This is a genomic window from Hahella sp. HNIBRBA332 (assembly GCF_030719035.1).
GTDB lineage: Bacteria > Pseudomonadota > Gammaproteobacteria > Pseudomonadales > Oleiphilaceae > Hahella.
Window position 1 is genome coordinate 6,998,780 of record NZ_CP132203.1, and the last position, 115,343, is coordinate 7,114,122.

Annotated in this window: 90 protein-coding genes, 1 pseudogene and 1 CRISPR repeat array (2 of these 92 running past the window's edge); of the genes and pseudogenes, 43 read left to right on the forward strand and 48 right to left on the reverse strand. The window is 52.8% G+C overall.

The annotated features are described in order from the left end of the window. Together glcE and glcF are read left to right on the forward strand one after the other, a co-directional pair. Positions 1-1,012, forward strand: partial view of a glycolate oxidase subunit GlcE gene (glcE, locus tag O5O45_RS31145; protein ID WP_305903129.1) — the 3' portion only. Its footprint begins 47 nt before the window's first position; only the last 1,012 of its 1,059 coding nucleotides appear in the window; its start codon lies off the left edge, out of view; it ends in the stop codon at positions 1,010-1,012. Between the two features lie 48 nt (positions 1,013-1,060). Continuing rightward, entirely contained in the window at positions 1,061-2,278 is a 1,218-nt protein-coding gene (gene glcF / locus O5O45_RS31150; RefSeq protein ID WP_305903130.1) for a glycolate oxidase subunit GlcF, read from the forward strand. A 27-nt stretch (positions 2,279-2,305) separates the two neighbouring features. Here the strand turns inward: glcF and yjeH are convergent, their stop codons facing one another. Further along, on the reverse strand, positions 2,306-3,565 hold the full coding sequence (gene yjeH, locus O5O45_RS31155) for an L-methionine/branched-chain amino acid transporter (protein WP_305903131.1): 1,260 nt from the start codon (positions 3,563-3,565) through the stop codon (positions 2,306-2,308). 222 nt (positions 3,566-3,787) lie between these two features. On the opposite strand from yjeH, the gene O5O45_RS31160 reads away from it, so the two are divergent. Continuing rightward, on the forward strand, positions 3,788-4,222 hold the full coding sequence (locus O5O45_RS31160; protein ID WP_305903132.1) for an Lrp/AsnC family transcriptional regulator: 435 nt from the start codon (positions 3,788-3,790) through the stop codon (positions 4,220-4,222). 5 nt (positions 4,223-4,227) lie between these two features. Here the strand turns inward: O5O45_RS31160 and O5O45_RS31165 are convergent, their stop codons facing one another. Further along, on the reverse strand, positions 4,228-4,674 hold the full coding sequence (locus O5O45_RS31165) for a DUF2214 family protein (RefSeq protein ID WP_305903133.1): 447 nt from the start codon (positions 4,672-4,674) through the stop codon (positions 4,228-4,230). A 246-nt stretch (positions 4,675-4,920) separates the two neighbouring features. On the opposite strand from O5O45_RS31165, the gene O5O45_RS31170 reads away from it, so the two are divergent. Beyond that, positions 4,921-5,565 (forward strand): TetR/AcrR family transcriptional regulator, encoded by a 645-nt coding sequence (locus tag O5O45_RS31170; RefSeq protein WP_305903134.1) that lies wholly within the window; start codon positions 4,921-4,923, stop codon positions 5,563-5,565. A 64-nt stretch (positions 5,566-5,629) separates the two neighbouring features. On the opposite strand, the gene O5O45_RS31175 is transcribed toward O5O45_RS31170, so the two are convergent. Further along, positions 5,630-6,892, reverse strand: coding sequence for a 6-phosphofructokinase (locus O5O45_RS31175; RefSeq protein WP_305903135.1), 1,263 nt, complete (start codon positions 6,890-6,892; stop codon positions 5,630-5,632). Positions 6,893-7,190: 298 nt separating this feature from the next. Here O5O45_RS31175 and mpl point away from each other — a divergent pair, with 298 nt between their 5' ends. The 6 genes from mpl (at position 7,191) to O5O45_RS31205 (ending at position 13,185) form a co-directional block, all read left to right on the forward strand. Beyond that, the gene (gene mpl, locus O5O45_RS31180; RefSeq protein ID WP_305903136.1) at positions 7,191-8,564 is read left to right on the forward strand and encodes a UDP-N-acetylmuramate:L-alanyl-gamma-D-glutamyl-meso-diaminopimelate ligase; all 1,374 of its coding nucleotides are present in this window, start codon (positions 7,191-7,193) and stop codon (positions 8,562-8,564) included. Further along, positions 8,561-9,199, forward strand: coding sequence for a flavin prenyltransferase UbiX (locus O5O45_RS31185; protein ID WP_305903137.1), 639 nt, complete (start codon positions 8,561-8,563; stop codon positions 9,197-9,199). The genes mpl and O5O45_RS31185 overlap by 4 nt, the downstream gene beginning before the upstream one ends. A gap of 49 nt (positions 9,200-9,248) precedes the next feature. Then, complete coding sequence (locus O5O45_RS31190) at positions 9,249-10,010, forward strand: ATP-binding protein (RefSeq protein ID WP_305903138.1); 762 nt, start codon at positions 9,249-9,251, stop codon at positions 10,008-10,010. 3 nt (positions 10,011-10,013) lie between these two features. Beyond that, positions 10,014-12,515, forward strand: a complete 2,502-nt coding sequence (locus O5O45_RS31195; RefSeq protein WP_305903139.1) for a YdbH domain-containing protein — start codon at positions 10,014-10,016, stop codon at positions 12,513-12,515. 74 nt (positions 12,516-12,589) lie between these two features. Further along, positions 12,590-12,781: a YnbE family lipoprotein gene (locus O5O45_RS31200; protein WP_041598940.1), complete on the forward strand. Its 192-nt coding sequence runs from the start codon at positions 12,590-12,592 to the stop codon at positions 12,779-12,781. Between the two features lie 77 nt (positions 12,782-12,858). Then, entirely contained in the window at positions 12,859-13,185 is a 327-nt protein-coding gene (locus O5O45_RS31205; protein WP_305903140.1) for a YdbL family probable chaperone protein, read from the forward strand. 37 nt (positions 13,186-13,222) lie between these two features. On the opposite strand, the gene O5O45_RS31210 is transcribed toward O5O45_RS31205, so the two are convergent. Further along, on the reverse strand, positions 13,223-13,714 hold the full coding sequence (locus tag O5O45_RS31210) for a HugZ family pyridoxamine 5'-phosphate oxidase (RefSeq protein ID WP_305903141.1): 492 nt from the start codon (positions 13,712-13,714) through the stop codon (positions 13,223-13,225). 179 nt (positions 13,715-13,893) lie between these two features. Between O5O45_RS31210 and O5O45_RS31215 the strand changes: the two genes are divergently transcribed. From O5O45_RS31215 to O5O45_RS31225, 3 genes are all read left to right on the forward strand, one after another. Beyond that, complete coding sequence (locus O5O45_RS31215; RefSeq protein WP_305903142.1) at positions 13,894-15,030, forward strand: acyl-CoA dehydrogenase family protein; 1,137 nt, start codon at positions 13,894-13,896, stop codon at positions 15,028-15,030. 530 nt (positions 15,031-15,560) lie between these two features. Then, positions 15,561-18,170, forward strand: a complete 2,610-nt coding sequence (locus tag O5O45_RS31220; protein WP_305903143.1) for a M9 family metallopeptidase — start codon at positions 15,561-15,563, stop codon at positions 18,168-18,170. A 264-nt stretch (positions 18,171-18,434) separates the two neighbouring features. Continuing rightward, positions 18,435-18,845, forward strand: coding sequence for a hypothetical protein (locus O5O45_RS31225; RefSeq protein ID WP_305903144.1), 411 nt, complete (start codon positions 18,435-18,437; stop codon positions 18,843-18,845). Positions 18,846-18,856: 11 nt separating this feature from the next. On the opposite strand, the gene O5O45_RS31230 is transcribed toward O5O45_RS31225, so the two are convergent. Together O5O45_RS31230 and O5O45_RS31235 are read right to left on the reverse strand one after the other, a co-directional pair. After that, positions 18,857-20,080: a coiled-coil domain-containing protein gene (locus O5O45_RS31230; protein WP_305903145.1), complete on the reverse strand. Its 1,224-nt coding sequence runs from the start codon at positions 20,078-20,080 to the stop codon at positions 18,857-18,859. Positions 20,081-20,153: 73 nt separating this feature from the next. After that, positions 20,154-20,747, reverse strand: a complete 594-nt coding sequence (locus O5O45_RS31235; RefSeq protein ID WP_305903146.1) for a TetR/AcrR family transcriptional regulator — start codon at positions 20,745-20,747, stop codon at positions 20,154-20,156. Positions 20,748-20,795: 48 nt separating this feature from the next. On the opposite strand from O5O45_RS31235, the gene O5O45_RS31240 reads away from it, so the two are divergent. From O5O45_RS31240 to O5O45_RS31270, 7 genes are all read left to right on the forward strand, one after another. Further along, entirely contained in the window at positions 20,796-21,296 is a 501-nt protein-coding gene (locus O5O45_RS31240) for a hotdog fold domain-containing protein (protein ID WP_305903147.1), read from the forward strand. Between the two features lie 40 nt (positions 21,297-21,336). Beyond that, the gene (locus tag O5O45_RS31245) at positions 21,337-21,738 is read left to right on the forward strand and encodes a PaaI family thioesterase (protein WP_305903148.1); all 402 of its coding nucleotides are present in this window, start codon (positions 21,337-21,339) and stop codon (positions 21,736-21,738) included. Between the two features lie 301 nt (positions 21,739-22,039). Then, positions 22,040-23,008: a hypothetical protein gene (locus O5O45_RS31250; protein WP_305903149.1), complete on the forward strand. Its 969-nt coding sequence runs from the start codon at positions 22,040-22,042 to the stop codon at positions 23,006-23,008. Between the two features lie 140 nt (positions 23,009-23,148). Then, positions 23,149-23,895 (forward strand): tRNA pseudouridine(65) synthase TruC, encoded by a 747-nt coding sequence (locus O5O45_RS31255; protein ID WP_305903150.1) that lies wholly within the window; start codon positions 23,149-23,151, stop codon positions 23,893-23,895. Between the two features lie 194 nt (positions 23,896-24,089). Further along, a complete protein-coding gene (gene nhaD, locus O5O45_RS31260) occupies positions 24,090-25,340 on the forward strand; it encodes a sodium:proton antiporter NhaD (protein WP_305903151.1) in 1,251 nt (416 codons plus the stop codon). Positions 25,341-25,578: 238 nt separating this feature from the next. Further along, a complete protein-coding gene (locus O5O45_RS31265) occupies positions 25,579-26,631 on the forward strand; it encodes a DUF2156 domain-containing protein (RefSeq protein WP_305903152.1) in 1,053 nt (350 codons plus the stop codon). A 149-nt stretch (positions 26,632-26,780) separates the two neighbouring features. Beyond that, positions 26,781-27,560: a crotonase/enoyl-CoA hydratase family protein gene (locus O5O45_RS31270; RefSeq protein ID WP_305903153.1), complete on the forward strand. Its 780-nt coding sequence runs from the start codon at positions 26,781-26,783 to the stop codon at positions 27,558-27,560. Positions 27,561-27,565: 5 nt separating this feature from the next. Here O5O45_RS31270 and O5O45_RS31275 read toward each other — a convergent pair whose 3' ends face one another. From O5O45_RS31275 to O5O45_RS31295, 5 genes are all read right to left on the reverse strand, one after another. Continuing rightward, positions 27,566-28,873 carry a TRAP transporter large permease gene (locus O5O45_RS31275; RefSeq protein ID WP_305903154.1) on the reverse strand — a complete coding sequence of 436 codons (1,308 nt, stop codon included), beginning with the start codon at positions 28,871-28,873 and terminating at the stop codon, positions 27,566-27,568. 17 nt (positions 28,874-28,890) lie between these two features. Then, the gene (locus O5O45_RS31280; protein WP_305903155.1) at positions 28,891-29,412 is read right to left on the reverse strand and encodes a TRAP transporter small permease; all 522 of its coding nucleotides are present in this window, start codon (positions 29,410-29,412) and stop codon (positions 28,891-28,893) included. Next, complete coding sequence (locus O5O45_RS31285) at positions 29,409-30,557, reverse strand: TRAP transporter substrate-binding protein (protein WP_305903156.1); 1,149 nt, start codon at positions 30,555-30,557, stop codon at positions 29,409-29,411. The genes O5O45_RS31280 and O5O45_RS31285 overlap by 4 nt, the downstream gene beginning before the upstream one ends. 211 nt (positions 30,558-30,768) lie before the next feature. Next, positions 30,769-31,749 (reverse strand): inositol 2-dehydrogenase, encoded by a 981-nt coding sequence (gene iolG / locus O5O45_RS31290; RefSeq protein WP_305903157.1) that lies wholly within the window; start codon positions 31,747-31,749, stop codon positions 30,769-30,771. 126 nt (positions 31,750-31,875) lie between these two features. Then, complete coding sequence (locus tag O5O45_RS31295) at positions 31,876-32,727, reverse strand: MurR/RpiR family transcriptional regulator (RefSeq protein ID WP_305903158.1); 852 nt, start codon at positions 32,725-32,727, stop codon at positions 31,876-31,878. Positions 32,728-33,284: 557 nt separating this feature from the next. Between O5O45_RS31295 and O5O45_RS31300 the strand changes: the two genes are divergently transcribed. From O5O45_RS31300 to O5O45_RS31310, 3 genes are all read left to right on the forward strand, one after another. Beyond that, positions 33,285-34,424, forward strand: coding sequence for a Gfo/Idh/MocA family protein (locus tag O5O45_RS31300; protein WP_305903159.1), 1,140 nt, complete (start codon positions 33,285-33,287; stop codon positions 34,422-34,424). 62 nt (positions 34,425-34,486) lie between these two features. Continuing rightward, on the forward strand, positions 34,487-35,290 hold the full coding sequence (gene iolB, locus O5O45_RS31305; RefSeq protein ID WP_305903160.1) for a 5-deoxy-glucuronate isomerase: 804 nt from the start codon (positions 34,487-34,489) through the stop codon (positions 35,288-35,290). 315 nt (positions 35,291-35,605) lie between these two features. Continuing rightward, complete coding sequence (locus O5O45_RS31310; RefSeq protein ID WP_305903161.1) at positions 35,606-35,848, forward strand: DUF6429 family protein; 243 nt, start codon at positions 35,606-35,608, stop codon at positions 35,846-35,848. 22 nt (positions 35,849-35,870) lie between these two features. Here the strand turns inward: O5O45_RS31310 and O5O45_RS31315 are convergent, their stop codons facing one another. After that, a complete protein-coding gene (locus O5O45_RS31315; protein ID WP_305903162.1) occupies positions 35,871-36,791 on the reverse strand; it encodes a LysR family transcriptional regulator in 921 nt (306 codons plus the stop codon). A gap of 102 nt (positions 36,792-36,893) precedes the next feature. On the opposite strand from O5O45_RS31315, the gene O5O45_RS31320 reads away from it, so the two are divergent. After that, a complete protein-coding gene (locus O5O45_RS31320; protein WP_305903163.1) occupies positions 36,894-37,496 on the forward strand; it encodes a short chain dehydrogenase in 603 nt (200 codons plus the stop codon). 77 nt (positions 37,497-37,573) lie between these two features. Beyond that, positions 37,574-38,068 carry a GNAT family N-acetyltransferase gene (locus O5O45_RS31325; RefSeq protein WP_305903164.1) on the forward strand — a complete coding sequence of 165 codons (495 nt, stop codon included), beginning with the start codon at positions 37,574-37,576 and terminating at the stop codon, positions 38,066-38,068. 99 nt (positions 38,069-38,167) lie between these two features. Here the strand turns inward: O5O45_RS31325 and O5O45_RS31330 are convergent, their stop codons facing one another. Both O5O45_RS31330 and O5O45_RS31335 read right to left on the reverse strand, forming a co-directional pair. Beyond that, entirely contained in the window at positions 38,168-38,692 is a 525-nt protein-coding gene (locus O5O45_RS31330; RefSeq protein ID WP_305903165.1) for a hypothetical protein, read from the reverse strand. A 2-nt stretch (positions 38,693-38,694) separates the two neighbouring features. Next, positions 38,695-39,717 (reverse strand): YHYH protein, encoded by a 1,023-nt coding sequence (locus tag O5O45_RS31335; protein ID WP_305903166.1) that lies wholly within the window; start codon positions 39,715-39,717, stop codon positions 38,695-38,697. A 415-nt stretch (positions 39,718-40,132) separates the two neighbouring features. Between O5O45_RS31335 and O5O45_RS31340 the strand changes: the two genes are divergently transcribed. Beyond that, positions 40,133-40,882, forward strand: coding sequence for an IS5 family transposase (locus O5O45_RS31340; RefSeq protein WP_305902294.1), 750 nt, complete (start codon positions 40,133-40,135; stop codon positions 40,880-40,882). Between the two features lie 214 nt (positions 40,883-41,096). Here the strand turns inward: O5O45_RS31340 and O5O45_RS31345 are convergent, their stop codons facing one another. From O5O45_RS31345 to O5O45_RS31360, 4 genes are all read right to left on the reverse strand, one after another. Beyond that, positions 41,097-41,612, reverse strand: a complete 516-nt coding sequence (locus tag O5O45_RS31345; protein WP_305903167.1) for a gamma-glutamylcyclotransferase family protein — start codon at positions 41,610-41,612, stop codon at positions 41,097-41,099. 1 nt (position 41,613) lies between these two features. After that, complete coding sequence (locus tag O5O45_RS31350) at positions 41,614-42,420, reverse strand: hypothetical protein (RefSeq protein WP_305903168.1); 807 nt, start codon at positions 42,418-42,420, stop codon at positions 41,614-41,616. Between the two features lie 20 nt (positions 42,421-42,440). Continuing rightward, complete coding sequence (locus O5O45_RS31355; protein WP_305903169.1) at positions 42,441-43,538, reverse strand: helix-turn-helix transcriptional regulator; 1,098 nt, start codon at positions 43,536-43,538, stop codon at positions 42,441-42,443. Positions 43,539-43,609: 71 nt separating this feature from the next. Then, positions 43,610-43,864 (reverse strand): hypothetical protein, encoded by a 255-nt coding sequence (locus O5O45_RS31360; protein WP_305903170.1) that lies wholly within the window; start codon positions 43,862-43,864, stop codon positions 43,610-43,612. Positions 43,865-44,066: 202 nt separating this feature from the next. On the opposite strand from O5O45_RS31360, the gene O5O45_RS31365 reads away from it, so the two are divergent. Continuing rightward, the gene (locus O5O45_RS31365) at positions 44,067-45,848 is read left to right on the forward strand and encodes a DEAD/DEAH box helicase (RefSeq protein WP_305903171.1); all 1,782 of its coding nucleotides are present in this window, start codon (positions 44,067-44,069) and stop codon (positions 45,846-45,848) included. Between the two features lie 339 nt (positions 45,849-46,187). On the opposite strand, the gene O5O45_RS31370 is transcribed toward O5O45_RS31365, so the two are convergent. The 9 genes from O5O45_RS31370 to O5O45_RS31410 form a co-directional block, all read right to left on the reverse strand. Continuing rightward, positions 46,188-49,052, reverse strand: a complete 2,865-nt coding sequence (locus O5O45_RS31370) for an EAL domain-containing protein (RefSeq protein ID WP_305903172.1) — start codon at positions 49,050-49,052, stop codon at positions 46,188-46,190. A gap of 129 nt (positions 49,053-49,181) precedes the next feature. Further along, positions 49,182-51,017 carry a long-chain-acyl-CoA synthetase gene (locus O5O45_RS31375; RefSeq protein WP_305903173.1) on the reverse strand — a complete coding sequence of 612 codons (1,836 nt, stop codon included), beginning with the start codon at positions 51,015-51,017 and terminating at the stop codon, positions 49,182-49,184. A 104-nt stretch (positions 51,018-51,121) separates the two neighbouring features. Further along, complete coding sequence (locus O5O45_RS31380) at positions 51,122-51,952, reverse strand: SDR family oxidoreductase (RefSeq protein WP_305903174.1); 831 nt, start codon at positions 51,950-51,952, stop codon at positions 51,122-51,124. A 34-nt stretch (positions 51,953-51,986) separates the two neighbouring features. Further along, complete coding sequence (locus tag O5O45_RS31385; RefSeq protein WP_305903175.1) at positions 51,987-53,942, reverse strand: acetyl/propionyl/methylcrotonyl-CoA carboxylase subunit alpha; 1,956 nt, start codon at positions 53,940-53,942, stop codon at positions 51,987-51,989. Beyond that, on the reverse strand, positions 53,939-54,745 hold the full coding sequence (locus O5O45_RS31390; protein WP_305903176.1) for an enoyl-CoA hydratase/isomerase family protein: 807 nt from the start codon (positions 54,743-54,745) through the stop codon (positions 53,939-53,941). Before O5O45_RS31390 ends, O5O45_RS31385 begins: the two co-directional genes overlap by 4 nt. A 3-nt stretch (positions 54,746-54,748) precedes the next feature. After that, positions 54,749-55,930 carry an acyl-CoA dehydrogenase family protein gene (locus O5O45_RS31395; protein ID WP_305903177.1) on the reverse strand — a complete coding sequence of 394 codons (1,182 nt, stop codon included), beginning with the start codon at positions 55,928-55,930 and terminating at the stop codon, positions 54,749-54,751. A 42-nt stretch (positions 55,931-55,972) separates the two neighbouring features. Continuing rightward, entirely contained in the window at positions 55,973-57,589 is a 1,617-nt protein-coding gene (locus O5O45_RS31400) for an acyl-CoA carboxylase subunit beta (protein ID WP_305903178.1), read from the reverse strand. Between the two features lie 16 nt (positions 57,590-57,605). Further along, positions 57,606-58,469: an SDR family oxidoreductase gene (locus O5O45_RS31405; protein WP_305903179.1), complete on the reverse strand. Its 864-nt coding sequence runs from the start codon at positions 58,467-58,469 to the stop codon at positions 57,606-57,608. A gap of 1 nt (position 58,470) precedes the next feature. Next, entirely contained in the window at positions 58,471-60,270 is a 1,800-nt protein-coding gene (locus tag O5O45_RS31410) for an acyclic terpene utilization AtuA family protein (RefSeq protein ID WP_305903180.1), read from the reverse strand. A 287-nt stretch (positions 60,271-60,557) separates the two neighbouring features. Here O5O45_RS31410 and O5O45_RS31415 point away from each other — a divergent pair, with 287 nt between their 5' ends. The 6 genes from O5O45_RS31415 (at position 60,558) to O5O45_RS31440 (ending at position 67,476) form a co-directional block, all read left to right on the forward strand. Beyond that, entirely contained in the window at positions 60,558-61,160 is a 603-nt protein-coding gene (locus tag O5O45_RS31415; protein ID WP_305903181.1) for a TetR/AcrR family transcriptional regulator, read from the forward strand. 140 nt (positions 61,161-61,300) lie between these two features. Continuing rightward, positions 61,301-62,086 carry a substrate-binding periplasmic protein gene (locus O5O45_RS31420; protein WP_305903182.1) on the forward strand — a complete coding sequence of 262 codons (786 nt, stop codon included), beginning with the start codon at positions 61,301-61,303 and terminating at the stop codon, positions 62,084-62,086. Positions 62,087-62,227: 141 nt separating this feature from the next. Continuing rightward, the gene (locus O5O45_RS31425) at positions 62,228-62,620 is read left to right on the forward strand and encodes a response regulator (protein ID WP_305903183.1); all 393 of its coding nucleotides are present in this window, start codon (positions 62,228-62,230) and stop codon (positions 62,618-62,620) included. Continuing rightward, a complete protein-coding gene (locus O5O45_RS31430) occupies positions 62,610-64,271 on the forward strand; it encodes a diguanylate cyclase (RefSeq protein ID WP_305903184.1) in 1,662 nt (553 codons plus the stop codon). The genes O5O45_RS31425 and O5O45_RS31430 overlap by 11 nt, the downstream gene beginning before the upstream one ends. Before the next feature lie 19 nt (positions 64,272-64,290). After that, a complete protein-coding gene (locus tag O5O45_RS31435; RefSeq protein ID WP_305903185.1) occupies positions 64,291-66,765 on the forward strand; it encodes a putative bifunctional diguanylate cyclase/phosphodiesterase in 2,475 nt (824 codons plus the stop codon). A gap of 78 nt (positions 66,766-66,843) precedes the next feature. Then, positions 66,844-67,476: an MBL fold metallo-hydrolase gene (locus tag O5O45_RS31440; protein ID WP_305903186.1), complete on the forward strand. Its 633-nt coding sequence runs from the start codon at positions 66,844-66,846 to the stop codon at positions 67,474-67,476. Between the two features lie 36 nt (positions 67,477-67,512). Here the strand turns inward: O5O45_RS31440 and O5O45_RS31445 are convergent, their stop codons facing one another. Next, a complete protein-coding gene (locus O5O45_RS31445; RefSeq protein ID WP_305903187.1) occupies positions 67,513-69,204 on the reverse strand; it encodes an amidase in 1,692 nt (563 codons plus the stop codon). 176 nt (positions 69,205-69,380) lie between these two features. Between O5O45_RS31445 and O5O45_RS31450 the strand changes: the two genes are divergently transcribed. The 9 genes from O5O45_RS31450 (at position 69,381) to O5O45_RS31490 (ending at position 84,635) form a co-directional block, all read left to right on the forward strand. Next, on the forward strand, positions 69,381-71,930 hold the full coding sequence (locus tag O5O45_RS31450) for a S8 family peptidase (protein WP_305903188.1): 2,550 nt from the start codon (positions 69,381-69,383) through the stop codon (positions 71,928-71,930). 237 nt (positions 71,931-72,167) lie between these two features. Further along, positions 72,168-74,060, forward strand: a complete 1,893-nt coding sequence (gene parE, locus O5O45_RS31455; protein WP_305903189.1) for a DNA topoisomerase IV subunit B — start codon at positions 72,168-72,170, stop codon at positions 74,058-74,060. A gap of 372 nt (positions 74,061-74,432) precedes the next feature. Continuing rightward, entirely contained in the window at positions 74,433-77,210 is a 2,778-nt protein-coding gene (locus O5O45_RS31460; RefSeq protein ID WP_305903190.1) for a type I restriction endonuclease subunit R, read from the forward strand. 22 nt (positions 77,211-77,232) lie between these two features. Next, on the forward strand, positions 77,233-78,999 hold the full coding sequence (locus O5O45_RS31465) for a restriction endonuclease subunit S (protein ID WP_305903191.1): 1,767 nt from the start codon (positions 77,233-77,235) through the stop codon (positions 78,997-78,999). Between the two features lie 5 nt (positions 79,000-79,004). Further along, positions 79,005-80,726: an AAA family ATPase gene (locus tag O5O45_RS31470; RefSeq protein ID WP_305903192.1), complete on the forward strand. Its 1,722-nt coding sequence runs from the start codon at positions 79,005-79,007 to the stop codon at positions 80,724-80,726. Continuing rightward, positions 80,723-81,604, forward strand: a complete 882-nt coding sequence (locus O5O45_RS31475; protein WP_305903193.1) for a hypothetical protein — start codon at positions 80,723-80,725, stop codon at positions 81,602-81,604. The genes O5O45_RS31470 and O5O45_RS31475 overlap by 4 nt, the downstream gene beginning before the upstream one ends. Continuing rightward, positions 81,601-82,656 carry a PDDEXK nuclease domain-containing protein gene (locus tag O5O45_RS31480; protein WP_305903194.1) on the forward strand — a complete coding sequence of 352 codons (1,056 nt, stop codon included), beginning with the start codon at positions 81,601-81,603 and terminating at the stop codon, positions 82,654-82,656. The genes O5O45_RS31475 and O5O45_RS31480 overlap by 4 nt, the downstream gene beginning before the upstream one ends. Then, positions 82,657-84,180 (forward strand): class I SAM-dependent DNA methyltransferase, encoded by a 1,524-nt coding sequence (locus tag O5O45_RS31485; RefSeq protein ID WP_305903195.1) that lies wholly within the window; start codon positions 82,657-82,659, stop codon positions 84,178-84,180. A 101-nt stretch (positions 84,181-84,281) separates the two neighbouring features. Beyond that, a complete protein-coding gene (locus tag O5O45_RS31490) occupies positions 84,282-84,635 on the forward strand; it encodes a hypothetical protein (protein ID WP_305903196.1) in 354 nt (117 codons plus the stop codon). Here the strand turns inward: O5O45_RS31490 and O5O45_RS31495 are convergent. From O5O45_RS31495 to mads1, 12 genes and pseudogenes are all read right to left on the reverse strand, one after another. Then, entirely contained in the window at positions 84,632-85,456 is an 825-nt protein-coding gene (locus O5O45_RS31495) for an ATP-grasp domain-containing protein (protein ID WP_305903197.1), read from the reverse strand. The two genes, O5O45_RS31490 and O5O45_RS31495, sit on opposite strands and share 4 nt — an antisense overlap. A gap of 50 nt (positions 85,457-85,506) precedes the next feature. Then, on the reverse strand, positions 85,507-85,977 hold the full coding sequence (locus tag O5O45_RS31500) for an RDD family protein (RefSeq protein ID WP_305903198.1): 471 nt from the start codon (positions 85,975-85,977) through the stop codon (positions 85,507-85,509). Positions 85,978-86,042: 65 nt separating this feature from the next. Beyond that, on the reverse strand, positions 86,043-86,579 hold the full coding sequence (locus O5O45_RS31505) for a restriction endonuclease (RefSeq protein ID WP_305903199.1): 537 nt from the start codon (positions 86,577-86,579) through the stop codon (positions 86,043-86,045). A gap of 155 nt (positions 86,580-86,734) precedes the next feature. Further along, positions 86,735-90,445 carry a type I restriction endonuclease subunit R gene (locus O5O45_RS31510; protein ID WP_305903200.1) on the reverse strand — a complete coding sequence of 1,237 codons (3,711 nt, stop codon included), beginning with the start codon at positions 90,443-90,445 and terminating at the stop codon, positions 86,735-86,737. 428 nt (positions 90,446-90,873) lie between these two features. Continuing rightward, a complete protein-coding gene (locus O5O45_RS31515; RefSeq protein WP_305903201.1) occupies positions 90,874-91,410 on the reverse strand; it encodes a DUF6933 domain-containing protein in 537 nt (178 codons plus the stop codon). Further along, complete coding sequence (locus O5O45_RS31520; RefSeq protein ID WP_305903202.1) at positions 91,407-92,717, reverse strand: restriction endonuclease subunit S; 1,311 nt, start codon at positions 92,715-92,717, stop codon at positions 91,407-91,409. The genes O5O45_RS31515 and O5O45_RS31520 overlap by 4 nt, the downstream gene beginning before the upstream one ends. Continuing rightward, a pseudogene (locus O5O45_RS31525) lies at positions 92,707-93,654 on the reverse strand (N-6 DNA methylase); the annotation flags it as partial. The gene O5O45_RS31520 and the pseudogene O5O45_RS31525, both read right to left, overlap by 11 nt. Before the next feature lie 200 nt (positions 93,655-93,854). Next, positions 93,855-96,887: a type III restriction-modification system endonuclease gene (locus O5O45_RS31530; protein WP_305903203.1), complete on the reverse strand. Its 3,033-nt coding sequence runs from the start codon at positions 96,885-96,887 to the stop codon at positions 93,855-93,857. An 11-nt stretch (positions 96,888-96,898) separates the two neighbouring features. Further along, positions 96,899-98,872 carry a site-specific DNA-methyltransferase gene (locus tag O5O45_RS31535; RefSeq protein ID WP_305903204.1) on the reverse strand — a complete coding sequence of 658 codons (1,974 nt, stop codon included), beginning with the start codon at positions 98,870-98,872 and terminating at the stop codon, positions 96,899-96,901. A gap of 33 nt (positions 98,873-98,905) precedes the next feature. Further along, a complete protein-coding gene (locus O5O45_RS31540) occupies positions 98,906-99,727 on the reverse strand; it encodes a DUF4391 domain-containing protein (RefSeq protein ID WP_305903205.1) in 822 nt (273 codons plus the stop codon). Next, positions 99,720-102,971, reverse strand: coding sequence for a helicase-related protein (locus O5O45_RS31545; RefSeq protein ID WP_305903206.1), 3,252 nt, complete (start codon positions 102,969-102,971; stop codon positions 99,720-99,722). Before O5O45_RS31545 ends, O5O45_RS31540 begins: the two co-directional genes overlap by 8 nt. A 14-nt stretch (positions 102,972-102,985) precedes the next feature. After that, complete coding sequence (mads1, locus tag O5O45_RS31550; RefSeq protein ID WP_305903207.1) at positions 102,986-103,165, reverse strand: methylation-associated defense system helix-turn-helix domain-containing protein MAD1; 180 nt, start codon at positions 103,163-103,165, stop codon at positions 102,986-102,988. Positions 103,166-104,059: 894 nt separating this feature from the next. On the opposite strand from mads1, the gene O5O45_RS31555 reads away from it, so the two are divergent. Then, a complete protein-coding gene (locus O5O45_RS31555; RefSeq protein WP_305903208.1) occupies positions 104,060-104,266 on the forward strand; it encodes a helix-turn-helix domain-containing protein in 207 nt (68 codons plus the stop codon). Positions 104,267-104,344: 78 nt separating this feature from the next. Here O5O45_RS31555 and O5O45_RS31560 read toward each other — a convergent pair whose 3' ends face one another. From O5O45_RS31560 to cas1f, 8 genes are all read right to left on the reverse strand, one after another. Further along, complete coding sequence (locus O5O45_RS31560) at positions 104,345-104,791, reverse strand: hypothetical protein (protein ID WP_305903209.1); 447 nt, start codon at positions 104,789-104,791, stop codon at positions 104,345-104,347. Beyond that, a complete protein-coding gene (locus O5O45_RS31565; protein WP_305903210.1) occupies positions 104,772-106,460 on the reverse strand; it encodes a hypothetical protein in 1,689 nt (562 codons plus the stop codon). Before O5O45_RS31565 ends, O5O45_RS31560 begins: the two co-directional genes overlap by 20 nt. Before the next feature lie 75 nt (positions 106,461-106,535). Next, positions 106,536-106,808, reverse strand: a complete 273-nt coding sequence (locus tag O5O45_RS31570; RefSeq protein ID WP_305903211.1) for a hypothetical protein — start codon at positions 106,806-106,808, stop codon at positions 106,536-106,538. Continuing rightward, the gene (locus tag O5O45_RS31575; RefSeq protein WP_305903212.1) at positions 106,805-108,589 is read right to left on the reverse strand and encodes a site-specific integrase; all 1,785 of its coding nucleotides are present in this window, start codon (positions 108,587-108,589) and stop codon (positions 106,805-106,807) included. Before O5O45_RS31575 ends, O5O45_RS31570 begins: the two co-directional genes overlap by 4 nt. Continuing rightward, positions 108,528-109,793, reverse strand: a complete 1,266-nt coding sequence (locus O5O45_RS31580) for a tyrosine-type recombinase/integrase (RefSeq protein WP_305903213.1) — start codon at positions 109,791-109,793, stop codon at positions 108,528-108,530. The genes O5O45_RS31575 and O5O45_RS31580 overlap by 62 nt, the downstream gene beginning before the upstream one ends. Positions 109,794-109,864: 71 nt before the next feature. Then, positions 109,865-110,542: a type I restriction-modification system subunit M gene (locus O5O45_RS31585; RefSeq protein ID WP_305903214.1), complete on the reverse strand. Its 678-nt coding sequence runs from the start codon at positions 110,540-110,542 to the stop codon at positions 109,865-109,867. 941 nt (positions 110,543-111,483) lie between these two features. Further along, a CRISPR array of direct repeats spans positions 111,484-113,611; the repeat unit is 28 nt; unit sequence CTTCTAAACCACCAGTGCGGTGGTTAAC. Positions 113,612-113,729: 118 nt separating this feature from the next. Then, the gene (locus tag O5O45_RS31590) at positions 113,730-114,869 is read right to left on the reverse strand and encodes an ISAs1 family transposase (RefSeq protein WP_305903215.1); all 1,140 of its coding nucleotides are present in this window, start codon (positions 114,867-114,869) and stop codon (positions 113,730-113,732) included. Between the two features lie 83 nt (positions 114,870-114,952). Further along, on the reverse strand, positions 114,953-115,343 hold the final stretch of the coding sequence (gene cas1f, locus O5O45_RS31595; RefSeq protein WP_305903216.1) for a type I-F CRISPR-associated endonuclease Cas1f. 569 nt of this gene lie beyond the right edge of the window; 391 of the gene's 960 nt are visible here — the last part of the coding sequence; the start codon falls outside the window, past its right edge; it ends in the stop codon at positions 114,953-114,955.

Genomic DNA, 115,343 nt, shown 5'->3' on the forward strand with positions numbered 1-115,343 from the left:
AGCGGCGAGTCGGCCTCTGATGATACGGGGCGGGGGTAGCAAAACATTCCTGGGACGCGTCGCCGTCGGCGAGGCGATGGACCTTAGCGAACATAGCGGCGTCGTGGATTATTCGCCCTCTGAACTGGTGATCACCGCCAGAGCCGGCACGCGTATCGCCGACCTGAGGCGAACACTGGACGAGCAAGGTCAGATGCTGCCGTTTGAGCCTCCGGAATATGACGGTCGCGCGACGCTGGGCGGCGCTTTGGCCGCCAATACCTCTGGGCCCGCCCGTCCCTGGCGTGGCTCTGTGCGTGACGCTCTGCTTGGAACCCGCATTATCAATGGCAAAGGCGAACACCTGCGATTTGGCGGCGTAGTGATGAAAAATGTTGCTGGTTACGACTTGTCGCGGGCGCAGTGCGGCGCTATGGGATCACTGGGCGTCATTACGGAACTCAGTATCCGGGTGACCCCCAAGCCGGAGCTGGAAACCACGCTGGTGCAGGAATGCAATGAGGCCGCGGCGATCAGTAAAATGGTGGAGTTGTGCCGACAGCCGCGTCCATTATCAGCCGTGTGCTGGACGGACGGGCGTTTGTACTTGCGACTGTCCGGCGCGGAGCAGGCGGTTGCCAGCACTATCGGCTATTGGGGAGGCGAATTATTGGAGCGGGCGGCGGATTTCTGGCGTCTGATTCAAGAGCAGACTCATGAATTCTTTGAAGGCGATATGCCCTTATGGCGCCTATCAGTCAAACCTTCCGCGCCGCCGCTAGGAAATGACGCGCCGGTGCTGCTGGATTGGGGGGGCGCCTTAAGGTGGGTGCGGGCTGAATCATCGTTAACGGCCATGGAGCGTTATGCGGTTTCCGCTCAGGGCCAGGCCAGCTTGTATCGTCATGGCGATCGTAACGGTGAAGTTTACCACCGGCTCTCTCCGCCGCTGCGGGCGTTGCATCAAAGGCTGAAAGCGGCGCTGGACCCCGACGGCATATTCAATCCAGGCAGGCTGTACTCCTGGCTTTAGTATTTAACCGGATTTGAAGCGAGCAAGTCCGGGACTCAAAGGTCACTGATGAAAACCGAAATCCACGCTAAATATAAGAACACGCCAGAAGGCGATGAAGCGGAAAAAATTATTCGTTCCTGCGTGCATTGCGGCTTTTGCAACGCTACCTGTCCTACCTATCAGGAACTGAGTGATGAGCGGGATGGCCCCCGGGGGCGCATCTATCTGATAAAGCAGATGCTGGAGACGGATGAGGCGTCGGAGAGCACCCGCCTGCATTTGGATCGTTGTCTGACTTGTCGAAGCTGTGAAACCACCTGCCCCTCCGGCGTTGAATACGGCAAGCTGCTGGATATCGGCCGCGGCGTGGTGGAGAAAAAAGTTCCTCGCACCTGGCGCGAGCGTCTATTGCGCAAAATTCTGCTTTTGCTGTTGCCTTACCCGCAGCGTTTCGGTTTCCTGATCGTCGTCGGTCAATGGGTGAGACCGGCGCTGCCGGAATATCTGCGCAAGAAAATTCCTGAGAAGCAGGTGCCGATCACCTGGCCGCCCCAACGTCAGCCCAGAGTGATGATGGGGCTGCACGGCTGCGCCCAAAGCGTCACCACGCCCAACACAAACGCGGCGGCGGCGCGGGTGCTGGACCGGCTTGGCGTCAGTCTTATCGCCTCAAACGAGGCGGGCTGTTGCGGCGCCGTCAGCTACCATCTGGGCGCGCAGGATGAAGGCAAGCGTTTGATGAAAAAGAACATTGACGCTTGGTGGCCTGCCATTGAATCCGGTTTGGAAGCGATTGTTATCACCGCTTCAGGGTGCGGCGAGTTGGTGAAAGAGTACGGGCATATTCTGAAGGATGATCCTGAGTACGCGGAAAAGGCTCATAGAGTGTCGCAAATGACCCGTGATCTTAGCGAGGTGGTGGTGGCGGAGGATCTGTCTGTCCTGTCTATAAAAAGGAACTACTCGAAAATCGCCGTGCATTGCCCCTGTACGTTGCAGCATGGGCAAAAACTGCCAGGAATTGTAGAAAAGATTCTGACCGATGTTGGATTTGATCTCGCCTCGGCGCGAGACAAGCACCTGTGTTGCGGGTCCGCCGGCGCCTATTCACTGCTGCAACCGAAGATGAGCCGTCAGTTATTAAAGAAGAAGGTCGCAGCGTTGGTGCAGGATGATCCTGATACCATTGTCACTGCGAATGTGGGGTGTCAATTGCATCTGGCGTCCGAGGCGAGAGTGCCGGTCAGGCACTGGATTGAGATCATGGACGAAGCGCTGGGATAAGCCAGAATTAAAGCGGAGAGGCAGGCGTTACGCCTGCGCTCCCATCAGCGTCTGCTTGGGTTTGCGTATTTTCAAAATAATGAAAATACCGGTGTAAACCATGGCGATACACCACAGAGAACTCATCAAGGTATACGCCAGATAAAGACACACCAATGCCCCCAGTCCCGGCAAAATACGGTCCTTGCCTCGGAACAGGCGTACGGCGGAGAGCATCGTCAGCAGGTAAACCAGCACGATCATGCCGTTGGCCATGCGAATCAACTCTTCCAGAGGCACTTGCAACACGGAGAAGACAAGCAGGCTCGCCGCGCTGGCGATGGACATGGCGAGCACTGCATTCGCCGGCGCGCCATGGCGGTTGACCTTGCCCAAAGCAGGATAGGTTGCGCCGTCCTTACCCAGGCTCCATAACATGCGTGAAGAGCCCGCCAGATAGATGTTCATGGTGGCGACGCAGGACAGGAAGCCAAACAGTCCAATCAACAGCTTGCCGTGGCCGCCGATTAGCGCATCGAACAGATACACCATGGCGGGGCCGGAATAATCCGCGCCTAACGCGTAATGCAGCGTCACCCAGCTACCCATCCAATACACCAGTCCGACCAGCGCTACGCCGATAATCAGGCACAGAGGAAAGTCCCGCTCAGGATTTTTGAATTCTGTCGATAAGTGGGCGAGGGTTTCAATGCCGATAAAGCTCCAGAACGCGAGCCCCGCCGCCGCGCCAACCTGCTCCCAGTTGAAAGAGGTGGGCTCAGCAGGGATCGGCGGAATGACGTCGAACCAGGCCAGCACGGACAGCAGCACCACAATGCCGCCGACACTGAAGGCGATGACGGTTTGTAAGGAGCCTGATAGTTTGACGCCTCTTAGGTTAACCCACAGCATGCCCGCCACCAGCGCCAGTTTGACGGCGAGGAGTTCAGCCGGCGTCAGTGCGACCAGAGAGGTGAGAAACCAGCCCGCCATTTCCATTGCAGCGGGCAGCCCTACCGGCACCAGTGCTAATAAAACCCAGCCTATGATGCGGCCCTGCGTCGCGCCAAAGGCGGAATGCACGTAATGAGAGGCTCCGCCGGCGTGGGGATAACGTTTGCCCAATCTGGCGAAAGCGAAGGCGATGGGAATAATGGCGAACACTAGTAAACCCCATCCCCACAGCGCGTTGGCGCCGGACTGTTTGACCGTGAGCTCGGGAACGATAAAGACGCCGGTCCCCAGCAGGGCGGACACCAAGATACCGAGACCCTGACTGAAACTGAGCGAGCGGTGGAGCGACTGCATGATAATTTTCCTTGAGGTGTATGCGGGGTCTATCGAGTGCGTCGTGCTGTCAATGACGAGATGGCGACGGACCTTTGCAATAATAATCAAATCCTTCGTTGCAAATTGCGGCTTTACGCCGCCAAAATGCCGGTTTGATCGGCATAACGTCGGCGCGTCGCCCAAATAGGGGTGAAACGGTGCTTGATAGTTGATTTGTCGAGTATTTTAGTGGGAGAGCCTGTGGACAAATTTGATGAAAAAATTCTTCAGTTATTGCGTGAAAACGCGAGACAGCCGGTGTCAGCCATCGCGGAAAAAGTAAGCCTGTCCCGCTCGGCGGTGACCGACCGTATTCGCAAAATGGAGGAGACGGGAATTATCCGCGGCTACCAGGTGCTCGTCACGCAGGCGCGGGAGGATCAGGTTTCAGTGTATCTGGAGATCAGCTATAACGAAATTCAATGTACGGAAATGGCGCAGATACTCAGAACCATTCCTGAAATCAAAGTGTGCCACGGCGTAGCAGGGGACACGGATATGATGTTATTCCTGAAGGCGCCGAATATGGCGCGGATTCATGAAATCCGCGATCGTCTTACTGCTATTCCCGGTGTGGGGAAAATCAAAACCCACGTCGTCATGTCGGAGTACATCAACGAGTTTCTTAATGCCTGAGGGCGTTAGCCATACCCTCGCGCCATGAGCACGCCGCATAACGGAATAAGCAGAACCAGCAGCATTTGCGCATGGATTGCGCGGGTGACTCTGCGGCGGGTGTCGAAGCCAAGCTCCGGTGTTTGTCCGGCCTGAATTGGCTTGCGCCAACGTAGAAACTGTACTGTTGGATAAATGGAAATCAGCCCGGCGATAATGAACAACGCAAGTTTGCTCCAAAAGAAGAAGTTGGAAAAATAGTACGCCTCGCCTTTCTCGAAAAATACCCTCGCAAATCCGCTTAACAAGACCGCCAGTGCGCTAAGTCCAAACCATCGATCCGTCGCCAGCAACGCTTTGGCGGTATCTCGTGACCAATTCATACTCAGGATTTTACGCTCTTGCAGCAACAGACTGACCAGCGCAAAGATGCAAATAAAGTGGAGCCAGGATAGAGCGATGGAAAGGAACATGGCGTGATTTCCTGTTTATGTTGTCGGTGAAAATATTGTGTGATTAAAATGTTTTCTGTGTCAACAATGTTGACGCTTATGGATTTGCGCCCCACACTTATCAGAGATATCCGGTTTGAAGCGGTGTTTAACGCTTAACTTCGGACGCATCGCAGGAAACGGCGTAAAGCTGCTGTGGATCATGGGAGAGACTTTGAGATGGATTTATCCTGAACCAATAAACACGAATAAGTAGAAGAGAGTAAGGTGAGTAATTTGAGAGAAGCTGTCGCAGGCGTTGACGCGCACCAGCCCTACCATCACGGCAACCTGCGGAATGAGTTGCTGGACAAAGCCCTGGCGCAGCTCAAGCAGGTTGGGCCGGACAAGATCAGTCTGCGGGCGCTGGCGCGTGAAATCGGCGTGTCGCAAACCGCCCCCTATCGCCACTTCGCGGACAAGAATGCGTTGCTGGCCGCTCTGGCGGCGCAGGGGTACAGAGAGCTGCAACGGGTCACCCAGGAAGCCGCTGACGCACACAACGACCCATCGCAACAACTTTGCCACTCCGGCAATGCCTATATTCAATTCGCGCGAGATAACCCTGAACTTTATAAGTTGATGTTCGGGCCTGTGATCGCCTGTCCGATGGATTATCCGGAATTGGCGGAAGCGGGCAGTAGCGCGTTTCAGGTTATCCTGAACATCGCTACAAAAGGCGTCAGCGAAGGCGTATTTACTGACCGGGATGTCTCTCTGATCGCCCACGCCGCCTGGTCAATGGTGCATGGCATCGCCAGTCTCTGGATAGACGGAATGTATAAATGCACGGAGAGCAGCGGCGAAAAATCCATGATTCTGGATTCGTTGAAAATCTCTCTATACGGCATTTTGAAAAGGGACGGAGAGTAAGACTGGAATACGGCGGGAGCCTGTCCCGCCGGTTACACGATATACGACTCGCTTTAGAAATACGTTAAACGTTGAAAGAATGAGCGAGCTTCTTCGCCACTAACTGATTTTTCAGCTTCACGTAGTCTGGCACGCCGTTTTTGTAAGGCGGATACGACTCGCCCTGAATCAATGGCTGCAGGTAGCGACGCGCTGCTTCAGTAATGCCGAAACCATCTTCGGTAATAAACTCTTTCGGCATCTTCTTTTCCACATTGGCGATTTTCGCTAAGGGCGCTTCGCCAATCGACCACTTATAAGGGCTGTCCTGCTCCCGCACAATCACCGGCATTACCGCGTTTTTACCCGCCAGGGCCAGATCCACGGCGGCTTTGCCCACGGCGTAGGCCTGATCCAGGTCGGTGGCGGAAGAGATGTGGCGGGCGGAGCGCTGCAGATAGTCCGCCACTGCCCAATGGTATTTATAACCCAGCTCGCTTTTGATCATGTTGGCGATGAACGGCGCCACGCCGCCCAATTGCGTGTGCCCGAAAGCATCGGTCACGCCGGCGTCGGACAGGAAGCGTCCGTCCGCATATTGCGCGCCTTCCGACACCACGATGGCGCAGTAACCGTCGCGTTTGACCACTTCATCCACGCGGCGAAGGAAGCTGGCTTTATCAAATGGCGTTTCAGGGAACAGGATAATCTGCGGCGCCCCGCCTTCTTCGCGTTGCGCCAGTCCCGCCGCCGCCGCAATCCAGCCGGCGTGGCGCCCCATCACTTCCATGACGAAAATCTTGGTGGAGGATTCGCACATGGATTGGATATCCAGCGAGGCTTCCATAATAGAAGTGGAAATATATTTGGCGACGGAGCCGAATCCCGGGCAGCAGTCGGTGATGGGCAGGTCGTTGTCGACGGTTTTGGGGATGCCGATACTGATGATCGGGTAACCCAGCTGCTCGCTGATCTGAGAGACTTTGTAGGCGGTATCGGAGGAATCGTTGCCGCCGTTATAAAAGAAGTAGCCAATATTGTGCGCCTTGAAGACTTCGATCAGGCGCTCGTATTCAGCTTTGTGGGTTTTGATGTCTTTCAGCTTGTAGCGGCAAGAGCCGAAAGCGCCGCCGGGAGTATGCTTCAGCGCGGCGATGTCCGCGTCGCTCTCCAGGCTGGTGTCGATCAATTCTTCACGCAAGGCGCCGATAATGCCGTTGTGGCCGGCGTAAACTTTGCCGATTTTATCGTAGTGGGCGCGAGCTGTTTCCAGTACGCCACAGGCAGAAGCGTTGATGACCGAGGTCACACCGCCGGACTGCGCATAAAACGCGTTTTTAACCGTCATATTCGTTGTCGCCTCTCGTCGTCTTATGGGCGCGAATCATACGCGAGTTTATTGCCATTTTCATGTCCCCGCTCAGCCCCCTCGAATTTTCTTAAATTTCCTCAATAGATAGGGCCATTTCCGGTCCGGCGCTGGCGCTTAGGGAACCCGTCAGTAATAATTGACCGATATGCTCCTGAAGCTCAGTTTTCTGAAGTTCAATTCGCAATCTGCGCCAAACAGACCGCCTGCGTTGGCGGCCGGACGAATGAGACACTGATTCTTTTCACAGATTAAAAGATAGCGATTAGCAAGAAACATGCATGTACACATACTAGGCATTTGCGGGACTTTCATGGGTAGCCTGGCGTTGCTCGCCAAGGAAATGGGATACAAGGTCAGCGGGTCCGACAAAAATGTATATCCTCCCATGAGCACGCAGCTGATGGCGCAGGGAATAGAGTTGCGCGAAGGGTATGACCCATCCCATCTTGATCCCAAACCCGACCTTATTATTGTCGGTAACGCCATGAGCCGGGGTAATCCGCTAGTGGAGTATGTTCTGGATAAAGGCCTGCCTTACACCAGCGGCCCACAATGGCTGGCGGAGCACGTACTGCAGGAGCGCTGGGTATTGGCGGTGGCCGGCACTCACGGCAAAACCACCACCACCAGCATGCTGGCCTGGGTTCTGGAACAGGCCGGTCTGGCGCCGGGCTTTCTGATCGGCGGCGTTTCCCAGGGATTTGATGTTTCCGCCAGACTGGGCGACACCTCCTTTTTCGTCATCGAAGCGGACGAATACGACAGCGCTTTCTTTGACAAGCGCTCCAAGTTTATTCATTACCGTCCGCGTACATTGATCATCAACAACATGGAATTTGATCACGCGGATATCTTCCGTGATCTTGGCGATATACAGCGCCAGTTTCATCATGTCGTGCGCACCGTGCCGCGCCAGGGGCTGGTCATTACGCCCACGCAGACACCCGCTGTTGAAGAAGCTATAGCGATGGGATTGTGGTCGCCGCGCCAGACTTTCTCTTTGAGCGACGAGCAAGCGGATATTCGGGCTAAGTGCCTGGCGGAAGACGGCAGCCGTTTCGAAGTGTTCTTAAACGGCGAGTCATGCGGCGTTGTGGAGTGGGGCATGAGCGGCGCTCACAACGTACAGAATGCGTTGGCCACACTGCTGGCCGCTCGCCATATTGGTATCCGGCCGCAAAACGCGATTCCGGCTCTGTCCGATTTCCCCGGGGTTAAGCGTCGGCTGGAAAAACTGGGCGAGCGCAACGGCGTGGTCGCCTACGATGATTTCGCGCATCATCCCACCGCGATTCAATTGACGCTGGAAGGGCTGCGCAAGCGGGTTGGCGATGCGCCGATCTGGGCGGTCATTGAGCCGCGCTCCAATACCATGAAAATGGGCGTGCATCGGGACACATTATTAGCGTCTGCGGAGCTGGCGGATCATGTGGTCTGGGCCAATCTGGATAGCTACGAATGGCTGGATGCAGCTGTGCGTAATGCGGCGCCCAAGCACCAGTGCATGGGCAATGTTGACGATATCACCCGTTTGCTTGCCGACGTGAAAGGGCCCGCTCATATCGTCCTTATGAGCAACGGCGGATTCGCGGGGTTGCCTGCGAAGCTGAAAAGCATGCTTGCCGAGGAAGAGGCGGTGTCGTCGTGACGTTTAAGGAGCCGATTACTATAGCGATCACCGGCGCGTCAGGTTTTCAGTATGGCTGGCGCTTATTGCAGGTGTTACTGCAAAAACAGCATCAGGTTTATTTGATGGTGTCGAAGGCGGCGTATGTGGTCGCCAGTGTGGAAGCCGATATCAAACTGCCCGGCCAGGCGGCGAAGCTGGAACAGGCGTTGACCGAAGAGTTTGGCGCGGCGCCTGGGCAATTGCGTGTCTTCGGCAAAGAGGACTGGATGTCTCCCGTGGCTTCCGGCTCCGGTTCTCCAGCGAGAATGGTGGTCTGTCCCTGTAGTACGGGAACCCTATCCGCCGTGGCGACCGGCGCGAGTAATAATCTCATTGAGCGCGCTGCGGACGTTGTGTTGAAGGAGCGCAAGCAACTGATTCTGGTGCCGAGAGAAAGCCCGTACTCCACGGTGCAACTGGAAAACATGCTGAAGCTGTCGCAAATGGGCGTCACGATTTTGCCTGCATCTCCCGGTTTCTATCACAAGCCGGCATCGGTGGAGCAGATGATCGACTTCATCGTCGCCCGCATTCTGAATCACCTCGGCATTGACCAGGATCTGACTCCTGCGTGGGGCAGGGTCTCCTCGACTCCCGGCGACGACGATTTCTGATCCTCGTCGCCCGTCTGTATTTAAAAGATCTAATATTGCGAGCCGTATTATGAGTATTGATTGGAACATCACTCCCGCCGCAATCTGGCGACAATTCAAAGGCAGCCTGCGCGCCGTACGTGAAATTGACCCTGTTCGTTTTGATGAGCTATTGAATGTGGATCGTCAGAAAGCGGCTCTGCAGCGCAATACAGAGCGCTTTCTGGCGGGCAAACCGGCTAACAACGCCTTGTTGTGGGGCTCCCGTGGCACAGGTAAGTCATCGCTGATCAAGGCGATGTTGAATGAATATTTCCCCCAGGGACTGCGTGTCATTGAGGTGGATAAAGACGATCTGATTTACCTGCCGGAAATCGTCGATGAAGTGCGGGATTTACCTCAGCGTTTCATCATTTTTTGCGACGATTTGTCGTTCGAAGCGGGTGAGAAAACCTACAAAGTCCTGAAAAGCGTTCTGGAAGGTTCCATCGAACTGCCGCCGAAAAACGTGCTGATCTACGCGACCTCCAATCGTCGTCATTTGATGCCTGAGTACATGTCGGAAAACCTGGAGACCAAGCTGGTCAATAATGAAATTCATCAGGGTGATTCGGTAGAGGAGAAAGTCTCGCTGTCGGACCGCTTTGGCTTGTGGCTCTCTTTTTATCCATTCAACCAGGACAGTTATCTGGATATTATCGATCATTATTTTCATGACTATACCGGCGATCGCGAAGCGCTGCACAGACTGGCTATTCAATTCGCCACATCCAGAGGCGGCCGCAGCGGTCGGGTGGCGTATCAATTCTTCAAACAACATAGCGAAAACTAGTCGATGACGTGGCGCAAGCGGCTGGCGTGGGGCGGCCTGATTACCTTGCTGACGCTCTGTATTTTGACGGGAGCGGCCTGGTGGTTTGCGCCCCAATGGCTGCCGCCTCTGGCGCAGGAGCTGGCGGGCCGCGCCGGCGTGGACATCCGCAAGCTGGAAATTGGTCGTCCCGGTTGGGGAGGCTGGCGCTTACGGGAGGTCGAACTCGGTCTGGATGGCGGAGCCATCGTCTATGGGGAAAACGTCAAAATCGGCTGGCGCTGTTGTCAGAAAATTGAAGAATCACTGACTGCGAAAGCACAGCGGATTGTCTATACGCCAGCGGAGAAGAGCGCCGCAGACCAGAGTACGCCGGTGGCGGTAAGCGCCTTGCTGTACAGTGTGGCGCAACGAATCCCCTTTCTCACGGTTGAGGTGGAGCAGCTGGAAACGCCGGCTGGCGACCAGACGCTGACCGCCAGCCTGTCTCTGGAGCGGACGCAGGAAGGGCTGGATCTACAGGCCCAAACCCAATATCAGGATGCGCCATTGTCCTTGTCGTTAAATTGGGTGGCGCCCACATCCCTCTCTCTCAGTCTGGCGAGCGATCAACGCATGACGCTGAGCGTTGAGGGGGAATTGGGCGATGACGGCGCCTGGCGTTTTAGCGGGGAGCATTCAGCGGATTGGGCTGCGTTTCTCGCTACAATTCGAATGCCGCAAGAGTCGATAACCTCGTTGCAGACTTCTGGCGCTTTACAGCTGATATTTCCGGATGTCATTGGCAGCGCGCCTTGGTCGTTCAACATCAAGCCCAAGTTCCAAACGCAACTGGCACAGCAGGATATCAAGATTTCCGGCGAAACGGAGATTGAACTCAACGGAGCGACGGCGCCAGAGACCGCCGTCATTCAGCCATCGACCATCCTTGTGGATATCCCTCAATGGCCAGAGTCCGCGCCATCGCTACCTTTGTCATGGCAGGTAAGCGTGCTGGAAGCGGTGGGTTGTGAACAACTTTCCGCGGAGCCGAGTTGTCCCAGCGCACTGAAACTGGAGCTACGCTCCAAATCTGCGTTGGACACGGAACCGCAGCTCAATGCGAGGGCGACGCTGCAATACGCTGCGGCGACAAAGACTGTGGCCGCAATACTGCAAACCGATGCAACCCTGACCGACCCCAAATACCCGCAAAAGGTAGAGCTGGCGCTGGATGGGCAAGTTAAGTTGGGGACAGATATCCAGGTGAATCTTAAAAAAGGCGCCCGTATCGCTTGGAGCGGTTGGTCGCTTCAAGACGCGTCAATGGAGCTCAAGGACGGAAACATCGAGCTTGGCAGGACTGCACTGTCGGTTAATACGGGAGCCCCCAACACTCAGCAGGGACAGGGTAACCCCGTGTTTTCCTGGAGCTTGGCTACGGACGCTAAGGCTAAAGTCAGCCTGTCTCACAAGGGCCAAAGTACAGAAGTGAACTTGGTGGGCCGAGTGAAAGCGGACGACAAACGTATTGCGCTGGATAAAGGAGAGTTGAGCGCTTTAGGGCTGAGCAGCCCAATCGAAGTGATTTACCGGACAGCGGAAAAGAAAGGTTGGCTGTCTTACGATGTCGAAGGCAAATTAGCGAACTTCAACTTTATTAAAACCTATATCGCCGCTTTTCCAGATGCGTTGACGGTCAGTCTTGGAACGGTCTCCGCCAGCGGCGCCGTGAACTGGTCAATGAAAGACGCTTTGGCGATTGATGGGCGCTCGAATGTCTCGCTGTCCAATTGGGGAGCGACCTACGAAGAAATTAAAGCGAAAGGCGTTAGTCTGACCACCGATGTGCAATTCACCGGACAAGCCGCTTCTTTTACTCAGCCGCTGCGTCTTACTGTTGCTTCGGTTGAGGCGGCGGAAATGTTGCAAGCAAGCGATGTGGCGGCGGATGTTTCCGGTAGGGTGGAATACGCCAAGGGACTCACATGCGATCTGCAATTGGATCGCGCCTCCATCGGACTTTTTGATGGCAAGGCGAGGCTGGTGCAACCGGCGAAAGTACAATGCCCGTTGACCCACTCTGACCTCTGGGTGGAAGTATCCAATCTGGACCTGGGTAAGCTGGTTGCGCTGGAAAGCGATAAAATTAAAGCCAGCGGCCGTATTGCCGGACTGCTGCCTATTTCCATAAAAGATGGCGGCGTCACCGCCAACAACGGACAGATCGCCGCACAGTCGTCCGGCTCGATAAATCTGGTGGATGTGGACTATTGGCGAGCGCTCAGCGCCGCCAACCCCAGTCTGCAGTTTGCTGTCGATGCGCTGGAGAACTTTAACTACAATTCTCTGGTCAGTCGGGTGGATTACCAACAGAATGGGGTTCTGTTGTTCGACATTCAATTAGCGGGCAAGAGCGCGAACAAACGGTACTCCGGCGCACCTATTGCGCTGAACGTTAATCTGCAAACCAATATCATTGATAATCTGCGGAGCATATTGGTCCCTGGCTCTATTCAGAAAAAGTTGGAAAAAGGGACTTATTAACCGTAGCGACAGTTCAGTTTATGTTCAGCTACGGTTGCTATAGTTAACTGAAGTAAATAAGGCTTAGTTATTTGATGAATACTAAAAACTCAATACTGTGTGCGTTATGCTTACCGCTTATCGTCGCATGTGCTCCAAGGGTTGAAGTGGCGGTGCCTGACAAGCCCATCACGATTAACCTCAATGTAAAAATTGAGCATGAGATCAGGGTGAAGGTTGAGAAGGATCTCGAGAAGCTCTTTTCCGAAGAAGATGATTTGTTCTAAGCAGCGCCCCTACGTTGCGATAAAAGTAACCAAACGACCGCATACCTATGTGTAGAGGCGCGAGAGAGGATTTCTGTATGAAAAAGATCATTCTGGCTTTATTTTGTAGTCTGTTTATCAGCATGCCCGTGTGGGCCTTGGATTTAGACGAAGCCAAAGCAAAGGGCCTGGTCGGTGAGCAGGCTGACGGCTATTTGGGCGCAGTAAAATCTGGCGCGGAGGTCAACGCGCTGGTGTCGGAAACCAACGATAAACGCAGCAAGAAGTACGCAAAAATTGCAGCGGAGCGTGGCATCTCTGTAGACGAAGTCGGCAAATTAGCCGGTAAGTTGCTCATCGAGAAAGCCGGCCCTAAAGATTACGTAAAAGGTTCCGGCGGCTGGGTAATGAAAGAGAAGCTTTAATCCCCCCGCAAGGGAAATAGCGGCGATATGCATCCCTCTATTTCCCTGTTATTTGCTGGAGCTGGCTAAACGTTTTATCCGTCACGGTATACGCGGCTCCAAATCCTTTCACGAAACGACCGCTGGTGATCTCCAGCCTCAATAAGCTAAAGTCCGGCAACTGACGCAGCATGGCGATAGTCGGGCCGAATTTGTCGGCGAATCTGTCGAGCATGACTTCATAATCCTGGCCATCGCGACCGACCTCCGTTACGGAGCACTGCAGTATCAACCTTAATCTGGCGAATAGATTCCGACTAGCCTGCTCCTCTTCTATAAACAGCAGACTCGCGATCGGAGTCGTTTTCAGGCAGGCGGTGTGGGGCGCCAGCGCGCTGACGTAGATGTAAAAATCTCCATTGTGTCTGACGAATGGAGCATAGCTCGCCAGCGGTTCGTTGCTTTCATTGACGCAGGCGAATTGCGCCGTCTTAAAGCGTTCGATCAGCGCCTCTATTTCCGCCCTTAGTGATTCCGTCTCTGTTGACAAGTTTGTTTTCCTCTTAGGGTTAATCCAACGAATCAGGTGTTTCGCCCAGCCGCAAACTGTCTGTTTTCGTCAGTCAAAATGAAACTTTTCGTTATTGGTGGGTCCTGGCGTAATTGCGACACTGAATCCATATTCACACCATGGAAAACCTCCACACAGAATAACAACAGGAGACGGTCATGATACCGAGAGCACTTTTCGATAGCGACCTGGAGCAGTTCAGAGATTCCTTTCGCAAGTTTTTGGAAAAAGAAGCGACCCCTTTTCATTTGCAGTGGGAAAAGGACGGACAGGTGGATCGAGGCCTGTGGAACAAAGCGGGAGAGATGGGATATTTATGCCCGACGATGCCGGAAGAATATGGCGGCTCTGGCGTGGACTTTCGCTTCAGTGCGGTTATCTCCGAAGAGATTTCCCATTTGGGATTATCCGGCATTGGTTTCGGGCTGCACTCGGATATTGTGGCCCCTTATATCCTTCACTATGGAACTGAATCGCAGAAGAAAAACTACCTCTCCAAAATGGCGACCGGGGAGATGGTGTCCGCCATCGCCATGACGGAACCTGGCGCAGGCTCCGATCTACAGGGCGTAAAAACCACAGCGGTGAAAAACGGAGACCATTACGTCCTGAACGGCTCCAAAACCTTTATCACCAATGGTCAACATGCTGATGTGGTGATTGTGGTCGCCAAGACGGACCCGAAAGAGGGAGCCAAAGGCACCAGTCTGTTTTTGGTGGAGAGTCACTGGAAAGGATTCAGCAAGGGCAAGAATCTGGAAAAAGTGGGTATGAAAGCCCAGGACACCTCTGAACTGTTCTTTCAGGATGTCATGGTGCCAGCGGAAAACCTGTTGGGGGCTGAAAACAGTGGATTTATCGCCCTGATGCAGGAGCTGCCGCAAGAGAGGCTATTGGTCGGCATCACCGCAATCTCCGCCTGCGAAGCGGCCCTCGACCTGACCATCAAATACTGCAAAGAACGCAACGCCTTCGGCAAACCGCTAATGGCGTTTCAAAACACCCGCTTCAAACTCGCCGAACTCAAAGCGGAAGTCACCGCCGGACGAGTCTTCCTCGACCGCTGCCTGGAACTCCATCTCGACAAGAAACTCGACGTACCCACCGCCGCCATGCTCAAACAATGGTCCACCGACCTGCAATGCAAAGTCATGGACGAATGCGTCCAACTCCACGGCGGTTACGGCTACATGTGGGAATACCCCATCGCCCGCGCCTGGGCCGATTCGCGAGTGCAAAAAATCTACGCCGGCACGAATGAGATCATGAAGGAGATAGTGGCTCGGTCTTTGTGAGTGGTAGTTCAATTTTTGGATATATTGTGAAATATGCTCAGCACCCAGAAGGATTGCGCGAAGATTGCCTTATCTGCGCTGACAACTGGGCAGTCCGTCACAATTCGGTTAGATGGTTCGTCCTGTAATGGGTATGACATCACTCAAATGGTGCGTATTAATAAGTAAGCCTCGGACAGTCTAGTCCTTCCCTGGAGCCTGATAATTTCGTCTGCAGTCAGGCTCCTGATTTTCCCTTCTTCTCTGTCTCCCCTTACCACGCGTGAGGCTCAGCCGGTTGCGGCTTTAACGTTTAAGATCAATGCGTCTCCAATCTCATGCCGGTTAGGTTGGTTGTGTACTATCCACTAGGGGTAACGGACTAGTCCTAGGGCTAGACGGCCTGACCGATACAAAGAAATTAACAACGTTAATAGAATGCCCGGCCATGTGGGTCTAAGGTTATATGCATAGCATTTTCCGCTCTATCGAAAATGCTAAAGGACTTTGGGCCACCGCTCGAAGATACAAACTACAAAAAGGGCTGACTTATGTTTCATAAGAACAGAAAAGTTGGGGTATTTATTGGGACTGCGTTACTCGCCAGCGCCGCGCAGGCTTCCCTACCGCCAGTGCAGGGCGCGTCTAACAGCCGTCCTATAGAAGTTCACGAACACGCCATTCCTTCTCAGCATGAGGCTGAGCTTCCACCGCCAGTGATGACGCCCACCAGAATCCGTCAGGATTTCATGATGATGGCCGCGAAAGAGGTTGCAGCGGATTGCGATCCTCAGGATTTGGCATCTCTCTCCGGGTCTGCATTGACCCAGGCCATCCAGAAATCCGATATGGGATGTATCAACGACCTGTTTCAGGCGCGTGGGGATTTGGCGCGCAATCTGTTCCAGGAAAGCAAGATGATTACAGTCGCGCAGGCGATGGCGTCTGAATCAAGCCGTTACCAGGGTGACAACACCACAGGTATGGAGCAGCTGATTCTCTACATGCGCGCCGGTTACTTCGTGCAATGGTATCACTCCGATGAAGTAGGCGATTACAGCAACAACCTGAAGCAGCAAGCCGCCACGGCGATCACCGCGTTCATGAACAGTGCGTTGAACTACCTGCATAAGCGGGAAAACGCATCGGTCATGGGTGAAGCCTTGACGTTGGTGGACAGCTCGTTGAACCAGGGCGTCTTCGTTTACGACACCATCTACTGGCTGCAACTGCTGCAAGACAAAGCCGCGACTGAAGATGCATACGCCCGCGCATTGAACAGTCTCTTCACTATTTATTTCCGTGGCCATGGCTACGATGACTTCAAACAAAAAGTCGCCAACGACTCCCGCGTCGCCAAAGCGCTGTATGACTTCATTATGAAGAATGACGCATGGCTGAACGACGACAGAAGTTACCTGGTGCTCAACGCCACCAGAGAGCTGGGCCGTTTCCTGCAGTACGACGGTACGCGTAAGGCGGTCGGCGGTTGGATTGGCGCGTTAATGGATAAGTACCCGCTGGCGTCCGATACCGTGAACATGTGGGCGTTGCTGGCTGGGGCTGTGGAATTCAACGACCCGGAAAACTGTAGCGAATACAACGCATGTAACGTGAAAGAGCGGGTCAAAGAAGTGGTTCTTACCGTTCGTCACGACTGTAGTCCGACGATTACCGTGAACGCCCAGGCGATGTCCTCCAAAGAGCTGGCCTCCGCCTGTGAAACGCTGGGCATGCGCGAAGAAATCTTTCACGACATGTTGAAGACCAATAAACAGCCGGTCGCTGACGACTTCAACGACAAGCTGGAACTGGTGGTGTTTAAAAACAGTGGCGCATACGGCGATTTCGGCTGGCTGTTGTTTGGCATAGACACCAACAATGGCGGTATGTATCTGGAAGGTACTCCTTCCGATCCTAACAATCAGGCGCGCTTTATCGCTTACCAGGCGGATTACGCCCCGGGCGAGCACCGGGTCTGGAACCTGGAGCATGAGTACACGCATTACCTGGACGGACGCTTTGACCTGTACGGCGATTTCAATACCGGCATGCAGGTTCCCACCGTATGGTGGACGGAAGGTCTGGCGGAATACGTATCCAAGTTGAAGGACAACCCCGGAGCGGAAGACGTAGCTCGTCGCGAGAAAGTGGCGCTGTCTAAAATCCTGCGCAACACCTACGACGATGGCGTTGATCGCATCTATCGTTGGGGCTATTGGTCCGCTCGTTACATGCTGGAGCAACGTCCTTCGGACACCGCCCAGATTCTGTCCTGGTTCAGAGCGGGTGATTACGAAAGCTTCGAAGCCTGGTTGAACTCGACTGGTCAGCGTTACGACGAGCACTTCGCCAACTGGCTGGCGGCGGTGCTGGAAGGCAACGACGATGGCGGAGATGACGGTGGCGATGATGGCGGCGACGACGGTGGTGATGACGGCGACGACGATGGCGGTGATGACGGTGGCGACGACGGTTCCGACGATCCGCGCGCACTGGAGCCCGGCAAGCCCAAGTCACTGACTGCGGGCGCAGGCAGCCAGGCTTATTACTTCATGTTCGCGCCTCACGGCACGGATCTGCTGCATCTGCTGACCCGCGGTGATAATGGCGACGTGTCCGTTTATGTGAAGCACGACGGATGGCCGACGACGACAGATTACGACCAGAAGTCCACTTCCGGTAATGCTGACAACAGCATCCAGGTTTCCTCACCTGAAGGCGGTACTTATTACCATGTGCTGCTGACCTCCACCTCTGGATACAGTGATCTGTGTGTGACCGTGGGCTTGAATGACGCGCCAACCGACTGTGGCGACACCGGCGGCGATGATGGCGGCGACTCATCTGAGGGTCCTGAGCTGCTGAGCGGCAAACCGCGCAGCAACCTGGAATCGACTCATGGCGAGTATTATTGGTTCTTTGTTCCTGCGGGAACCCGCACCTTTGAGCTGAACACCTGGGGCGGTCGCGGCAATGTCGATCTGTATGTGCGTAACGCAGGCTGGCCAGACGCCAACACTTACGATGACTTGTCCGCCAGACGCAGCAACAACGAAAGAATCGTAGTGAGAAATCCTAATGTCGGAACCTACTACCATGTGTGGTTGGAAACCGACGGTGGATACAGCGGCGTTAACCTGCAGCTGACTCTACGGTAGTTGAAGCCGCCAGCGCAGTCACCCTGGCTGCGCTGGCAAGCTTGAACACCCTTCCTTATTGTCCGGGCGTATCTTGCGCCCGGTTTTTTTGTTTCCGCATTGTTGAACCGGCCTGAATAGTCACGGCTCCCTTCTTTTCCATATAAGCTTCACCGCAAGGTTTTACAGTTCTTTACAGCGCATAAAACGACTGTTTCAAACGGATGTTTTAAACTCTGCGTAATTGGCTGAATGGTAATCAGGGGAATCAATTCGGGAGGCGTTATGAAGAACACACTGCAAGGTGCGGCTCTGGGATTAATACTAGCCGGTTTTTTCGCGGCCAGTGTTCAGGCGCAGGAAAATCTCACGGTGGAAGTGGATTCCGATAAGTCGTTCTCTGGCGCTTATCAGGTAGGAGAAGACCGCGTTGAATTCGCCAGTTCTCTGGGGCGGGACGAATTGGTCAAGGTCAGCGTCAATGTCAACGGCGCCACTCGCGAAGCCGCAGTGTATTTGGAAGCGGGCGATATACAGAGCGCCAATGCGCGCCAGCTCAGCAGCGAAGAAGAAGCGTTGATGTTTGACGCCGCCAATGCATTGGCTGAGTACCTCTCCGCGAGCCGCGAAGACATAGAAAATCCTGCATTAATGCTGGTCGGCGTAATGGATTACTGGTCCAGCCGTACTCATTGAACTGGCCTGAATCAGGACACGCCGGCGTCAGAATTGACCATTGGAGCCTGAGCTTCCGGCTTGGGCGCCTCACGCGATTCGGTGACTTCCTGCTGCAGGGTTTTGACTTGATTTGTCAGGGATTCCACCTCTTTGTTTTTACCCGCCAGATTTTTGCTCAACGTTGTGTTCTCTTGAGTCAACGCTGCGTTTTCCTGGCTCAATTTGGCGTTGGATGCTTCCAGTGTTTTTACTTGCGCCGTCAATGACTCGACTTGAGTCGCCAGCGCCGCCTGGGCGGTGGCGCTTTCTTGTTGTTGGGTATTTTGCGCCGCCAGCGCGGTTTTTACTTCCTCTAATTGAGCGGTAAGGCTTTGCTCGCGCTCATTCGCGGCGGCGATATCAGCGTTACTGCGTTCCAGCGCATCCGTCGCTTGCTGTAAAGACGCGGCTGAATCGGCGAGTTCACTGGCCAGTGTTTCGATGCGGGCGGTTTGCTGCTGAATCAGTTCTTGTTGCTGGGCGAGGGTGCTCTCTAACTCTTTTTGCTTGTTTGCTAATTCGGCGTTTTCCGACGCTTTGTCTTGCAGTTGTTGCTGCAGCGATGCGGATTCATTTTGCGCACTGGTCAGGGCCTGTGTCAGTTCGCGTGTCTTGGTTTCGTTGGCGCTCAGGTTATTTTGTAGAGTGGATTTTTCTTGCTGTAATTGCGCTTTTTCTTTGCGTAACCCCTGTAGTTCTGCGCCAGCGCTACTTGCTTCCGCCCGACTGGTGCTGAGGCTTTGATTAAGCTGTTCGTTACGTCGCGCTGACTCTGTAAGAGCTGTCGTCAGGCGTTGGGCTTGCGTCAACAGATTATCCAGTTCGCCGCGTACGCTTTGCTGGCGCTCTTGCAACTGGAATACGAGATAACCGACGGCGACGAAGATGACAATCGCCGGAACGGTCAGCAAGGCTTGCAGACGTCCGCCCTTCCTGGCAGCTTGCGCTGCGGCCTGCTGCGCCGCTAATTGCGTTTCCACCTCTTTCATACGCTGATCAATGTCACGCTGGCGCTCTTCCATACTGCGTTCGCGTTCTTTCAGCGCCTGTTCTTTGTCACGCAAGTCGCTGGCTTTTTCATCATTGCTTTTAGCGCGCTGTTTGGACTGCTCTTCCTGGCGGGTCAGAGCCTGCTCCTTGCGAGTCAGGTTCTGCTCGCGCATATCGAGTGAGCGCTGTTTGCGCTCCAGGGCCCGTTCATCATTACTTTGCATTGCTCCAGGCTCCGGCTTATTTATCAAACTGTTATAAACAGTGTAGCCAATGCCCGGGAACTTGCCCTTGTGCTCAGGGCGTTAATGAAGACCAGGCGCTGTCGCAGAAGATATCGATATAGTGCGTCGGCGGTTTTTTTACGCGACCGGCCAGCCAGTGGCGGGCGTAATCCTGCGCAGGGCCTATCAGCAGGGAATGATAGAGATCGAAGGGGAGGGTGCGAATCTGGCCGTTTTCGAGATAAGGCGTAAACCAGTCTTTCAGGTAAGTGAAGTGTCGCTTGTTATCCTGTTTGAGTTTCTGTTGCTGTTCTTCACTGAGCGCTTCGCCTCTGGAGCCGAAAATATAGCGGGCCCATTCCGGATTCTGCGTTATCCATTCTATATATACACGCACGACGGACTTCACGCCTTCTTCGGCGGTTTCGCATTCGGCGAGGGCGTCTTTTAGCTGCGCGAAGTGATCTTCCATACCCAGCATATACAAGGCGGCGGCGATAGCTTCTTTGCTGCCGAAATGGTGGTAAACGCTGCCCACGCTGGCGCCGGATTCCGCGCGGATCATATCGATGGTGGTCGCAGCGATGCCGTTTTGGGTGAAACACTTTAACGCCGCATTGAGAATATCATCACGGCGACTTTTGGAGCGGGTGCTTGAAATCTTCATATTGGAACAATATTCTAGAATAAAATTCTAATTTATCTGGAGGCTGTTATGACTGTCGCAGTGGCTGATCCATCGGAACAGGTGAGTTCCATGCTTCGTTTATATCACTCTTTTGCGCGTCTTCCTTTGGGCGCCTGGCTGTTCAGCCGCGCACTGTGCATTAAAGCTCCTTATTTTAGCAGCATTCGGCCGTGTATACGGCAGCTAAAACCAGGACTGTCCGAGTGGGAGATCAAGAACCGTCGCAGTGTGCGCAACCATCTGGGAACTGTACACGCGCTGGCGATGGGCAATTTGGCGGAGTTGTGCGCAGGAACGCTGATGGAGGCGTCCTTGCCGTCGCGCCTGCGTTGGATTCCCAAAGGTATGCAGATTGAGTACCTGAAAAAAGCGACCACGGATCTGGTGGCGACAGCAGTGATTGCTGATCCAAAGGCCTTAACTTTGGGAGATTATGAGGTGGAAGTCATGGTGAAAAATGCGGACGGCGAAGCAGTGTCCCGCGCAGTGATCACCATGTGGTTGAGTGAGAAAGATCAACATCGTTAGCTGCTAACAATGAGCTGCTAACCATATCAGGAGGCGTAACATGGACATCATGCAGATCGGAAACAAGATTTTAAGTGAACAGCCTTTCAGCCGCTTATTGGGAACCCGACTGGCGAGTCTGCAACCGGGCTTCGCGCATCTGGAGTTGGACATCAAACCAGAGTTTTTGCAGCAACATGGATATGTGCATGGCGGCGTCATCAGCTATCTGGCGGATAACGCGCTGACGTTTGCAGGAGGCAGTTTGTTCGGCGATGCCTTAACGGTGGAGTTTAAAATTAATTACCAACGACCGGCGCAGGGACAGCGGCTTGTCGCCAAAGCGAAGGCGGAAACTTCTGGTAAAAAAGTAGTGTGCTGCACTTGTGAAATATACTGCCTGAATGATGAGGAAGAACTTCTGTGCGCTTCCGCGCAGGGAACCATACTTGGTAAAGTCTGAGACATTGATGCGCCGTTACGATGTGATGTCGGCGGCGCGTTAGTCGGCCTAACTTGTGAATAAATCACGTAAAATCGACCTCTCAGGCGAATAATCGCTTGCCTCAAATCTTTTTTTGTACATACTTGCCAGTCAATTGAACTATCGCTTGATATAAGGTGCGGAAGTATCTTTTTTCGCGAAAAAAAGATAGAAAAAACGCATTCTTATTGGGCGTTTTCTAGACAAATTGTACTTTCCGATTACATTTAAAGAGGAAGTGTTTCCTCTCTCCTTTGCTTAATTAATTTGGGGTGACAAGATGGCGACCAGCAAAAAAGGCAAAATCGGCCTTGATCGGCTCTTTGACAAGGCTATTGAGGAATTGCGCAGCGCGCAAGACAAACTCAACACTCATGTGGGCCAATGGGTGACTAAGGCTGAAGCTGACCTGAAAGCGGATCAGTCTTTGAAAAAAGTATTCGCCCGCATTGAAGATCTGCAAAAGAAACAGATCGACAACATGCATAAATGGCAGAAAGATTTCGAAGCGAGATTCGCCGCTGTGCTGGATTTCCAAAAGCAAATGCTGGAAGCCATTATGCCTGCTGGTAAAGCGCCTGCCGCGGCCAGCAAAACCGCCAAGCCGGCAGCCGCCAAACCTAAGGCCGCCGCTAAGCCGGCAGCGAGCAAATCCACTAAGGCGCCTGCTGCGAAGAAACCTGCTGCAGCCAAAAAGCCTGCCGCGAAGAAACCCGCTGCGACGACCGCCAAGAAAGCGCCTGCCGCCGCCAGCAAAGCCGCTTCCACAGCTTCTGCGGCTAAAACAGCTGCTGCAAAACCCGCAGCCAAGAAGCCAGCCGCTAAAAAGCCTGCAGCGAAGACGTCGAGCGCAGCTAAAACTTCCACGACCGCTAAAAAGCCTGCTGCGAAGAAACCTGCGGCTAAGCCTGCTAAACCGGCCGTAGCTGCAAAGAGCGCAGCGGACAAAACTGCTGATGCGAAGCCGGCGGCAGCGGACAGCAAAACCGCAACGACAACGGCAGCCAAACCAGCAGCGAAAAAACCTGCAACTAAAACTACCGCTAAAAAGCCCGCCGCTAAGAAAGCGACGCCTGCTAAACCTGCCGCCAAGAAGCCGGCAGCTAAAAAGCCGGCGGCGCCGCGTAAAGCCGCCGCCAAGAAACCGGCTGCGCCAGCAGTGAAGGAAGCAGCGCCAGAAGCGCCAAAAGCGACGACTGAGCCAACTTCAGCGCCGGCGGCGCCTTCCACGCCCAGCTCCGAAGCATAAGCTTCGTCGAGAGGAAGACGCCTTCCATAGCAAACGGGGCCGCATAGTGCGGTCCCTGTTTGTTAGACCTGATTAAACCCGCTCAGTCCCTTAACTGGAGCGCGCCAATAACCCTCTGACAATATTCTGGATGGCGGACTTTGACCCCGCTCAGCATTCTTTATCAAGATGAATGGCTCGTCGCCATTGATAAACCTTCCGGTCTCTTGGTGCATCGCAGTGAGATCGATCGCCATGAAACTCGGTTTGCGATTCAGCTGCTTCGCGATCAGATCGGGCGTCGGGTGTACCCGTTGCACCGTCTGGATAAGCCGACTTCCGGCGTTCTCCTGTTTGCGTTGGATTCCGATACTGCAAAGACATGCGGCGAGTTCTGGGAGTCGGGCGTAGATAAAACGTATCTGGCGATTGTGCGCGGCGTTCCCGCAGAAGAAGGGACCATAGATAAACCGTTAAAAGAGCCTTGGGACCGTTTAGGCGATCGTAACGTCAGCAAGGACAAGCCGGAGCAGCCGGCGGTAACGGATTATCGGCGTCTGGCGTCGTGTGAGCTGCCTTATGCGGTGGATCGCTATCCCACTGCGCGTTATTCCCTGGTCAAAGTACATCCGCAAACTGGCAGACGACACCAGATTCGTCGCCATTTCAAATCGCTGTCGCATCCCTTGATTGGCGACACCAGTTATGGAAAGAGCGTGCATAATCGCTTCTTCGCCGAGCAATTCGGCGTGCAACGTCTGCTATTGCATGCGGCGGAAATGCGTTTGCCTCACCCCCATAACGGCGAGCCGCTGACAATCTGCGCGCCAGTGACGGGAGAGCTGTTGCGGTTGTTGGAGTCACTGGATTGGTTAAATTCGACACCTTTGGAGTGGCGAATAAATTAATCAAAACCTGTATCATTGGCGCGCTCCCTGGGTAATACGCCCGCCTGCGTCATTTTCTGATATTCCCGCCTGCCTGTGAGTAACAGTGCGTATGGTCGATTGGGGGCCTGATTCCAATAATTGTCCATTTTTTCATCGCCAGGCGTCGGCGGCCGGAGCGATCAAGACTTTCCAATAAAGAGGAAATTGTTGTTATGTGGTTGAATTACGCGGTGATAGGCTTGGCGGTTCTCGCTCTTCTAGGCGTGGTCCTGGAAGAGGTGATTCACGTAAACAAAGCCAAAATCACCCTTTTCCTTGGCGCACTGGCCTGGATTCTACTCTTTGCATTCAATAGCGGCGACCCCGAACATCAAGAAGCGGTCATTCACGGACTGGAAAGCAACATCGCCGAAATAGCCGGGCTCTGGCTCTTCCTTTTGGCGGCCATGACCTTCGTCGCCTATCTCAACAAAAAGGGAATGATTGAAAACCTTATTTACCTGTTTCTTCCCAAACGGGTATCGGAGCGCAAGCTTTTATTTCTAACGGGTCTGTTCTGTTTCATTTTCTCCTCTCTCGCCGATAACATCACTGCGACGCTGGTTTCCGTCACCTTGATTCTTTCCCTGCGAATGGACACCGCCAAGACATTGCGCTTCGCCGCTCTGGTGGTATTCTCCGTTAACTCCGGCGGCGTCGCCCTGATCACTGGCGACGTCACCACTCTGATGATCTTCCTGCAGCATAAAGTCGACATCCTGGATTTGCTGCTGCTCAGTATTCCCTCTTTCGTCGCCGTCATGTTCATGGCGACGGTGTTGAGTTTCGGTCTGTCCGGCGATGTGATCGTGCAACAGCACCGTACTGACGTGCGCGGCGTTGATATCGCCATCGCCGGCGTGTTCCTGGCGACAATTCTGGGCACCATCGTTCTTAATGTCGTGTACCAGATTCCACCTGTTCTGACTTTCCTCTTTGGTCTTGCAACCATGTTCCTGGTGGCGCGTTTCTTTAACGACGACATCGAGAACGATCCGATTCTGGAATACATCCGCGTTATCGAGTTTGAAACCCTGCTGTTCTTCCTGGGTATTCTGTTGTTGGTTGGCGTGCTCAAAGAAGTGCATGTGCTGGAGTCCTTGTTGGCCATGTATTCGCAAGTGTCGCCGCTGGTGGCGAACTACCTGATGGGACTGCTGTCCGCGTGTATCGATAACGTGCCTCTGACGGCGGCGCTGCTCAAGTCCGGCATCACGATGAGCAAAGCGGAGTGGATGGGGCTGACCTATGCGGTAGGCGTTGGCGGTTCTCTGCTGGTTATCGGCTCTGCGGCGGGGATTGTGGCGATGTCCAAAGTTCGCGGCCTGACTTTCGGCAGTTACGCCAAGTACGTGCCTGCGCTGCTGGGCGCCTATTCCGTCGGTTACGCTGGCGTTTATATGTTGGCGTATTACGCGATGTAATACTCGCGCCGGAGAGCGCTGTATCGCTCTCCGGCGTTGTTTTTTTCTGTTCATTTCACCTCTCACGTCTTCTATTTTTCTTACTCTTACTCGCCTGATCAGGTTTCCTGTTCATCAAAATCTGTCGATTGGTTCATGGCCTTGCGCCGCCCGCTCCTTCTAAAGGCGGATTTGTCCCGTCAACGCAGTTGTTAAGCTCGCCGGAGCCTATAAGAACAACAGTTAAACGGGGGCGTCTATGCAGCCTGTCCTTTCCGATGTGATCTATGCGGAACCCGCTTTTGATCCTGTCTCATGGGAGTCGCCGCTCTCTGCATTGGAGCGACGCCATCTGCTTCTGCAACATGGATCCCAATCCAGCGCTTACTTCAGTTTTCAGCCTGGGGTGCAGTTTTTTGGCTCCCCTCAACATGGCTTTGTCAGCTACTGTCCGCTAAACCGGTGGAAGGGTGGGGTGGATGTGGTCTTCAACAATCCGGTATGCGCGGATCAGAACCTGACGTCGTTGCTCAATCGTTTTTTAGCATCGCGCGAGCGCCCTGCGGTGTTTGTCGGCATTGAGAGTAAAGTGGCGGAGGTTCTGATGCGGCAGGGATACGTGATCAATGAAATGGGCGTGGAGTTCAGCGTTTCCCTTCAGAACTTTTGCGTACGTGGCAAATACAAGAAGCAGTTGCGCCATGCCGCCAACCTGGGATCTCGCTACGGGCTGAGGGTGGAGGAGCTGCGCGCCGCGCAGGTGGATGCAGAGGAGGTGGAGGCGATCACGCAACGCTGGTTAAAGCAGAAGGCAGTGAAGCGCAGTGAGCTACGTTTGTTGACGCGTCCCCCACAGCACAGGGATGAGTGGCTGACGCGTCGATTCTATTGTTTTCAGGGGGAACGGTTGCTGGGATACATCTACTTCGATCCATACTTTGCGCAAGGCGCGGTCACTGGATACTGCGCCAATATTTTGCGTTGTCTGCCTGGCGTTGGGCCGGCGGGATTACTGGACTACACCATGTTGCAGGCGATTGAGCAGTTTCGCAGGGAAGGCGTGCCGCGACTCTCTCTGGGGATTGCGCCATTGCATGACTTGCAGGAAATAGCGGGAGAAAGCCCGTTGTTACGGCGTCTTGGTCAGTGGCTGTATCGTAACGGCTCGGGACTTTACGCTTTTGCGCCGCTGGCTTACCACAAAACCCGCTATCGTGGAGAAGAGTGTAAATGGTATCTGGCGTATAAAGACCTTTTCCCTCCACGATTGCTATGGAGCCTGATGGCGGGCACAGGAGTGCTGGGACGCTAAAATCCGTTGATGGCGCGATCAGCCCAGAATTCGTCGATGTAGACAATAGGCTCGCAAAGCGGCGACGAGGATGATACTGAAGTGAGTTATAGTCTTTCTGGCATGTGCGGCGCAGAAGGAATTCAACCATCACTCAGGAGAGAATTTTCATGTCATTAGTCAACGTGGAGAAGCGCGGGCATATTCTGTTAATCGGTCTTAATCGCCCGGAAAAAATGAACGCCCTGACAGTGGCGATGTTTCACGACATCGCGGCGGCGTATGGACGACTCCAGCGCGAAGCTGATTTGCGAGTCGGTTTATTGTGGGCGCAGGGAGACCACTTCACTTCAGGTCTGGAGCTGAACGACTGGGCTGAAACGTTTGCGACAGGACAACCGCCGACATTAAGCGCAGGAGAAATCGATCCCTTTTTCATTAGCGGCGAACCGCTGCGTAAACCGGTAGTGATGGCGGCGCAGGGGTACTGCTACACCTGCGGTGTGGAGATGATGCTGAACACGGATGTGCGTATCGCGGCGGACAATACCCGATTCGGGCAGCTGGAAGTGAAGCGCGGTTTATTCGCCTGCGGCGGCGCCACACTGCGTCTGCAACAGGAAATCGGCTGGGCGAATGCGCAACGCTATTTGTTAACCGGCGACGTCTGGACCGCCCAGGACGCCTATCGGTGGGGGCTGGTGCAAGAGCTTGTCGAACCAGGAGCGCAATTCGAAAAGGCCCTGGATATTGCTGAGCGTATCGCCAACGCGGCGCCTCTTGGCGTACAGGGCAGTCTGGTTTCCTCCAAGCTGGCGCGTCTACAAGGAGAAGAGGTCGCCAAAGCGCAGTTGTTCAGCGAGATTAAAGGCCTGATGAACAGCGAAGATATGCAGGAAGGCATCGCGTCCTTTCTGGAGCGACGCGACGCTGTTTTTAAAGGCAGATAACGCGCTTAAAGAAATATCAGCACAATCCCGGGCCAGGCCACCAGAATCGCCAGGCGCAGTACATCGGCGATGATAAAGGGCGTCACGCCTTTGTAGCACTCGACCAGATTGATATGCTCCGCCTGGGATTTAAGCACGAAGATGTTCATGCCCACCGGCGGCGTGATCAGGCCAATCTCAATCGCCACCACCGCCAGCACGCCGAACCAGATGGCGGTGTGTTCCGGCGGCATGTTGAAGTTCAGCGACATCACTACCGGGAAGAAGATCGGTACGGTGAGCAGCAGCATCGACATACTGTCGAGGAAACATCCCAATGCAAGGTAGATCAGCAACAGAATGATGATCACCGCCGTGGCGCTCAGATGCATGGAGGTAATGGCGTCAGCGAAGGCATTGGGTATGTTGGAGAGAACGATCACGGAGTTGAACAGGTCCGCCCCCAGTATGATGAAGAACACCAGGCCGGTGGTGATGGCGGTTTCTTTGAAGATCTTCATCATCGCCTGCCTGCTGAGCTGGCGCTTGAGCTGAGCCAGCAGCCAGGTGGCGAAAGCGCCAATGGCGGCGCCCTCCGTGACGGTAAACACGCCACCGTATATCCCTCCCAACAAGCCGAGAAAGATCGCCAGCACTGGCGTTACCCGCAGCAGCGCCGACAATCTTTCTACGGCGGACGCCTTGTGGGTTTGCGGTCCAACGGAGGGAAACAGACGCACGTACACCTGCACCGCCAGCAAATAGCCGATGGTGGCGATAATGCCCGGCACGGCGGCGGCGATAAAGAGTTTGGAAATATTCTGCTCCGTCAGCAGGGCGTAGATCACCAGCGCGATGGACGGTGGAATCAGTATCCCCAGGGTGCCGCCGGCGGCGAGCACGCCGGCGCTCAATTGATTGGAATAACCATGTCGCTGCATTTCCGGCAGCGCGACTTTCGACATGGTCAGCGTGGTGGCCAGGGAAGAGCCGCTGATGGCGCCGAAGAAAGCGCAACTGGTGATGGAGGCCATCGCGAGCCCGCCGCGCACTGAGCCGAACCAGGAGTTGCAGGCGCTGAACAGTGTTTTATTGAGGTTGGCGACAGTCGCGAATTGCGCCATCAGCAGGAACATGGGAATGACGGCGAGATCGTAAGAGGAAAACCGGTAGAAAGGGCCGGAATTAAAATGATTCATCAACGCATCCCAGCCCAGGATGGCGGTGTAACCCGCCGCTCCTGTCAACAGCATGGCCGCAGCCACCGGGATGCGCAGAAAAATCAACACGAGCAGCGAGGCGAAGGCGATTACGCCGATGTACAGATCATCCATAAGGGCCTTGTCCTTGGCTATTTATCGGTGACTAATTTCTGCAATAAGTTACTCACGGCGATCAGCGCCGACAGAAAGCAGGGCGGCGCGCAGGCGAGCAGCACCCAGCCTAACGGGATGGCGAGGATCATGGTTTGTTCGTCGTAGGAAAAGAACTCCTCGGCGCCATGCACAAGGCGCCAGCCGATGAACGCGAAGATCGCGCAAAGCGCGCATTCGGCGATCATGCAGGCGGCCTTCTCCAGCCCTAAGGGGAGACGCTTGACGAGGAGGTCCACCGCCAGATGTTTATAGCCGTATTGGCAGGCGGGGAAGGTATAAAAAATCGCGGTTGCGACGCCGATTTCGACAATCTCGAAATCGCCCGTCACCGCCGTTCCGAACAACCAGCGTCCGAACACGGAAAGGGTCACCATCATGACGATGGCGACCAGCGCTGCGCCGCTGAGATAAGCGCTGCACTGCGCCGCGATAGCAAGCCAGGCGTCAGCAGTGCGGACGCTTTGGCGCAAGGTGGGGTACGTCGACAGCGCAATCATAACTGTCGCGACTTCTCATATTGAGTAACCAGATCCTCAGCCTGTTGCAGCAGATATTCGCCGTTCTTGTTTTGGGCGTTCGCTTTAGCAACCCAGTCTTCCCGCACTGGCGCCACCCGTTTCTCCCACTCCTTCAATTGGTCCGCCTTGATGGAATAAAAACGGTTGCCGTTTTTCTTGGCCAGCGCTATTCCCACTTTCTCGAAATCGTCCATCGCCTTGCCAATCTGTTTGCTCAATGCGATGCCGGAATTACGATCAATAATGGCTTTCAGGTCCTCGGGCAAGGAATCATATTTCTTCTTGTTCATCGCCAGAATAAAGGTGGCGGTGTACAGACCCCGGGCGCCGCTGAGCAGAGTATGGCTTTCAGCCAGCTCGTCCAGCTTCAGCGAAGGTACGACTTCGAACGGCAACAACGCCGCGTTGATGACCCCTTTGGAAATGGCCTGGGGGACTTCCGGCGCAGGCATGAATAACGCGGTGGCGCCCAATAGGCGCAGGGCCTCGCCGGAAGCCCTTGTGGGGGCGCGGATTTTCAGGGATTCCAAATCGGCGATCTGTTCAATGGGCTTGCCGAGAATATGAAAAGATCCGGCGGCGTGAGTATGCAGGGACAACACGTGCACATCCTGATACTCCTCTGGCGCATATTTCTCGATAAAGGTATGAAACGCCTGGCTGGTCGCTTCCGCGGACGAGGCCACGAAAGGAAGTTCGAACACCGAGGTCATCTGAAAGCGGCTGGGAGTATAGCCGGGCAGGGTCCAGATGATATCGACGATGCCGTTTCTGGCCTGATCGAACAGTTGCTGTGGTTTGCCCCCTAACTGCATGGAGGGATAGATGCTGATTTTGATGCGTCCCTCGGATTCCTTTTCAATCTTTTCCGCCCAAGGCTCCATCCAGCCCTCTTGATCCAGAGAGGTCGCCGGCAGGAAATGATGCATCCGCAACGTGATTTCCGCCGCGTGGGAAAAAACAGGGAAAAGCAGTGTAGTGAAAAGTAATGTCGCTAAAAAAAGCGTAGTGGCGGCGAATGAGATCGCCTGCAGGGTTAGAAATTTAGAGGTAAGTTTGGGTTGTTTATGTGCCCCGGCCGCAGGCAGGGCGTCGCCAAGTCGCATGACGGCGTGTGATCGCATGGCTTCCTTCTCCAACTCAGTTCTTAGAATGAGCGCGCTATCGACCCCTTTAGCGCTGCAGGTTCTACATTAAAGTAATGTCGTGAGCCCCGTCAATCTGATGACTTGTTTTGGATTTGGAAGGGTGAACGGGTCGAGTAATCGCGGCAAAAGCGCTTGCGACAAATGGCGAGAACCCCGGTCCGTCGACGACGTCCGGGGTATTGAGAGTCTAGAAGCCGACAGGCTTGCCCTGCTCCAGGGACATGTAGGCGGCGTTGGCGAGTCTTAATGCGTTAACGCCATCCTGTACGCTGACAGGCATGGGAGACTGAGTCGCCAGCGCCTGCACGAAGGCGGCCATTTCCGCCTGATAGGCGGCGGCGTAACGTTGCAGGAAGAAGTCTTCCAGCCTGTCGCTGCTTTCCCCTTCGGCGCTGAAACGATGCAGTTGGGTGGGTTTGATATTGTGCGCCTGCAACATGCCTTTGGCGCCGAAGGCCTCTACGCGCTGGTCATAGCCATAGGCGGCGCGGCGACTGTTGAGAATAACGCACTGAGCCCCGCTCACGGTGGTCAGGGTGATGGTGGCGGTATCAATGTCGCCAGCCTGCCCAATGGCGGGATCAACCTGACAACTGCCGATGGCGTGAACGTCCCGCAGCGGCTCGTTCAGCAGCCATAACGCCATGTCAAAATCGTGAATGGTCATGTCCCTGAACAGGCCGCCGGACACTTTGATGTATTCCACCGGCGGCGGTGAGGGGTCGCGACTGGTGATCACCAGTTGCTCCAGTTTGCCAAGATCGCCAAGACCGCGTTGCAGGGCGGCGAAAGAGGGATCGAAGCGGCGGTTGAAGGCGACGAAGTAGGGTAATCCGGTTTCTTGTACATGCTCCGCTACGCCGCTGGCGCTATTGATATCCAGATCAATGGGTTTTTCGCAAAACACCGCTTTGCCCGCATTGAGTGCAGCGTGGCTGAGTTCCGCATGGGTGTTGGTGGACGTGGCGATGATCACGGCGTCCACATCATCCGCATGAATGGCGGCGTTTACATCCACCACTTTCGCACCGACTTTTTCCGCCAGATCCCGCGCCGCCTCTTCCCGGGGATCGGCGATGTAACGAAGATCCACATTCAGGTTCGCCTTGGCGTTCAACGCGTGAATGACGCCAATGCGGCCCGCGCCGAGAAGACTGATTCGAATCATAAAATTGCGCCTCTAATTTATACGCTGGTTATCACAACAGTAATAAAGTTTGCCTTTCATCCATACTGACGATGCAAACGGCGCGACCGGCGGGGAAGCTTGCGATATCCCGGAGTCGGTCCGGCGTCAGCCGTCGCCCAGCTGTTGCTGCTCAATCTGGTAGGCCATGCCGATAACCAGAGCCTGAGCCAGACACAGACTGGATGTCAGCGAGCGGAATCCGCGCACCTCGCTTTCCTTGACGTCGAAATAGACGGAGGAAATAGGCGCCAGCGGACTCAGCCGGCTGTCAGTAATACTGATAATGGGAACGCCGTTTTCATAAGCCTTGATGACCGCTGCGCGGGTTTCCTGAGCGTAGGGGCTGTAGCTGATGGCTACCAGCACGTCGCTTTTGTCCAGAAACGACGCCTGCTCCTGCAACATGCCGCCGCTACCGTCGATCAAATACACTCTGCGTTTGATCTGACGCAGCGCGTAGGTGAGGTAAGACGCGACGGAGAAAGAGCGGCGCATGCCCAGAACATGGATGGCTTTGGCGTTATGCAGCAGCTTGATCGCGGCGTCCATGCTCTCGTCGGACACCATTTCCGGCAGATGCTCCAGACTGAGCAGATTGCCGTTTACGAATTCGTTGAGAATGGTGTGAGAGGTCACTTTGCCGGAATGGACCGGTTGCGCGCTGGAGAGACGAATGCGCTCGCGGTAACTGGTGCTGTTCTCCACCAGTTTCTGGCGGAACAGTTGCTGCATTTCGCTGAAACCATCGTAACCAAACGCCGCCGCGAAGCGTATCAGCGCAGAGGGCGTCACTTCCGCCTGCTCCGCAATGACGGACACCGTCTCCATCGCCACAGTGCTGGGATGGTCCATGACAAACTGCGCGATTTGCTTGAGCCGTTTGCTGAGATCGTTGTAGCGCTCAGTAATGGCCTGCTGCAGTTCTAGTAAGTTGGTGGGCTTAATCGCGGTGGACAATTCGATTCTCCGGCAATGAAAATGAAATACAGTGTCGCCAATCCTACAAGAAAATTTCAGTGCGGAGCGAGTGTAAATTCACTTCCAGATGGCGCTGAGACCGCGCCAGCGAGGCGATGCAAGAACAAACCAATGTTGTAAAAACGTGAAAATGGTTTTGGAATGGCTGGTTCAAGGCGTTCATGCGGCCCCCGGTTTATTGGCTTCTTGTTGTTCTACGGCGCTCCAATAATGGAACGTATGATCCATCCTATTTAAAAAAATATCGCTTTTCAAATTTTTTGTTCCAAAAAATATCAAAATGGAATTTTCCCTTCTTTTCCTGGATAACTTGTTTTATTCCGCCTATATAGGGGCTACGGCTGGCTTTTGCAGTTTGAAATGCTTTGTCTGAAATTAAAAATATTGAAATTTTTGTTTCGTTTGTGGAATGATTGTTTTAATCTTGATTCGCATTGGCCATAGCGGCGCCTGTCGCAACAGGTGGAGTTGCGCCCCGCGACCATCAAAACAACAATTTCCGTGTGATGCAGACGGTATCTAATTCGCAGGTGGGTATGAGCAAGAAGAAACTACGAATCGGCTTGATCGGTAGCGGTTATATGGGCAAGGCGCACGCGATAGCGTTTCGCTCCGCCCCCGCAGTATTTGAACTTTCAGCAGATATCGAGCTTGAGATGTTAGCGGATATCACGGCTGAGCAAGCGGCTGAAAAAGCGGCGGTAATGGGATTCAAGCGCTCTACCGGAGATTGGCGGGAGCTGGTGAGCGACCCTGATATCGACGTGGTGGATATCTGCTCCCCGAATTGGCTGCATAAAGAAATGGCGCTGGCGGCCATCGCCGCCGGCAAGCATGTCTATTCAGAGAAACCACTGGCCCTGAATGCGGCGGATGCGCGCATGATGACCGAAGCGGCGGAGCAAGCTGGGGTGAAGACGCTGGTGGGATTCAACTACGCCAAAAACCCCACCGTAAGCCTGGCCCGGGAAATCATTCTCAGCGGCGAACTGGGCGATATCGTCCATTTTCGCGGCACTCATAATGAAGACTATCTTTCTGACCCTGATGCGCCGTTCAGCTGGCGCCTGAAGAGAGAATTCTCCGGTTCCGGAACCCTGGGAGACATGGGGTCTCACATTATTAATATGGCGCAGTATCTGGTCGGCGACATCATTGAAGTGGTGGCGGATCTGAAAACTGTACACAAGAACCGCCCGATCGCCAACGCGCCCGGTGAGTTCGGCGAAGTGGAAAACGACGATCAGGTTCATCTGTTGGCGCGCTTCGCCAACGGCGCCCAGGGAACGTTGGAGTCCAGCCGCATCGCCTGCGGGCGCAAGAACTCGCTCTGGTTTGAGGTGACGGGAACCCTGGGCACATTGATTTATGATCAGGAACGGTTGAGCGAGCTGCAGTTTTATTCTCGCAAAGACGCTGGGCCACGGGAAGGTTTCCGCCGCATCTTAGTTGGCCCACAGCATCCAGATTACGCTAATTTCTGCGTGTCAGCGGGCCATGGTCTGGGCTACAACGATCAAAAGGTCGTGGAAGTGCGGGATCTGGTGGAGGGCCTGTGCGCAGAGCGCCCCATGTGGCCGCAGTTTCGCCATGCCTATGAAGTGAACCGGGTATTGGATGCGGTGGAGCTGTCTCATCAGGAGCGCCGCTGGGTCAGTATCGAGGAGATGGCTTGATGCGCTGGCGAGTCACAGGCCAGCAGGATTAATCATTCAACAAGTTTGTAGAGGAGTGCCCGATGTCGCATCTGTTACGCAAAGCCAGACGGGAGCAACAGCAACGTATTCACGTCACGCCGGAAAATGCATCCTGGAAATACGTGGGATTTCAGGCCCTTGTGTTGCAGGCGGGAGAAACCTGGGAAGGGGCGTTCGCCGACGCTGAATGCTGTCTGGTGCTGGTGGCGGGCAAAGCGACAGTGGAAGCCGGGGCGGAGACGTTTGCGGACATTGGCGAGCGCATGTCGCCCTTTGAAAAACTGCCGCCCTATGCGGTGTATATCCCGCCCGCCACGCGTATTCGCATCATTGCGCAAACGGATCTGGAAGTCGGTCTGGGTTTGTCCTCGCAGGTCTCCGGGCAGTATCCGGTGTGCCTGATCAAACCGGATCAGGTGGCGGTGATGAATCGCGGCGAGGGCTCCAATCTGCGCCGTATTCACAATATTCTGATGCTGGATCAACCGGCGGAGCGACTGCTGTTGACGGAAGTGTTCACGCCCAGCGGTAACTGGTCCAGCTATCCACCGCACAAACATGACTCTGATCGCCTGCCGGAAGAGTCTTATCTGGAAGAAACCTATTATCACCGCGTCAATCCAGTCCAGGGATTTGTATTTCAGCGAGTCTATAACGACGACCGTTCCCTGGATGAAACCATGTCCGTGTACGACGGCGATTGTGTGATCGTGCCTGAAGGCTATCACCCGGTCGGCGTGCCTCATGGTTATGAATCCTATTACCTCAACGTGATGGCGGGACCGGTTCGTGACTGGAAGTTTCACAACGACCCAGACCACGAGTGGATTCTGTCCTCATCATGAAGCCCTCTCGCTCGACCTGTAGAGCGTCATAGGCGCTTAGCCTATTAACATGGCAATAACATTGGCATGCTAATAATCAGGCGGCCACCTGTCCCGGTGGCTTTTTTTATTTACGCGGGGCCCCTCTTGTGAAAACGCCTGCGCCCCGGTAGCGTATATTCGAACGTTTTCCTTCGTATTATGCTGGCGGACAAGCTGCTATCTCTGATTTGTCAGAACAGAGCTGGACCTGTTCGTCTGGCGCTGTCCGCCGAGGCGGGGCTCCGCGCAGACGCATTCTGTGCTTGGTTTTATCGAAACAGAGGAGATCGGGCGATGACGATGGTGATTGATGAGGAGAAGATTGACGAAACCGTATTGGCTCTACTGCATCTGACGCTGCATCAGGGCAACCGGGCCTGGAAAGGTTTCGATTGGGAGGTCATGAACCGGCTCTACGAAAAAGGGCTGATCCACGACCCGGTAGGGAAAACCAAATCCGTCGCCTTGACCGAACGCGGCATGCAGGAATCCGAACGTTTGTTTCAGCGCTTGTTCGTCAGGGAAGAGCAGGACTAACCCCTGGCGCTTCATGCGGCCTTTATAAACGGTGAAAGAATTCCGGGCGTCCGCTGAACCACTCTATCAATAGTTCCTTGAAATAAATCAGCTTCTTCGGCTGATAGCGTTGGGCGGGAAACACCACGTACAGCGTGTGGGTGTGGGAAGGGTAATCCTCCAGCAGTCGCACCAGCCGCCCGCTTTGAATATCTTTATACGCTTCATAGAAAGGCAGTTTGGTGACGCCAAGTCCTTCCACCGCGCATTGCCGCATCATGGGATATTGATTGGCGGCGATCTCCGCCTGTATCGGCACGCTGATTTCACGCTCGGGGCCGGTAAAACGCCATTGGCTCAGTTGCTGATGCTGGTTGTGGGCGATGCAGGGAAAGCGCGTCAGCTCCTCCGGGGTTTCCGGTCTGCCATGGCGGGCGAGGAATTCCGGACTGGCGCAGATGGCGTCGACCATGGCGCCCAGTGGTCTCGCAACTAGGTAAGGGTCTGGTTGCGGCGTGGCGCGAATGGCGAGATCGAATTCCTCTGCGATCAGGTTGCGGCTCTCATTGGCGAGGTCGATTCGCACTTTTACCCGGGGATAACGCAACCGAAACAATTTGAGGATCTCCGGCATCATGGAAATGCCCAGAGAAACCGGACAGGTAAAACGCAGCACGCCAACCGTGTCCGCATTCAAATCATTCACCACCTCCGTCGCCTGGCGAAACAGCGCCTGAATTTCCGTGCTATAACGAAACAACGCTTCGCCGGCTTCCGTAAGCCGCAAGCTTCGGGTGGTGCGGTGCAGCAGTTGAGTCTGCAGCAACGCCTCCAACGCCTTGATCTGTTTGCTGACCTGAGACTTGGAGCTGTTCAGACTTGTGGCGGCCTGGGTGAAACTGCCGTCCTGCGCCACCTGATGAAAGGCGGCTATCAGGTCGAGATGAGTCAGTAAGTTCTGCATATTGTTTCTGTATGGAAACAGTGAGTTGGTTTTTAGTTAGATTATCCCGAAGGTGTTTTTCATTAAAGTGGATTTATCAACAATCAACATGGAGAAAGCACAATGAAAATCGTAGTGATCGGCGCCACAGGCACAATTGGCAAAGCGGTTGTAGAGAACCTTCAGGACCGGCATGAAGTGATCAAGGTCGGCAAGAGCCGCGGCGATTATCAGGTGGATATCGCTGATGAGGCTTCTATTCAGGCGCTGTTTGAGAAACTCGGTGAGTTTGACGCTCTGGTCAGCGCGACCGGCGACCTAGCGTTTGCGGCGCTGGGAGAAATGACCTCTGAGCAATGGAACGTTGGGTTGCGCAGTAAGCTGATGGGACAGATCAACCTGGTGCGTCATGGTTTGAAATATGTTCGCGATCAGGGTTCTTTCACACTGACCAGCGGCATTCTCAGCGTTGATCCTATCGCTTGGGGCGCAGCAGCTACTACGGTCAACGGCGCTCTGGAGCACTTCGCCGTGGCGGCGGCGATCGAAGCGCCTCGCGGGGTGCGTATTAACGTCGTCAGCCCGACAGTATTAACGGAATCCTGGGATAAGTACGGTTCATTTTTCCCAGGTGAAACGCCAGTGGACGCTGCAAAGGTGGCGAAGGCGTTCCAAAAATCCATAGAAGGCGCGCAGACTGGCAAAGTGATTTATCTGCGTGGCTAGAGCGCTATACTCTGGCCTCGAATGCGCTCGGAGTCTCGGACGCAAGTAGAGGGTCTTAATAGCCTGGCGGGGGACGTATGGATCGGCAGTTAGTGGTGAAATACTTGGCGGACGCGCCGGAAGCGGTTCCCGCCCTGGCGGCGTCTTTTGAGACGGAGTGGCCTGATTGGTACGGCCCACAGGGACCGGGTGACGCGGAAGCGGATTTACGTCAGTTTTGTTCCCGAGACGCCTTACCGGTGGGGATGGTCGCCTTTTGGGGCGGTGAGCTGGTCGGCGTGGCGGCATTGAAAGCGCAATCCATCGCCACGCATCCTCATCTTGGTCCCTGGGCGGCGGCGGGCTGGGTGAAGCCTGAACTGCGTCGGCGCGGATTAGGCGCAGCGCTTCTGACTGCGTTGGAAGGCGCGGCGTTAGCGCTGGGCTATAACAGACTCTATTGCGGCACGGCGACCTCCGCTTCGTTGATGCGCCGCTGTGGCTGGCGCTTTTTGGAAGAGTTGCACTATCACGGCGAAAAAGTGGGTCTGTACTGCAAAGCGCTTGGCGCCGCCGACGTTCCGGCGTCGTAAACGGCCATGGCCCTCAGACCCTAAAGAGCAGGCGAGTACTCCCCCCTCGGATCAACATACGCCTGCGTGCTGTTGATAGGGTTGTGCGTTACGACTTCCTCATGAACCTTCGGCTAATGCCTCCGGCGCATTGAGTTGCGCGCTGTAATTATTCCGGGATGACAACACAACCTTACTGCGTCCTCCTTCCTGGAACAGGGTCAGGATATTGTGGTGATTGGCGTCATCGGAAAAACTGCGAATATTCGCATCTATACGGCGAAAATCCTTAGGCGCGTTTTTCAGTTCAAACATAACCCGGGTTTCATGGTCGCCCAGATTGACGACGGTCGGCGTCAGCGTCATCTCGACCCCATCCGCCTTGAGTTTGATAGTGTCCAGCAGGTATTTCGTTAGTTGTCGCTCTCGTTCTTCACGAGTGAAGCGTGCGCCGCTGTGCTCCGTCTGTCGCTGACTTAGAGTGGTGGTGACGCTGGCTTGCGCGAGTACGGCGGTCAGCCGCCAGACATTGTCCTCTCCACGAGAGAGATTGAAGAACGACATGAACGGGTAGTGTGCGAAGGCCGACGGCGCTGATAACGCCAGCCAGAAAAACGTTAGAGCGAAAGTTTTATATCTGCGCATGGTCACTCCACGATTAACTGCTGTTTCGCCATGACGCCCTTCAGGCAGCGTGGGATATTGACGTCCTCCGCGGAGGAAGAGTGATAGTGATACATGCCGGTCGGATAATGGATGGTCGGGCCGAAATGACCGTTGCACTCATCCAGACCGGTTGGCGTGGCGCCGTTCATGTCCAGGTGGGTATAGATGGGATAGCCGTCCATGGCGTACGCCACCAGATCGCCGGAACCTTTCGGATAGACCGCCTCGCAGCGAACTTCGCCAATATGATGCTTGGCGTAAATCTCGTTAATGGTTTCCGGGAAAATATGGGAATGATAGAACCCTTCGTTGATATGCCCGCCGCAGGCGTCCAGGGCAGGCATACTGCCAACGCCGGTGGGCGCGCCGGGAATGCCGTTGGCCACTGAGGGCGGTAAGCCGTTGATGGGCATCCCGATCAGGGATAAGCCGACAATTTTGGAAGCGTCGTCCATGGGTGTGGATTCCTGAGCATGCCAGGAGAAGACGGGAATCATGTACGAAAGTTGCAGGGTATTGTCGGGCTCAACCTCAATGCAGTAGGACAAATCGGGGTCCAGGTTGGGTATTTCTCCGGTTTTGATCATGATGAAACGGATGTTGCCGTCGTCGTCCACGATATCGTAGCCGTCCGCCTCCATGTCTTCGAACAAGTCTCTTTTCAGAACGCGCAAACCGGGATTGGTCGCCCCGTCATAAGGATAAACGCCGCCGATATCATTGATGGTTTCCGGACAATAAGGACCGTTTTCCACCGGGTTGCTTTTGACTTTCAGCTTGTAGCACAAGGATTGGTAGCCGTTCTTTAATTCACAGCGCTCTATGGAGATATCCTCCAGGAAGTGCTCTTTGTCGAAATAGGAGGGAATCAAAGCGGGAAAGAAATACCCTCTCCCTGATTGCATTTCCTGAGCGTGGATCGCAGGGGCGCAGACTCCTGTCAGTGCAGCGGTGAGTCCGGCGGCAAATGTGGCGTAGCGAATGGAGATTGAGCGTATTTTCATATCAGTTCCCTTTGTTGGCTGCTGAATAGTTCCTGTATGTGAGCGCTTGCTATATCTCTGTGGCGAGTGGGGTCGCCTTTCTTGTTATGACGAATTGGTTGTAACGAACCGATCGGATCGCGCCTGCTGCTTGCGGCTAGCCTGGAGGAGATAGGGATGTCGGCATAATGATTTCCTTGTTAGCGCTTGGCTTGGCTGTTCCTTTGCTCCCGACGCTGATGTGAGGTGTGACGACAATCAGATTGATGTTCGGGATAAGCGAATTATTTCGAAGGAGAGGTTAACGACTGGTTAATTTGCAGGCAGAAAATGTACGCAAGGAATGTTAGGGCGTGTTGACGTTTCGTCATAGGTGATAGATAGGCGCAAACTCGTCATATTGCGGTTCCCACACCAACAACAAGACGAGTTTGCGATGCCCCGATTGATGCTCAGTGACGAGCTTTGGTCGAAGCTGAAAGAGATCATGCTGCAAGAGCGAATCTATAACAAGCCCACACTACGAATGATGGTGGAAGGCATGTTGTACCGAATGCGGACGGGGTGTCCCTGGCGAGACTTGCCAGGGCAGTTTGGCGACTGGAATTCGGTGTTCAAAAAATTCAATTCCTGGTCTGCCCAAGGCAAGTGGTTGAGGATCTTCCGGGGCTTGATCCGCGAGCCGGATTTGGAATGGGAGTTTATTGATGGCAGCTATGTGAAGGCCCATCAGCACAGCGCAGGAGCCTGCACGGAAGAGTCTCAGGCGATTGGTAAGAGTCGGGCGGGCAATACCACGAAAGTGCATCTGGCCGTGGATGCCTATGGTCTTCCTGTGGAATTTGAGATCACAGGAGGCGAAGTCAATGACTGTACGGCAGCGGCGGAGTTGATTGAAAAGCTTCCCTTGTCAGAAGCGGTTGTCGGAGACAAAGGCTACGACAGTGAACGAGTGCGGGCACAGATCGAAAGGAAGGGAGCCAGGGCCGTGATACCGAGAAAGCGAAACTCTGTCAAAGGCAATGACGATATGGATTGGGGTTTATACAAGTGTCGCCATTTGGTGGAGAACGCCTTCGCCCGACTCAAGCAGTACCGGGCCATCGCGACGAGGTATGACAAGTTGAAGAGGAACTATGAAAGTATGGTAGCCATGGCTTGTGGGTATTTATGGCTGCCGATGTGAAACGTCAACAGACCCTAGGGAACCTCTGAAAAACTACCTGCGTCGCCATTGCGGCGTCAAAAATCGGCTCAAAATGCTCATTTATTCACGATAAACTGCGCTTTTTCGCCGACTTTTTCCTTGCATTGGCGGCCTCGCCGACGTTTTTCAGAGGCTCCTTAGGAAATGAAAGAAGACTATTTAACGAAGAAAGCCAAACACCAAAACGAGGGGGTTAAGCGCGGCGGTAGATCGCTAACTCTCTTTGGGTGCGATCAGTATCTGAATCCGCAATCGACTGGATCGTGCGCAGGCTTGCAAGATAATGGCTCGGCAGTTGCAACGCATCTGCGCCTCGCAGCACATGCTCCAGATACCAGTCGAATGGGAAAAGGTTCGCGTCAGTGAGTGTTGCAACGTAAGTGAGCGCTTGCATAACGGCGCCGCTTTCCGTCGTTATCCATAGATTAGTAGGGTCATAACCCTTGCCTGCGCCCTCGACGAGATCAAGAGCGTGTCGCTCTTGTTGGTTAATCTGGAAGAGACCGCCGTAGACGATGTCTTCATTATTTCCGGTATGAAAAATATCGCACTTGGCGGAGCCATCCTTTCCAACTTTATGAAAACGCAGTTGATAACCCGTTAACCGGCCCGTGCTCAAGAAGCGGGCGCTAGGCGTGCGGCCGCGCAACCGGAGCAGGGACATGTTGGATCCATAAGCGAAGTAGTCAAAGCGGGGCGGGGCAGCCATATCAAAACTGGATGAACTTCTGAATCAGCATCGGCTCGTATCCGAACAGGGCGCTGAGATGATGCAGGTAGGCATGCTGGCCTTGCCCCTGCCAGACATCGCTGATTTGCTGACGTATTTGTCCATAACGCTCCAACATGACAGCGGTGTCGTCGGACTGCAAGGGAATGTCCTCGCCAAATGATTGAATCAACGCTAGCCAGTGGGCGCTGACGCCCATGATGAAGTATGGCCAGGATTTTTGCAGGTGGGGCTCCCAGTTGCGATCACTGGTGGCCTGCAAGTCCGAAGTCAGATCGCGGTAGCCGCATTTGATCACCAGCTGATTGAGATCGCCGCTTTGTAGAAGTTGTGCGACGACTGGCGAACTCTCCAAGCCCTTGAAGACGCGGCCAGCGGTGTTCGGATCTGTATAAAACAGCAGGCTGAACTGGTGACCAGCGGCGTCCGGCGCGGCGCGGCGATGAAAGCGCCACAACGGCAAAGCGCCTGCATGTTGCGCCAACACGGGCGCGACGACCTGATCCGCCAACAGTAAATCCATATTCCAGTTGGGATCGCCGTTATCGTCGAAAGGCATTTTAAAACAGGCGCGCCACCAGAATTGCTCCTGCGTTGGCGTAATGGGATGAACGCCCGGCGTCGCCAAACCTGGTTTGCTTTGCGTGGGTTGATGAGCGCAGGCGGCCAGCCCCAGCAGGATCAATAAAGCCGCCATAAGTCGCAGGATCGACGCGGCGGCTGCCCATCCCGCCGGGTTGAGCTTGCGCATAGCGAACTGTGGCGCCGCTGGGGTGGCTGTCTGCATGACGGACTCCTGTGGTTGGCTTAGGCGCCGTAGTTGCTCAGCGCGTCCCGCAGCGCGGCAATCAGATCATCGCGAATTTCCTGCGGCTCCATCACATTGCACTCCGCGCCCAGATTCATCAACCAGTTCCGCAGCTGGATGGTGCGCCGCACTTTGGCCGTAAGAATGTAAGAACCGCTCTCGTCAGTGGCCGGTTTGATTTTCTGGTCCACGGCGATGGGGTTTTCGCTCAGATCGGATATCAGGTTACTGTAGGGATTAGCCGGCGTGATGCGCAGCTTCATGGAGTAAACTGAGTTGTCTTCCGGGTCGATGAACACGTCCATCTTGCCTGCTTCCAGATAATCCCGCAGCCGGAATTTCTTCGGCACGCGGGAGCTGCGTTGATCCATGGTGATGCGTTCGATCTTATGCAGCAGGAAGTGGCGGTAGGCGCCGGGGGTGTCGATGTCCTCGTCCTTTTTCGCCACCAGATAGATTTTCGGCAACAGAATCGCAACGCCGAAGGGATGGGCGCGATACTCCTTGCCGCGATAGGTGAACAACACCTGCTTGTTTTTCAGAATGGCGCGATAGATCGTGTCCAGATGCTCGATATCGAAATCCGCCGGTTGCAGACGCTGGCCGCGCTGATAGAACTCCACGGAATCGCGCAGACGGTTGTACAACTGCGGCGACAGGGATTTCTCCGACTGCTCCAGACGCTCCTCCGCCTGGGCGAAAAATCGCTCCAGCTCGGATAAGGTGTTGCGCGGCAGCAGGTTGGACAGGTGCTTTTTGGCCATGGCGAAGGCGATAGCCATGTACTGAGGCATCTTCTCGTAGTCGTATTGCAGGGTGGAGTAGGGGTCGAGTTTCCATAGTAGGCTCTTGCCCACGCCCCTTACCACTTCCAGGCCAAACTCGTTGCCGGGTTCGTCGTCTTCGTCCTCCATTTCGTTTTTGCCGTACAGGAAATTCATGTCGCGCTGGATCAGGCGCTTCTGTGAATTTGGATCGCCGCCCTCTTCCATGTAGTCCGCGGAAATCAGGTGATTAATGATTTCTTCGGTGGATTTGGGCGTTCTGGCCGATTTCAGATAAGCCAGGATGGATAAGCGGCGTAGAAAAGTTCTCATCAGTTCCCCATAAAAACTTTGCGAAGACTAAAGAATACATTCTTTTGCGACATCAATGGTCGTTTTACTTCCTAATCTAACTCCTGTAGACGAAATAAACCATCTCGGGAGAAAGAAAAATGTATAGAGTCAATGCGTTTACCCAAAAAGGAGCCAAATTCCGCTTCCGTATCCAGAGCGAAAGCGTCGCCGACTTGCATGACATCCTGGATCGCATCTTCGAAGGTCGCAAAATGCGCCTGGTTGTCGTTGAACCGGTAGTATGACGAATGGCTCTCCCTCTCCGGGGCTGGCGCGTCGTCTGCAGTAGCCGCCTCCCCGGACATTTCCCGATTCGCCTCGGGTAAGCGGCGACTCCATAGTAAAAATTCCCCTCCCGCCACTCAAGTTATTGATTACGCATTTGTAAGCGCTTGTAACTTTTCACCGGCATTAAAAATTTTACTGTTATTCCGCAAGCTAGATCTGTACAATTAGCGACCATTTTTTATTCACTGCAAAGCAGCCCCCCTGATAGGTCCCGAATTAATGTCTTCAACTGATTCTGCAACCGCGCTGTCGAAAGATTTCGCTTCTCTTGGTTTATCTGATTCTCTTTTGTCCGCTCTTAAAGACGTGGGTTATGAGCAACCCTCACCGATCCAGGAGCAAAGTATTCCCCTGTTGCTGCAGGGCGAGAGCATTTTAGGGGTGGCGCAGACTGGTACCGGCAAGACAGCGGCTTTCGCTCTGCCGTTGTTAGAAAGACTGGATCCGAAAATTCAGTCTCCACAAATTATCGTGCTGGCTCCCACCCGGGAACTGGCGATCCAGGTAGCGGAAGCATTCAAGAGCTATTCCCGTTACCTGCCTGACTTCACAGTGCTGCCGATCTACGGCGGTCAGGATATGCGCGGACAATTGCGCTCCCTGAAGCGCGGCGTGCAAGTTATTGTCGGCACGCCTGGCCGTGTGTTGGACCATTTGCAGCGCAAGAGCCTGGATTTGTCGCAAATCCGCGCAGTCGTACTGGACGAAGCTGACGAAATGCTGCGCATGGGCTTTATCGACGACGTTGAAGAAATCCTCTCCAACGCGCCCGGCGAATGCCAATACGCGCTGTTCTCTGCGACCATGCCTCCCGCCATCAAGCGCGTGGCGGAAAAATATCTGAAAGGGGCGAAAGAAGTTCGCATCGCCGCCAAGACTTCCACCGTTGAGCGCATCAGCCAGCACGTATTGATGGTTGATAACTCTCATAAGCTGGACGCGCTGACCCGCGTGCTGGAAGTCGAAAACTTCGAAGGCATGATCATTTTCGTGCGCACCAAGTCCGCCACCACGGAACTGGCTGAAAAGCTGCAGGCGCGTGGTTACGCCGCTGAAGCGCTGAATGGCGATCAGACGCAGAAGATTCGTGAGCAGACCATCGACCGTCTGAAGAAAGGCCGTCTGGATATCGTTGTCGCCACTGACGTGGCTGCGCGCGGTCTTGACGTAGAGCGTATCGGTCTGGTTCTGAACTACGACATTCCTTACGACACCGAAGCCTACGTTCACCGTATCGGCCGTACCGGCCGCGCTGGTCGTGAAGGCAAGGCGATCCTGTTCGCAGCGCCGAAAGAGCGTCGCTTGCTGCGCGCGATCGAAATGGCCACCAAGCAACCGCTGACCCCTTATGAAGCGCCTTCCGCTGAGAAGATCAGTGAGCAGCGCATCCAGCAGTTCCAGGAAAACCTGCACCGCACTCTGGACGGCCAGGATCTGGAGTCCATGAAAAAGGTCGTGCTGGACTTCTGTCAGGAAAATGAGTTGTCGCTGGAAGTCGTCGCCGCCGCGCTGGCGTTCCGTCTGCAGGTGGAACAGCCTTTGTTCCCGATTCTGAAAGACCTGCCGAAGCTGGATAAAGACTTCCGTGGTCGCGATCGTGACCGTGATGGCCGTGGTCGCAATCCTCGTGATCGCGATCGTCGTGGTCGTGAAGGCCGCGAGGGGCGCGAAGGTCGTGATTCGCGTCGCGACGACGGCATACCGAGAGAGCGTTACCGCATCGAAGTGGGCCGCTCCCACGACGTTAGCCCTGGTGATATCGTCGGCGCCATCGCGAACGAAGCGAACATTGAAAGCAAGTACATTGGCCACATCGCCATTTACGACAACTTCAGTACTGTTGAGCTACCAGAAGGCATGCCGAAAGAAGTGCTTCAGCACCTGCAGAAAGTACGCATTCGTCAGCAGCTGATCAACATGAAGCCGGACGCCGGTAAGCCAGAGCGTAAGCCTCGCAGCGGTCGTGGCGGTCCTCGTCCCGCTAAACGTCCACGCTCTTAAGCGCTAGTCCGCTAATCTAAAGCGGCCATAAATACCAGTGGGACGGCGCCTCGCCTCCCACTGGTATTTATGATCTCCTGCAACACTCCCATCTCTTCATATCCTTTCTTTCTTATTAGCTTTATTGCCTCGGCAACAGCGCTTATCCACTGATGATATTGATCCGTCTATCAACGACGTCATTGCTCCTTGCACAGCGAAGCAACCTGTACGTCGCTGTTTGGATGGGAATTTGAGCTGGAGTTGAAATGGAAACAAGAGGCGGGGACGACGACAAGAGCGTCAGATTGATCTACGAGGAATGCGCCGGCCTGTGACTGTGACGACGGGCCGACGCTCCTATAATGGCATGGGCTTGTGAATGTGATAGCCCTGTACGAAATCCACATCGAGACTTCTCAGTCGTTCCACGGTTTCCTCATTCTCCACGAACTCCGCTACTACGTTCAGGCCCATAATATGGGCGACTTCAGTGATGGAGCGGACCATGGCCAAGTCTACGGGATCACTGAGGATGTCGCGGACGAAGCTGCCGTCAATCTTCAGGGAATTCACCGGCAGGCTTTTCAGGTACGAATAGGACGAGAAGCCGCTGCCGAAGTCATCCAGAGCGAATTTGATGCCTTTGGCGCGCATGTTCTGCACCAGCGCGGTGGTTTCCACCAGGCTGGAGATGGCGGAACTCTCTGTGATTTCAAAGCAGACTTTATCCAGGGGAATGCTGTACTTGCTGAATGCGGACAGCAGAAAATCGGCGAATTCCGAGTCGTTGATGGTCTGGCTGCTCAGGTTGATGTTGACCTGACTCAGCCGCTCTATTTGCCCAGGCCGCGCATGCAGCCACTTAAAGTAGGCGTCAATGACCCAGCGGTCCAAAGAGCGGATGATATTGTAGCGTTCGGCCGCCGGCAGGAAGGCGCCGGGAGGAAGAATGTCCGCCCCTTGCTTTAAGCGCACCAGAATTTCATAACGTTCGCCGCACAATTCCGGTTTCAACGCGCCGATATTCTGCTTGTAGAGCACCAACTGGTTCTGCTTGATAGCTTCCTGCAGCGCAGTAACCACCTGCATCTCGCTTTGACGGCGAATGATTTCCCCGGTCTTTTCGTTATGCACGATGATGCGGTTGCGGCCGGCGTCTTTGGCGGCGTAACAGGCGGTGTCGGCTAGGCTGAAGATTTCCTCGATGGAGGGCGTCGCCGCTGTAATCGGCACAATGCCGATGCTGACGCCGACACTGAACACTTTCTCTTTCAAGGCGAAGCGGAATTCGCTGACTTCGTTACGTAAGCGATGGGCGATCTCCGACGCCTTTTCTATGCCGCAGCGCTCCAACAGAATGCCGAACTCATCTCCGCCCAGGCGGGCGAGAGAGTCGCGCTCCCGCAGATGCTGACGGAACATGACGGCGATCTGGCGCAGGAGTTCGTCGCCGGCGGCGTGGCCGCTGGTGTCGTTGACGATCTTGAACTGATCCAGATCCATGAACAGCAGCGCATGGTGCAGCCCTTGCTCACGAGAGCGCAGCAAGGCGCTGTTGAGACGGTATTCAAACTCAGTACGGTTGAGCAGGCCGGTCAAGGGATCGTGACGGGCCAGATAATGCAACTGCTGCTCGTTCTCTTTTTTCTCTGTGATGTCGACAATGGAGCCTTCCACAAAACCGGGACCGCCGGGCGTGACGATCTGACGGGCGAAGATGGTGGCCCAGAACTGTTTACCGTCGAGACGTTGGCAACGGGCCTCGAATCCGAACACATGGCCGTACTGCTTCAGCGACAGGAAGAACAGGCGACGGGTGTCTTCCTGAAGGGGAATCATGCCAGTCAGGTCGCGGGTATTGCTGACCAGCTCCTTCTCATTGCGCGCCCCCAGTAACTGCGCGAACGCCGGATTACAGGCCATCAGGGCGCCTTTTGCGTCCAGACGAAACATGCCTTCCAGGGAGTTTTCGTAGATGGCGCGGTACTTCTCCAGGTTTTCTGTCGCCTGCAACTGCGCGAACTCGCGCGCTGACTTTTCGCCTTTCAGGCGATCGGCTAACGCCAGACTGAGCGCCAACACCATGCCGACGACGCCGAATTGGGTGGCGTGCCCAGTCAGACCGTTTAGCGGCAACAGCCCGATTTTGCCTGCGCAGAACACTAAAGACGCGAATACCAGAAAGGTGTAGGCCAGGGTGAAGTATCGGGCTGGACGGAAGTTGGAGCGCAGCAGGTACAACCCGGTGAAGTAGCCGAACATCGGCGTCACCGCGATGTTGAACAGGGATAGCTTGAGCATGGCTGTACTGGAGGCGAAAAACGCCAGCGCCGCACACAACAAGCACCAGGCGGCGATGTGCACGAAGCCTTGCGCAATGGCCGGCAGACGCTCCGGCAATGACAGAAAACTACGGGTGAACAGCGCCAGCGCCGCTAGACAGAGGTTGATGAAAAACATCAGACTCTTGTCGTTCCATACGGGGTTGTCCGGCCAGAAATACGCGTACGCCATCCCGCACAGCGTCGCCTCCGCCAGAGCGTAACTGGCCAGCGCGGCGGTGAAGTACAGATACCCTTTGTCGCGCAGGAACAGGAATAGCATCAGGTTATACGCCGCCATGATGCCGATGATGCCCAGCAATGCGCCGGACAGACTGGCTTCTTTGTGATTGTAGGCGGTGAACTGGGACGGCTCCCACAGGCTCATGGGGACCTGGATAGACGAGGTGGCGTCGATCTTTATGATCACCTCATAGCCCGTATCTCCGGCCAATTGCAGGGGGAAGACAAAGTGCGGGTGATTGATCGGACGATCATGAAATGGCCGCTGATCGCCGCTGCTGATGGCGTATTCCGGTTGGGTTTCGCCGGCCCGGAACAGGAATAGCTCAATGTTATCCAGCAGTGGGTTGCCCAGGCTGAGAAACAGTTCGCGGCTATCGCTGCTGCGATTTAAAAGATTGAACGCGAACCAGTGCTCTTTGCCGCTAAAGCCGAAGTTGATCTGCGACGCGGAGACCGTTGGCGCTGTACGCAGAGCCTGTCGCGCTTGCTCCAGTGGCGAAGAGCCGATCTCGGTGGCGAAGTGATGAACCTGTGGAATGGTTGGCGGAAACTCGCCAGCATACACATTCACATCGTCGGCGCTCGCGTGCAATGACATCAAGCAAAACAACGCCATAGCGACAACGGCTGACAGCGCGTTCGCAAGGCGTGGCATGGGAAATATCTGAAAAATTAACGAACGCCGGCTCATACCTGGGATACTGCAATGGAAGGCCACTAAAATAGGCGATGCAGCGTTCCGTTAAAAGCGGCAAACGTGAACAACTGTAATATCAGACGGGCGCTACAGGCGGTAGCCGCCGGACTCCAGCGCTGCGATCATTTCCAGCGTCAATGAACGGTACTCGCCGGCTTCCGGCATCCATAGATAAACCCGGTCTTCCGGCTCATTCAATAGATAACCGTTTTTCTGCAGGTCCACTTTGCGGTATTTGAAGGTGCCGGTTTTGGCGATAGCGGGCGTGACGCGAATAAAGACTGGCATGGCGTAAGCCGGCAACGCTTGCTGCATGGTCTGCGCCAGTCGTTGCATATCCGGACCACGTTGCTTGTCCTTCGCCACGATGGCCGCCATGCCGGCTTTGCCGCTCATGTTGGGAATCTCCACGCCGTAGACGACGGCTTCTTCCACATCGTCCAGCTTGTCCAGCACATTCTCCACTTCGGTGGTGGAGACGTTTTCGCCTTTCCAGCGAAAGGTGTCCCCCATGCGGTCCACGAACTGCAGATGGCGCCAGCCGATTTCCCGTAATACATCGCCGGTGTTGAACCAGGCGTCGCCTTTGCGGAAAGCGTTGCGGATGATGGCTTGCTCCGTCGCTTCCGGCTGTGAGTACCCTTCAAAGTTCCATTTGGAGGTGATTTTACCCAGCAATAATCCCGGCTCGCCTTTGGCGACCTTTTGCAGTTTGCCTTTGCCATTACGGACCGGTTCGCGGGTGCCCTCATGGAATTTCACCAAAGCGAAAGGCGCAGTAGAAAAGCCGACGGTATTGTCCAGATTCAGAAAGTTGGTGAAGCCGACGTTGCCTTCGCTGGCGGCGTACAACTCAGCAATCTGCTCAATGCCGAAGCGCTCCTTGAATTGATTCCAAATAGAAGGACGCAGGCCGTTGCCGATCATCTTTTTCAACTTGTGGTGACGGTCCTGAGGCCCCGGCGGTTGGGCGAGCAGATAGCGGCATAATTCGCCGACATAGCCGAAACAGGTGGCGCCATATAAACGCACGTCGCTCCAGAATTCACTGGCGGAAAATTTACGCCGGATGGCGAGGGCGGAAGCGCCAGCCAGTGCGGCGCCCCAGCACACTAACAATCCGGTGCCGTGGTACAAGGGCAGGGGTGCGTACACGACATCTTTTTCCGTCAGCGCCAGCGACATATGCCCAAATCCCCCATACGCCTTGAACCATTTACGATGGCTGCTGGGCGCCGCTTTAGGCAGGCCGGTAGTGCCTGACGTGAATAGATAGACGGCGGTATCGCCAGCGAGGGGGCGGTCCGTGACCACTGGGTTGGCGTCGGGATAGTTTTTAATGATGGCGCCGAGGTTGACATATCCCTCCGGGGTGATCGAATCCTCCTTGAGCGTATCCGCATCCGCCAGAAAGAGCATGTGCTGTGAGTCTGCGGGGATGTTCAGTAGCGGCGCGGCGGAGGCGATGGCTTCCAACTGTTCCTCGCCCACAACAACAAGCTTGGGGCGAGTGAGGTTCAGGCAGTGGGCCAGCGCGTCGCCGCGCAGGGAAGTATTGATCATCGCCCCTGCCGCGCCCAGTTTCAGCGCGCCAGCCAGCGCCGCCAGTAATTCCGGACGATTCTCCAGGTTCAAGGCAATGACGTCGCCCCGCGCAACGCCGCGCGCGCGATAGTAATGGGCGAAGCGGTTGGCCCAGGCGTTGAACGCCTCATAACTGATGCGCCGGTCGCGGTAGAGTATCGCGTCGCATTCGCCGTGGGTGTCCGCATTGCGCTCGATAATATCGCCGATGGCCAGGGCTTTATCCGGCTTGAGCAGGGCGTAGTAGTAATAACCTTTGAGCAGGGCAGGCAGCTTCTGGGCGACGAAGGGCAGTTGACGGGCCAGGTCTCGTGCGGATATGCGGCCTTCCTGCGGCATGGTGCGGTCCTCTTGTTTTCCTATTTGCCTGTTTATCAATAGGGAGCGGGTCCGGTACTGCCTTTCAATGTTAGTCAATAAACCCGGTTAGTCGACAGTCTCTGCTAGTCGACAAACAGGTCGGTCATTAACGCCTGACCAGCTTCGGGATTATAGGTGTAGGCGGAAAAGTCCGTCACTCCTGTGTCGCGCAACACCTGCTCGTCAATGAGCCACTCTCCGCTGCGGCGCTGTTCTCTGTCAGTCAGTATGGCGTAGGCGGCGTCCGCCATGATCTCAGGGCTGCGCGCGCGGTCCAGCGCCTGTTTGCCGCCGGCTTCGAACTCCACCGCGGCGGTGGCGATCAGGGTTTGCGGCCAGAGTGAATTCACCGCGATGTTATAGCGCCGGAACTCCTGCGCCATCCCCAAAGTCAGCATGGACATGGCGTATTTGGTCAGCGTATAGGGGGAATACTGGGCGAACCACTTGGGGTTGAGATTGACCGGAGGAGACAGGTTGAGGATATGTCCCAGTCCCGATTTCTTCAGCCAGGGCAGGGCGGCCTGGGCGGTCGCCATGACGGCGCGGGTATTGACCTGATGCATCAAGTCGAAACGCTTCATCGGCGTATGTTCCACTCCGGACAACTTGATGGCGCCGGCGTTGTTGATGACGGCGTCCACGCACCCGAACTCGGCGGCGGCGCGCTCAACCATCGCTTTCACCGCGTTGTCGTCACGCACGTCCAGTTGTAGGGGGAGCGCTTTGCCGCCGGCCTGCTCCACTTCCTCCGCCACACTGTAGATGGTGCCGGGCAGCTTAGGGTGAGGTTCGGCGGACTTGGCCGCGAGGACGATATTGGCGCCGTCCCGGGCGAAGCGTAACGCCATGGCGCGGCCGATGCCGCGGGAAGCGCCGGTGATAAGGATGGTCTTATTGTGTAGAGGCGACATGGGCGTGTCCTTGTTTGTTGTTTTTATTGATTGATTATTCGGCGCTGAGAGTGACCAGCAGTTCCCGGATTCTGACCTGGTCGCCGGTTTTTACTTTGATTTCCTCCACCACGCCGGAGATATCCGCTTTCAATGGGTGCTCCATTTTCATGGCTTCCAGCACGACCAGCGTCGCGCCTTTCTCCACGTTTTGGCCCTGTTCAACCAGTACGTCCACGATGCGGCCATCCATGGAGGCGCGGATGCTGCCGTCTCCGCTAGCGTCGCCGGCTTCCGCTGGCGCATGGGTCAGATCTTCAAAGTCGTACACAGCGCCATCGAGATGCAAAGATAGCCTATTTTCCTGGCGCAGGTAGCGAACCCGTCGGCGTAGTCCGTCACATTCGAACAGGGCTTGCTCGGGCTCGATATGCTGCAATCCCAGGGGGAGGGTGCGGCCTTCCAGTCTGACCTGGAACACGCCATCTTCCTGCGTCTCCAACGCCAGCTCCCAAATGTCGTCGCCGCTGCGCAGCTCATAGGGCCAGGAATGATAGCCGGCGCTTCGCCAGTCGCTGTGAGGTGTATTCAGGTCGCTCTGATGGTGGAAAATCAGCGCCGCCAGCGCCACGACCCAATCTGATGGCGGTTGGGGCGACAGCGAGGGGTCGTCCTTGAATTCATTAGCGAGAAAGCCGGTATTCGCCTCGCCCTGTTGAAAAGCGGGGTGTTTCAGAATATTGGCCAGAAAGAGTTGATTGCCGATGACGCCGAACAGCAAACTGTCCTCCACGGCGTGTTGCAGGCGACGGCGAGCCTGTTCGCGGTCGGCGCCCCAAGCGATGATTTTCGCCAGCATGGGGTCGTAGTGGGGCGTGATGGTTTGACCTTCCTTCACGCCATCGTCGATGCGCACGCCTTCGCTCAATGCCGGTCGCCAACGTTGAATGCTGCCGGTTTGCGGCAGGAAATTCTGCTGCGGATCTTCTGCATAAAGACGCACTTCCATGGCGTGGCCCTGGATGCGCACTTGATCCTGGGTGACAGGTAGGGACGCGCCGGCGGCCACCTGGATCTGCCACGCCACCAGATCGAAGCCGGTGACCAGTTCGGTGACCGGATGCTCCACCTGCAGACGCGTGTTCATTTCCAGGAAATAAAAGCGCTTGTCCTGGTCCACCAGAAACTCCACGGTGCCCGCCCCGACATAACCGCAGGACTGGGCCGCCTTCACCGCCGCGGCGCCCATGCGCTCACGCAGGTCCGCATCGACGAAGGGAGAGGGCGCTTCCTCCACCACTTTTTGGTGGCGCCGCTGCACAGAACAATCCCGCTCTCCCAGATATAACACGGCGCCCTGCGTATCGGCGAAGACCTGGATTTCGATATGACGGGGTTGCAACAGGGCTTTTTCCAGTATCAGTTCATCGCTGCCGAAGGCATTGAGAGCTTCCGACCGTGCAGTCTTAATCTGCGCCGCCAGCTCCGCCTCGCTCAGCGCCAGACGCATGCCGCGCCCGCCGCCGCCGGCGGAGGCCTTGATCATGATCGGGAAGCCGATGCGTCGCGCCTCTTTGGTGAAGGTGGCGTCGCTTTGATCCTCGCCCTCGTAGCCGGGAATACAGGGCACGTCCGCTTCCTGCATGGCGAGCTTGGACAGGCGCTTGCTGCCCATCAGGGCGATGGCGTCAGCGGGAGGGCCGATAAAAGTGACTCCAGCGTCAGCGCATTTTTCCGCAAAGCGGGCGTTCTCCGAAAGGAAACCGTAGCCAGGGTGCACCGCGTCAGCGCCGCTCAGGCGACAGGCGGCGAGAATTTTATCGGCGTCCAGATACGACTCCGCCACGGGCGCAGGGCCGAGATGCACGGCTTCATCCGCCAATAAAGCATGGGGCGCGTCGCGATCGGCGTCGCTGTACACGGCGACGGTGCGAAAGCCGAGATCACGGGCGGTGCGGATCACCCGGCAGGCGATTTCGCCCCGGTTGGCGACCAGGATTTTGGTGATCATTGCGCCCACTCCGGGTTGCGTTTCTGCATGAACGCCAGCGCGCCCTCTCTGCCTTCCGGGCCCTGAATGGCGTGGGAGAAGTCGGCGGCGGCGCGATCCAATAAGGCTTCCAGGTCGGCGCCTTCTACATCCAGCAACAAGCGTTTGGTGATGGCGCTGGCTTGAGGCGCGCAGCGCTTGATCTGTCCCAGAATCGTTTCGAGCCGTGCCTCCAGATCTGCGGCATCCTCTGCGCATTCATGGGCGATGCCGAGTCGCGTCGCCTCTTCGCCGTCGCAGCGCACGCCTAATAACGCCAGCCGTCGCGCTTGCGTGAGCCCAATGCGGCGCGCCACGAAAGGCGCGATTTGCGCCGGAGGAATGCCCAGGCCTGTTTCCGGCAGACCAAAGCGGGCGCTGTTCAGGGTGACGGCGACGTCGCTGACGCAGGCCAGTCCAAAGCCGCCGCCCAGCACGGCGCCTTCCAATATGGCGACGACGGTTTGCGGCGCCTGATTGACGCGAGTGATCATGCGTCCGAACTCCCGGTTCAACGCCTGAAATGGATCGCTGTCTCCCGACTCCGCCGCCGCGCGGGCGTTGGCCATGTCGGCGATATCGCCTCCCGCGCAGAAATGGCCGTCGGCGCCGCGCAGGACGATCGCTCGAATACGGGCGTCAGTGTCGGCGTAGTCGAACAACGCCATGATTTCGCGCACCATTTGCAGGCTCATGGCGTTACGCACTTGCGGGCGATTCAGGGTGATGTGTAGCGCGTGATCGCGGCGTTCGGCCAGCAGGGTTTCCGTGACGGGAAGACTCATGATTTATTCTCCTGTGGCGTCGGCGCTGACGCTACGTTTGCCCGGCAGGGTTCCCATCAGCTTGCAGATGATGCCAAGCATGATTTCATCGGCGCCGCCGCCAATGGAGACCAGGCGCACGTCGCGGAACGCCCGCGACACCGGGTTGTCCCACATGTAGCCCATGCCGCCCCAGTATTGCAGGCAGCTGTCGGTGACTTCACGGCCTAGCCTGCCTGCTTTAAGTTTCGCCATGGAGGCCAGTTGGGTGACGTCTTTGCCTTGGATATACAGCTCGCAGGCTTGATAGGTGAGAGCGCGCAGGGCTTCGATTTCCGTTTGCAGCTCCGCCATGCGGAAATGAATATATTGATTGTCGATTAGCGGCTGGCCGAAGGTCGTGCGCTCCCGGCAGTAAGCAATGGTTTGATTGACGCAGGCTTCCAGCGCCATGATGGTGTTGGCGGCGCCCCACATGCGCTCTTCCTGGAATTGCACCATCTGCATCATAAACCCCATGCCTTCCGCGCCGATGCGGTAACGCTGGGGAATCCGCACATCATCGAAAAACACTTGGGCGGTTTCCGAAGAGCGCATGCCAAGTTTGTCCAGATGCGGCGCCACGTCAATGCCCGGCAGGTTCATGGGCACGACCATGAGTGTTTTGTTCTTGTGCGGTTTGTCGTCGCTGGTATTAGCCAGCAAGCACATGAAATCCGCCTGTGGCGAGTTGGTGATCCACATTTTGGAGCCGTTGATCACATAGTCGTCGCCGTCTTTGCGGGCGTTGGTCTTCAACCCGGCGACGTCAGAGCCGGCGGAGGTTTCGCTAACGCCAATACAGCCAATCATCTCGCCGCGAATGGCGGGAGCAAGAAACTCGCTTTTCAGTTCATGAGAGCCGAAGCGGGCGATGGCGGGGGTGCACATGTCGGTTTGTACGCCGATGGAGAGAGGCACGCCGCCGGCGCCGCAGGCCCCGAGTTCCTCCGCCGCCGCGAGATTGTAGCTATAGTCGAGGCCCAGGCCGCCGTACTCCTCTGGCTTGTGGATGCCAAGCAGGCCGAGCTCGCCAAGCTTTTTGAAGATTTCCCGCATGGGATAGGCGCCGGCTTTTTCCCATTCATCGATATGCGGATTGATTTCGTTCTGCACGAAATTGCGCACGGTGCGTCGTAGTTCGCTATGTTCCTGAGTGAATATCATTGTTATTTTTCCTCTGTGTAAACCTGCCTCGCCGCGCCTGCGTCAGAAGCGCGCCACGCCGAAAGTGTTGGGGCGCAGGGGTCTGCGCTCCGCTTCGTAACAAACGTCCAGCAACAACGCCAGCACGCGCCGGGTATCGCGGGGATCGATCAGCCCGTCGTCCCACAGGCGCGCAGTTCCGTAGAGCGCGCTGGAGCCTTGCTCAATTTTTTCCGCAGCGGTTTTTTCGATGGCGTCGAGCATTTTCGGATCCGGCGTCAAGCCCAGTTTGGCCTGTTTTTCTTCGGTGACGATGCGCAACACCTTGCCCGCCTGGGCGCCGCCCATGACGGCGGTGCGGCTGTTGGGCCAGGAAAAGATAAATCTGGGGTCCAACCCCCGGCCGCACATGGCGTAGTTGCCGGCGCCATAGGAGCCGCCGACCACCATGGTGAGGCGGGGGACCTTGGCGTTGGCCACCGCTTGCAGCATCTTGGAACCGTGCTTGATGACGCCGTTCTGTTCCGCATCGGCGCCAACCATAAAGCCAGTGGTGTTATGGAAGAACAGGATCGCCGTATTGCTTTGCTCGCAGAGCTGGATGAACTGAGCGGCTTTGGCGGCGCCTTTGGGCGTGATTGGGCCGTTGTTGCCAATAACGCCGCAGGCCATGCCCTGGATGTGGAGGAAGCCGCACACTGTCTGGCTGTCGTAGAGCGGTTTGAAGTCCAGATACTCGGAGCCGTCAGCGATACGGGCGACGATTTCGCGCACGTCATAGGGCTTGCGAGCGTCGGCGGGAACCACGCCAAGCAGTTCTTCCGCCGGATACAGCGGTTCTTTCCAGGTGCGCGCAGGCGTTGGAGCGAGCTGTTCGTTCCAGGGAATGCGTTGCAGGATATCCCGCGCCAGGCGTACGCCATCGGCGTCGTCTTCCGCCAGGAATTCCGCTGTTCCGGCGATGGAGGCGTGCATCTCCGCGCCGCCCAGGGTTTCGTCGTCGGCGATTTCACCGGTGGCGGCTTTTAACAGTGGCGGACCGGCGAGAAACATTTTGGCTTTGTTCTTTACTGCGATCACATAGTCGGAAAGACCGGGCTGGTAGGCGCCGCCCGCGGTGGCGTTGCCATGCACCACGGTGACCTGGGGCAGACCTGCGGCGGACAGGCGGCACTGATTGGCGAAGCCCCGCGCGCCCTGCACGAAAATATCCGTGGCGTAGTTGAGGTTGGCGCCGGCGGATTCCGCCAGGGTGATCACCGGCAGCTTGTTCTCCATGGCGATCTGCTGCACACGCAGGGTCTTCTCCAGACCGGCGGGGGAAATAGCGCCGCCTTTGACCGCGCTGTTGCTGACAATGATCAGGCAGCGCACGCCCTGCACATAACCGATACCGACGATGGAGCCGCCGCCGGCGTAGGAGCCGTCCTTGTCGTCATGCATTTTGTAGCCGGCGAGAGAGCACAGCTCCAGAAAAGGCGCGCCGCGATCCAATAACAGGTTCAGGCGCTCTCCGGGCAGCAACTTGCCTTTTTTATGAAATTTCTCGCGGGCTTCCAGGGCCTTCTCGCGCACTTTGTTTTCAATGCAGCGGAAGGATTCGATCGCCGTCATCATGGCGCGACGGTTGGCGGCGAATTCTTCGGAATGAACGTCTATCTGAGAGGTGATTTTGGGCATGGCGCGTTTCCGGCTGTTAATCGTCGAGAACTTTAGGTCGGACGGCGCGATGGAAGCCGTTGTAGACCGGTACGTTTTGCGCTTTCGGCAGGGGCCATACGCGGCCGCCCTGCGAGGCGCCGCCGTCCACTCTCAAGGTGGCGCCGCTGATAAAAGCCGCCGCCTCGCTGAGTAGGAAGCAGATGGCGGCGGAAACTTCGGCCTCCGTCCCCAGGCGTTTTAACGGCACGCCATTGGCCAGCGACAGCAGCATGGGTTTCATGCTGGCGTCGTAATGGTCCAGGCCGCTGGAGGCGATCCAGCCCGGCGCCACGGCGTTGACGCGCACGCCCGCCGCGGCCCATTCCACGGCGGCGGTTTTGGTGAAGTTATCCATGCCGGCGCGGGCGGCGCCGGAGTGACCCATGCCGGGCATGCCGCCCCACATGTCGGCGATAATGTTGACGATGGCGCCGCCCTGTTTATTAAGGCATTGGTTGTATAGCTCGCGGGCCATCAGAAATCCGCCCACCAGATTAGTGCGCACGACGGTTTCAAACCCTTTCTGATTGATGGCGGATAGAGGCGCGGGATACTGACCGCCGGCGTTGTTCACCAGTCCGTAGACCGGACCCAGCTCCGCAAGGATGTCGGCGATGACGGCTTTGACTTTGTCCTCTTCGCGAATATCGCAGACATACCCGCTGGCGCGGCCGCCATCCTCATGGATTTCGCCCAGCACTCGGTCCAGCTTTTCCTGCTTGCGCCCGATAATGGCGACCCTTGCGCCCAGGGCGGCGAGTTCGTGAGCGACGCAGCGCCCGATGCCGCTGCCGCCCCCGGTGACAATAACGGTGCGGTCAGCGAATGTGTTTTCCCGGAACACGGATTGATAAGGCATCTCAGGCTAACTCCTCTGCAATGCTGCTGGGGATGGGGATCGGGAATTCCAGCAACTGCTGTGCGAAGGCTTTCCCCTGTGGATCAATGCGCAGACTGGCGACCCCGCCGCCGCCCAGACTGTTCTCCAGCAGGAAGTTCAGAGCGAATATGCCCGGCAATTCCCAGCGGGTGACGCGGCCATTCTCTGGGTGCAATAAATGCTGCATGTAGTCGCCCACTGCAGCTTCGGTGAGGGCGGCGCGAATATAGGGAAGATACTCAGGTCGGCGCGCAATGACGCCGATATTGGCGTGATCGCCTTTGTCTCCTGAGCGCGCCCAGGCCAGTTTGACCAGCGGGGCCTGTGTGGCGGCTGCTTCCAGCGGTGTTGCTGCAACTTCCGCTCTGTCCCCCAGGGAGGGCGTCGCCTCGTAGTCCCAGTCGACCTTGACCGGCTTGCCTACCCCGTCCATGTTAGCGGTGATGGTGATGCCGTTCTTCGGGGTGAGGAAGGAAAACAGGCGAATCTTCGGCCACACGGTCGGCCTGCCGCCCACAATGCCAGTAATCCCTGGGGCCATGCCTGTGGCCGCCTGGGCGATTTCCCGGGAGAATAGCGCCAGGGCTTCCTTCTGCGGATGCGCGCAGGCGATTTTCACTACGACTTCCCGACTGCCGGCAATGCGGGAACGGGGACCGTAAGTGGCTTCTGTTCCCAGCAGCTCGATATCGACATCGGTGAAGACTGGCCAGCCGCGCTCTTCGAATTGTCTTTGGGTTTTATGAATAATAGCGTCGGCGGTGACTTGGGCTTTGGCGGCGGCGTCGATGCCGGCCATGAGAAAGGTGGCGACGCATTTATGGCCGTCAGGGTAAGTGGCGCATACTTTATATTGATTGGTGGGCGCGCGTCCGCGGGCGCCGGTGACGCGCACGCGATCCAGACCGCTTTGCTGCAGTTTTACCTGGGTGAAATCGCAAGTGACATCCGGCAAAAGATACGCGCCGGGATCGCCGATTTCATAAACCAACTGCTCAGAGACCGTGCCAATACTCACCAGACCGCCGGTGGCTTCAGGCTTGGTGACGGTAAAGTCGCCGTTGGCGTCGACTTCCACGATGGGAAATCCCATGTTGTCGAAACCTTCCACCTCGCGCCAGTCAGTGAAATTGCCGCCCGTGCATTGAGCGCCGCATTCGATAATGTGGCCTGCGAGGCTGCCCTGGGCCAGTTTGTCATAGTCCTTCATGGACCAGCCGAACTCGTGAACCAGCGGCGCCAGAACCAGCGCGCTGTCCACCACCCGCCCGGTGATGACGATGTCCGCGCCGTAAGCCAGGGCGGCGGCGATGCCCGGCGCGCCCAGGTAGGCGTTCATGCTGACGCTGACGGGAGGCAGGGGATCGCCGGAGAACATATCGGTCAGATTCTGGCGTTCAAACTCCGCGCGTCGATGCAGAATGTTGTCCCCCATGACGGCGGCGATTTTAAGATCGAGGCCCAGTTTGTCGATGATTTCCTGCAGGGCGTCGCGGCAGGCCTGGGGATTTACGCCGCCAGCGTTGCTGATCACCTTCACGCCTTTTTCCTTCAGCTGCGGCAGGAGCGGCTTCATCACATGATCAACGAAATCGGTGGCGTAGCCTTTGTTCGGGTCCTGCAACTTCTGGCCGGTGAGAATAGACATGGTGATTTCCGCCAGATAGTCGAACACCATGTAATCGAGTTCGCCTTTTTCCAGCAATTGCGCCGCGGCGGTGTTGGTGTCGCCCCAAAATGCGGCTGCGCAACCAATGCGCAGAGTAGACTTGGTGGTCATGATCGTCGCCCGTTCCTTTCTGGTCGATCACGCGATCACACGCGTATCGTCCTGGTATGTCGTTTTGAATGGTTATTGTCGATGATGCGAGCCCGATCAACGATACCAAGCAAGCGCTTGGTTTGTAAAGAGGCCGAATTGAGATAGACTTAGGAGCGACCCAAATCTTTGGCTAAGCGCCATAAGGGAGTTTTTTTCGACGTTTGCCGTTAGAATGTGCGGCCCCGCGCGGCGCCCCGGATTCCGCCGCGGGTTTTCCATCCGTCAGCTCAGGAATGTGATTGCTTATGAAACAACTTGCGCAACTTATCGAAGAGGGACGCATCACTGACCCTCAGAGCGCCAGGGGCAGGTTACTGGCCAAGGCTGCGCACCTGTTCAAGGAAAAAGGTTACGAGCGCACCACGGTCAGAGATTTGGCCGCGTCGGTGGGTATTCAAAGCGGTAGTATTTTTCATCATTTCCGCAGCAAGGAAGACATCCTGTTCGCTGTGATGGAAGAAACCATTCTCTACATCACCGCCAAAATGCGCGAGGCTCTGGAGCGGGCGCCGACGCCTCGTGATCGATTGCTGGCGCTGTTGCGCTGCGAACTGGAGTCGGTGCTCGGCGGCACCGGCGAGGCGATGACTGTGCTGGTGTATGAATGGCGCAGTCTGTCGGACGCACGACAGGAAGAAATTCTCAAATTGCGTGATCAGTATGAAGGCCTGTGGCTGGACACATTGAGCGAAGCCCGCGACGCCGGATTGGTCAAAGGCGACGTGGCGGTGCTGCGGCGCTTTCTCACCGGCGCTTTGAGTTGGACCATCACCTGGTACAAGTCGGAAGGCAGCATGACGGTGGAGGATCTGGCGCAGCAGGCGCTGTATCTGGTGGTTAAAGATTAGCAACTGCCGACGTCGTATGTAACGACGCGGAACCCGTCATAATAGTCTATAGTTTTCCTTGAAATCCGTTGTTCGGAAAAGTCTGCTGAAGGGGAGCGCGCTGATGACCGGCGTTTGCATCCCCGCAAGGGAAAACCTCCATGGCGTCAATCCGCAGCAGCGCTCTGTGCTGCGCGCTCCTCTGGCTACAGATCCTGCCATCCGCCGCTGAATCAGAACTCAGGCTTCACGCGGTTACTGAAGAATGGGCGGCCTACTCCAATGCCGACTGTACAGGCCTTTACTGGGATATTCTTGATGCTATTTACACGCCGGATGGCGTCGTCGTTATCTGTGAGATCGTGCCTTGGAAACGCGCCCTGTATTGGGTCTCCAGCAAGGAAAGAGATGCGCTGGTTGGCGTCTATGGCAGTCGTAAGGAAGTCATGTTGATTCCTGAATTGCATTTCGGCGTGGACGATCCGGTGGTAGCGTTGTTTCTGCGAGGACAACAAGAGGAGTGGCGCGACGTGAGGCGCGTGCGAAGCGGAGAGGCGGCCTGGATTCGCGGCTATGATTTCAAACAGTGGTTCAATCCTGACATGGAGCCTGTGGAGCTGGAAAGCGTTGAGCAGGGCATTGGTTTGGTGTCGCGACGCAGAGTCAAATTCGTTATTGATTTCTCCGTCAATATACAACGCGCCATGCGCGAGCTGGAGATAGATGAGCAGGATTATAAGTCCGTCACGATCAAAAGCGGCGAGAAGCTTTATGTGGGCTTTGCGGATAACGAGCGCGGACGTTTGTTTGAGACCATTTATACCCGCAAGCTGCCGCAGCTATACGAGTCCGGAGAGTTGGAGCGCATTTACAAAAAATGGGGCTTGAAGCCGCAATGGCTTCATCTGCGGGAATCCTGGCCGTCTTCCTCTGAGGCATTGGAATAACACCTTTAAAACAAACAAAAAATTGTCCCGTATCGCAAACGGGGTCTATGCTTTTAGCTAAGGTTCAACGAAAAATATCGACGTGCGCCCGGTCGTCGAGGCTGGTGGCTGCGGCGCGCGTGAATGAGCAAGGAGATACCTGTGGCTCCTCCTATTCGGAAAATTGTCTATGTGGAAGATGAGCCCGATATTCAGGCTATAGCGCAGATGGCCCTGGAGGCCATTGGTGGTTTCGAGGTCGTGCTGTGCAGCTCAGGCAGAGAAGCATTGGAGGTGATTCCTCAGGAAATGCCGGATCTGGTTCTGATGGATGTGATGATGCCCGAGTTGGATGGGCCCTCCACATTGCAAGCCTTGCGGGAAGTGGCGGAATGCAAGCATCTGCCCGTTGCGTTTATGACAGCCAAAGTGCAGAAGTCGGAAATTGACGAATTTATCAGTCTGGGGGCGGTCGGCGTGATCCCCAAGCCCTTTGACCCGATGAAGCTTTCCGATGAGGTTAAGCGGCTTTGGGAGAAGGTGCATGGGGGATGAGCGGGAGCACAGCAAGGATGACTCACGCTCACCGATGGAAAAAATGCAGGCCTTGCGCACCGCGTACGCCAGTGCGCTGCCGCAAAAGCTGACCAATGTGCGCGATAGTTGGAGTTCCGTCAGAACGCTGCAAAGCTTCAACCGGGAAATTCTGATGCCATTCCGGCATTTGGTGCATCGTTTAGCCGGCTCTGGCGCCTCATACGGGTTCGCCCGACTCTCCGCGCTGATGCAGAAGATTGAACAAAAAATCGATCAACTCTCTGACTTTCCTGAGAACGCCAAGCGTTTGGTGCTGGAAATCGATAACCTGCTGACTCAGGTTGACTCCTCCGCGCAACCAGACGAGCAAAGCAATGAAGAGCTCTCACTGATTTCCTCCCAGCGCATTCAGCGGCCAGCGGCGCCCAAGGCCCTGCTGGCCTTGTCGAAAGAAAGCGCCTGCAATTCGCTGCCGGAACAATTGAAACATTACGGTTACGAAGTGCGGGCCTGTGCGGCGGAGGAAGTGATAGAGAGTGCGCTGCAGTTTGAGCCGGACATTGTGGTGTATGAAGAGCTGGGCGCGTCTCAGGCCTGTCCGGCGCCCATAGAAATGGGCAAAACCAAAGTCCCTTTTGTGTTCGTATTACATCAGACGCCGAGTCTGTTCCTGCGCGTGCAGGCATACCGGGCGGGCATACGCGAAGTGTTGCAGGCGCCGCCGGATATTTCTCAGTTATTGAGTAAATTCGATCAATGCTTCATCTCGGAAGGTGATGTGCCTTACAGAGTGTTGTTGATCGACGATGACAGTGAGCTGGCCATGTATCACGCCCAGTTACTGGAGCAGGCGCAAATGAACGCGCGGGTGGTGTCGCAGCCCGAGGATATTCCCGACGTATTGATGGAATTTTTTCCTGATGTGATTCTGATGGATTTGTATTTGCCCGGGTACAACGGCATCGAGCTGGCGGTGGCCATACGCCAGGACGCTACGCTCTATGGCGTGCCGATCATCTTTGTTTCGGTGGAGCAGGATATCGCCCGCCATCTGGGCGCCATCCGCGCTGGCGGTGACGATTTTCTTATCAAGCCGGTGCCGGCGCCTTTTCTGCTGGCGTCTGTGGAGAGTCGGGCGCGGCGTGGCAGAGAACTGCGGGGAATGCTGAGCCGGGATGGTCTGACCGGGCTGCTCAACCACGTCAGCACGGAAGAGTATCTATCACAACAATTATCCCGGGCTCGCCGCATGGATAGCAGCTTGGCTTATGTCATGGTCGATCTGGATCACTTTAAAAAGGTCAATGATAATTACGGTCACTTGATGGGCGATCGCGTATTGGTGAATTTCGCCCGTTATCTGCAGGGACGTCTGCGGCGCAGTGATGTGATCGGGCGCTATGGCGGCGAGGAATTCGTCGTGATTTTGCCGGACACGACCAAAGAGCACGCCCGCTTTGTTATTGAGTCCATGCGGATGAGTTTCGCTTCCATCAATCACAATACCGCGGAAGAGCCTCTGCGGGTGACCTTCAGCGCAGGCATCGCCGCCTTTCCCGATATTGATGACATGGCGACGCTCACCAAGGCGGCGGACGACGCCCTGTATGATGCGAAGCAACAGGGACGTAACAAAGTCTGCTTATATAAACCCAATACCTCGGATTGATAGGAGTTGCGGTAAGGGCATGGACGGTGCACTGATAAACAAGTTGGCGCAGATTCAACGGCATTACCGACAATCACTAGGCGCCAGGGCGGATGCGTTGGAAAAATGGTGGGATGAATTGCTGAAAAAGAGCGATCGTCAACGCCTCAACGATATTTGTATGACGCTGCATAGCCTGGCGGGATCGGGTAAAACCTTTGGGCTTCCAGAGCTCAGCGCGGCGGCGGCGGAGTTGAACGCTTATTTGCAGGATTTAATCAGAGAAGGCTCGACCGCGTTTGATAAGTATAACGAGCGTATGGGTCTGCTTTTACAACTGATGCGTCGTCCACATACCGGCGACGCCGCGTCTGGAGTTTGCGAGATGGAGAGTAACCCTCGTCCGGGACGCCTGGTTTACATTGTCGAAGACGACCAGATGCTGTCGCAGTGGATGAAAACCCACATTGAGCAGCATGGCTACAGCGCACGTATCTTCAACAGTCTGACGGCGCTGGGGCAGCGGCCGAAAGAAGAAACGCCGTTGGCGATTCTGATGGACGTTATTCTGCCGGAAGGGGACAACGCCGGGCTGGACTTCGCCATTAATCAGGACTCCTCCGAGCTGAGCGGCGTGCCTCTGGTGGTTATTTCCAAGCGCACCGACTTTGAGGCGCGTTTGCAGGCGGTGCGGGCCGGTGTGCGCCACTATCTGACCAAGCCTCTGGACTCTGAGAGTCTGCTGGCCAGCATTGAAGATATGGTGGAGGAGAAACCCACGGAGCCGTATCGTATTTTGTTGGTGGATGACGATGAGGATATTACCGCCCTTTATCGTGCGCATCTGGAGGCGGCGGGCGTGGAAGCGCGCACCCTGAGCGATCCGAAAAAAGCGCTGCAGGTGATCATGGAGTTCAAGCCAGAACTCATCGTACTCGATCTGCATATGCCGGAATGCTCGGGATTGGAAGTTGGTCAGATCATCCGCCAACATGTGCAGTTCGCCAATGTGCCGCTGGTGTTTCTCTCCGCGGAGTCCGATTCCAGCGCGCAACTGACCGCCATTGAGCTGGCCGGCGACGATTTTCTGATGAAGCCCATCGATCCTGAAGTGTTGCGCATTAATCTGATGGCGCGCGCGCGACGGGCCCGTATGGTGAGTATGTACGTACGTAGCCTGATCAAGGAAATGTCGTTCAAAGAGCAGCATGATGCGCTCACCGGCCTGCCCAACCGACTGCATCTGGAACGCCGGCTGGAACTGGCGATTCGCAATGTGCGTTATGGCGTGCGGGATCAGTTTTCACTGTTTCTGATCGATGTGGACAACTTTCAGCATATCAACGACGCCTACGGACATGAGTTGGGCGATCAACTGATCGTCGACTTGTCCAAACGGCTCGAATCCCTGATACCTCACAGTGCGGTTTTGTGTCGCCCGGGAGGAGATGAGTTCGCCATTCTGTTCAAAGGCGTGCGGGATAAAAAGCAAGTGATTCAATATGCCGAGCGGCTGCTGGAAGCCTGTGAGACGCCATTCAACATCGGCGCGGATGAAATCAGCATTGGTCTCAGTATTGGCGTCGCCACCTACAGTCGCGAGCACAAATCCAACTTCGGCATCGAGGTGTACAAAGAAGCCGACATGGCGTTGTTCACCGCCAAGAAAATGGGCAAGAACGACTTCGTGATTTTTGAAGAACACATGGCTTCAGAACTGAAAGCCCAGGTGAGCATGACCAGCGATCTACGCAAGGCGTTGGTCAACCGCGAATTTCATCTGGTGTATCAGCCTCAGGTGAATCTATACAACCACCGCATTTTCGGCGCGGAAGTGCTGCTGCGCTGGAATCATCCCGTGCGCGGACCGGTGTCGCCGGCGGAGTTTATTCCTGTGGCGGAGGCCCATGGTTTGATCGATCAGCTGGGCGAGTATGTGCTGCGTTGCGCCATCAGGCAGATCGCTGACTGGAAGCGCCAGTATGGTCGCGCGGTGCGCTTGGCGGTGAACGTGTCGCCGCGTCAGTTCGGGCGTTATGACTTTGTATCCCAGGTCGGTCTGATGCTGGAGGAGTTCCGTGTAGATGGGCGCCTGCTGGAGTTGGAAATTACGGAAAGCGCCCTGGCCAAGGATGTAGAGACGGCGGTGTCCAAACTGATGGAGCTGCGTTGTCTGGGGGGGGGCGTGGCGGTGGACGACTTCGGCACCGGCTTTTCCAATCTGGCTTCATTGAAGCGTTACCCGGTGGATTTGTTGAAGATTGATCGGTCCTTTATTCGTGACATACCTCATGATCAGGATAATTTGGCCATCGTCACTGCGATTGTGCAAATGGCGAAAACATTGGGCTTGAAAATACTGGCGGAAGGGGTGGAGACCATCGACCAGATTCGCGTCATGCGGCAACAGGGATGCGATCTGATCCAGGGTTTTTATGTCGCCCGTCCCATGCCGGTGGAGCAGTTTGAGGAAGACTACCTGAGCGGCTCAGGTCAAGAGAGCGGAGCCTTATAAATCCAGCGGTTGCGTCAATGACCCGGTGTAATAGAATGGGGCTGCGCCTGTTGTAGGACTTGGATTTAGTGAGTAGTCATGAAATACGAAATAGTGCCCGTTACCCCTTTTGTTCAGAACTGCACCGTACTCTGGTGCGAAAAAACGCGTCAGGCCGCCGTGGTGGACCCTGGCGGAGACCTCGCCAAGATAGAAGCCGTGTTGGCCCGCAACGGACTGACGCTGGAAAAAGTACTTTTGACTCATGCGCATATCGATCATGCCGGCGGCACAGCGGAGTTGGCGGATGCTCATGAGATTCCGATCGAAGGACCGGAGTATGAGGACAAGTTCTGGATCGACGCCTTGCCGCAGCAAAGTATGATGTTCGGCTTTCCCACCGCGAAGCAATTTACCCCAAACCGTTGGCTGAACGATGGCGATGAAGTTAGCGTCGGCGAGGAAACGCTGCAGGTGTTGCACTGTCCGGGACATACTCCCGGACATGTGATTTTTTACCATCAAGGCGCGCGATTGGCGCTGGTGGGGGATGTCCTGTTTAATGGCTCCATCGGTCGCACGGACTTTCCCAAAGGCGATCACGCTACCCTGATTCGATCCATTAAAACCAAATTATGGCCACTGGGCGATGATGTTTCCTTCATCCCTGGTCATGGCCCCATGTCCACTTTTGGCGCAGAACGCAGAACCAACCCTTTCGTGAAAGACTAGCGCGCTTTGTCTGCGCTGCTCTTTTTCTTGCGGCGCTCAGGGCTTTAACAGATCGAAGTAAAGCGCCGGGCGTCGCAGCTCCACCTTGCTTTCCAGCGCCCGTCCTACGCGCAATAACATGTGTTCGCGCCAGGCGCCGCCCATGAGTTGCAGTCCGATTGGCAGGCCTTTGGCGTCGTAATCCACCGGCAAGGTCAGCGCCGGCAGGCCGGTGAGATTGGCGGAGAAGGCGAAACGCATCAGCTCCGTCAGCACCTGCAGGTTGGATTCGCCGCCGGGCTCTTTCTGCGGTCGAATACGCGGAGCGGTCATGGCGGTGGTGGGGGTGACGATAATGTCCACTTTTTGCAGGATGTTGTCGAAGTCGCGCATGGCCTGGGTGCGAAAACGTTGCGCCTTGATGTAATCCGTACTGGAAAACTGCTGCGCCACGGCCAAGTTCAAGCGTGTATCCAAACCGAATTTTTGCGGATTGCGGCGATACTCGGCGTCCACCGCCGCGAGCATTTCCGAGCCAATGGTGATGGCGTGACTGACCCGCTGCAGGTCCAGTCCTTCGAGGGTGATTTCCTGCACCTGAGCGCCCAGACTTTTCAGTTTCTCCAGAGCCAGCTGACAGGACTGGGCCACTTCCCGGTTGGCGTGTCCGAACCAGGGAGAGTAGACGCCAATGCGCAGGTCGGATAAGTCCTGTTTCATATAGTCAGAAAGGTGGGGCGGCGGCTGATCGATGGAGAAGGGGTCCATTAGATCGGCGCCGGCGATGGCGCTGTAGGCCAGGGCCACATCGTCGACGCAACGTCCCATGGGGCCGACATGCGCCACGCTCCAACACAGCGGAAAGGCGCCGTGCTCGCTGACGCGTCCCCAGGTCGGCTTGAGTCCCACTACGCCGCATAACGCCGCGGGTATGCGGATGGAGCCGCCGCCATCGGCGCCGAGAGAGATCGGGCACAGACCCGCCGCTACCGCAGCGGCGCTGCCGCTGGAGGAGCCGCCAGCGTAATGGTCGAGATTGTAAGGATTGCGGCAGTGGCCGTGGTGTACGTTGGCCCCGGTGACGCCAAGACCGATCTCATGCATGTTGGCCTTGCCGATGATGATGGCGCCTGCGGCGCGCAGTCGCGCTACGGCGGTGGCGTCCTGGTCGACGGAGCAGTCCTGTCCGTATATCTGGGTTCCCACGGACGTGGCGTAAGGCGCTGCGTCGAGTTCGTCTTTGATAGCGACCGGCACGCCGTCCAACAGGCTTAGAGGGCGTCCCTCCTGGTAGCGTTGCGCGCTGGCTTTCGCCTGCATCAGTATGTCTTGTTCAGAGCTGAAAATGACGGCGCGCAGCGGCGGCTGACCAGCGTCGCTTTGCTGCAGCGCAGCGATGACGCGCTGCGCGACATTCAGCGGCGTGGTCTGGCCTTTGCGGTAGGCCTGGATAAGGTCTCTTGCGGAAGTCAGCGGGAAAGCGTCCTGTACGTTTTTAATCGCTTCTTCCGCTATGGCGATGCTGGCTCTGGCGTGGGCCGCTTCCGGGGCGCGCCCGGGGGGATGTTGGGGAAACAGTGTCGGCGGCGTGTTCAGTTCGGCTTCGCGCAGTTTATAAGCGCCGCCTTCCCGCAACAGCGCGAGTCCCAAAATGCGGCGGGAATAGTTGCTTTCGAGCAGGCTTACCAGGGTTTTCAGAGGCGTACCGGCAAGGCGGGGAAACTTCAAAGACTTCAAATCGTAAGACATAAAACTCATTCCAGTGTGACGCTGCGTTTTTATGCTCTGACGCAATTGGTTATATTTTATATAGAACGCTTTAGTATAAACGCCAAATGATGACGAAGGCGCTGCAATTGGCGTTCATGTCCTCTCGTCTCCTGCTAGGATATACATATATGACCCATTTGCGTTGTGGAATTTATATGCGAAGCCTCTCATTTACCGGCAAGATTTTAATGCTCACTCTGGCGACGTCGTTGACCGCCTGCGGCGGCGGAGGAGGCGGCGATGATAGTGACGATGATACGCCCACAGCGGTGACCTATACGTTATCGGGTTCTATCAGCATTCCGTCATTTACGCAGGTGGATTCGGATACCTCAGACGCCAGCGCAGGGTCCGTATCCAATAACAGCGAAGCAGAGGCGCAGACACTGGGCAATCCGGTCATTGTTGGGGGGTATGTCAGTGCATCAACAAATCTGTACAGCTCGGGAGAGTTATATCAGCTGGATCCTGTAGATGTTTTCAGGATCAAGCTGTTGACGGGACAGAAAGTAGTGCTTACTTCAAGTCAAGCATCCAGTAGTTTCAGCGTTAACCAGACATTGACCCTCAGTAGAGTGGATGGAACCGGCTCGCCGCTGTCCGCGATTAATACGGGAACGGTATCCCTGACCGCGCCTGCAAGCGGCGATTATTATATTCAAGTACAAGAGTCCGCTGGGCCTTCCAGTTATGTCATGGTTGTTGGCGAGACAACCGCCACTACGACGAAGCACGCTGTTGAGGCCATCCCTGCCCAAGCGGAGTTTGTTCCAGGTGAGGCGATTATTCGCTATAAACCAGCGCGAGGCATTTCCGCACAGGCGTTACCGGGGTATTTCCTGGAGCGGTTCGAGGACGCCAATACGGGGTTGTTCCGCTTCGATGACGCTCAGATTGTACAGGGGCCCGCGCTCAAGTCCCTGGTGCAGAAAGCTGAGGAAAGGCAACGCACTCTTGAGTTAATAGAGGCATTACGCCAGCGGCCGGACATTGAATTCGCAGAACCGAACTACATTCGTAAAGCAACGGAAACGCCGGCGGACCCGTTTTATTTCCTGCAATGGCACTATCCGCAGATTAACCTGCCCAGCGCATGGGATGTCACCCATGGTTCAGGCGCGATTGTCGCGGTGTTGGACACGGGCATATTGCCCACGCACCCCGACTTTTCCGGGCGTTTAGTGAGCGCCAATGATGATTATGACTTTGTCAGCTCGACCTCATCCTCACTGGATGGCAATGGTATCGACAATGATCCAACTGACCCGGGCGACAGTCTGGTGGGAGGGAGTAGCTTTCATGGGACGCATGTGGCGGGGACAGTCGCTGCAGCCTCCAATGCCGTTGGCGGGGTCGGCGTCGCCTTTGAGGCTAAGATCATGCCCATTCGCGTTCTCGGGCAAGGGGGGAGCGGTTCTGATGCCGACTTGGTGCAAGCGATTCGGTTTGCCGCAGGATTGACGAACTCTTCTGGAACCTTTCCCAGTCGGCGTGCGGATATTATCAACATGAGTCTCGGCGGCCCTGGCTTTTCTACGGCTTTGGGCGCCGCGGTGCAGGATGCCTTGAATGCCGGTGTGATAGTGGTGGCGGCTGCCGGCAATGAAAACACCTCTTCAGCATTTTATCCAGCGGCTTACCCAGGAGTGATATCTGTCAGCGCGGTGGGGGCGGATGGGCAGAAAGCCCCTTATTCGAATTATGGCTCCACCGTCGATATCGCAGCGCCGGGCGGTAATATGCTGCAGGATGTAAACGGCGACGGGCGCGGTGATGGCGTGTTGAGTACATGGGGGGATGACAGCTCCGGGTCGATAGAGCTGTCTTATGCATACATGCAAGGCACTTCCATGGCCTCTCCTCACGTGGCTGGAGTTTTTGCGCTGATGGAGTCGGTTCGCGATATTACGCCAGAGGAGATTAATACATATCTGGCGAATGGCGACCTGACGCGGGATATCGGTGCAGCAGGCAGGGATGATTTTTATGGGTATGGATTGATTGACGCCGCCAAAGCCGTCGTCGCCGCTGGGGGAGAACCTCCACCAGCCGTTACCGCCTCGGTGAACAGCCTGAACTTTACCAATACCAGTGCGACGGTGATCACGTTGAATGTTCCCTCCGGCGTCAGCGGCGTATCTGTAGCAGCTTCCACTACGGGTGACCTGGGATGGTTATCTGTCGGTGATAACAGCGACAGCGATACGTCCACCTATCTGGTAAGCGCAGACGCCAGCGGCTTGGATCTGGGCGTCAGCTATCCGGGAGAAATAGTTGTCGGATATACCATTGATGAGAGTTCTGAGGCGGCTGAGCTGACAGTGCCTGTAACGCTGACATTGGCTGACCCGGACTCGCCAGCGAATGCCGGCAAGCACTATATCCTGCTGGTTAACGCCGATACGCTGGACACTTTATATCAGGTCAGCGCCAGCGCCTCTGGCGGAGCCTACAACTTTGCATTCAGCGGTGTTGAGGCGGGAACTTATCTGCTGGCGGCGGGCACCGATCTGGATAATGACGGCAAAATTTGCGACGCAGGAGAAGCCTGCGCGGAGTATCCCGTTCGTAATGCGCCGGAATCTATTGTGGTGAGTGAGTCCAAATCAGGATTGTCCTTCTCCACCGGATTCCAGAGCGACATCAGTAGCGCCGGAGCGGGCGGCTCGCAAGCGCATAAGGAATATCAGCTTCTTAACAAGTGAAGCGGGGCGGGTGAAAGGAATTTCACCCCTTCCCAGTTGATCTTTGGCGGCATTCCTATAAATTAATGCCCAATTCCAATCTCCGGCGAATGGCCCCTGCGCCCCCGGAGAAAGTCACAAGCGCATGCAGGCGCGTTTCCGGGAAAGGCCGTTGTCCGGCCCAATCAGTCAACAGCGGGCAGGGAGCGCCGCCCGAAAGCGCGTCGGCAAGTAACGAGTTGTATTCAGGAGAAGCTTTTGTCAAACAACTACAACGCCGACTCCATTGAGGTCCTCAATGGCCTGGACCCGGTTCGCCGTCGTCCGGGTATGTATACGGACACCACGCGGCCCAACCACCTCGCTCAAGAGGTCATCGACAACAGCGTTGACGAGGCGCTGGCGGGGCACGCGCGTCAGGTGGACGTTGTGCTGTACAAAGACGGTTCCCTGTCCGTAACCGATGATGGTCGCGGCATGCCGGTGGACATCCATAAAGAAGAAGGGATGCCTGGCGTTGAGCTGATCCTGACCAAGCTTCACGCAGGCGGCAAGTTCTCCCACAAAAACTACCAGTTCTCTGGCGGTTTGCACGGGGTGGGCGTGTCTGTCGTGAACGCGCTGTCGTTGAATCTGGAAGTATTGATCCGCCGCGACGGCAAAGTACATCGCATTACCTTCGCCAACGGCGATAAAGCGTCAGACCTGGAAGTGATCGACACCTGCGGCAAGCGCAACACCGGCACCACGGTGACGTTCCTGCCCGACCCCAAGTATTTCGATTCCCCCAAGTTTTCCGTTCTGCGCCTGCGCCATGTGCTGCGCGCCAAGGCTGTGCTGTGTTCCGGCTTAAAAGTTACGTTTAAAGACGAGAACACCGGCGAAAAAGACGAGTGGTATTACGAAGACGGCCTGCAAGACTACCTGAGCGGCGCCACCAACGAGTTCGTCACCTTGCCGCAACAGCCTTTTATCGGCCAGATGGCGGGCAACACAGAAGCGGTGGACTGGGCGGTGCAATGGCTGCCGGAAGGCGGCGAACTGATCGCAGAAAGCTACGTCAACCTGATTCCCACGGCCCAGGGCGGCACCCACGTTAACGGTTTGCGCACCGGCTTGCTGGAAGCGCTGCGGGAGTTCTGTGAGTTCCGTAATCTGTTGCCCCGCGGCGTCAAGCTGTCCCCGGAAGACGTGTGGGATCGTTGCGCCTATGTGCTGTCAGTGAAGATTCAGGAGCCCCAGTTCTCCGGCCAGACCAAAGAGCGTCTGTCCTCCCGTGAATGCGCTACTTTCGTTTCCGGAGTGGTGAAAGACTCCTTCAGCCTGTGGCTGAACAAACATACGGCGGAAGCAGAGCAACTGGCGGAACTGGCCATCAACAACGCGCAAAGCCGTTTGCGCGCGGCCAAGAAAGTTGCGCGTAAGAAAATCACCAGTGGTCCGGCGCTGCCCGGCAAGCTGGCCGACTGTAGCGGCGGTGACGCCATGCGCGGCGAACTGTTCCTGGTGGAAGGAGACTCGGCGGGCGGCTCCGCGAAACAGGCGCGCGACAGAGAGTTTCAGGCGGTGATGCCGCTGCGTGGAAAAATCCTGAATACCTGGGAAGTGGATTCTGAGCAAATTCTGGCGTCACAGGAAGTACACGATATCGCTGTCGCCATCGGCGTCGATCCAGGCTCCAGCAATCTGGAAGGACTGCGCTACGGCAAGATCTGTATTCTGGCGGACGCGGACTCAGATGGTCTGCATATCGCGACCTTACTTTGCGCGTTATTCGTCAAGCACTTCCGTCCGCTGGTGGAAGCCGGCCACGTGTTCGTCGCCATGCCGCCACTGTATCGCATCGACGTGGCGAAAGACGTCTACTACGCCCTCGACGACTATGAAAAGCAGGGAATCCTCGACCGCATCGCCGCCGAGAAGAAAAAAGGCAAACCCAACGTCCAACGTTTCAAAGGACTGGGCGAAATGAACCCCCTGCAACTCCGCGAAACCACCATGGCCCCCGACACCCGTCGTCTGGTGCAACTCACCGTGGAAGTCGCTGACGACACCGAAGAAAAAATGGACATGCTCCTGGCCAAAAAACGCGCCTCCGACAGACGCGAATGGCTTGAAAGCAAAGGGAATCTGGCTGAGATTGCGGTTTGATTGAAAGTGGGCTTAGAGACTTGGTCCATTTTGAATTTACTATTGATCCAGCAGACAAATAATAAAGGATGTTAATTGTCTGCTGATTTAATCTTGAGCCGGTCTATAAGTAAGTTTGAATAAAGAACTGTGCACTTAAGTCGCCTGTCAGGCCCTATTGTTTCAGACCAATAGTTATAGATGATGTGTTAGCTGAGCATCTCACTTTGCTGACAGGGCCATAGACGTATGGCAGAATTAAAAACCACAAAAGAATCAGCTTTTTAATATACAAGGCCCTATGGACGGACAGTCGGAAAGTATCCTGGATAAGTTTATTATTTACGGTCTGTTCATCGATCTAGGGCAAGCTCGAAGCAGAGGGTTTGTCTAATGGTCAACCAAACCCCCGAACAAGTCGCCCGAGATGCCATAGACACCAAGTTAGAGCAGGCTGGGTGGCTGATCCAGAATTATCGCGAAGCCAATCTTGGCCAAGGTCTGGGAATAGCCGTTCGCGAGCACCCCACTGACTCAGGCCCGGCGGATTACGTACTTTACGTTAACCGCCAACCTGTCGGCGTTATCGAAGCCAAGAAAGACCAGTCCATTCTTACTTCCCATGAGGCGCAAACTGCTCGCTACGCCGATAGCCGGCTGAAATGGAGTAAGAAGGAAAAGCCTCTGGTCTTTCTCTTCGAAGCCACGGGGCAGATGATTCGTTTCACCGATCTGCGCGATCCCGCCGCTCGGTCACGGGAAGTTTTCCATTTCTTCAAACCGGAGACTCTGGCCGTCTGGTACGAAGAGCCTGAGTCCACCCGCTATAAACTCCACAACAACATGCCGCCGTTGGCGCAAGATTCCTTGAGAGATTGCCAGGTTACGGCGATCAATGGCTTGGAGAAATCCCTCGCCGCTAATCGGCCCCGTTCACTCATTCATATGGCGACGGGCGCAGGTAAAACCTTCACCGCCATCAATGCTGTGTATCGGCTGCTTAATCATGGCGGGGCTAAACGCATCTTGTTTTTAGTTGACACCAAAAACCTTGGTAAACAGGCGCAGCAGGAGTTTCATGCCTTCAAGCCGCCGGGTAAGGAGGCGTTTTTCCACGAGAACCACATCGTCCAGCGGCTCGCCAGCAACACGATTGATAGCGCTGCGGAAGTTTGCATCTGTACGATTCAGCGCATGTACTCCATCCTCAGCAATTCGCCCATTGATGAGAGCGCTGAGGACATGTCGCCCTATGAAATTAAACAAACAGGCAAGCAACAGAAGTTTGTGCAGTACAACCCAAAGGTTCCCATTGAAACCTTTGACTTCATCATCATCGATGAATGCCATCGCTCCATCTACAATTTGTGGAAGCAGGTGCTGGATTATTTCGATGCCTTTTTGATTGGCTTGACGGCGACGCCCGATAAGCGAACCTACGGTTTTTTTAATGAAAATATTGTCGCAGAGTACAGTTACGAAGACTCCGTACTCGACGGCGTGAACGTCGGCTACGATGTGTATGAAATCGAAACGGAAATTACGCAAGCTGGCGCCAAGCTGAAAGCCAAAGAGTGGGTAGATCATCGCGACAAGCTCACGCGCAAGAAACGTTGGGCGCAAACCGAAGACGATACTACCTACTCCGGCAGAGAGCTGGATCGCTCGGTAGTCAACAAAAGCCAAATTCGCAAAGTGATCCAGGCGATGAAAGAGGCGGTGGAAACTAAAATTTTCCCCAGCCGTCAGGAAGTTCCCAAAACACTGATTTTCGCCAAAACCGACAGCCATGCGGACGATATTATTCAAATGGTGCGAGAGGTGTATGGCGAGGGTAATGCGTTCTGCCAAAAAGTCACCTACAACGCTAAAAATCCTGACGAAGTGCTTAGTGACTTTCGCAATGAGTACAATCCTCGGATAGCCGTTACTGTTGATATGATTGCAACGGGTACCGACGTTAAGCCCCTGGAAATTTTGCTATTTATGCGCGATGTGCGCTCCAAAGGCTACTACGAGCAGATGAAGGGACGTGGGGTGCGTAGTCTGAGTTTTGAAGAACTGCACCGTATTAGCCAAAGCGCCAGCAGCGCCAAAGACCGCTTTGTGTTGATCGACGCAGTGGGCGTAGAAAAGTCCTGCAAAACTGAAAGCCGCACTTTGGAGCGCAATCCTAATCTCTCTATGAAGGATCTCCTGCAAGGCGTTGCTATGGGGCATCGCGATGACGACACCATCCAAAGTTTGGTGAATCGTCTAACGCGGCTGAATAAGCAGTTGAATAAAAAGGAACTTGACCGTCTGGAACAGATAACAGGCAATAGCGTGCAAGCGCTTGCCAAGCAACTGCTAAATGCCATCGATCCAGACGCGATTGTTGAGTTGGCGTTGAAGAACGCCAAAGCCGCTGGCTTTACCCGTGGCGAAGATAGCCTCACAGAGGAAGAAAAAAGCACGGCTCGTGAGCAGTTGGTGAATGCCGCCTGCGCGCCGTTTGACAATCCTAAATTGCGAGAAAGTATCGAAAGCGCCCGTAGGGAGCGTGAGCAACTTATCGACCACGTTAACCTGGATACCGTGCTGGTCTCGGATTTCGGCGAGCAAGCCCATGAAAACGCTGAAAAGCTCATCCGAACCTTTCAGCAGTTTATTGTCGAGAACAAAGAAGAAATCGCCGCGCTGAGCTTTTTCTACCAACAGCCATACCAACGGCGAGGGCTTACCCTGGATATGGTGGAAGAGCTCTACCAACAACTGCAAAAGCCGCCGTTGTTACTGACAACAGAAAAACTCTGGAGCGCCTACAGTCGTATCAAACCGGGTCAAACCAAAGGACAGAATCAAAAGCGACAACTCACCGATATTATGGCCCTGGTGAAGTTCGCCATGGGCATAGACGGCGAGCTGAAACCCTTTGCCGAACAAGTCGATGCCAAATTTAAACAGTGGATATTCCGCCACAACGCCCAACGTAAATCAGCCTTTTCTGCCGAGCAAACCGAATGGCTACGGATGATCAAAGATCACATCGCCAGTAGTTGTTGTATCGAGCGGGATGATTTTGACTATAACCCCTTTATTGATAAAGGCGGTTTGCAAAAGGCCTGGGGCTTATTTGAAAGTGAATTGGATACAGTAATGAATGAAATGAATCAGGAGTTGGTGGCGTAGGAATACACTACCAAAAATATAGATGGCGTTTACCAAAGACATAGAAGAACTTATCAAAGAAGATTCGTCAGGTTTGCTTTCTAAGCATGAATCATGGGAACGTGTATTGATAAGTGATATTGCGTTAGTTATCAATGGGTATGCCTTTAAATCGGCTTACTTTAATAGTAAGGGAGAAGGGCTTCCGTTAATCAGAATTCGTGACGTGATATCTGGAGACACAGAAACTTACTATGATGGTCCGTTCGATGAAGAGTACCTAATAAGCTCTGGCGATTTTTTAATTGGTATGGATGGTGATTTTAATTGTGCGTTTTGGCGCAGTGGAAACGCCCTACTAAATCAGCGGGTCTGCAAGATAGATCTTAAAACGGGAAATTACAATTTTAAGCTACTGTCATACTTGATGCCGCATTATCTAAATGCGATTAATGCAAATACATCTTCCATGACCGTTAAGCATCTTTCGTCGAAGACCGTTAATGATATCTTGCTACCTTTGCCTCCCAAAAATGAGCAAACCCGAATCGTAGAAAAACTCGAAGAACTTCTCTCTGATCTCGATAACGGCGTCGCCGAACTCAAAGCCGCCCAAATCAAACTCACGCAGTACCGCCAATCCCTATTAAAAAGCGCGGTCGAAGGCAGCCTCACGGCCGAATGGCGCAAGCAAAATAAAGTCAGCGAAACCGGCGAACAGCTATTGCAACGTATCCTCAAAGAACGGCGGGAGCGATGGGAATCAGAAAAGCTCGCGGAATTTAAAGCCAAAGGAAAAACGCCTCCCAAGGATTGGCAAAGTAAATATCCTGAGCCTGTGGCGCCGGATATAAGTGAGTTGCCGGAGCTGCCTGAGGGGTGGGTATGGGCTAGTGTGGCACAGGTATGCGAACTGCAGGGGGGAATTCAAAAGCAGCCCAAACGGACTCCAAAGGAAAATTGTTATCCGTTTTTACGTGTTGCAAACGTATACAGAAATGAGCTGAAGCTCGAAGAAATACATGAAGTTGAACTCTTTGATGGCGAATTAGAAAGGCTGAGATTATTAGAGGGAGATTTGCTTATCGTTGAAGGGAATGGGAGTAAATCGGAGATAGGAAGATGTGCTCTTTGGGATGGGTCAATTAGAAATGCGGTCCACCAGAATCACTTAATTCGTGCTAGACCAGTATTACTTAGCAACCCATATTTGCTCCATTGGTTGAATTCACCCATTGGTATTGAAATTATGGGTAGCCTTGCTGTAACTACCAGCGGTTTATATACATTGAGTGTGTCTAAAATTGCTAGAATACCTATCCCTTTACCTCCAACTAAAGAACAAAACTATATCGTTGACCTAGTCAACTCTGGCCTGGAAGTCTCCTCCGCTGAAGATACAGATATAGTGGCCTCACTTAAGCGATCGGAAGCACAGAGAAAGAATATTCTAAAAGATGCTTTTTCCGGGAAGCTAGTACCTCAAGATCTAGAAGATGAGCCTGCATCTGTGCTTTTAGAAAGAATAAAAGCGGAGCGAATGGAAGCAGCCAAGCAGAAAAAGCCAAAACAACCTAAAAAAAAAGCTAATAAGCAGACGATGAATATGGAAACCTTAGAAGAAGTCCTGAAAAGCAAGGCAGATTGGATTGAAGCGCAGGAAGCCTTTAGGGAGTGTGGGGTAACAGATGGAACTGAGACCGATCGCATTGAAGAGCTTTATAATGAGTTGCGTAAACTGGACAAAGCCGAACGCCTGGATGTGGAACGTCACGGTGATTACGACATGATAAGACTAATAAGCGAATAAGGGTTATGCGTTTAGCTTCACTGACGATAGGCTCCGAGAAAACGGGCGATAAGCAACGCTTTAAAAACCTCAAAAACGTCACTATTGATTTTGATGAAGACGAATGGATCACCGTGGTCATTGGCTGGAATGGTACTGGTAAATCCAATGTATTGGAGGCGCTGGCCACAATTTTCAGGGACCTGATCGGCAAGCCTAACAAAAAGGGGGGACACTCCGTACCTGAAAAGCCCTCATTCGCCTATATACTGCGTTACTTTTGTCATAACAAAGAAATTGTAATCAATGCCGACCCTGACAGAGCTAGTAATGTCTATAAGGTATCCTATCGAGAACTCTCAAAAGAGAATACGGATGGCGATGAGGAGCAAATAGGCCTTTTTTCTGAGGCTGATGATACTGAAGAAAATCTACAACCTATAAAATTCAATAAATTTGTAGAACGTAGAGATGAGTTCTTACCTAGCTATGTATTTGGTTATTACTCTGGTCATAGCCAAAGGATGTACGAAGTCTTCACCCCTTATCTGGAAAAATACGACGACAACTTGCGAAATGGTATTGATCCTGGCCTGCGCAAGATGTTCTACGCCAAACCGGTACATAGCCAATTCACTCTGCTGGCATTCATGCTGAATCAGGAAAGCTTTGTTCAGCAATTTTTAGAGGAACACTTTGGTATTGATACTGACGTTGGTATCGACTCAGTACTCTTTGTTCTCAATCAGCCTCCCTGGAAATCTAACGCCCCAGATGGCGATTCTAGATTCTGGAATTCTCGCGGCGTCGTAAAAAACTTTTTGACTCGGTTATATGATGTTTCGTTAGCTCCTATTCGTATTAATCGACGTACACAGACTAGTTTATGGAATAAAACCTCACTGGAATATTTATATCTTTATGTGAAAGATCTTGATGCACTTAAGAAACTTGTGGGGAATACGACGCCGCGAGAGTTTTTCCGAGATATTGAGAGTACTTATGTTTCAGAGTTAATTGACGAAGTACGTATTCGAGTTAAACTCAAAAATAACGATGGAACTGTAATATTCAGAGAGCTCAGTGAAGGTGAGCAACAGTTGCTTACTGTTCTGGGGCTTTTACGTTTTACAGCTGAAGATGAAGGCCTGTTTTTGCTGGATGAGCCTGACACCCATCTAAATCCACAGTGGAGTGTTGATTACTTCAAATACCTGAAAATGTTTGTAGGGTCAGGTAGAACTGATAGTGGCTCAAGTCATATTGTACTCAACACGCACAACCCCTTAGCCGTAGCTGAGCTTGCTCGCGAGCAGGTGCAGATTCTCTATCGTGATCCCGAGTATCTATCCATTAGTTCCCATCTGCCAGACTATGACCCTAGGGGGATGGGCTATTCGGGCATAGTAACCAGTGATATGTTTGGACTTGCTTCCTCACTGGATAAGCGCACGCAACGGCGCTTGGAAATGTATCGTGCATTGGCTTCACTAACTGATAAAACTCGGATTCAAGAACTGCGCTTTCAGGTGATCAGTCAGTGGCTGGATGATGATCGTTTCAACTTAATGCAGCGCGATGACGATTATCAGCGCTACCTCATATATCGTCGTGAATTATTGGCAAAACAAGCGGAAACTGAGGATTACCAAGAGCTGATGCAGTTTGCTATTTCGCTATCCGCTGAAGAGAGAAACAGCATAGCCAAACAGGCAATGGAAGAAATTCTTGCGGGGGAAAGTGAGTGAGGTTTGTTGATAACACCTTTTTAGAAACCCCTGCTAACTGGGATCAACGTGCACAGACAGCTACAAACGACTTAATTAATGGAACGATTGAAGCTGACGATCGCGCCGATGTGTGGCGCTGCCTTAAAGACTCTCTTGCGGACATTTCCTGTGACCGATGCTGGTATTGTGAAACAGGTATCCCCAGAACGGATAATGCCGTTGATCACTATCGTCCTAAAGGTAAAGTAAAAGGTGTTAGGTTAAAAACACCCGAGAAAACTCTAGAAAATTATACGATTCAACCGGAGCATCTCGGTTATAAATGGGCTGCCTACAAGCTCGATAATTTTCGATTCTCCTGTCAGCACTGTAACGAGTGGCGTAAAAGTCTCAGAGGTTCAGCTGGTGGAAAAACGAGTTACTTCCCATTAGTGAATGAACCCGATCGAGCCTATGATGTCCTGGATCAGGATAATGAAATTCCAGCTTTGTTGGACCCCTGCGATGTACTTGATTGGACACTGCTGTCCTTCGATAAATCTGGAAGGCCTTTTTCCCGTTTTCCTGAAGGGTCAGAAGAAGATTTAAGAGTCCAGCTTTCCATCTTGATCTACCATCTTGATCAGCAATCAATTAACTCGAGTCGAGCTGCCCAGTGGTCACAGGTCCAGCCTATTGTGGAAGATACTAAAAAATGGTTTCTGAAAAGGCTGCGGGGCGATCAAGGCGCTGATGCGTCTTTCCGTCGTGAGCTGAAAAAGCTTAGGCACTGGTTCAATCCCAAAAACAAGAATACTTATTTGGGTTTTTTGGTTTATCAGCTTAAGCAGGAGCAGGAATTAGATACAGAAAATTTACATAGCTGGATTGGCGAACTATTGCGAGGTTTGGGATGAATAGTCCAGATAACACTTTGCTTCTTCGGGAAATCCGCACACTTGTCACCGGTGCTAAACAGCAAGCCGCTATTGCCGTCAACACCACCCTGACGCAGCTCTATTGGCAGATCGGCCAGCGTATTAACCAAGAAGTACTCGGTGGCGAGCGCGCTAACTACGGTAAACAAATTGTCGCAACGCTGGCGCGACAATTAACCCAGGATTTTGGCCGGGGTTTTTCAGAAAAGCAGCTACGCAGAATGATGCAGTTTTCCGAGGCCTTTCCCGATCCAGAGATTGTCGCAACGCTGTCACGACAATTGAGCTGGAGCCATTTTACCAAGCTGATTCCCCTGAAAGAGCCCTTACAACGTGAGTTTTACGCCCAGATGTGCCGTATTGAACACTGGAGCGTACGGGATTTGGGGAACCGAATTGATTCCATGTTGTATCAGCGTACGGCGCTGTCGAAGCAGCCGGAGGCGCTGGTTAAACAGGAGCTGGCTGCTTTGGCTAACACGGATCGTGTGACAGGGAATTTACTGCTAAAAGACCCGTATGTACTGGATTTTCTCGGACTTGAAGACCATTACCTTGAAAAAGATCTGGAAGACGCTATTCTGCGCGACCTCGAAAGCTTCTTATTGGAGCTAGGCGCGGGCTTTACTTTTATTGCTCGGCAAAAGCGTATTCAAATTGACGATGATGATTTCTATATTGATCTGCTGTTTTATAACCGTCGCCTGAAACAGCTTGTCGCTATCGATTTGAAGATAGGTCCCTTTAAGGCCCATTACAAAGGTCAGATGGAGCTTTACCTGCGTTGGCTGGATAAGTATGAGCGCCAGCCTGGCGAGGAACCGCCGTTGGGGATTGTGCTATGCGCGGAAAACCGACAGGAACAAATTGAGCTGCTGCAACTAGATGAAAGCGGTATCCATGTTGCTGAATACCTGACGGAGTTGCCGGAGCGGCAACTGCTGCACGAGCGCTTACAGCGCGCCATTGATGCTGCGCAAAGCAAATATACGGTCTCTTCTGACAAAGACCATAATCTGGATAAACAGTAAATGAATGCAGCTACACTTGTACAAAAAGTCTGGAACTACTGCCATACCCTGCGCGATGACGGGGTAGGATACGGTGACTATCTTGAGCAGCTGACCTATTTGCTGTTTTTGAAGATGGCTCACGAGTATTCGCAACACCCATACAATCGCGATACCAGTGTGCCTGAAACCTACGCTTGGCCTACGCTATTAAACAAGTCAGGGGAAAAGCTGGAAAATCACTACCACAAGATCCTGAAGAACCTGGGCCAAGGGCGGGGGATGCTGGGCGCTATTTTCTTTAAAGCCGAAAATAAAATCCCCGACCCCGCCAAACTCTCTCGCATCATTAAGTTGATCAACGAGGAGAACTGGATCAGTTTGGAGTCCGACGCAAAAGGAGACCTTTACGAAGGGCTGTTACAGAAAAACGCGGAGGATACCAAAAGCGGCGCGGGTCAGTACTTTACACCCCGTCCGATAATTGACGCCATTGTGGCCTGTATACAGCCAGAGGCTAATAAAACTATCGCTGATCCAGCTTGTGGAACTGGGGGCTTCTTTCTTAGCGCCCATGATTGGATTGCTTATGGTGACCCTGAGTGGATAAAAAAGGGCTATACCCATTGGAATCCTAACAAGAGCTATCCGGCTGTAACGACTAAGAGCAAGCTAAATAAACCCCAAGCCGCATTTCTGCGTGATAATACCTTCCATGGCAACGAAATCGTGCCATCGGCGCGTCGTTTATGTCTGATGAACTTGTTCTTACATAATATAGGGAGTTTGGATGGCGAACCCAATGTGGAGCGGTCCGATGCGTTACTCAACAAGCCTTCGGAAACTGTTGACTACGTGCTGGCGAATCCTCCCTTTGGTAAAAAGAGCAGTATTACAATTACTGACGCTGAGGGAGTGGCGGACAAGGATTCATTGGTCTACGAGCGCCAGGATTTCTGGGCGACCACTACCAACAAACAACTCAATTTTCTTCAGCATATTATCTCCATGCTAAAAGAGTCGGGTAAAGCTGCTGTGGTTCTCCCCGATAACGTGCTGTTTGAGGGAGGAGTCGGTGAGCGTATTCGCCGCAAGTGGCTGGAAACCTGTAATGTGCACACGATTCTGCGTTTACCTACAGGGATATTTTATGCCAATGGCGTGAAAGCGAATGTCGTGTTCTTTGATAACGCGCCTCGTGATGGCAAGGTGCATACTAAAGGCATATGGTTTTACGATCTTCGAACCAACAAACATTTCACCCTAAAACAGCGCCCCCTGGTACTTGCTGATCTGCAGGATTTTATCGAATGCTATAACGCCAAAACCCGTAAAGAGACGGAGCGTTTTAAATTCTATAAATACGCCGACATTGTCGCCAGGGACAAAGCCAGTCTCGACATCTTTTGGCTAAAAGACGATAGCCTGGATAACTTGGATAACCTTCCACCGCCTGCAATCCTTCAGCAGGAGATCATTGATCATCTGGAAGCGGCCTTACAGGCGTTTAGGGATGTAGCGGCTGGCCTTCCTGAATCGTCATAGTGTTATAGATTGGATGCCTGAAGGCCCCTGGCATAGGAATAACAAAAAAATTTTGCTGGAAATCAATTAACAGATAAACGAATAGCAGCCTTGTTTTTTCTATGAAATCCAAGACTAGATTAATAACCGTCAACGATGCTCGATATGTCTGGTTGGTTGATGAAGTGGAATGGAACCTGCTCAGATTGAAAGTATGGCGGGAGGGGGAAAAGGGCGCGCCTTGGTTTACATTGGATAAAGACATGAATATTCCGTGGCGGTTCTCTCCTGAGATTGCCGAGGCTACTCCTGACGCTTCTTTTTCAGTGACACCAAAGTTGGTAGCGGAAGCTATCATGCAGGTTCGTTCGCAATTTGGATTCCTGGGCGAACATAACAATGCTTTAAATCTGTGCGTCAGCACTGACGGCAAGTCCATTTTGCCGTTATCAGCAGAGGCGCCGCCAAACCGCTAAACGCCCTCGACTCTCTCCCTCACAATCCTCGCCAGCGCTTCCAGAGCGTCTTCTGGAAAGCCGCTCAGGCCGGGGATGTCGTTGCTTTCCAGCAGGATAAATTCGCCGTTCTCGGTTTCCAGGAAGTCCAGGCCGAGTATGTCAGCGTTCAGGTGATCCATTGCGATTTGGGTTTGCTCTCGCAAGTTGTCGGGGACTGGCATCAGTTGAAAGTCCAGGGTTTCGATGTTGGCTTTCCAGCGGGCGCCGCGGCGGGACATGGCCCACATCCGGTCGCCGATAGCCAGACAGCGGATGTCGCGGACGTAGGGGATGTAGTCTTCCAGCGTCACATAGTCATTGGATATGAACGTCAGGTCCTTGATGTCGGACCAGGAGGTTGCGTTTTCCGCCAGGGCTTTGCCGTAACCACCGTGAAAATTACCGACTTTAACCACCGAGGGCAGGGGAGGATCGACTTTATCCAACAGGTTCTCGCCGATGGCGATAGTGTGTGGCGATACGGTCAGACCCGCCTCCTGCAGTTCCGCCAGCATCGATAAGCGATCATATCCGCGCAGTAAGGTGCGCGCCGGATTTACGCAGGGAACACCGGCGAAACGAATCAGCTCAAGGACGCTGCGATGGGACTCGTCCGGCTTCACCGCGCCAAGTCGCCACAACACGGCGTCCGCCCGCACGACGCCGGAAGCGTCAAACACCCACAGTCGGTTATCGTGATACAGCCATTTACTGGTTTGCAAACGACGGTAATGCACCTCATGGCCAGTCAGATATTTTGGCCAGTATTGCTCACCGTTCACCACGATGATGGAAGCCATAGAGTCCTCGAAACTTAATCAATAACGCTAAAGGGGATGGTTGGATTTACTTAGCTGGACCGCACAACGACTGTTCCTGCAAGCTTGTCGTGGAAGCCTTGTTTCTTTGGATCCCAGGCGACCCACAGGAAACCCAGGCCCAGTGGCAGCAATGAAAGGTAGTAAGCGAAATAACGCCCGATGAGTTGGCCCTTTGATGGCTTGACGCCTGTTTTGGCGTCGACAATGACAGCGTTAACCAACATTTTTCCTGGCGTGGCGGAGCGATAGATCCAGAACAGAATGACGGCGATCGCCGGGAAGACATAGTTGAGCAGCGCATCCGCCGTACCTGCGATAAAGGTCTCCCCATCGAAATAGTTGAGGCCATATAGGGAGATCAGAATCGGGTAAGTGATCGCCATCATGATCAGCGTGTCGATAATACTGGCGCCGGTTCTCGCCCAGAAACCGACGTAGTCCATATCCTCCGTGTTAATTTCTGGAGTCAGATCCGCCTGTGGAGCTTGGTAGGGATTCATTGAGTTACCTTATACATCCGAGTTTCTAAATTGAAGCTATGTGGTGGTCTAATCATCGGTTTTAACTACTCAGCTGGCCAGTAAATCCTAATTAACGGAATAAGCGCTTTGCCTTCGAGACTGAACTCCTCGTAATAGTCGACTACCAGCTCCGCGAGAATGTCGATATCAACTAGTGTAAGAGGAATATTTGCTCTGTCCGCCTCGTAGCGGGCTTCTCGCGTAAAGCCGCCTGTGCTGACGAAAATACCTCTGTCACCGGGACGAAGAGCGCCAATGAAACTACGCAGGATTTGAGCGCCAATTGTACCGCTGCGATGCTCAACTTCCACTTTAATTCGGGGCTCCTGTAAACCCAGTCCATCGGGTGAAGCGAACACATCTATTCCTCTATCCGGACCTTTCGGCGACACGCGAGCGCGAAAGCCCATTCCACGCAGTACTGTGGCTATAAGTTGCTCCATTTCGTCGGCATCCAGTGCAATGATCTTATCTTTAATAAGTTCCTTGCTTTGGTTAATTGTGTTCTCTCTGGATGGCTGAAGTTCTTCGGTTTCGTCGGCCTCTCTGTCAGGTGAGAAAGATCTCCCATGAGGTCCCATCCGACCGCGATATAGCCTTTCTCGAAGTGATCAAATAAACGGCCTCCTTCTCCAGCTCGAACCATCCAACCATTTTTGTCCATAAAGACTCCTTTCACGTGCCTGTGTTGTCTAATTGCCGTTTAACCACCCTCTGAAAAAAAAGAGGGCGTCTTTTAATCCGGTTTCTTCAGTTGCTCAAGCAGTTTCGCGGGCTGATTCAACAGAGTGGGGTTCTTTTCCAGCACCAGTAGTTGCTCTGTGGTCAGTAATTGTGAAATCACCTGTGATTCTCCGTTTATTGTGAGCTTGATAATAACGAGCGAGCCTATCAGAGTCGCTGCTTGCGAGACGTCTTTCAGTGAGTTGATTAACGCTGCGGCAGCTTCTGAGTTATTTTTATTCACCTCGGATTGCACTTTTTCTATGTTGGCTAGTTCTATAGCCTTTTGCGCTTTCATCAAGGTTTGCTGGGCTTCCTCAGAGTTGTAGGCTCTCTGAATAAGTTTGATGCCTTTGCGTATCCATGAACCTTGATAAAACTCGCCTTCATCAGACAGCGCCATGCCGCAGGACCAAACAAACGCTTTGTATTTTTCAAAGGCGTTTTGGGCGATATCAAAATCCTCGGTATCGAAGAACAGGTGGCCGTTATAGGTATAAGTTTTCAGAGTATTCTTGTGATACTTTCTAAAATTCTCCGCCTGCTCAAAAATTTCCTTATACACCTCATCGTGAGCAATGGGAGGGTAGCCATGCTTGGCGAGCACCAGAATCAACGCCACCTTCAACTCCGCCTTGATATCTTCGCGTTGGTTCCAGTCGGTGTATTGGGTCTTATCGTCCACCACATCTTTCACCGCGGATGACAGCGCCAGCATCTTGTCTTCCGGGTATGAAAAATCATATTTAAGGGCCAGCTTTTTCAGAATGTCATAGAAGGCTTTTTCTTCAAGATCAATGCCCAAGTCGGCGAAGGAGGCCTTCTCTTTTTTGAGGGCTTGAATCAGATCGATGATTTCGTCGGAAAAGTCTTCCAGCACATTGCTTACCAGGACGTCATCTTCCTTGCGCTCGTTGTAGTGATCAACCAGTCTCCGGAACTTCTCGGCAAAGTCGACGCCCTTGGTTTTATTGACTCTTTTGAAGTCTTCAATCGCCCGCTCCAAAAGCTTTTGCAGGAGTTTGATTTTGGTGTTCGGCAGTTTGATCTTTTCTATTTTGGCTAAATAGTCATCATTAAAAATGTCCATTTCGCCGGCGTTTTCATCACCCAATCTGAAGACTTCCTCCACACCGTCCGCTTTTAGCGCCTCTGCAATCATCTCGCGTACGCGGGCGTTCATTTGGGTGATGTCCGGTGCGGTTCCGCGGGTCAACTTAAAGACAATAGAGCGCACAGCCAAATAGAAGTGTATCCAGTCCCTTTCCTTCTGATTAATCGCTTCGGAGCCGCTACAGATGTCGTAGGCGGCTTTTAGGCGCTTCACCAGGGCCATAAAACGTTTTTCAATTTTGTCCGTAATCTGAATAAACTCAGCCGCCATATTCAAACAGTTGAGCTGTTCAAGAGGGCTTCCCGCAAAATAGGGCTGGGTATCGAATTTGTGGAAGAGTTTGCTTAGCAGGTCGAGATGATCTTTCACCACCACCACCGATTGCTGAATCTCCTCAAAATTCTGCTGGTCGGCTTTGTTATAGAGCGCCAGCGCCAGATTCATCTGCTTTTTGATGCCGATGTAATCCACTACCAGGCCTTTTTCTTTGCCCTCATACTTGCGATTAACCCGTGAGATGGTCTGGATCAGGTTATGGCGCTGGATAGGTTTGTCGATGTAGATAGTGTCCAGAAAGGGGACATCAAAACCGGTGAGCCACATATCCACGACAATGGCGATTTTGAAGTTGGACTTTGGGTTTTTAAACTGTCGGTCCAGCTCTTTACGGTAGTCCTGTGAGCCCAGCATTGCATAGAGAGCTTTAACGTCGTCTTTGCTGCGGGTCATGATCATCTTGATCCGCTCGATGGGCTTGATCTCTTTCCGCTCTTGCTCGGAAAGGCTCGCTCCGGCCTCGCAGACTAATTCCTTGTTCCATTCTGGACGTAAGTCGGTGACTTCTTGCCAGAACTGATAAGCGATGTCGCGGCTGCTGCATACAAACAGCGCTTTGCCTTTTACGCTGGCGCCTTCCTCAATACGCTTCTCGTAATGGTGAACAAAGTCGATAGCCAGCGCTTTCAGGCGATCAGGATCGCCTAGGATCAGACGCATATTGGCGCTGGCTTTTTTGCTCTCTTCAATTTGATAGTCGTTGCTTCCATCTTCAGCGCACTGAGCGTAATACTCTTCAATCTCTCTCAGTTTATCGTTGTCCAATACAACCTTGGCTGCGCGGCCCTCGTACACAATGCGGACAGTGATCTCATCTTTGACGGATTCGGTCATGGTGTAGCTGTCCACCACCTCGCCGAATACATCCAGGGTCGCGTCGATAGGCGTACCGGTAAAGCCGACGTAGGTGGCGTTGGGGAGAGAGTCATGCAGATACTTGGCGAAGCCGTAGGTGCGTTTGACTCCTTTTTCAGTGACCCTTAATTTTTGATCCAGATTAATCTGGCTTCGATGCGCTTCATCGGAAATGCAGATCACGTTGGTGCGATCCGTAAGCCGCTCTGTATCCTCAGTAAACTTCTGAATAGTGGTCAGGAAAACGCCGCCGCTGTTGCGTCCCTTAAGCAGTTCTCGCAGATGCTCGCGACTTTCCACGTTAATAATAGTGCTATCGCCAATGTATTCCTTGGCGTTAGTGAACTGGGCGGAAAGTTGGTCGTCCAGGTCTGTGCGGTCGGTAATCAACACAATGGTGGGGCTTTCAAAGGCCACGCTTTTCATTAACAGACGGGCCAAAAACAGCATGGTGAAGCTTTTGCCGCAGCCTGTGGCGCCAAAATAAGTGCCGCCCTTACCATCGCCTTCCGGCTTGCGATGTTTGAGTATGTTCGCATAGAGCTTTGTCGCCGCGTAATACTGTGGATAGCGGCAAACGATCTTAGTCTCGCTTTTGGAGACATCCGGGAAATGGATAAAGTGGCGAATGACCTCGCGCAGGCGGGTTTTATCGAATAGCCCCTGAATCATGGTATGCAGGGCGTTAATACCGTCCTGCTCAATGGGTTCATTACCCGTCACCTTGCGCCAGGTGTAGTAAAAGTCGTAAGGGGCGAACAGCGACCCCATACGAGTGTTGACGCCATCGCTGATAACGCACAAAGCGTTATACTTCATCAACTCGGGAATATCGCGGGCATAGCGGATAGTGAGCTGCTTGTAAGCGTCGTAGATAGTAGCTTCTTCCCGTATGGCGCTTTTAAATTCAAAGACCACTAATGGCAGGCCGTTGATATAGAGAATGGCGTCGGGAATCCGCTTTTCCTTGCCTTCAATTTCCAGTTGGCTGACGAGCCGGTAAATATTGCTGTCGTAAACAGAGGACTGATTATCAACGCCCAGGGTTTCTACTTCGTCGGAAGAGGGGATTCGTTGTTCAGGTAGACCCGCGTAGTCGATCAGTTGGATATAAAGATCTTTTCTACTGCGGTCTTCCCGCTTCAGGAGAAAGCCATCCGCGACGCGTTTGTGAATAGTTTTATTACTGTCGTAGAGGTCCGCCGCCGGTAATTTTTCCAGCTGCTGAATGATGGATTCCACTTCTCCGGGGGTAATGTCGTCGCCTTCGTACCGGATCGTCAGGAAATTCCGCAGGTCCTCTTTCAACAGAACTTCAGTGGCGGGTCTGGCCAGGCTACCGCCTGAGTAATGCCGATAGCCTTGTTCTTTCAGTAATTGAATGATGGCCTGTTCCAGCTTGGCTTCATTAAAACTCATTGATGTCCTACCCACCAGACCCATTCCAGGTCGGGATTTCCTATTGGTTTTAAGCGCCTGCGCATGAATTTGTAACGTGGCGCCCACATGTCATTTGACCCCAATGGATTGAGCTTTGTGACAACCAAACTAATGGGGCTTGAGGAAATTTTTCTTAAACAGCTTATAGTTGTTACTGTCGCATAAATAAAAAAAATTTCCAGCAAATCCAAACACTTCCTTGTCGCCTGGCGGCTATTGGCTGTGTAGGGTGAAGTTGTGATTTATAGGCGTGGAATCAGTTGGGGCGGCCTTAAAACGAATATAAATGGTCTGGGCGCTTATGCTTGTCAAAAAAGCGCAACCATGCTGAAAACAGATGTCCGCAATGGACGAGGCATGTTCAATGAGCTTTCGTAACATAAGGTTCGGGGCAGGCCCACGTTGTTCTATGTCGCCTTTTCCAACAAAGACAACATCGCCTTAGTAGGCCAGATGCAATCCTTCATTCCCTTGACGTTACAGGGGCGCTCAGTCAGCCAGGCGCTGGTGCTGTAAGGCAACAGATCCTCCACAGAACTTCTGTCAAACCAAAGCCGGTTTTCCAGATCCTGCGTCATCTGATTCATCGTGCCTTGCACGGAGCGGTTACAAACGCTGTCGCACACTAACGGCGCCAGAAAGCGTTGCGCGTTCTCTAAAGCCTGCTCGCTGGCGCCCACCTTGAGCAGGGTATTCATGAACACATCGGTAAAGTGCCAATCCAGTCTGGCGAAATCCGCTTTCTTCAAGCTTGGCGCAAACAGCGGAAAGCGGGTGGCGTCATGCACGAACAACACGCATTGACGACGTTGCAGAATAATCAGGTTGGCGTGCCAACCGCTTAATGGGCTTTCCGTAGCAGTGCATTCCTGATTGGGAAGTGTGCCGCTTTCATTTAGCGGTAGCTTGGCGAGCAGTTTTTTCGTGCAGTGAAGTCGGATCATAACGTCTCCAGGGTGTTCTCGGCAGCGGCTTCTGCGTAGGGGATTTGGAGTTGGCCGGAGAGGAGTTTTGGGAGTAGAGTGTCTCTTAGTTTGCCTAGGTTGCTACTTTCTCTAGCCATAATCGACATTTTCTTAAAGTAAGGCTCACATTGCTTATCAAATATCATAAGTATTTGATCTTCTCTAGGTGCAACTAGGTAATAGCTATCGAAACATGCATTTTGTACTCTTTGGCGGCCTGAAGAACCAATCATATTTAAAATGCAATGTTGCCGAAATGGTTCATGCCGTGCCAATGCAGCAATGAATGGCATTTTAAAGGGGATACTTTCTCTCAACACGATAAACTCAGTTGAACCAAAGCCAGCCTCTCCCTCATCTAAGAAATCAACAATGCCTGTTTTCCCATTTTCCAAGCAGGGAGTAATCCTTGCTAATAACACGTCGTTATTCTCAAATTTTGCGCCTCCTGAAAACGCTTTTTCGATAATATCCTCAATAATGTAACCCGAGGTAGGTAGCGCTTTCATATCGGCGTACTTAGCAGTTTTTCCTTTTTTAATAGTAACCCTTGGGTTGATAGATAGAGCCCTACTTATGGGGATAACTTCCCACCCCTCCGGCACCCACCCCAACTCCTCATTAAACACAAAACTGCTGGGAAAGAGTTTCTGAATCTCCGCCGGCAGCGGCTGGCGCTGGTCGCCAAGGGCTGCGCGACGTTGGGCTTTGGCTTGCAGTTCCTCGGGGATGGGATGGCCGGCGGCGAGGGCGTTGTCGATGACCGGATCAAAATCCACAAACCAGCTTTTAAACAACGCCTGGGCCATGGATTCCAGGGTGGTGTTGATTTGGCGGTTTAGTTCGATTTGTTGTTCAAAGGCTTCTAATACTTGTCCAATTCTCCGCTGTGTTTTTACATTTGTAGTGGCCCATACTCTAAAGGGATAAACAGCATTTCTATTCAAGGACTTCTGAGCACTTCCAGAATTGAATTGATCAAACTTTATAAGTGAGAGTAAGTAATATATATAGCGCGGGTCATTCCCCTTGAAATCAGTTATATACAATGCAGTATTTAGTGGCCAATAATCTACTTCGCAATAACTTACGACCCCCATGGAATTGCCACTTCTACCGATTACTACTCCTGGCCCGATACACCTTGGGGTGTCATGATGTCCTGTAAGTCCTGAAGACCCCATGACAGGAATATTCCCTCTCCTTCTATCCTGGGATGGAAGGTCATGCCCCCTTTGTAGGGTAATTAGTTCACCCAAAGGGATATGTTTCCAGTCACTCACCATAACCCAATCCTCTCAGATTCTGCTTAATCACAGAATCCAGCTTTTCCGATTCCGCCATCTGCCGATATAGGGTTTGGGTTAACTTCCGCATTTTCTCTTCAAATACTTCGCCATCATCTTCCACTTCGGCGGCGCCCACATAGCGGCCCGGCGTCAACACATAGTCGTTGGCTTTGATCTCTTCTAACCTGGCGGATTTGCAGAAGCCGGGGACATCTTCATAAATGCCATCTTTGGCCTCCCCACGCCAGGCGTGATAAGTGCGGGCGATTTCGGCGATGTCCTCTTCAGTGAGGTCTTTATGGACCCGGCTGATCATGGAGCCCATATTGCGGGCGTCGATAAACAGGGTTTCGCCCTGGCGATTGCGGAAGGGTTCCCGTTCATCGTGGAAGTGCTGTTCTTTTTTGTTCTTGGTCAGGAACCAGAGACACACCGGAATCTGAGTGGTGTAGAACAGTTGGCCGGGCAAGGCGATCATGCAATCCACCAGATCGTTTTCGATCATCTTTTTGCGGATTTCCCCTTCACCCTTGGTGTTGGTGCTCATGGAGCCGTTCGCCAGCACAAAACCGGCGACGCCGTTTTCGGATAATTTGCTGACCATGTGCAGAATCCAGCCAAAGTTGGCGTTACCGGTGGGCGGCGCATCATAGCCGGACCAGCGCGGGTCGTTGGTCAGCTCATCAGGGCCGCGCCACTCTTTCAAGTTGAACGGAGGGTTCGCCATGATAAAGTCGGCTTTCAGATCTGGGTGCTGGTCTTTAAAGAACGTATCGGCGGGGACTTCCCCCAGGTTGGCGGAGATCCCGCGAATCGCCAAGTTCATTTTGGCCAGCTTATAGGTGGTGCCGGTCTGCTCCTGGCCGTAGATGGAAATGTCCTTTTTATTGCCCCGGTGGCTCTCCACAAACTTCACCGACTGCACAAACATGCCTCCGGAACCGCACCACCCGTAACATTCACTACTAGTGACATAGGCTGAAGCCCTTTATTTCTCTGCATTTGAGGTGTCTCTTAATGTGTCCATAGGTTACTTCTGAAACTGGTGACATAACTAGTTTTTTGTCACCAGTATGATTGAGAATCTATTTAGTAATTTAATTGCCGATCAAATACAGCTCTGGACGGCTTATGCTAATCCACATGTCCCATCATCCCATCGACATCCGTAGATTTAATATATCGTGCAGGATTATCTCTCCCTTGCGAAATTTCGTCGAAATGCTTTTCACTACATTTAATCTTTGCTCCTTCAAGGTGACGCAGATCATCCCACCATGTGCTGCCTTTGGTCTCGACAACGAAGTAGAGTTTTTCTTCGCCATTATCTTCAACAACTACTGCCCAGTCGGGGTTGTAGGTGCCTAGTGGCGTGGGTACTTTGAACCATGCTGGTAACTTGGCGTAAACCTTAACCTTCTCATTCTTTTCCAAGTCCTCGGCAAATGTTTTCTCCACACCACCTGAGTCATAAACAACGTGGGTGTAAACAGATTTTTGTGTTTCCAAGGTGTTCTTCAGGTAGCCTTTCAGTTCTTCTTGCTTGAAAAGCTCTTGAGCATAGAAGTGATCTTCACCGATTTTTGTATATCGAATGCCGTCTACCAAAGCCAAGCGCTTGGTGCGGTTTATCGCTTCAGAGCAATAGTCCATAAATTGTTGCGGGTTGCGGGTAAAGTCTTGAAGTCTTCGGCTATCGCGCAGTATCTGCACGATACTTTTGCGTGTTAGCTGGGTTTTATCCTGTAGGTCAGTGATGATGTCTGGCAACTCGATATCATTTTCATGAATCGTAGTGAAGCCAGATGCCGACGTTTCACCTGCTGTGACACCGCCTTTACCAATAGCAATATCAGCCTTTCGGAATTGTGCACGAGTTTTGGTAATTGGAGGGCATGCACGAATGGCTTCCGCACAATCGTTGATAAGTTTGAGGTTATCAAAATCTACGCGGTAGGTGGTTTTGTATTTAATGCGATCCCAAAGCGCCTTGAATTCATCAGATTCCAGCACGGCTTCCCGAGTGCGAATAATCTTACGATCATCGGCATTTTTAATATCGAGCTTGCCAGCCAGTTTACGCAATACGCCTTGAATATCAGACGCGACTATTCCAGCCTGTGCCTCACCATGCGCTCCAACCAGCTCTTGCTTAATTTCTTCTGGCAGTTCAAAAGTGCCATCTTTCAATGCTGCTCTGAGAGTATCCTGAACCTTACCTTTGGCATCAACGAAGTTCTCGTCTTTTAAGAACTGCCAGACCTTTTTAGATTGATCAAAGCCAAGCGCTTGCGGCTCTCCTGTATCGGATACCACTTTAATATCGGCAAATTGGTGCTCTTCAACAATGCCGAACCTTATGCCTGTATCTTGCTCGATTTCTTTTTGCAGATTTTCAGCAAACTTCTCATAGTTCTCTGTAGCGATTACGGTTAGCGTGTTTATCTCATTGCCCCGCAAGCGCATACCATTTTGGTCTACACACAAGCGCAATCCACGACCAAGTGTCTGGCGTCTTTCTCGCTCGCTGCCCATATCACGCAAGGTGCATATCTGAAATACATTAGGATTGTCCCAACCTTCTTTCAGCGCTGAATGAGAGAATATGAACTTCAGCTTGGTGTCAAAACTAAGCAGTTTCTCTTTATCTTTCATAATCAAGCTATAGGCACGTTCTGCATTGTCTCGACCTGCTTGGTTATTTTCTGCTGTTTCGACCGACTTGCCTTTTTTGTCGATAGAGAAGTATCCGTTGTGAACCTCAGAGGCTTCAGTATCCAGATCAATCTCTTTAAACAGACTTTGATAGTCTGCCGACTTCGCTAGCTTGCGATACTCTTCCTCGAACATCTTCGCATACTTACCAAGGACAACATTGCCGTCTCCATCATATTGACGGTAATGCTCAACACTATCGATAAAGAAAAGGCTCAATACTTTGATAGGCTGCTTATTAGCGGCAAAGGTTAGCTCTTTATCAAAATGCTCTTTGATCGTGCGGCGGATCATAAGACGCTTTATTTCATCGGGGTCTACGCCACCAATGGCTTCACCCACTTTGAGGGTTTGATCAAAGCCATCACCTTTGATCTCAATAGACTCGTTGCCCTTGCCGCAAGTAATCGTGCCGATTTGCATGTTCTCGTATATTGCACGATTGGTGATTTGCTCAAGGTCATCGCCATCCTCAACAGTTAAGAATTCACGTTTGATATTTTTGCCACGCTGCACGTCTATTTCAACCTTAGCGGTGATTGAGCCTTTCTTATTGCTGGTCGATTCCAAGCGGATATAAGGCTTGTTATTACCGCTATCAATTTGCAATGACGCGACCTCGATTTGTTTTACCAAGCCACGCTCATAGGCATCCACCGCATCAAGGCGAAAGGCCATATGGTGTTTATCGACATGGGTGGCAGAGTAACGCAGGGTACAAAGCGGGTTCATTGCCGTAAGGGCTTCCTTCCCTTTACCCGTTAATCCACCATCGACGCTCTGAGGCTCATCAACGATAATAATTGGATTGGTAGCGCGAACCAGATCAATGGGCTTCTCGCCACCTGTATTCTCGTTCTCTTTATAGAGGTTGTTTACATCCTTTTTGTTAATGGCACCAACCGTCGTGACCATAATTTGGATGTTAGAACTTGTAGCAAAGTTACGCACCTGCCCAAGCTTCTTAGAGTCATAGAGGAAATATTCATAGCCTTTGGCTTTGGGATACAAGCCTTCAAAGTGCTCTTGGGTGATTTGCAATGTTTTATAGGTGCCTTCTTTAATAGCAACGGATGGCACAACAATCACGAATTTGGTGAAACCGTAATTTTTATTCAGCTCGAATATTGTGCGCAAATACACATAGGTTTTACCCGTTCCCGTTTCCATCTCAACGGTAAAATCACCACTAGCGAGCTTTTCTGAGGGGCGCAAGCCATTCGTTAACTGAGTCTTGCGCAGATTTTCTTCGATCTCTTCGTCTACCAATAAGAGCCTGTTACCAATACCAAGCTGGCTCTCTTCCATGCCCAATGAAAAGTTAGGGCTAGAGTCTGGCTGAAAGGTCACTGTGAACTCAGAACGCGATATTTCCTGCCCTTTAAACAAGTTCACGACTGAATCAATCGCAGCCTTCTGGTAATCGAGATCATCTTCAAAATGCAGCTTCATAAGTGCTCTCCCTATAAGCTGCGAACATGGGTAATGCCATTTTGCTCTAAAATGGCGGCCATGTTGGTTTTTGAAACATCGTCTCGGAAGGCACTATCACGGAAAAATACATGTGTGTCAGAGCTTGGCGCAAGCTCGCCATACCAAGCGATAATGGCTTGTGCAATGTTTTCGACTTGATCCTTTGTAATCGATTCATCCAAGCAGGCGAAGAGAACGCCATAGCCGATGCTATAGATATTTTTACCAGAAACTTCACGGCTTTCGATAGGTACGGCGAGATCAACGCCACGCTTAAGCAGCAATTCATAAAGAACATCCTGTTCGGTGCGACCTTCAATAAGATGCTCCTCATGAGAAAGAAGGCTTTCTTCTAGGTCTGTTTTATCTGGATTCCATAAACGAAGATTCGAATTTGATAGTTTGAAGACTTTGAAACCGCTATCTAAATTCGGGGCAGTTAAAGTTTGCTGATTGACCGCCCCTCGTATACGAGCGAGTCCAACATCGAATATAGTTTTGAAGCCAGCTTTGTAAGCAGCAGTTTCAACCTTTTTTCCAGTCTCATCAGACTTAATAGTGCTTTCTGGTAACTGAACACCAATAAATCTACGATTGCCTCCATCCTCATTATTGAGATCAATTGCGGCATGGGCAGTTGTTCCCGAACCAGAGAAGAAGTCTAGGATAGTAAAATCGTTACCTGAAATCATTTTTGCAAGATATTTTACTAATGCTAGAGGCTTAGGATAATCATCAAAAACCGCTCCCGTTTTCTCAATTTCACCTGCCGCTCTTTGTGGTCCGCCAAGACCATTCAGAGAAGAAATCACATGACTTGGCTCACCTCTTTTCTTGACAGCCTCTATAGCTCCAGAAGCTATAATCTCGAACTCCGTTAATTGGCCTTTTGAATCCTTAATTGGCTCACAGTTATTTTTTATAAAATTGAGCAAAAGATCCTTAGAGCTCCAACCACTATAAACCTCAACCTCATTTTCGAGCTTACCATCTTTTACCTCAACACTATCTATATAGTGAGGCCAAGCGCTTTCTCTTTTACCTAAAACACCCGCCTCGAACGAGCAAGGGAAACCACGAGGAAGAATCACCTTACTTGGCGGATTCTTCGGCCCGTTTTTTACAATTGTATTCCTTATCTCTGGACGAAATATCTTGCTATCTTCCGGCGTATTCGGATCAACAACTAGCGGATGTGGAAACTTTTCTTCATTTTTTGCATACGCCAAAATATATTCATGGCAATACTTAAATTTCGCTTGATTATCAAAATTCCCATCCGTTCTCCATGAGAACTGACAAAGCAAATTTTCTTCACCAAAAACATCATCGCAAAGCGCTCTCAGATTACCTATTTCCTTTTCATTTATGGATATAAAAATTGCGCCATCATCCTTTAACAATGACCGAGCAAGCTTTAATCGAGGGTACATCATAGAAAGCCAATTGGAATGCTTCCTTCCAGATCTATCTCTACCGCTTTTGCTAACCGTCCACTCATCAGAAGCCGTCTTTTGACCTGTATAAAAAAGATATGAATCTAAGCCTTCGGTAAAGTTATCTGGATAAATAAATTCTTTACCTGTGTTATAGGGCGGATCGATATAGATCATCTTGATTTTGTTGGCATAGCTCTTCTGCAAGAGCTTAAGAACCTCAAGATTATCGCCTTCGATGAAGAGATTTTGGGTATTTTCCCAATCCACACTCTCATCTGGACATGGAAGCAATGTGCCTGTCGAAGGCGTTAGCGCAATCTGGCGTGCTTTCTTTTTCCCGTGCCAGTTGAGGCCGTACTTCTCTTCGCCTTCATCCAGAACGGATGCATCACCCAGCAACTGGCGAAGAGTATCAAAGTTCACGCCGCCTTCTGAAAACGCATCGGGAAACAGCTCTTTCAGTTTTGAAATATTCTCAGATACGATATCGGCGCTTTGGCCGTCGTCTAACTCAACTTTTTTCATTTCGCTTCCCATTATGAACCTTCAATATTTTTTCTAAAGACTGCCTTTGATCTTGGCAATCTCATCATTAATCTTTTTAATTTGAGTATTCAGCTCAACCTGCTTACCCATCTGTTTTATTTTTTTCAGCTTGTTCGATATTTCCGAGCGTTGTGCTTCTAGCCTTTCCAACTCTCGCAACCTATCTAACCGCAAGGTGCTGGACGCTTTTTCATTTAGGTGGCCAGTCTTCTCAAGAGAAAAATCACCACTATACTCAGCACACTTAATGGCTACTAACCTCTCTATCAAAGCCTGATAAAACGCGAAGAAATTAGTGAACGGTAGATTGTTTATTTTGAGGCTTTCAAAGAAACTCATCTCCGCCGTGCGTACTGAGTCCAAATTGATCCAATACGAATATATGCTGTCTTCTATAACCCATTTTTCTTTGTCGGCCTGATTAATGCGCTTATCGGCCAGCACTAGCGATAGGCTTTGTGCTCCGTCTTTTTCACAGGTAAAAAGAATTACGAGCGGGTATGGAATCGCGCGATTGATAAAATGCGCTATCCGTCTGTATATGTTTTTGTTACTTACAGCGTTTGATAGCTCGACATGTAAAATGGCTATTTCGGGGTATTCACGCTCACTATCTTTGTACGGCGCTATATTGATCGTGTTTGGCTTTAGGGTGTAGAGCCAGCGTATTTTTTCAACATCGTCTTTCAGAGCCTTTTTGTCTTTGGCGTCAAGGTCGGCGTGCTCCTGAAACATCTTTTTGAACAGGGGTTTATTGAGCACACAGCTATTGGGCACGTTCAAGCCTTCCAGGAAGATTTCGAATTGTGGCATGCCTAATCCCAGTTCAGGCATGGCCGTCTCCTTCGCTAGCAGCTGTCATTATCAGGTATGACACCACCATAAAGTCTTCAATACCCTGACTGGAGGTGGCGGTCAGTACGGTACCACCTTTGGTGAACAGGCTTTCAATGCCTTTTTCTTCGCTTTTGCCCGCAATGCTGTCAACGGCAACGGCCAGTAGATGCTGGAAGTGGTTCATATCGCGCCCGTGACGTGTCATGCGGGTAACTTCGGTAATGGCCAGTTGATCGGGCGCTTTGCGCTTAAAGGCTTCACGTTTGAGTAGGTCGAGTATTTTTTTATTTTGGGTGAAGTTCAGTTCAACCACCGTGCTACCTTCGCTATCACCGGTCACGTATATCAGGAAGTACGGTGCCAGCGGGTAGTTGTCATCCACCTGAACCGCTTCTTTACCGCTGCGGATATTCTTCAGGCAGAAGATGACGCCCGGTTTGATGCCTTCGGCGGCCAGATCTTCGTCAATACTGACGGCGGCATACAGCCCCAGCGGTGCTTGCTCCAGCATTGCGAGACGGGCCTTGTCGTTCATATAGCCTGACAGATCCATGCGGAAGTCATTGAGGGTCAGGTCGGTAATGGATACACCGCCGCTCATGTCCTCCAGATCGACGACCGCGTCTTTGAGTTGTTGTAGCTGTCTGCGCCGGTATTCAAGGTCATTCATGTCTTTGGCGCTTTCATCGATGACGTTTTCTTCACCCGTGGCGGATATATCCAGCAAGACCATGCGCCCGGAGACACGCGCTTCCAGGTTGATATATTCATCCAGCTCCATGTTGGGCCAGAAGTTGATGAGCTGGATTTGCGTGTTTTTACTGCCAAGACGGTCGATACGGCCAAAACGCTGAATGATGCGTACCGGGTTCCAGTGAATGTCGTAGTTGATGAGCGTATCGCAATCCTGCAGGTTCTGACCCTCACTGATGCAGTCGGTGGCTATCAGTAAATCCAATTCGGTCGTGGCGTTTGGGTCTACTTTGCTGCGCTCTTTGGATACCGGCGAGAAGGCGGTCAGAATATTGTTGAGGTCAGAGCCTAAGCCCGTAATAGTGGTTTTATTGGTACCGCCGCCCGTCACCAATGCACTGTGAATGCCCAGTTCGGAATGCGCCCATTGCGCCAGATTGGAATACAGGTATTGGGCCGTGTCGGCGAACGCGGTAAACACGATCACCTTTTTATTGCCGGGATTTAGCGGGTTAGCCACCTTGCTGGCGATGGTCTGTTTAAGCTGCTCCAGTTTTGCATCACGGCCTGCATTCACACTTTGTGCGGTGTTGGCAATGTGAGTCAGGAACTCGCGGTCGGCTTCCAGCTCCTGGCGGAAGCGGATGAGATCCATATCCTGTAGTAACACTTTGGTTTTGTTACCCACCATGTAACTTTCCAGCTCGGTGGACTCCAGCTCAAAGTCGTGGATATCCTCGATATTCAGCTCGGTCAGTTCTTCTGATTCGTGGGCATCAATTTTGGCCAGCAGTCGGTCGACCTGCTGAGCAAGCTTTGTGGCCGTCAGCGTGAACGAGTGAATGGAGCTTTCCATACGCTTGAGCAAATTGACGCGCATGAGGTGAATCAGGCTTTCTTCACGGTCAACCTGTTTGAACACCCCTTTGCCTGCACCGACGGCTTTATCGTAACGACGGGCGTATTCGGCTTTTTTAGCATCTCGCACGAATTTCAGCGGAGAATAACCCGCCAAGGATAGCCGCCGGATGGTTTTGTTGACGTCTTTTAAGGGCGGAAACTCGCCGGAGGCGTCGATGTCGGCATAGATGTTTTTCGGTGGCAAGCGAGTCGGGAAGCGGCCGATGTCTTCGGTGCCGTAGTACTTTTCTATGTGTTTGCGGGAACGGGCAATGGTAACGATATCGAGCAGTTTGAAGTAGTCAAAGCTCATAATGTCGAGCAAAGCCGCCGTGGTACGCTTTTCGACCGGTTCACTGACCCACTGGTTAAATTGCTTCTGGGCAAGTCGCAGGGTGGATTCAATATTTTTGATGCCCTTTTCGGCAAAGGCATCATCCCGACCTTCAGTAATGAAGGCGACCTGGTTTTTCAAATCATTCATGCGATTGTTGACCGGCGTTGCTGACAACATCAGTACCTTGGTTTTGACACCTGAGCGAATAATGTCGTTCATCAGTCGCTCGTAGCGGCTTTTACCTTCCGCCTTGCTCGGCGTGTTACGGAAGTTGTGGGATTCGTCGATAACCACCAGGTCGTAGTTGGCCCAATTTAGTGTCTCTAGATTGATTTCGCCCGAGTAGCCTTTCGGTCGAGTCAGATCAGTATGGTTCAGTACGTCGTAATTAAAGCGGTCAGCTGCGAGCAGGTTGCGCTTGTCATTGACCGTGTACATGGTCCAGTTGTCACGAAGCTTTTTCGGGCATATAACAAGCACCCGATCGTTACGCAGTTCGTAGTATTTGATCACAGCCAGGGCTTCAAAGGTTTTACCCAAACCCACGCTGTCGGCAATGATGCAGCCGTTGTGCTTTTCGAGCTTGTCTATTGCACCCAGCACACCGTCTTTCTGGAATTTGTAGAGTTTGTTCCAGACCAGGGTATCTTTAAAGCCGGTTTTATTGCGGATGATATTGTCTTCGTCGATGTCTTCGAGGAAGTCTTTGAACAGATAAAATAGCGTCAGGAAATAAATAAAACTGGCCGGTTGATCGGCGGCGATGGCATCCAATCTGGCGATGAGGTCATTCTTAATATCACGAAGACTCTGTGCATCAGCCCAGACATTATCAAACCATGTCAGAAGCTGCCGGGTGCTCTTTGGATCTGACAAGCCCATGTTCATGTGCAGTGAGTCGGAGCGCACGTCGCCGAGCCCGGTTGGGCTGAGCGTGGCACTGCCGCTGATGGCAAAACTTTGCTCGGACGACCCCAGATGAATAATGTTCTGCCCGGGCTGAGGCCGCACACTGGCTTTCACTTCAGCCTTGTTTGCCAGCCATTGCGAGAACTCGCTGGCGATGCGTTTTTGTTGCAGCTGGTTCAGCAGGCGAACGTCTGATTCAGAGCCGACTAGCTTCTGCAGATTGAGCGAATCCCATTCGCTAAAAATGATCCTTGCCGAATCCAGCTGCTTCAGCTCGTGCTTCAGCGAGGCAAAACCGTATAAGGTAAACAGGCTCGACAGAACTGAAAGCCTGGAGCCAGAAAAGGTGTGTTTTTTCAGTTCGATACCAACGTGGCCGCTGGTTTTGTTATCCAGTAACACCCCGAAATTCCCTATTATTGTCTGTCATTCTTTTGTTCTTCTATCCACTTTTCGATGTCTTCACGTTTGAAGCGCCAGGATGTGCCCACTTTGAAGGCAGGTATTTTCGCTGACGTTGCCATACGGTAAACAGTTCGCTCGTTGAGCTTGAGGTACGACGCGACATCCTTGACGGTCATTATTGGCTCACTCATATTGTTGTCCGCAGTTAGAATAGGGTTTTATCTATCTGTCAGAATAGTACAAGAATGTCGCATTTTGGACAATTTTATCACCAAATGACTAACCTTTCGGCGCATTCGACAATGGTAATTAAAACGTTTGGGACTACCCCTGCAAAAAATTATGTAAAGCAATTATTGGGTTGGAACATTAAATATTTCTCTATTCGACTAACCCCGTGAAATACAGCCCGATATAATCAACCCATTATGCTTACACTTCCCCGTTGTTTGCGGAAAGCCCCTGTCCTGAGATCCATTAACTTAATATACTGATAAAAATAACTATGCTGATTGAGTAATTCCTGTGGAGAATAAAACTACAAAAAATTTGGATAAGTGCTAAAAAGATTTTTTAAAACAGTCTATTACGGAAGGCATATAAATATATCGAGCTTGATAACGTGCTATAGGGTAAATCAGTCTTTGCATACATTCGCAAAACCTTTAACCTGGAAAAATGACCCAAACCAACGTCTCATTGAACCCGCGACATTACCACTCCCAGTCTTCAGTAAGGTATTTGTACATCTCATTTACATAGGAAATAAGATAATCGCGTACTAGTTCTGTTCCACGTTCATCGTCAGGAACGTGAGTGGCTAGCCAATTTTCACCGCCAGAGAAGAGAATCTGATCTCGCCCATGCTCATTCGCTAGATCAATCTGAAAAGCATTCCCATTCCAAACTATTGCCTGCTTCCCCTGAGAAAGCTCTATTAGTAACTCCAAGGACAAAGAATGTAACAGAGATTTTGCCTGCCATAGCCTATCATTCATAGCGTTACACTTATCAAAATGAGTATTATAGTCCGTGGATCAATAAGCATCAAAAAGTGATAGTCCTGTCTTTTAAGCAGGGCTTTCATGAAAGACGCTCGTTTAGTCGCTTTCGGCCAGAAAATAAGAGAAATCAGAAAATCCAAAGGCCTATCGCAAGAAGCCCTCGCTGATATTGCTGGCGTGGATAGAAGCTATATGGGCCACATTGAACGTGGCGAGAAAAACATCACTTTGACTAAAATTTATCAGATTGCCGAAGCGTTAAACGTGGCCGCCTCTAAGCTCCTATAAAAGTGAGTACTAGTGATCCTGGCAAAAACTCAATGAATCCAGGGTTTTCTCCCGAATGACAGTATCAATTCTCAGGCACTAGGTTGTGCGCGACAGAAAGCGGATATCGCTTTCCGGTAATTGTGCCTTGAGCCGCTGGTTCTCTAGCGTAAGTTCCAGAATTCGCGACTGGGCATCCAGCAGCTGACCAAGAGCTTTGTCCCTTTGTTCTTCAAGAGCCTTAAGTTTTCCCCGCAAATCTCTGTTACTCGACCTTTGTGCAAGCATCATCTGCCTGGGAGACCTCTGCGTCGCCTCTTCCTTATGCGTTTCGATCCACCCCTGAATCTCCGCAACCAGCTCTGGAAAACGCGCCCTGCGAAGCGCAGAAGGGGCAACTCCTGCCTCTTTGGCTACATTGTTCTGACTGAGGGGGGTTCCCCTTGGCAGTATATCTGGCTTACCCGCTTTGAGACGTTTGAAGGCATCCCTGAACTTCAGCTCTGCCTTACTAATTTTTCTTGGATCAACTGTTTTCGAAGACATAGATTGCTCGCTCTGCGGATTCTAACTGCGATTGTAATGACAGATACAAAGGGGAATCTGGCGCGGCGTCACTTATCTGAATGGTAATAACGTTTTTAAGCTGCTTAATCATTGGTAGTTTGGCTTTATCCAACAATGCCGATGCGCATGGGGTGTTACCACCAAATCCCATACAAGAACTGATATTGCTGATCCCTCCCAGGGGACAAGGCGGGCCTGAATTGGCGCAACCACCAAGGAATGTTTGACGGTAACTGATCTGTCCTGCTTTTGCGGCCTTGAGCAACTGCTCATGGTCTTTCTCCGATATTTCAGAGAGGATCTGTTGCTTGCGCTTCTCGCCGTGTGGTGAAACATACTGATCAGATTGGAGAGCTTTAAACTCCCGCACCATTGATTGATACATCTCACGCAAATAATAGGCACGAGCTTCGTCATTCAGCGGTTCTTTGAGTCGGTAGTAGTTTTTCCCGTAGTATTGGCTCATGGCGCGTGAGGCGTGTTTCAGCTGGTACTGAAGTGACGCTTCAGTCACCAATCCACTGGCGAGCATGTTGACAGCACCTGTGCGTCGTAATTGATGCCAGGCAAGGGGCCAGACTTTACCTACGGCAAACTTCTCTGGATCAAGGCCAAATGTCATTCTGTTGGCCATTTCCAGATCGGCTTTGGTAATCGTCAGCTCCTTATCATCAAAGAGTTTTGGCCACATGTTTTTGGCTATGTCGCCGTAAGACCGAATCTTCTTGTACTTTTTGGTTGATTGAGATTTAGGCGCTTTGGGGCTCCATGGTTCATGCTGAAGAGATTGAAGAACTGGGTTCTCGACATCTTCCTTTGACAAACTTATATATGGATTCTCCTTAGCTGGTTTTAACCGAAGAATGACAACAGCTCGCAATGCTTTCAGCGCAAACTCGACTGTAGGGGAAACTATCCAGCGAGCATCTGAATCTTCGATAGTTTTGGTTGTGACGCCTTTCAGAGTATGAATTTCATCACCCAGTGGGTCGCGCTCAACCTCGTAGCAGTTTGCTCGCAGCCTTGCGCCTTCATCGATACGCATCAATGAAAAATTCAATAAGTAGGCCAAGCCGACATTGCTTATCAGTGTCAAGTAGCTAGAAAGTGCTCTTATTCCAGAATTCTCATCAAACAATACCCAGCGGTCTAATAATTCAGATATGCCGTATTCATCGGCTGTATCCTGAAATGATCCGTAGAATACCTTTCCTGATCGACTTTCTCCCTTTACTCGTGATGTTACAAACGGCCCGTCAAAACGAAGCCCGCCAAATGCATTTGATAAATTTCCACCTGCATTTCTGGCATAGGCTGACAAACAAAAATCGTAACAGGCCTCTATTTTTTCTTGGTGTAACAGAAAGTCATCCAAGCATTCGCGAAGACGTGAAACCTGATAACTCCATATCCTGGCTGGTATATAAACTGTCTGAGTTGAATCAGTAGTTGTTAATACGCTGCTAAGAAGTTTAATTCCACTTTCGTCGATTATGGAGAACCCCAAACTCTCTCGTGCGATGAATAATGAATGAAGGCATTCAATCAGGCGATTTGCGCGTTGCTTATAATAGTCGGCGAGTTTCTCAATGACCTTTGGATACCTATAGAGTTCAGTAGCCAGAATACCGGCATCTGTACATGCCACAAACAGGGGTTTTATCGTCTCAAACTTATATACTAGTGCTTTAGCAGAGCGTATAGTCGCTTCGCCCCAAAGCCATCAGGCTACAACTTTACGCAATAACTCCGCATTCTGAGGACTAACTTTTTTTCCCTGACCAGGCCCATCCCCAAAGTAAATGGTGAGAGTGTGCCCAGACCAGGGTGAAAGATCCCATCTCACGTCACCGTATCGAGACACAATATTGCCATAGGCGTCTATAACGACGGGAAAATCTGGGCTTGGTGGCCTGCTTTCAGGCTTGAAATTCAGGGCGCCTGCTTTTGATAAGGCCGATTCAATCTGCAATCCTGGGAAGTAAGCCAGATTCATGCAATCACCTCCATCAGTTCAATATGGCCACTCCAATATGGGTGATATCTGCAAGCACGAATCAAGTCCCGGGATTCACTCACCCACATGGCTCGTATTTCGCTGCCAGACGCAATTGCTTCAAGTTTTTTGTTTATTCTCTCAATAACCCGGTATGCAGGATGAAGGTCTTGTCTTTCTGGTGGTTTATAAAGGTTTGTTTCCAGGCTCTTTATCTTTGCGTGCGAGGCAAGCTTCCAGCAATAGTCCTGGCTCATAACATCACGATGCTTAGTACAAAAAAGACAGCCTTCTGGGCTAATGCAATCAGGTTTCGGCGCGTCTTTAGCCATACCATTGATCGACTCTGGTGAGCGACCTTTGTCGACACATATACCAGGACCTGGCGGTGTATAGACTGGATCTGTTGATGCGTGGAACCGGACTATTTCGGATGCCGCTAATTGATGATGCGGCCTTTCATAATCACGCAAAAGAACTTCCTTGTCGTGGGCCATTTGCTCAGCCGTTAGTTCGAGATCGTTACTTCGTCTTAGGAGCCAATTTACTCTGGTTTTCCGCAGCTCCTGCGGGCCAAAAAATTGAGCATCAATTTTCTTGAAGGATTCTTTCAACGTGTAAAATCTGACCTTTGAGTCTTTTGCGCGAATCATGCCTCGACTTTGCAAAGGGAATAGCCTGTTATCATGTTCAGTAAACCCAGTATCATGAAGCCATTGTAAATATCGTTCGAGATGTTTCTTATAAGAGCGATAGCAACGAAAAACGGCTTCTCCGCTACGCCGCCCCTTATATACGCGGAAAACCTCCAGATCGTCACCGTTAGACTTCCAGCGATAAGATTCTCTTTCAAGCGCCGATGCCTGAGTCAGGTTCATCCCTGTTTGTGCAATGAATATCAAAAGCTCTGATTCTATCCTTAGATTCAGTATTCCTGATCTTTTATGTCGATCGAAAAGGCTTTCATTCTCCGCCAATGGCGCTCTGGCTTTCTCGGCATTTTTTCTGACTGTGTTGCACTCTATAGATTCGACATCCATTTCAGGATTAAGCAGGCTTCCTGCAACCACCAAGGTCTTGCCACCTTGCAGCGCAATGCGGATTGGTAGTCGTCCTCTAACCGTCGCACAATCCAAGGCGTCGCAGATCGACCTCAGGCAATGACCAAACTCAAATGTACTGCTGAGATTTTGCTTATCTGCGCTGCTGGTCATCACGCTCTTTTTTGAGCGCGGCTTTCTGATCCTTGTTTGGATCAAAAGTGCGCCGCTAGGGTTTGTTCCAGGAATTTTTAAAGCCCTTGCGATGAGATTGGCTAACCTTGAAGTCTGCCTGTAAGCGTAATTTTCAGACACTTCCTTTTTGACTTTTGATCTATATATTTGGTGTTCCGACCACTTCTTGAAGTTGGTTACCACTTCATCTCGAGACATAGTCAATGAGTTAACATCTGACCACGCAAAGAATCGCCAAAGCACTTCCAGACTGGATTCGATAAGTGCACGAGAGCGCCCCTGACTTATCATACTGGAAATGGCTTCATGGAATGCGCATACAACTGGAATACGAAAAAGGTCAACATCATCAGCTGAGGAATGATGTATCGCTTCCATCGCATTTTTTCTCGGCAAACACGCCGCACCATAGTGAAGTAATATGTTCAGGTTCCAGGGGATTTGATGCGTACCCAGGCTCATTCCTGGGAAAGTAAGATCTAATTCATGCATTTGCACGCCCTTTTGCCAATCCCATAAAGGCTTCTGAAAACGCATCGGCAGCATCTGCCATTGCTTTGTTTGCCTCTATAAACTTGATGTATTTCATCGTTGTACTTTCATCTCTGTGCAGACATGCCTCCCTTACAAACTGGATGGCATCACCGACAGGCATGAACTTTAGCGCCACGCGCATTAACTCTGTGGCAAAAGTGGCTCTTGTGCGATGAAAGTGAAAGCCGTGCATCACATGCAGCCCAGCCTTTTTACCGGCGGATCGGAGACGAGACATTTCCACATTAACCGCTCGGCTATCATCTCCGCTGTACGAATTGCCATAGCGAGTGAGGAATAGCAGATCCTGATCTTCGGGATTCACTAACATTTGGCGCTTTAGCCGTCTCGTGCTCATTGAATAGGCAATAAGTGTTTCGAGAAGCTCCTCTGGAATTGGCACTGAACCAGAAACCCCAAATTTGGTTGAGACAGGTGGCCTAGCACCAGGGCCAACAGCTAATCGCTTCCAACCGACCTCTGGAACCATGGTTGCGTTGTGAAGAGTTTGAACCTTCAGGTCGGTAATTGAGCCAATGCGTAACCCTGTGAAGAAACCAATACGTAGCATTAACGAAAGCTCTTCGGTTGCGCTGCGATCTGCCAGCGCGAGTATTTCTTTCATTGCCGAAACAGTTACTGGGAGAAGACCATCCTCAAGTTGTATGGCCCCAGCGACCTTTCGATTAGGAATGGCAAGGTCTGTACTGGCAACTCGCATGGTATGTTCGAGACCAAACGGATTGGTTAATTTGATACCAACAAATCGCTGCTCCCACATTGGCCATTCTGGTGAAATTAATCGACGCGACTGTGTCCATTTATAGAAACGGATGACTGCTGCCATCCTTTGCGATGCTGTGCTTGGAGCAAGCTCACCATTATTTCTGGCGGCAACAAGTGCTCCGCGAAAGCGAACAAGGCAGCGTTCACTTTCTCGTTCTGGGAAATACCACCATTGGATTGACTCTGCTTCTAGCCATTTAGCATAGGCAAGCAGGTGGGACATATTGGATCGAACGGTTTTCAGATCCCGTTTTGAAGATGTTGCTTGATCCAGGGCCCAAAGATTAGCTTCAGCCCAGGTTGAATTATCTTCCCAGACTATTTGGGGAAGATTTCTGATGGGTTTTCTTTTTAATGGAGCCCACTGTAACGAGCCGTCCGATATTTCTGCTCGATGTGGCTGGTAGTTGATTTGCTCAAGGCTGGCCATTCATTTCCCCCTTCGACAACTCAATGCCGTTCAGGAAGGAATCACTTCTGAGCATGGAGCGGTCTAATTTGTCACCATTGAAGCATGTATGGTGTGCGATTAAGACATGGTATGTAACGTTTGCCGCAACAAGGGTCGTAGATTTTGCCATGGTAGGGTTCGATCATTTCGGCGATCAGCTTGACCACGCACTTGGGAGTATAAAATTCGCCCCCGCCTTTGCCTTCGGTCGCCGCGAATTTGCCCAGGAAGTATTCGTAAACGCGCCCGACCACGTCTGTTTCATTGTCTTCCACTGTGTCGATGTTATTGATGGAATCGATCAGGGCAGCCAGCTTGCTGACATCCAGCCCCAGGCGGGAGAAATAGTTATCCGGCAGCGCGCCGCGCAGGGACTTATTGTTCTTTTCCACGGTATGCAGGGCCGTGTCGATCTTGACGGCAATGTCATCCTGCTTGGCGTTCTTGCTGATAAACTCCCAGCGGGACTCCTCCGGCAGATAGAACACATTCTTCATGGTGTAAAAATCGACCATGTCCACGTAGCCGCCGTGGCCTTCCTCAATCAACTCCTTCCGACGTTCTTCAAACTTGTCGCTGATGAATTTCAGAAAGATCAGAGACAACACCACGTGCTTGTATTCAGACGATTCCACACTGCCGCGGAGCTTGTCGGCGGTGTCCCACAATGTTTGCTCGAAACTTCTCTGTTTCTTGTTCGCTGTGCTTTTTTCGGTTCTTTTTGCCATAAAAGTAACTTTAGTTGCGCTAAGCCTTTATTCGGGCCTGCATATTACATGCAAACCCCCTGTTGAGGACATGCCAAGCTGACGTGCGAAATCGGGGCATAGGGCGCCCAGCAAAATAATCCGGGGAGACGCAGGCTAATGCTTTAACCCTTATTCGTTGTTTTACGAGCCATCGAGTAGGGGCCGTGGCGACCTCCAGATGTAGCGCACCTTGCCAATAACGAGCGCCCGTTGCCTGCAAACCCTCTAAAACCAAAAGGGGCTGTTCTTTCTTTGGGGCTTATAGAGAGCGAAAATCAGCTATGCCATCAACAAGCGTTGGAGATGCTTTATTTACCAAAGCGCAGCAAAAACTGTTAGCGCTTTTTTTGGTCAGCCCAAAAGAAGCTTTTATTTGAATGAAGTAGTGCGCTTGGCGGCTATGGGTCTAGCCCTGGAATAATCTGACACCTATTTCGTCTCAGGACGCCCGGTACACTGCATCGGGCGTTTTGTATTTCAGGGCCAGATGAGGCCTTTCCCAGTTATAGATAACCACGGACTCATCGCATTCTCCCAAAGTCAGGGCTGGAACGTGTCAACTCTATTCAGGACGGGTCACAGCCCAATAAAAAAGGCCAACCCGAGAAGGTTGGCCTTTTGAATTTGGTGGTGGGACGGCAACCTGGATCAAACCATGTTGACGGTAGTATATCTTAATACTGCTGGCTTGTGGGGGTTCCTTCAGCTACGTTCAAACTCTCCAACAGTCAAGTGGTCTTAGCTAAAAGCAGTTGGTAATCCCGGTCTAGTCAAACGAAATACTTCCCTTAAGTCTCGTGTTTGTTGGTGTATATGTCTCTCAATAGCGATGTCCTATATTTTGCACTTTCCACACTAATTCATTCGTTGTTTCGTCGAGAGGTACTTCTGAACTTATCCGACCGCGAGTTTCTCGTCGCCTTCTAAACTACCAGTGCGGTGGTTAACTCCACCATTGGTCTATTTCCTCATCCCATAACCTTCTAAACCACCAGTGCGGTGGTTAACGACCAGGCGCGGATCTGCGGCGCGCTCCTGGACTTCTAAACCACCAGTGCGGTGGTTAACACTCGCCTCCCGCCAGCCGCTCTAAAACACGCCTTCTAAACCTCCAGTGCGGTGGTTAACTCGAGCGAAGCGAGCCGCCGAAGCGCAGCGCACTTCTAAACCACCAGTGCGGTGGTTAACGCTATACGAGAAAAAATGCGGCAACTGAGGGACTTCTAAACCACCAGTGCGGTGGTTAACAGGGACACCACCCCCGCATTGTTGTCCATCAACTTCTAAACCACCAGTGCGGTGGTTAACAATAACTTTGTCATTCTCGATTCCCTCGATCTCTTCTAAACCACCAGTGCGGTGGTTAACCCGTTACCCTGTCGCTGGTCAACCCGTTTTGACTTCTAAACCACCAGTGCGGTGGTTAACTCCCATATAATTCCGTGCAGCCCTCCCATATACTTCTAAACCACCAGTGCGGTGGTTAACTCCATCTTGCGGGCGACGCCTTCTTGGTTCTTCTTCTAAACCACCAATGCGGTGGTTAACAAGCTCTATCTCAAGTGGCACGAGCTACAGAACTTCTAAACCACCAGTGCGGTGGTTAACCCAGCGATCTGCACTCTTAGCGTGGGATTTTTCTTCTAAACCACCAGTGCGGTGGTTAACCAACATGGGCGCAGCGCGGGCCGCCTCGATGACTTCTAAACCACCAGTGCGGTGGTTAACGTAATCCCAAAGAGGCCTGCATGAGTCCAGAACTTCTAAACCACCAGTGCGGTGGTTAACTCAATGGCGTTTACAATTCGCTGTACGTCAACCTTCTAAACCACCAGTGCGGTGGTTAACGGCTGGAGATCGTCAATCATACTCAACAGTTTCTTCTAAACCACCAGTGCGGTGGTTAACGCTAGTCGTCGGTTTCTTACTTGGTCTTCACTCTTCTAAACCACCAGTGCGGTGGTTAACTGTCAATATGCATGCAAGTACAATCTGCTACACTTCTAAACCACCAGTGCGGTGGTTAACATTGGAGCCCCGGCGAGATGGCAGCGGCCAGACTTCTAAACCACCAGTGCGGTGGTTAACGGATACACGGGTTCACTGCGTGAGATCTGACGCTTCTAAACCACCAGTGCGGTGGTTAACAAGAAGACCCAAACATGACTCTCGCTGAAAATCTTCTAAACCACCAGTGCGGTGGTTAACGATACGACGGCAACTCGTTACGATCTCGATACCTTCTAAACCACCAGTGCGGTGGTTAACGTGGTCAGTGGATTTCTGAAGTATTCGTCCGTCTTCTAAACCACCAGTGCGGTGGTTAACGGATTCTAGGGATCGGTAAAAGCATGCAGGAACTTCTAAACCACCAGTGCGGTGGTTAACGGTCACAGCTTTAACATGCTGGGTCGGCACGTCTTCTAAACCACCAGTGCGGTGGTTAACGGAGTGGGAGCAGCCAGTTGATAACGTCAACACTTCTAAACCACCAGTGCGGTGGTTAACTGATTGATCGCGGATTGAACCCGAGCCGAGGACTTCTAAACCACCAGTGCGGTGGTTAACTCAAGTATTTAGCGGGACTACTGGATGCAGACCTTCTAAACCACCAGTGCGGTGGTTAACGGAAGCTGACAAAGCGGCTTCATCTTCCATATCTTCTAAACCACCAGTGCGGTGGTTAACAACTCGGCCCGCCTGGCGAAGAAGTTGGCGTACTTCTAAACCACCAGTGCGGTGGTTAACGGAAGGATAGCGCGGACGGCGTCGCCGTCTTTCTTCTAAACCACCAGTGCGGTGGTTAACTTCTCGCCGGTGATCATCTTGCTGGCTTTAACCTTCTAAACCACCAGTGCGGTGGTTAACGTTGAAACTATGTATATTTTTGGAATGATTGGCTTCTAAACCACCAGTGCGGTGGTTAACACTTAAGATTTGCTTGAGAGGAGGCTCGGCAGCTTCTAAACCACCAGTGCGGTGGTTAACATCAACAAATCCCCGGCCCATGGTCGCGATGTCTTCTAAACCACCAGTGCGGTGGTTAACTGTAGTAAATTAGACAAATTGTTAAAGAGCTTAAGCACTTACCTCAACTTTCCGTGAGGATAGATGCTTTTCTTCATTCCAGCCTAACTTACTGACTCAGGCAAATCGCACTATGTGGCTACAAAGTAGCCAGGCCCGATAGCACTTTTTTTAAGTAACCATGATCCCAGCCTGCTCGTAGCCTCTTAGTTTTTATACCTCCTTTGTCCGTCTTCTCATTCTTCAGTAAATTCAACGCCATATGTCTCAACACCGCTAAATTCTCCGCGCTGTGTCCCATGCGATGCCGCGAGTCATCCTCTTTAAACGCTACATCCAGCACCCAATGCAGTTTGTTCTCTATGTGCCAGTGCTTTCGCGTCGCATTCAGGAAATATCTCGCATCGCCTTCTCGACTCGAAATATACAAGCGGCGCTCCAGCGTTCTTTGTCCTGACTCCATTCGCTCTGTTTCTACGACGATGAAACTCTTCAGGTCTTGCCAGCGACTTTGTTGCTTTTCCAGACCCTCCAGATTCGTTGAAACGCGGCAGCGCCGCTTCTCATCCTCAACGCGCCCTGGTTCGCATACAAAGTCGACAAAATCCTCGCCGAAGCCTTTAGCCTCAGCGTCCACGTACCGGTCGTGAATCTCATCGTGTAATGAGGCCTGATTTTCCTTCACACCCACTAAATAGTCTGCTTCCGCGTGACGGATATGCTTCACGATCTCCCGCTGGCATCCCATCGCGTCCAAGGTGACGAGACTTCCTTTTAATGACAATGCCTTCAACAGTTTAGGAATAGCAGTGATCTCATTGGACTTCTCCTGAGTTTTCACCTGTCCCAACACCAGTTCGTTCGCTGTCGACCAGGCGCTAACCATATGAATGGCGGGTTTGGAAGAGGATCGGTCGTATGAGCGCCGTAACGTTTTGCCGTCTATTGCGATCTGATCATCTGGAATCTGCTCCGCCAGCGTCGAAGCCCAGGATAGAAAGCTTATCTCTAGCGCCTCGGGATCTAACTTCGCAAAGATGTTGTTGAAGGTGTCGTGGGAGGGAATGCCGTTGGGCAGCTCCAGAAAAGACTCAAACCACTCTTTTTTAGCGTCGCCAAACCGAGTGATGGTAACCCAATCGTCAGCCCCACAGATGATCCCGCAGAGCGCGATGGTGAGAACATCATAGAAATTATGCCGCATATTGAGCGTCTCTCGACGAGGATCAGAAAGGCTGGAGAAATGGTGTTTAACGCCGTCAATTAAAGAAGAGCCCATAACAGTCCTTATTAGGGGAGAAAAAGAGGCGTACTCTATGAATTTACTGCCTACTATTCAACCACATAGTGCGATTTGCCTGCTTACTGACTTAACTTGGTTTTAACTGCCACCTCAGAAAGGAACCCCATCAGGAAGTCCAAAACGCCCTTCTCTTGTGCTGTTTGAATTAGGTCTGCACGAAATACATTATCCTTAGATCGCTTGCTGCCGTACTCAAACGCCAGAGGCATTACTAGACCGTCTTTTATAATATCCGCCACATCAAATACCAAAGCTCCTCGCCGTGTTTTCCCATGAAGAACAGGTAGAGCAAATGGAATTCCCAACCCGTGCAATGCAGTAGCAGCATAGCCGTAAGCAATATAATTCCCGTGGTCTAGAAATCCATTCACACCATCCGCTATGGTTTCCTTTGAACGCTTTCCTTCTTCCCTACGAAACTCAAGTTTGAACTGCCTTGCTAGTAGCTTA

Excerpts from the sequence above, each read along its gene's own strand:
- glcF (WP_305903130.1), top strand. The coding sequence starts at position 1,061 with ATGAAAACCGAAATCCACGCTAAATATAAGAACACGCCAGAAGGCGAT.
- yjeH (WP_305903131.1), bottom strand. The coding sequence starts at position 3,565 with ATGCAGTCGCTCCACCGCTCGCTCAGTTTCAGTCAGGGTCTCGGTATC.
- O5O45_RS31165 (WP_305903133.1), bottom strand. The coding sequence starts at position 4,674 with ATGTTCCTTTCCATCGCTCTATCCTGGCTCCACTTTATTTGCATCTTT.
- O5O45_RS31175 (WP_305903135.1), bottom strand. The coding sequence starts at position 6,892 with ATGACGGTTAAAAACGCGTTTTATGCGCAGTCCGGCGGTGTGACCTCG.
- mpl (WP_305903136.1), top strand. The coding sequence starts at position 7,191 with ATGCATGTACACATACTAGGCATTTGCGGGACTTTCATGGGTAGCCTG.
- O5O45_RS31190 (WP_305903138.1), top strand. The coding sequence starts at position 9,249 with ATGAGTATTGATTGGAACATCACTCCCGCCGCAATCTGGCGACAATTC.
- O5O45_RS31195 (WP_305903139.1), top strand. The coding sequence starts at position 10,014 with ATGACGTGGCGCAAGCGGCTGGCGTGGGGCGGCCTGATTACCTTGCTG.
- O5O45_RS31200 (WP_041598940.1), top strand. The coding sequence starts at position 12,590 with ATGAATACTAAAAACTCAATACTGTGTGCGTTATGCTTACCGCTTATC.
- O5O45_RS31205 (WP_305903140.1), top strand. The coding sequence starts at position 12,859 with ATGAAAAAGATCATTCTGGCTTTATTTTGTAGTCTGTTTATCAGCATG.
- O5O45_RS31215 (WP_305903142.1), top strand. The coding sequence starts at position 13,894 with ATGATACCGAGAGCACTTTTCGATAGCGACCTGGAGCAGTTCAGAGAT.
- O5O45_RS31220 (WP_305903143.1), top strand. The coding sequence starts at position 15,561 with ATGTTTCATAAGAACAGAAAAGTTGGGGTATTTATTGGGACTGCGTTA.
- O5O45_RS31225 (WP_305903144.1), top strand. The coding sequence starts at position 18,435 with ATGAAGAACACACTGCAAGGTGCGGCTCTGGGATTAATACTAGCCGGT.
- O5O45_RS31230 (WP_305903145.1), bottom strand. The coding sequence starts at position 20,080 with ATGCAAAGTAATGATGAACGGGCCCTGGAGCGCAAACAGCGCTCACTC.
- O5O45_RS31235 (WP_305903146.1), bottom strand. The coding sequence starts at position 20,747 with ATGAAGATTTCAAGCACCCGCTCCAAAAGTCGCCGTGATGATATTCTC.
- O5O45_RS31240 (WP_305903147.1), top strand. The coding sequence starts at position 20,796 with ATGACTGTCGCAGTGGCTGATCCATCGGAACAGGTGAGTTCCATGCTT.
- O5O45_RS31245 (WP_305903148.1), top strand. The coding sequence starts at position 21,337 with ATGGACATCATGCAGATCGGAAACAAGATTTTAAGTGAACAGCCTTTC.
- O5O45_RS31250 (WP_305903149.1), top strand. The coding sequence starts at position 22,040 with ATGGCGACCAGCAAAAAAGGCAAAATCGGCCTTGATCGGCTCTTTGAC.
- nhaD (WP_305903151.1), top strand. The coding sequence starts at position 24,090 with ATGTGGTTGAATTACGCGGTGATAGGCTTGGCGGTTCTCGCTCTTCTA.
- O5O45_RS31265 (WP_305903152.1), top strand. The coding sequence starts at position 25,579 with ATGCAGCCTGTCCTTTCCGATGTGATCTATGCGGAACCCGCTTTTGAT.
- O5O45_RS31270 (WP_305903153.1), top strand. The coding sequence starts at position 26,781 with ATGTCATTAGTCAACGTGGAGAAGCGCGGGCATATTCTGTTAATCGGT.
- O5O45_RS31275 (WP_305903154.1), bottom strand. The coding sequence starts at position 28,873 with ATGGATGATCTGTACATCGGCGTAATCGCCTTCGCCTCGCTGCTCGTG.
- O5O45_RS31280 (WP_305903155.1), bottom strand. The coding sequence starts at position 29,412 with ATGATTGCGCTGTCGACGTACCCCACCTTGCGCCAAAGCGTCCGCACT.
- O5O45_RS31285 (WP_305903156.1), bottom strand. The coding sequence starts at position 30,557 with ATGCGATCACACGCCGTCATGCGACTTGGCGACGCCCTGCCTGCGGCC.
- iolG (WP_305903157.1), bottom strand. The coding sequence starts at position 31,749 with ATGATTCGAATCAGTCTTCTCGGCGCGGGCCGCATTGGCGTCATTCAC.
- O5O45_RS31300 (WP_305903159.1), top strand. The coding sequence starts at position 33,285 with ATGAGCAAGAAGAAACTACGAATCGGCTTGATCGGTAGCGGTTATATG.
- iolB (WP_305903160.1), top strand. The coding sequence starts at position 34,487 with ATGTCGCATCTGTTACGCAAAGCCAGACGGGAGCAACAGCAACGTATT.
- O5O45_RS31310 (WP_305903161.1), top strand. The coding sequence starts at position 35,606 with ATGACGATGGTGATTGATGAGGAGAAGATTGACGAAACCGTATTGGCT.
- O5O45_RS31315 (WP_305903162.1), bottom strand. The coding sequence starts at position 36,791 with ATGCAGAACTTACTGACTCATCTCGACCTGATAGCCGCCTTTCATCAG.
- O5O45_RS31320 (WP_305903163.1), top strand. The coding sequence starts at position 36,894 with ATGAAAATCGTAGTGATCGGCGCCACAGGCACAATTGGCAAAGCGGTT.
- O5O45_RS31325 (WP_305903164.1), top strand. The coding sequence starts at position 37,574 with ATGGATCGGCAGTTAGTGGTGAAATACTTGGCGGACGCGCCGGAAGCG.
- O5O45_RS31330 (WP_305903165.1), bottom strand. The coding sequence starts at position 38,692 with ATGCGCAGATATAAAACTTTCGCTCTAACGTTTTTCTGGCTGGCGTTA.
- O5O45_RS31335 (WP_305903166.1), bottom strand. The coding sequence starts at position 39,717 with ATGAAAATACGCTCAATCTCCATTCGCTACGCCACATTTGCCGCCGGA.
- O5O45_RS31340 (WP_305902294.1), top strand. The coding sequence starts at position 40,133 with ATGCCCCGATTGATGCTCAGTGACGAGCTTTGGTCGAAGCTGAAAGAG.
- O5O45_RS31345 (WP_305903167.1), bottom strand. The coding sequence starts at position 41,612 with ATGGCTGCCCCGCCCCGCTTTGACTACTTCGCTTATGGATCCAACATG.
- O5O45_RS31350 (WP_305903168.1), bottom strand. The coding sequence starts at position 42,420 with ATGCAGACAGCCACCCCAGCGGCGCCACAGTTCGCTATGCGCAAGCTC.
- O5O45_RS31355 (WP_305903169.1), bottom strand. The coding sequence starts at position 43,538 with ATGAGAACTTTTCTACGCCGCTTATCCATCCTGGCTTATCTGAAATCG.
- O5O45_RS31360 (WP_305903170.1), bottom strand. The coding sequence starts at position 43,864 with ATGTCCGGGGAGGCGGCTACTGCAGACGACGCGCCAGCCCCGGAGAGG.
- O5O45_RS31365 (WP_305903171.1), top strand. The coding sequence starts at position 44,067 with ATGTCTTCAACTGATTCTGCAACCGCGCTGTCGAAAGATTTCGCTTCT.
- O5O45_RS31370 (WP_305903172.1), bottom strand. The coding sequence starts at position 49,052 with ATGCCACGCCTTGCGAACGCGCTGTCAGCCGTTGTCGCTATGGCGTTG.
- O5O45_RS31375 (WP_305903173.1), bottom strand. The coding sequence starts at position 51,017 with ATGCCGCAGGAAGGCCGCATATCCGCACGAGACCTGGCCCGTCAACTG.
- O5O45_RS31380 (WP_305903174.1), bottom strand. The coding sequence starts at position 51,952 with ATGTCGCCTCTACACAATAAGACCATCCTTATCACCGGCGCTTCCCGC.
- O5O45_RS31385 (WP_305903175.1), bottom strand. The coding sequence starts at position 53,942 with ATGATCACCAAAATCCTGGTCGCCAACCGGGGCGAAATCGCCTGCCGG.
- O5O45_RS31390 (WP_305903176.1), bottom strand. The coding sequence starts at position 54,745 with ATGAGTCTTCCCGTCACGGAAACCCTGCTGGCCGAACGCCGCGATCAC.
- O5O45_RS31395 (WP_305903177.1), bottom strand. The coding sequence starts at position 55,930 with ATGATATTCACTCAGGAACATAGCGAACTACGACGCACCGTGCGCAAT.
- O5O45_RS31400 (WP_305903178.1), bottom strand. The coding sequence starts at position 57,589 with ATGCCCAAAATCACCTCTCAGATAGACGTTCATTCCGAAGAATTCGCC.
- O5O45_RS31405 (WP_305903179.1), bottom strand. The coding sequence starts at position 58,469 with ATGCCTTATCAATCCGTGTTCCGGGAAAACACATTCGCTGACCGCACC.
- O5O45_RS31410 (WP_305903180.1), bottom strand. The coding sequence starts at position 60,270 with ATGACCACCAAGTCTACTCTGCGCATTGGTTGCGCAGCCGCATTTTGG.
- O5O45_RS31415 (WP_305903181.1), top strand. The coding sequence starts at position 60,558 with ATGAAACAACTTGCGCAACTTATCGAAGAGGGACGCATCACTGACCCT.
- O5O45_RS31420 (WP_305903182.1), top strand. The coding sequence starts at position 61,301 with ATGGCGTCAATCCGCAGCAGCGCTCTGTGCTGCGCGCTCCTCTGGCTA.
- O5O45_RS31430 (WP_305903184.1), top strand. The coding sequence starts at position 62,610 with ATGGGGGATGAGCGGGAGCACAGCAAGGATGACTCACGCTCACCGATG.
- O5O45_RS31435 (WP_305903185.1), top strand. The coding sequence starts at position 64,291 with ATGGACGGTGCACTGATAAACAAGTTGGCGCAGATTCAACGGCATTAC.
- O5O45_RS31440 (WP_305903186.1), top strand. The coding sequence starts at position 66,844 with ATGAAATACGAAATAGTGCCCGTTACCCCTTTTGTTCAGAACTGCACC.
- O5O45_RS31445 (WP_305903187.1), bottom strand. The coding sequence starts at position 69,204 with ATGTCTTACGATTTGAAGTCTTTGAAGTTTCCCCGCCTTGCCGGTACG.
- O5O45_RS31450 (WP_305903188.1), top strand. The coding sequence starts at position 69,381 with ATGCGAAGCCTCTCATTTACCGGCAAGATTTTAATGCTCACTCTGGCG.
- O5O45_RS31460 (WP_305903190.1), top strand. The coding sequence starts at position 74,433 with ATGGTCAACCAAACCCCCGAACAAGTCGCCCGAGATGCCATAGACACC.
- O5O45_RS31465 (WP_305903191.1), top strand. The coding sequence starts at position 77,233 with ATGGCGTTTACCAAAGACATAGAAGAACTTATCAAAGAAGATTCGTCA.
- O5O45_RS31470 (WP_305903192.1), top strand. The coding sequence starts at position 79,005 with ATGCGTTTAGCTTCACTGACGATAGGCTCCGAGAAAACGGGCGATAAG.
- O5O45_RS31480 (WP_305903194.1), top strand. The coding sequence starts at position 81,601 with ATGAATAGTCCAGATAACACTTTGCTTCTTCGGGAAATCCGCACACTT.
- O5O45_RS31485 (WP_305903195.1), top strand. The coding sequence starts at position 82,657 with ATGAATGCAGCTACACTTGTACAAAAAGTCTGGAACTACTGCCATACC.
- O5O45_RS31490 (WP_305903196.1), top strand. The coding sequence starts at position 84,282 with ATGAAATCCAAGACTAGATTAATAACCGTCAACGATGCTCGATATGTC.
- O5O45_RS31495 (WP_305903197.1), bottom strand. The coding sequence starts at position 85,456 with ATGGCTTCCATCATCGTGGTGAACGGTGAGCAATACTGGCCAAAATAT.
- O5O45_RS31500 (WP_305903198.1), bottom strand. The coding sequence starts at position 85,977 with ATGAATCCCTACCAAGCTCCACAGGCGGATCTGACTCCAGAAATTAAC.
- O5O45_RS31505 (WP_305903199.1), bottom strand. The coding sequence starts at position 86,579 with ATGGGACCTCATGGGAGATCTTTCTCACCTGACAGAGAGGCCGACGAA.
- O5O45_RS31510 (WP_305903200.1), bottom strand. The coding sequence starts at position 90,445 with ATGAGTTTTAATGAAGCCAAGCTGGAACAGGCCATCATTCAATTACTG.
- O5O45_RS31515 (WP_305903201.1), bottom strand. The coding sequence starts at position 91,410 with ATGATCCGACTTCACTGCACGAAAAAACTGCTCGCCAAGCTACCGCTA.
- O5O45_RS31520 (WP_305903202.1), bottom strand. The coding sequence starts at position 92,717 with ATGGTGAGTGACTGGAAACATATCCCTTTGGGTGAACTAATTACCCTA.
- O5O45_RS31530 (WP_305903203.1), bottom strand. The coding sequence starts at position 96,887 with ATGAAGCTGCATTTTGAAGATGATCTCGATTACCAGAAGGCTGCGATT.
- O5O45_RS31535 (WP_305903204.1), bottom strand. The coding sequence starts at position 98,872 with ATGAAAAAAGTTGAGTTAGACGACGGCCAAAGCGCCGATATCGTATCT.
- O5O45_RS31540 (WP_305903205.1), bottom strand. The coding sequence starts at position 99,727 with ATGCCTGAACTGGGATTAGGCATGCCACAATTCGAAATCTTCCTGGAA.
- mads1 (WP_305903207.1), bottom strand. The coding sequence starts at position 103,165 with ATGAGTGAGCCAATAATGACCGTCAAGGATGTCGCGTCGTACCTCAAG.
- O5O45_RS31555 (WP_305903208.1), top strand. The coding sequence starts at position 104,060 with ATGAAAGACGCTCGTTTAGTCGCTTTCGGCCAGAAAATAAGAGAAATC.
- O5O45_RS31560 (WP_305903209.1), bottom strand. The coding sequence starts at position 104,791 with ATGTCTTCGAAAACAGTTGATCCAAGAAAAATTAGTAAGGCAGAGCTG.
- O5O45_RS31570 (WP_305903211.1), bottom strand. The coding sequence starts at position 106,808 with ATGAATCTGGCTTACTTCCCAGGATTGCAGATTGAATCGGCCTTATCA.
- O5O45_RS31575 (WP_305903212.1), bottom strand. The coding sequence starts at position 108,589 with ATGCTGCCGATGCGTTTTCAGAAGCCTTTATGGGATTGGCAAAAGGGC.
- O5O45_RS31580 (WP_305903213.1), bottom strand. The coding sequence starts at position 109,793 with ATGGCCAGCCTTGAGCAAATCAACTACCAGCCACATCGAGCAGAAATA.
- O5O45_RS31585 (WP_305903214.1), bottom strand. The coding sequence starts at position 110,542 with ATGGCAAAAAGAACCGAAAAAAGCACAGCGAACAAGAAACAGAGAAGT.
- O5O45_RS31590 (WP_305903215.1), bottom strand. The coding sequence starts at position 114,869 with ATGGGCTCTTCTTTAATTGACGGCGTTAAACACCATTTCTCCAGCCTT.